Here is a 110,263-nt window from a genome sequence, read left to right as displayed (position 1 = left end):
GCCCGGGGACGAGCTGCGGCAGCAGCTGGCCGAGGTGGCCGTAGACGCTCGACAAGCCGCCGGCGTGCCTGAGCTCGACGGTGCGGCCGTAGCCGCCGTCGACGCCGGAGCGGACCACCACGCCGTCGGCGACGGCCAGCACCGGCACGCCGGACGGGGCGGCGATGTCGACCCCGGCGTGCAGCCGGCCGCCTTCCTCCCACGGCAGCTGCCGCAGGCCGAACGGCGAGATCACCGGGAAGCCGGGGGTCGGCGAGGTGAAGGCGATGAAGGCGGGCGGTTCGGCCGGCGCGGCCGGCCGCGGCGCGATCGGGCGCTGCGGGGCCAGCCGCTCGACGCGGGGCAGGGCCGCGTGGGCCGCGGTGATCAGGGCCAGCGCCACGCCGCCGCCCATCAGCGCGTCGATCAGCCAGTGTCGCGAGCGCCCACAGGACGCCGGGGGTGTGTCGGTCAAGCTGACAACTCCCAGTACTGCTGGACCCGGACCCTGGAACGGCGCACGAAGCGCAAAGCCAAGCTGCGCACGCGCCAGGGCGAGTGTGGTTAACGCGTCAGTCCTCTAGGCGAAAATCCGCCGGCGCGCGACCCACTATTCTCAGGAATGTTCCACCAAGGTGCGGCCTGCTTCACGCAGGTTAAGTTCTCGACTTAACAGTCCGGCGCTTTCCTAGCTGCGCCGTGTCAGCGCTCGCCGTTGTGCACCAGCTCGAGGAACTCCTGCCGGGTGCGCGGGTCGTCGCGGACCACGCCCAGAAGCCGGCTGGTGGTCAGGCGCGAGCCCGGGGTGTTGACCCCGCGCATGGTCATGCAGCTGTGCTCGGAGACGATCACCACGCCGACGCCCTTGGGCTGCAGGATGTCCTGGATGGCCTGGGCGATCTCCGAGGTCAGCTTCTCCTGGATCTGCAGCCGGCGGGCGAAGCCGTTGACCACCCGCGCCAGCTTGGAGATGCCGACCACCCGGTCCGACGGCAGGTAGCCGACGTGCGCCCGGCCGAGGAACGGCAGCATGTGGTGCTCGCAGAAGCTGACCACCCGGATGTCGCGCAGCACGACCAGTTCGTCGTAGCCGCCGACCTCCTCGAAGGTGCGCTGCAGGTACTCGCGGGGATCGGCCTCATAGCCGGCGAACAGCTCGCGATAGGCCTTGGCGACCCGCTTGGGGGTCTCCAGCAGGCCTTCGCGGGCCGGGTCGTCGCCGGCCCATTCGATCAGGGTGCGGACCGCCGCCTCGGCGTCTTGCTGAGTGGGCCGCTTTTTCGCTTCGTCAGACATCACAAAAATCTCCCGCGGCGATCCGCCTCAACGTTCGAGCCTAAGTCAAGGTTCAAGGTGCGGATGACACGGCCGAGCCGCATCGCTAGGGTCCCGCCGCTTCCCGCAATCTAGAACTTAGCTTAGAGGTTTCGACCTATGGCCGACGACGCCGCCGCCCATTCCGACGTGCTGAACGGCACCGCGCAGACGCAGCTCAAGAGCATCGTCGAACGCGTCGAGCGTCTCGAGCAGGAGAAGTCCGAGATCGCCGAGCAGATCAAGGAAGTCTTCGCCGAGGCCAAGGGCAACGGCTTCGACGTGAAGGTGCTGCGCAAGATCGTCCGCATCCGCAAGCAGGACCGCGCCAAGCGGATGGAGGAGGAGGCGATCCTCGACCTCTATCTCTCGGCGCTCGGAGAGGTTTGAGGCGTAAGGCCCCAGACCCTAAAGCGCAGGCCAAACGGGCTGCGCTCAGCGCGCTGAAGCGCGCCCGCCGCCAGGCGGAGCGCGCCGGCGTGAAGCTCTCCGACTGGGAGGGCGAATTCCTCGGGTCCGTCGAAGACCGGCTGAAGACCTTCGGCCGCGCCTTCGGCGACCCGGACAAGGGCGCGCCCGGCGAGGCGCTCTCGATGATGCAGCGCGTCAAGCTCAAGGAGATCGCCGGCAAGGCGAAGGGCGACAAGCCGCCCTGGGCGAAACGCCGGCCGAAACCCGACGCCGAGCCCCCGGATGAGCAGGACTAGCGCCCAGATCCTCCACCGCGAAGCGGGGGAGGTGGATCGGCGCGGAATGCGCCGAGACGGAGGGGGCGTTCCGCCGGCCCGCCGGGCTTGTCGCTGCATGGACCGGGCGATAACACTTCCAGCGGCGCAGCTTTCGGCGCCCACGTAAAAAATCAGAAGGTGCGGAGCCGCGGCGTTCGCGCTCCAGCGCCGGGGCAGGAACCGAATGGCGCTCCACACCACCTTGCATCTGCACAACCTGCCCGAGGGCCGCGAGGCCGAGTACGCGGCCTGGTTCGACGGGCCGCACCGCGCGGCGCTGGCCGGCCTGCGCGGCTTCCGCAGCGCCGACCGCTTCGAGGTCACCGCCGAGCAGATCATGCCGGACATCCCGCAGCCCTGGCGGTTCCTCAGCGTCTACGACTTCGATCTGCCGGCGCCGGAGATCGACCTGCCGGCGCTGGGCCCGCTGATCGCCGCGGCGCGCGACGCCGGCCTGATCGACGACGCGGGCGCCAACGAGCGGCTCTACAGCTATCGCCTGTATTCCGACTGGAAGGGCAGCCCGAACTGGCGGCCGGACGAGCCGTTCTCGGGCGTCAGCATCATCCTGGCCAACTACACCATTGGCCGCGAGGCCGAGTACCAGAAGTGGTACGACGAGGTGCATTCCGGCGAGGTCACCAACGTCCCCGGCCATGTGGCGATGAAGCGCGGGGTGCTGGCCGAGACGCAGATCGAGCCGGTGCGCTACTGCCCGGGCGACCAGCTGGTGCTCACCGGCTGCCAGACCGACGACCTGATGTTCACCCTGCGCGACTTCAGCGCGCGGGCCGGCGGCCGCAGCCCGAGCGGCGTGGCCATGGAGCCGCGCTCGAAGGCCGCCTCGTCGGCGCGCACGGTGCACTATTTCCGTAAGGTCAGCGGCGACCGCTTCTGGCCCGGCGGGATCGCTTACGGCGGCGACCTGTCGGTCTATCGGCAATAGCCGCGAACGACCGCCACGGGGCCTCGACGCGGGCCGCGGTAAGTGAGACACCGCGGCTCGCAAGTATCGCCGGCACGATGCGGAAGGGTCTTGTCCTTCGTCGGTCGCGCAGCGCAACTCTCGACCAGCCTGCCGCTCCTGCGCAGGCCAACCAATTGGAGTGGGGATTGTCCAAGATCATCGTCATCACCGGCGCGGGCGCCGGCCTTGGCAAGAACCTGGCGCAGCGCTTCGCCGCCGACGGCGACACCGTGGTGCTGCTCGGTCGCACCCGCTCGAAGGTTGAAGCCGTCGCCGCCGAGATCGGCGAGCGCGCCATGGCCGTCGAGTGCGACGTGGCGTCGGCGGACTCGGTGCGGGCCGCCTTCGCCCAGATCGCCGAACGCTTCCCCAAGATCGACGTGCTGATCAACAACGCCGCCGTGTTCGCGCCGTCGACGGTGGCCGACGCCAGCGACGCCCACATCGTCGACACGATCAGCATCAACCTGAACGGCTCGATCTTCTGCGCCCGCGCCGCGATCCCGATGATGGGTCCCGGCGGCCACATCATCAATGTCGGCAGCGAGTCGGTGGATGTGCCGTTCTGGCACCTCACCCTCTACCAGTGCTCGAAAGCCGGCCTGGAGCAGTTCACCGTCTCCCTGCGCCGCGAACTCGAGCCGAACGGCATCCGGGTGACCATGATCCGCGCCGGCCAGATGATGGAAGAGGGCAAGGCCACCGGCTGGGATCCCGAGGCGGCGATGCGCTTCGCCAAGGCCAACATGGAGGCCGGGATCAACCTGATGAGCCGGCCGATCTCGCAGTTCAAATCGGTGACGGGGATCTTCCGGGCCGTGGTCGACATGCCGGCCGATGTGCACATGGGTACGGTCCACGTCTCGGCCCGGACCGCCGGCTGACACTGTCGACAAGAAACGACTTGGGAGTGAGGACCAGGATGGACGAAACCTTCGATTTCGTGATCGTCGGCAGCGGGGCGGGCTCGATGACCGCCGCGCTGGTGATGCGCAGCCAAGGCAAGCGCGTCCTGGTCCTGGAGAAGACTGAGCTCGCCGGCGGCACCACCTGCACCTCCGGCGGGGTGATGTGGATCCCCAACACCTCCTTCATGAAGGGCGAGGACAGCTCCGAGAAGGCGCTGACCTACCTCGACGCCCTGGCCGACGGGCAGGACGACGCGCCGGGCGTCACCCGCGAGCGTCGCCTGGCCTTCGTCGAGGAAGGGCCGAAGATGGTCGACTTCCTGACCCGCCAGGGCCTGAAGTTCCACCGCATCCCGGTCTATCCCGACTACTACGACTCGCCCGGCTCGGTGCAGACCAGCCGCACCCTGGGCGCGGACATCTTCGACCAGAAGCAGCTCGGCGACTGGGCGTCGAAGATGCGGCCGGGCTTCCTGCCGGTGCCGGCGACCATCGAAGAAGCCTTCAACCTGCCGTGGATGAAGAAGTCCAAGAAGGCCAAGAAGGTGATGGGCAAGATCGCCCTGCGCATGCTGGTCAGCAAGCTCACCGGCAAGAAGCTGGTCAGCGGCGGCGCGGCCCTGCAGGGGCAGCTGATCCACGCCGCGCTGAAGGCCGGCGTCGAGATCCGGCTGAACGCGCCGGTGAAGCAGATCCTGGTCGAGGGCGGCCGGGTCGCGGGCGTCGTCGCGGAGGTCGACGGCAAGGCGCGGCGCATCGGCGCGACGGCCGGCGTGCTGGTCAACGCCGGCGGCTTCTCGCGCAACCAGGCGATGCGCGACCAGTACCTTCCCGGCACCTCCACCGAGTGGACCGCCACCGCCCCAGGCGATACGGGCGAGGTGCTTCAGGAGGCGATCCGCATCGGCGCCGCGGTCGGCCAGATGGGCGAGACGGTCGGCCAGCCGATGGCCCTGCCGCCCGGCAGGCCGCCGGCCATCGCGCACGGCGAGGTCACCAAGCCGCACTCGATCATCGTCGACCAGAGCGGCGTGCGGTTCATGAGCGAGGCGCAGTCCTACGTCGAGCTGGGCCGCGGCCTGACCCAGCGCCGCAAGCAGTCGCCGTCGGCCTGGCTGGTGATGGATAGCCAGTTCCTCGCCAACTACATGTTCGCTGGCACCATGGCCGGCTCGGCCAAGCCGCAGGCCTGGTTCGACCAGGGCTTCCTGAAGCAGGCCGACAGCATCGAGGGGCTGGCGCAGGCCTGCGGCGTCGATCCGGCGACGCTGAAGGCGACGGTCGAGCGCTTCAACGGCTTCGCCCGGCAGGGCAAGGACGAGGACTTCAAGCGTGGCGAGCGGGTCTACGACCTTTGGCTCGGCGACCCGACGGTGACCGGCGCGGCCCAGACGCTGGGGACCATCGAGCAGGGGCCGTTCTACGCCATCCAGCTCTATCCGGGCGACGTCTCGACCTTCGGCGGACTGGTCACCGACGCCCAGGCGCGGGTGCTCAAGGCCGACGGCTCAGTGATCCCGGGGCTCTACGCGACCGGCACCTCGACCGCCTCGGTGATGGGCGGCCGCAGCCCCGGCGCGGGCGCCAGCATAGGTCCGGCCATGACCTTCGCCTATATAGCCGCCAAGCACGCCGCCCACGCCGAGAACCTCGTCGAGGCGGCGGCCTGAGGCCGGTTCGAAATTCCAATAGATCGGCGCGCAGTACGGGCGCCGGGAGAGGACGCTAAAGTGATGATACTTCCTGAAGCCAAGCTCTACGTCGACGGCAAGGTCCGTCAGGCCGAAGGCGGCAAGACCTATGACGTGCTGGGTCCGTGGACCGGCGAAGTCGTCACCAAGGCGGCCGACGCCTCGGCGGCCGACGTCGAGGAATCGATCGCCGCGGCCCGCCGCGCGTTCGACGAGACCGACTGGTCGACCAACCACGCCAAGCGCTTCGAGCTGGTCAAGAAGTTCCGCGACCTGATCAAGGCGAACAACGACCGCATGGTCCAGATCGCCCGCGTCGAGGCCGGCGCCGCGATCGGCGCGACCTACGCCGCCCACGTGAACAACGCCGTCGACGGCATGGACGCGCTGATCGACCTCTTCCCGGAAGTGAAGTGGGAAGAAGACCGCGGCCGGGCCAGCGCCATGGGCGGCAAGTACCTCTCCGACCGCAAGATCGTCTACGAAGCCATCGGCGTCGCCGCGGCGATCACGCCGTGGAACGTGCCGCTCTACGTCAACCTGGGCAAGGTGATCGCCGGCCTGCTGGCGGGCTGCACCATGATCCTGAAGCCGGCGCCGAACACCCCGTCGGCGGCCACCATCCTCGGCGAGCTGGCGCTCGAAGCCGGCTTCCCGGCCGGCGTCTTCAACGTCATCACCTCGGAAGATCCGGCGATGGCCGGCGAGCTGCTGACCAAGGACGCGCGCGTCGACCTGGTGACCTTCACGGGCTCCACCCTGGTCGGCAAGAAGATCATGGAGAACGGCGCGCCGACCCTGAAGCGCGTGTTCCTCGAGCTCGGCGGCAAGTCGGCCAACATCATCCTCGACGACGCGCCGAACTTCGCCATGGCGGTCGCCTCCTCGATGGTGGTGTTCCACGCCGGCCAGGGCTGCGCGATCTGCACCCGCGTGCTGGTCCCGGAGAGCCGCTACCAGGAAGCCCTGGCGATCCTCGAGCAGGCCTACGCCGGCTTCGCCGACAAGTGGGGCAAGTTCGACGAGCCGACCAGCATCATGGGCCCGGTCATCTCCAAGAAGCAGATGGACCGGGTGCTGAGCTACGTCGAGCTCGGCCAGAAGGAAGGCGCGCGCGTGCTCGCCGGCGGCAAGGCCCGTCCGGACAAGGGCGGCGGCTACTTCATCGAGCCGACCTGCTTCGTCGACGTGAAGAACGACATGCGCATCGCCCAGGAAGAGATCTTCGGCCCGGTGCTGGTGGTCATTCCGTACAAGGACGATGAGGACGCGATCCGCATCGCCAACGACACCACCTACGGCCTGTCGGGCATGGTGCAGGGCAGCGCGGAACGCGCCCAGAAGGTCGCCAAGCGGCTGCGCACCGGTTCGGTCAGCGTCAACGGCGGCATGTGCATCGCCGGCGACCTGCCGTTCGGCGGCTACAAGGGCAGCGGCATCGGCCGCGAATGGGGCCGCGAAGGCATCGAGGAGTTCCTCGAGAGCAAGGTCATCGCGACCGGGGTTCCGGCCTAAGACCGCAGGTCGGGGCGGCGCCGCCAGGCGCCGCTCCGGCATCGGTCCTCGCTCGGTGGATGTGAGGTCAAGGTGAGAGCGCAGCCAACCGCCGCCGAGAACGAGACGCTAAGCCACAACCTGCTGGGCCAAAGGCTCGGGCGGAAGGGCCGCGACACGCGCGAGCGGATCATCGCCGCCACCGAGAAACTGCTGGCCGAACCGACCGGCGCGCCGATCTCGCTCAGCGCCGTGGCGCGCGAAGCGTCGCTCGGCATGACGACGCTCTACCTCTATTTCAGCGACCTGCCCGAGTTGCTGCTCGCCGTGCTGGCGCCGATCATGGCGACGGCCGAAGAGACCTATATCGGCCACCTGCGCGCGACCTGGCCGGACGCCGAGCTCGGCGCGCACTGCCTGCGCTTCATCGAGGCCTATCACGACTTCTGGGCGCAGCATTCGCGCATCCTGCACCTGCGCAACATCTACGCCGACAACGGCGACGAACGCATGCGGCTGAACCGCATCGGCATGTCGAAGGGGATCCTGGATCTCTTCGTCGAGCAGATGGAGGGCGACCCCGCCGCCTACCGCTCGGAGCCCTACTACATGGCCACCGTGTTGCTGACCGGCATCGAGCGGATGATCACCATCGCCACCGACGAGAAGTTCCGCGGCATGTTCCAGCAGGACCCGGGACCGCACATCCGCAACCTGCTGCGCGCCGAGGCCCATCTGTTCGAACTGGCGCTTGGCGACGGGCGCACCCAGAGCCGCCGGGCGCGGCTGTCCACGGCGCAGTAACGGGCGCAATCGCGGAGGCGTTATTCGCGGTCCGCCGGCCGCCGCCTTATTGCCTTCAGCCCTGTCGACCATGACAGTCCCGGTCCGCGAGGAGCCGGCCAGACGCTCCCGCCAGGGTGGAGGAAAGCGTGCGAATGGATGTGACGCCGAGCGCGCCTTCGGCTAGTGAGAACGGCAGTCTCAGGGTCGTTCGCCGACCTTGAGCCACCTCTATTTTGTCGGAGAATACAGTGGCTGACGACGCCTCCCACGCCCAGCTCACCCCGGCCGCGCCGAAGCCGGCGCACGTGCCGGACGCCCTGGTCTACGATTTCGACTACTTCAAGGATCCGGGCTTCCAGACCGATCCGCACGCCCGCATCGCGCAGATGCACAAGGAGGCCCCAGAGGTCTTCTGGACGCCGCGCCAGGGCGGCCACTGGGTCGCGCTGAGCTACGAGGCCAACTACGACCTCGGCCGCGACTGGGAGACCTTCACCAGCGAGTTCGTGCCGCAGGCGCAGATGCAGGCGATGCGCGCCGCCCTGCCGCCGGGCGCGCCGCACATTCCCCAGCCGCTGCCGATCAACGTCGACCCGCCGCTGCACACCAAGTACCGGATCCCGCTGAACGGGGCCTTCTCGCCGAAGGCGATGAACCTGCTCCGCGACGACATCCGCGCGCTGGCCAAGGAGCTGGTGGCGAACATCGCCCCGAAGGGCTGCAGCGAATTCATGGCCGACGTGGCCGAGCCGCTGCCGGTCAACGTCTTCCTGAAGATGTTCGGCCTGCCGCTGGAGCGCGCGGAAGCCTACCGCGCGCTGGTGAAGGAGCACTTCGAGTCGATCGACTTCGATCCGAAGGCCACCATCATCAAGCTGCAGAAGGTCGCCGCGATCATGCGCGACACCTTCCTGGAGCGGAAGGAGAACCCCGGCGACGACCTGATCAGCCGGCTGTGGCAGGCCAACGTCGACGGCCAGCCGACCACGCTCGAGGACATGGAGAACTGGGGCGTCCTGCTCTTCCTCGCCGGCCTCGACACGGTGATGAACGGCATCGGCCTGGGCGTGCGCCACCTGGCGACCGACCCGGCGCTGCAGGAGCGCCTGCGTCAGAGCCCTGAGCTCAGCCAGGAGCTCACCGAGGAGCTGCTGCGCCGCTACACCTTCACCGTGCCGGTGCGGATGGCGGCGAAGGACACCGAATGGCACGGCGCGCCGATCAAGGCGCGCGAGCGGGTGCTGATGCTGCTCGGCGGCGCCGACCTCGACTCGAGCCGGTTCGCCGAGCCCGAGCGCACCGACATCGACCGCGAAGACAAGGTGCACATCGCCTTCGGCACCGGCCCGCACCGCTGCGTCGGCTCGCACCTGGCGCGCATCGAGCTGCAGATCATGTACGAAGAGCTGCTGGCCGGCCTGCCGACCTTCCGCCTCGATCCCGCAAACCCGCCGAAGTTCCATGGCGGCAACGTGATCGGCCTCGACACCCTCCACATCGTCTGGGACGTCTAACCATATGGCTGCGCAACGAGCCCTGCCGCGCCTCGATTCCGACAACCGGGCCTTCTGGACCGGTGGTGCGGAAGGCGAGTTGCGCATCCACCACTGCCGCGACTGCGACAGCTGGAACCACCCGCCGATGCCGGTGTGCCGGCAGTGCCTGTCGGAGAACGTCGCGGCCGAGGCCGTGCCGGGAACCGGGGTGGTCGACACCTTCACCGTCAACCACCAGGCCTGGGGCCCCGGCATGGAGGTCCCGTTCGTCATCGCCCGGGTCGCGCTGGACGGCGCGCCCGGGGTCATCCTGACCACCAACATCGTGAACTGTCCGGTCGATGCGGTGGAGTTCGGCGACCGCGTGCGCGTGACCTTCGAGCAGCACGACGACGTGTGGATCCCGCTGTTCGAGAAGGTGGCGTAAGACGATGGCGACCGAAGCCTACATCACCGGAGTCGGCCAATCGCAGATTGGCCAGAAGCTCGCCCGCCACCCGCTGCTGCTGACCCTCGACGCCTTCAAGGAGGCGCTCGACGAGGCCGGCCTGACGGTCGACCAGATCGACGGCGTCGCCACCTATCCCGGCCGCATGGGCGGCTATCTCGGCTTCTCGCCGGTCGGCGTCGACGAGGTCATCGAGGGCTTCGGCATCAAGGCCAAGTGGCGCCTCGGCGGCATGGAGCTGTCGGCCCAGCTGGGCGCGATCGCCGCGGCGGCCGACGCGGTGAAGGCCGGCCACGCCCGCCACGTCATGTGCTTCCGCACGGTCTACGAGGCCGCCGCCATGGCCCGGCCGGACGAGTACCCGATGCCGAAGCGCGGCCGGGTCGACGGCATGTCGCAGTGGACCGCGCCGTTCAACGCCACCTCGGCGGTGACCTGGACCGCGCAGTACGCGATGCGGCACGTCAAGAAGTACGGCCTGACCCGCGAGCAGCTGGCGCAGATCGCGCTCAACGACCGCAAGAACGCCCTGCTCAACCCGCGCGCCCTGGTGCGCGAGCCGCTGAGCATGGACCAGTACATGTCGGCGCGGATGATCGCCTCGCCGCTCTGCCTGTTCGACTGCGACCGCTTCTCCGACGCCTCGACGGTGGTCATCGTCTCGGCCGGCGACGCGGTCGACGAGGTCAAGTGCACGCCGATCCGCATCGCCGCGTCGGCCGGCGCCGTCGACCGCGACAGCTGGGACCAGGCCGAGTGGATGGCCAGCTACGCCACCGGCCGCGAGCTGTGGAAGCACACCGACTACAAGCCGAAGGACGTCGACACCGTCCAGTTCTACGACGGCTTCAGCTTCCTGGCGCTGACCTGGCTGGAGGCGCTGGGCTTCTGCGAGGTCGGCGAGGGCGGCCGCTTCATCGAAGGCGGCCAGCGGATCGCCATCGACGGCGAACTGCCGCTGAACACCTTCGGCGGCCAGATCGGCGCCGGCCGGCTGCACGGCTTCGGCTTCGCCCACGAGGCGGTGACCCAGCTGCGCGGCAACGGCGGCGAGCGGCAGATCCCCGGCGATCCCAAGGTCGCGGTGGCCACCTCCGGCGGCGGGCCGCTGGCGACGGCGCTGCTGCTGGCCAGGGACTAGGGACCTGGCGATGCGCGACCCCGCCCTCGACGATCGTCCCGGCTATCGGCGGCGCTTTCGCGTCGCCCCGGGCGAGGGCTGGGTCCGCAGCGAGCTGGAGGACGACTACCACCACATGCGGGTCACCCTGCGCCATGCGGGCGGGGTGATCACCGCGGTGGAGCCGGAGATGGTGCGCGCGCCCTGGACCACCTGTCCGGGCGCGATCGCCCGGCTCGAACAGACCTTCACCGGCGCAGCGCTCAGCGAGGCTCCGCTCGGCCGCAACGCCGAGAAGGCGACCAACTGCACCCACCTGCACGACCTGGCGACGCTGGCGGCGACGCACGCCCTCGATCGCGCCCCGCTGACCTATGATATCCTCACCGAGGACCCGATCGACGGGCGGCGGCGGATCGAGTTGCGGCGCAATGGCGAGCCGGTGATGCACTGGGTGGAGCAGGACGGGCGTTTGGTCGAGCCGGCGGCGGCCGCCGGCCTGACCCTGCTGCAGCTCAAGCCCTACATCGAAAGCCTCGACGCCGAGGGCCAGGAGCAGGCCCGGATCCTGCGCTGGGGCGCGGTGGTCGCCCACGGCCGCGCGATCCCGCTCGAGAACCAGTCCGACGCCACGCGCATGCCGCCGACCTGCTTCACCTTCCAGCCCGAGACCAAGCTGAAGGCCAGGCGGGTCGGCGAAATCCGCGATTTCAGCGGCGGGGGCGAGCAGCCCCTGGAGCCGCGACGGTCTGCGCCGAAGGAGGCCAGCCCGGCGTCTTGAGCCACGTCTAAGCCACAGCCAGAACAAGGCGGAAAATCCGCCGTAGGAGGAAATCTCGATGAATATGAATGACCTAGTTATCGTCAGCGTCGATGACCACATCAGTGAACCGCCGGACCTGTTCGACAAGCACCTGACGGGCGACGCGCTGGCGACCGCGCCGAAGCTGAAGCAGACCGAGACCGGCACCGACTACTGGGAATACCAGGGTCAGAAGTGGCCCTCGGTGGGCCTGAACGCCGTCGTGGGCCGCCCGTTCGAGGAATACGGCATGGAGCCGACCAGCCTCGAGCAGATGCGCAAGGGCGTCTGGGATGTCCATGAGCGGATCAAGGACATGGACGTCAACGGCATCGCCGCGTCGCTGAACTTCGGCAGCGTCGTGGACTTCGCCGGCGGCCGCTTCCACCAGGTGGCGGACAAGGACCTCTCGCTGATCCACCTGCGGGCCTACAACGACTGGCACGTCGACGAATGGTGCGCCGCCTACCCGGGCCGCTTCATTCCCTGCGGCATCCTGCCGACCTGGAACATGGACGCCACGGTCGCCGAGATCAAACGCCTGGCGGCGAAGGGCGTGACGGCGGTCTCGATCAACGAGAACCCGACGACGAAGGGCCTGCCCAGCATCCACAACGCCTACTGGGAGCCGATGTGGAAGGCGATCACCGACCACGACATGGTCATCTGCCTGCACATCGGCGGCGGCAACCCGGCGCCCCACGCCTCCATGGAGACCCCGATCGAGGCCTGGATCACCACCATGCCGATGTCGATCGCGATGGGCGCGGCCGACTGGCTGCACCTGGAGGCGCTGCACCGCTACCCGACCATGAAGATCGCCCTTTCCGAGGGCGGCATCGGCTGGGTGCCCTACTTCATGGAGCGCGCCGACTTCAGCCACTGGCGGCACAAGACCTGGACGCACTCGGACATGGCGTTCGGCGACCTGAAGCCGTCGGACGTCTTTAAGCGCCACTTCATGCTCTGCTTCATCGACGACAAGTTCGGGCTGCAGAACCTGCGGTTCCTCAACGAGGACCTGGTCTCCTACGAGTGCGACTATCCGCACTCCGACACCCTGTGGCCGGAGGTGCCTGAGCACCTGTGGGAGTCGGTGAAGCACCTGACCCCCGAGCTGATCGACAAGGTCACCCACAAGAACGCGATGAAGTTCTGGAACTTCGATCCGTTCAAAAACTACAAGCGCGAAGACCTCACGGTGGGCGCGCTGCGGGCCAAGGCGGTCGCTGCCGGCGTGGACACCACGCCGAAGTCGTCGGGCGGCCGCGCGCCGCTGGCGCCTGGCGAGAAGCCGCGTCCGATCACGTCCGGTGACATCATGGGCATGTTCGCCAAGCACGATCGCGCTGCCTAGACCCTGTCCCGCCTGACCTGAGGCAAGTCAGGCGGGATAAACAGGGCCGTTGTCCTCGAGTGAGAGCCTCCACTCGCGTTGATCAACGCGAGTGGGAAGGGCTCTGAGGTTGGGTCGCGCGGGAGCCTTCGGCTTCCGCGCGAACGCCTTGGCGGCACTGCTGTTCTCAGCGCTTGAGCCGCCCGCGTGGCGGCGATATGCACCTGCCGCAAGCCTTGGGCCGCAGGCTCAATCGTGGGGACGATTTGCGAGGTGTGGGCGGTTGATCGGCGTAGGCCGGCGCCATCTATTCGAACACCAAGCCGAACCGCGGGCCAAGGCGGGTCTAATCGCGGTATGGCTGGCATCCGCCAGCCCAAGTTTGGAGCATCAGGATGAAAATCCGCATCAACAAGGCCGGCTGCGTGGGCCATGCCCGCTGCGCCGCGGTGGCTCCGGAGATCTACGAACTCGACGACGACGGCTACATCGCCGTGGAGGAGATCGACGTTCCTCCGGGCCAGGAAGCTCTCGCTCGTCGCGGGGCGCGCGCCTGCCCCGAACGCATCATCACCGTCGTCGAAGACTAGCTGAAAGGCCGCCCGGACGGGCCGCCAGGGAGACCTCATGTCTGATCTCGTCAACTACAAGAACAAGCGCGTCATCGTCAGCGGCTGCTTCTCGGGCATGGGCGAAGCAACCGCCCGGCAGCTGCTCGGCCTCGGCGCCGAAGTGCACGGCCTGGACTTCAAGGAATCCACCCTGCCGCTCGCCTCGTTCAACCAGGTCGACCTGCGCGACCCGGCCTCGATCGAAGCCGCGGTGGCCAAGATCGGCGGCAAGGTCGATGCGCTGTTCAACTGCGCCGGCCTGCCGCAGACCGCCGGTCCGCTGGACGTCATGAAGGTGAACTTCCTCGGCACCCGCCACATGACCCAGACGGTCCTGCCGCTGATGTCGGAAGGCGGCGCCATCGCCTCCATCGCCTCGACCGCGGCGATGGGCTGGTCGCGCCGGCTGCCGACCGTCATGGAGCTGGTCACCACCAAGACCTACGCCGATGGCGTGAAGTGGTGTGAAGACCACATGGACACGGTGGCCGAGGGCTATTCCTTCTCGAAGGAAGCCATCACCGTCTGGACGATGTTCACCGCGGCGCACCTGATCAAGCAGGGCATCCGCCTGAACTGCACCCTGCCGGGCCCGACCCAGACGCCGATGATGAACAGCTTCGAATCCGCCACCCCGGTGGCGGTGATCGACGCCGCGGCGCAGCCGATCAACCGCCGGGCGACCCCGGACGAGCAGGCCAGCCCGCTGATCTTCCTGAACAGCGACGCGGCCAGCTACATCAACGGTCACGCCTTCGCCGTCGACGGCGGCTTCATGGGCGGCCTGGCCACCGGCCAGATCGACATGGCCGCGCTGATGGGCGGCAAGGGCTAAGCCTGATCCCGCGGGGTCCGGAGGACGCGGTCCTCCGGACCCCGCGGATTATGCGGCGAAGCCGCTTGGCGCAGTTGGGCTCTGCGCCGCGGCCGTGCCGCCTCAGTTCTGTGTTTCAAATAAAATAAGAAACGCCTTTGGGAGCGAGCCCGCCGTGAACCTTGAACTCTCCGCCGACCAGAAGGCGCTGCGCGACGCCTTCGCGCGCTTCCTGAACGAAGAGAGCAGCATGGCCCGCGTCCGCGCGGCCCTGCCGTCCGGGTTCGACGCCGCGCTATGGCGCGGGCTGGCGGAGCTCGGCGCCTTCTCGGTGCGGGTCCCGGAGGCCGCCGGCGGCCTGGGCCTGGGCGTGCTCGACGCCACCGCGCTGATGGAAGAGGTCGGCCGCACCCTGGCCTCGGGACCGATCGCCGAGACCCTGGTCGCCGCGCGCCTGCTGGCCGTGGTCGCCCCGGACGCCGCGGCCGACCGGCTGGCCAAGGTGCTGGGCGGCGAGAGCGTGCTCGGCCTCGCCTTCCATGATCTCGCCTGCCAGCCCGTGCAGTGGGTGGCCGGCGGCGCCGTCGCCGAGGCGGTGATCGCCCGTGACGGCGACCAGGTGTTGCTGGTCGAGGTTCCGGCGAGCGCCCGCCAGGGCGAGGCCAACCTCGCCTCGACGCCGATCGCCGAGCTGCGCCTCAAGGACTTCGCCCGGACGGTGCTGTCGACCGGGCCGGAGGCGACCGCCGCCTTCGCCCAGGCGGTCGAGGAATGGAAGCTCTTGATGGCCGCGGCGCTGTCGGGGCTGTCGCGCGAGGCCATCCGGCTGGCCGCGGCCTACGCGGTCGAGCGCGTGCAGTTCGGCCAGCCGATCGGCGCCTACCAGGCGCTGTCGCATCCGCTCGCCGACCTGATCACCGAGACCGAGGCCGGCAAGCTCTTGCTCTGGCAGGCGATCCGCAACATCGCCGATGGCGCGCCCAACGCCGGCGGCGAAGTCTCGTTGGCCTTCTGGTGGAACGCCGACCTCGCCAGCCGCGTCGGCGGCCAGGCGGTGCAGACCTTCGGCGGCTACGGCCTGACCACCGAGTACGACGTCCACCTCTACAACCTGCGGGCCAAGGCCTGGCCGCTGGTGTTCGGCGACCCGGCGCGGGCGCTCGACGAGGCGGGCCGCCGGCTCTACGCCGGCGAGGCCACGCGCCTGCCGGACGTCGGCGAGGTGAGCATCGACTTCGACCTCGGCGACGAGGCGCGGGCATTCGCCCAGGAAGTCGACGCCTTCTTCACCGCGACTCTGACGCCGGAGCTGAAGGCCAAGGCGCACTACTCCTGGGACGGCCACGACCCGGGCGTGCACAAGAAGCTGGCCGAGGCCGGCCTACTGTTCCCGGCCTGGCCGAAGGAATTCGGCGGCCGCGACGCCCCGCCCTATGCCGTCCACGCCGCCCGCGAGGTCTGGGAAGACCATGGCTGGAGCGGCCATGCGGTCGGCGTCACCCAGATGGTGGCCCACATCATCCGCAAGTTCGGCAGCGACGAGCTGAAGCGCGACGTGCTGTCGAAGATCGTCGCCGGCGAGGCGGTCTGCAGCCTCGGCTACTCCGAGCCGGGCTCCGGCTCCGACGTGTTCGCCGCCCAGACCAAGGCGACGCGCGACGGCGAGGGCTGGCGGATCGACGGCCAGAAGATGTTCACCAGCGGGGCGAACCTCTCCGACTACGTGCTGATGCTGACGCGGACCAATCCGGACGTCGCCAAGCACAAGGGCCTGACGATGTTCATCGTCCCGCTGAAGGGGACGCCGGGCATCGAGGTGCAGCCGGTCTTCACCTTCCAGGACGAGCGGACGAACATCACCTACTACGACGGGGTGCGGATCCCCGACAGCTGGCGGCTCGGCGAGGTCGACGCAGGGGTGAAGGTGATGTCGGCGGCGCTCGAGCTCGAGCACGGCGGCGGCTTCGGCAAGACCCAGGCCCACATGCTGCGCTCCGCCGAGGAGCTGTGCCGCGAGATCGTGCGCGACGGCCGCCCGCTGATCGACGACCCTTCGGCCCAGCGCCGCCTGGCGCGCACCTACGCCGACGTGCAGGTCTCGCTGCTGCTCGGCCACCGCTCGCTGTGGGTCGGCGTCGAAGGCAAGCCGAACCACGCCTATGGCCCGATGGCCAAGATGTACTCGTCCGAAAAGTTCTATTCGGACGCCGCCGACCTGCTAGACCTGACCGCGCCGCACTCGCTGGCGAAGCGGGACGGTCCGGCAGGCTTCCTCAACCTGTGCTACCGCCACGCTCACGGCACGCGGATCTACGGCGGCACCAGTCAAGTCCACCGCAGCATGATCGCCGAGCGCAACCTCGGCCTGCCGCGCAGCCGCGCCTAGAGTCCTTCCCACTCCCGTTGGACCAACGCGGGTGGATAAGAAGGGCTCTCCCTTTTGAACGACGACCCTGGTTATCGCCGGGCTGACTTGTTTCAGGCCAGCCCGGGACAGGGTCTAGAGGAACCAAACATGTCGGAAGAAGCGCCCCACCTCATCACCGAAGACGTCGACGGCATCCTGGTCGCGACCCTCAACCGCCCGGACAAGCTGAACGCCATCACCGGCGAGATGATGGGGCTGTTCGAGCAGGCCCTGCACCGGTTCCGCGACACGCCGGAACTGAAGGTCATGCTGATCCGCGCCACCGGCCGTTACTTCAGCGCCGGCGCGGACATGAAGTCCGGCAACGCCACCGACCAGAAGCGCTCGGGCTCGGGGATCCGTGAGACCCACCGCCTCGGCCTCCATGGCATGCACCGCATCTATGACGAGATGGAACACATCGAGAAGCCGATCGTCGTCGCCCACCACGCCACCTGCGTCGGCGGCGGGCTGGAGATGTCGCTGTCCTGCGACTTCCGCCTGGCGGCCAAGAGCGCCAGCTACTCCTTCCCGGAAGGCCTGTTCGGCGTGCTGCCGGCGTCGAACGGCGTCAGCCGCCTGACGCGGATCTGCGGCGCCCACTGGGCCCGCTACCTGATCATGGGCAACATGAAGGCCAGCGCCGACAAGGCGCTCTACATGGGCCTGGTGCACGAGGTTTATCCGGACGAGTCCTTCGAGGACGACGTGATGGGCTTCTGCCGCCACCTGGCCAAGCAGAACGCCGAGCAGATGGGCACGGCCAAGCTGGCCATCGAGCTGGCCAGCGAGGTCGGCCGCGACCAGGGCCGCCAGGTCGAACGCCTGGCCAACAGCGCGCTGATGCTCAACCCGGCCTACCTCGAAGGCATCGCCAAGTACGTGCAGGGGATCGGCGGCAAGAAGGACTGAGCCCTTCGCCCCGGCGTTAAATCCACGGTCGGCGGCGGCGCCCGGGGCGCCGTCGCCCGACCTCACTTGACCAGTTTTTCGATTGCGACCAGTTGGGAGCCGCAGCCGGCGGCCCTGATAGCCGGCCAGGGTTCAGGAGAAGAAGAATGAAGCTCGGAATGCCCGAAGACAGCCTGCCCGTGCAGGAGATGTTCGAGCGGTTCTTCGCGACCGAGTCGACGAGCGTGCGGGTGCGCGCCGCCGAGCCGGTCGGCTTCGACGCCGCGCTGTGGACCGAGCTGCTCGGCCTGGAAGCGCAGTTCCTGCGCACCTCGGCGGAAGCCGGCGGCGGCGAGATGAGCCTGTTCGACGCCTGCCTGATGATGGAAGAGGCCGGTCGCCGGCTGGCGCCGGCGCCGCTGGCCGAAGCGGTCGTGGCGCTGAAGGCGCTGGGCGAGCTCGGCGGCGACGTGGCGCGGGCCTGGATCGAGAAGGTCCGCGGCGGCGACACCGTGCTGACGATCGCCCTGCGGCAGACCCAGCCGGGCCAGGCCCAGCTGGTCCCCGGCGGCGCGGTGGCGCAGGGCGTCCTGACCTTCGACGGCAAGGAAGTGGCGATCGAGATCCCGGCTGCGCCGCTGAGCGCGCCTGAGACCCTCGGCGGCCAGGCGATCGGCGTGTTCACGCCGGGCCAGGGCGAGCGCCAGGTGGTCTCCAGCAACGCCGACGCCGCGCGCATCTGGGCCGCCGCGGTCGAGGAGTGGAAGATCCTCACCGCCGCCGGCCTGATCGGCCTGTCGCAGGAAGCCCTGACCATCGCGGCGACCTACGCCTGCGAGCGGATCGCCTTCGACCAGCCGATCGGCGCCAACCAGGGCATCGCCCACCCGCTGGCCATCGACGTGATCGACGCCGACGGCGGCAAGATGCTGCTGTGGTCGACGCTGCGCGGCCTGGCCGACGGCCGCGCCGACGCCGGCGCGATGATCTCGCAGCTGTTCTGGTGGGCCTCGCGCACGGCGACCAACTCGGTGGCCCACGCGCTGCACACCCTCGGCGGCTACGGCCTCAGCAACGAGTACGACATCCAGCTCTATCATCGCCGCGCCAAGGCCTGGCCGCTGGTGCTCGGCGATCCGCAGGCCGAACTGGTCCGCGCCGGCCGCCGGCAGCTGCTCGGCGAGGCCGCGGCTCTGCCGGATCCGGGCCTGGTCGAAGTCGACTTCGAAGCGCCCCCCGGCGGCGAGGAGCTGGCGGACGAGACCCGCGCCCTGTTCGCCGGGATCCTCGACCCGAAGAAGCACAAGCTGCACGACCACTCCTTCGAGTCGCACGACTGGGAGGTGCACCGCGCGCTCGGCAAGGCGCGGCTGCTGTTCCCCGAATGGCCTGAAGAGTGGGGCGGCCGTGGCGCGGACGTCGCCTCGACCCGCGCCAGCCTCGCGGTCTGGCAGGAGGTCGGCTACACCCCGCCGCCGCGCAGCACGACCGGCCTGGTCGGCAACGCCATCCTCAAGTTCGGCACGCCGGAACTGAAGGCCGAGGTGCTGCACCGTTTCTCGTCCGGCGACGCCACCGCGGCGCTCGGCTACACCGAACCGTCGGGCGGCTCCGACGTGTTCGCCGCCAAGACCCGCGCCGTGCGCGACGGCGACGACTGGGTGATCAACGGCCAGAAGATGTTCACCTCGGGCGCCGAGTGGGCGAGCTACGTCTTCCTGCTGACCCGCACCGACCCGGACGTGCCGAAGCACAAGGGCCTGACCATGTTCCTGGTGCCGCTCGACGCGCCGGGCGTGGAGATCCACCCGGTCTACACCTTCATGGACGAGCGGACGAACGGCACCTTCTACACCGACGTCCGCATCCCCGACCGCTACCGGATCGGCGAGATCAACGGCGGGGTGAAGGTGATGGCCTCGGCGCTCAGCCAGGAGCAGAGCGGCGGCTACTACCACAAGAACCTGCGGCAGATGGCCAAGGCGGTCGAGGACTGGGCCCGCAAGACCCAGCGCGACGGCCGCCCGGTGATCGAGGATTCGCAGGCGCTCGCCCGCCTGGCCAAGGTCTACGCCGACGCCAACATCGCCGAGGCGCTCTCCGCCAAGGTGCTGGGCATGCGGCTGGCCGGTCAGCCGGACATGGCCTACGGCCCGGCGGCGAAGGTGTTCTCGACCGAGGCCTTCATCGTCGACTCCGCCGACCTGCTGGACCTGGCGGCGCCGGATTCGCTGGTCCGCGGCCAGGACGGCCTGGGCCGGGTGGAGATGGGCTATCGCCACTCGACGGCGACCAGCATCTACGGCGGCACCAGCGAAGTGCTGCGCAGCATGGTGGCCGAGCGCCGCCTGGGCCTGCCGCGCAGCCGGGCTTAAACACCCAGGCTTCTTCCTCCCCCGCGTTAGCGGGGGAGGGGGACCACGCGCCGCAGAGCGCATGGTGGAGGGGGCGAGCCGCAGGCGCGGGTTCGCCGTCTCAGATTTCAGATTTTTCTAGTTTGCGATTCAGGCAGTGCGGCCGGCTAGCTGCGGACGCGGCTTGCCCCCTCACCAGTCGCTCTCCGGCGACTGGTCCCCCTCCCCCGCTTTGCAGGGGAGGAGCGAGTCTCAGAGCGGCAAGCGGATCCGCTCGCCGGCCTCGACGCACTCCTGCACGGACTTCTGCAGCATCGCCACCAGCGCTTGGGGCTCGATGACGGTGTTGGGGGCGTGCACCAGGCTCACCACCATCGGTCGTTCGCCGGCCTCGCTGGGGACCAGCACGGCGCACATCTGCGCGGTGGTGCCGAAGCCGGCCGGGCCGATGGCGTAGCCCTGGCGGCCGCAGGTCTCGATCCGCTCGCGCACCTCGGCCGGATTGAAGACCTTGTCCACCGGAGCCTCGGCGCGCAGCCGGCGCAGCACGCCCTCGCGCCGTTCGGCCGGCACGGTGGACAGCAGCAGCCAGCCGGCGGCGCTGTCGCACAGCGGCGACAGCGCGCCGCCGGAGAGTCCGGTCGGCAGGGTGGTGGCGAGCTGGCAGGCGCCGGCGATCCAGCGAAACATCTGCACCTGCAGGCCGACCATGCCGGTCACCGCCGCGCCGTGGCCGGTCTGGGCGGCGAGCCGCTCCATCAGCATCGACAGGCGGCCGTCGCGGACCACGCCGGGCTGGCACATCGAGCCCAGCATCGCCGCCCGCGGGGTCGGCGTGAACGAGCGCGAGGTCGGATCTTTGTAGAGCAGCCCCATCTCCACCAGGATGGCGAGCAGCTCGGACGTGCTCGACTGGGGCCGTTTGTAGCGCCGGGCGATGTCCATCACCGTGGCGTGACGGTTCTGTTCGTCGAAGAACTCGAGCACTTCGATGACGCGGCGAGCCGTCTTCGCCTTGTTCGGATCAAGACCCGTCGTCATCGCGCTCCTCCCGTTATGGCAGGCACGCTTGCGCCGAAGGGTAGGGGCTGTCAATGAAAAATGAGAGGGTCTCGTTTGCGGCTTTGAAACATTTGGCTCGCGCGACCCTCCCCCTTCAACCCCTGGAATTTTCGTTATTTGAAGCGCAACGCCACGTGACTCACGTCGCCCTCCAGCCGGCCGACCGGGGTGCGGTAGTCGGTGACCGGCACGCCGGTGTCGCGGCCGACGTCGAGCATTTCGCCGACCCCGGCGCTGGTGATGATCGTCCGCGGAACGCGTCCTGAGGCGATCACGCGGTCGCCCGACAGCAGCTGCACCTCGCCGCCCTTGCCGGGGCCTTCGGCGGCGAAGGTCATGCGCAGCTGCTGGGCCCCGGCGGGCAGGGCCTGGCTGGCGGCGATGCGGGTGATGTCCTCGGGCTTGGTGGAGTAGGCGTAGGTCAGCGCGGGACGACCGCGGTCGAGGTACAGGCTCCAGCCGCCGAACCGGCTGCCGACGGCGAAGATCGCGCCCGAGGCGTTGGCCTTGTCGAGCCGGATGTCGGCGTCGAGGGTGAACGAGCGGCCGACGAACATCGGACCCTTCATCGCCGGCAGGCTGACGTCGGCGCCCCAGTAGTCGAACGACTTGCCGGTCTGGAACGGCATCTTGCCGCGGCCGACGCTGAACCGGTGGTCGAGCGGGAAGACGTTGTTGCGGGTCGCCTCCTCGCGCCAGGTGGCGACCATCGCCTTTACCTGGTCGGGATGTTGCGGGGCGACGTCCACCGCCTGGGCGAAGTCGGTGCGCAGGTCGTACAGCGCCCAAGGCGGATTGGCCGGATCGAAGCCGGCCTGTGGCCCCTGCTGCCAGGGCTTGCGGCCGTCGTCGCTGGAGAGGAACCAGCCGTCCTTGTAGAGGCCGACCTTGCCGGTGATCTCGAAGTACTGGGTGCGCGGCTTGTCCGGCTGGCAGGCGGCCAGGCTCGGCAGCAGGCTCTTGCCGTCCATCGGCTTCTGCTTGACGCCATAGACCGTGTCGGGGGCGGGCAGGCCGGCGGCGTCCAGGGCGGTGGGGGCGATGTCGATCACGTGGCCGAACTCGGCGCAGACCGAGCCCGGACGCGCCACATGGCCCTTCCAGGACATGATCATGCCGTTGCGGATGCCGCCCAGCATCGAGGCGTACTGCTTGGTCCAGGGGAAGGGCGCGTTCATCGCCCAGGTCCAGCCGCCCGGATAGCTGGCGTAGGTGTACTCCGTGCCCAGCTTGTCGATGTTGGCCGCCAGCCAGGCGTCGTCTTCCTTCAGGCCGTTGGAGAGGTGGCCGATCTCGTTGATGGTACCCGGCGGGCCGGCCTCGGCGCTGGCGCCGTTGTCGCCCTGCACCACCATCACCAGCGTCCGGTCGAGCTCGCCCATGCGCTCGAGCTCGTTCAGCACGCGGCCAAACTGCTCGTCCTGATAGACCAGCATGGCCGCGGCGACCTCCATCGAGCGGATCGCGAAGGCCCGCTGGTCCGGCGACAGCGAATCCCAGGCCGGCACCTCGGCCGGGCGCGGCGACATCTTCGTGCCGGGCGGGACGATGCCGAGCGCGATCTGCCGCTGCAGCGTCTCCTCGCGGACCTTGTCCCAGCCCTGGTCGAACTTGCCCTTGAAGCGGGCGATGTATGCCGGCGGGGCGTGGTGCGGCGCGTGCGTCGCGCCCGAGGCGTAGTAGATGAAGAACGGCTTGTCCTGCGCGGCGGCCTTCTGGTTGTGGACCCAGGTGATGGCGTCGTCCGCCAGCCGCTTCTCGACCAGCGCCGGCGGCCCTTCCAGGTCCGGCACCCGGGTGGTGCCGCGATAGAGGTTCGGCCGCCACTGGTGCACGTCGCCGGTCGGAAAGCCGAAGTAGTATTCGAAGCCCAGCCCGGTCGGCCACAGGTCGAACGGCCCGGCCGCGGTCTCCTCGCCCGAGGGGATGTCGTGGTGCTTGCCGAACATCGCGGTGTTGTAGCCGTTCAGCCGCAGCGTCTGGGCAATGGTCGCTGTCGAGGGCGGGATGTGGGCGGTGTAGCCCGGAAAGTCGCTCGGCAGGTCTGTGAGGTGGCCGACGCCGGCGTTGTGGTGGTTGCGGCCGGTCAGCAGCGCGGCCCGGGTCGGCGAGCAGATCGCCGTGGTGTGAAAACGGTTGTACCGTTCTCCGGCGGCCGCCAGGCGGTCCATGTTCGGGGTCGGGACCGGGCCGCCGAAGGCGCTCGACATGCCGAACCCGACGTCGTCGCCGAGGAAGACGACGATGTTCGGCGCGTTCGCCGGGGCCTGGATCGGCGCGGTCGTCGAAGCCGGGCGTGATTGGGCGACGGTGTCGCCGATCACGCCGGTGAACACCGGCTCCGGAACCGGCAGCACGGTGCGCGGCGTCTCGGCCGCCGCCGGCGGGGCCAGGCCCAGGCCGAAGCTCAAGGCGGTCGCCGCCGCGGTCAGCATCAGGCGCGTCTTCATTCGCTCGTCCTCCCGGCGCGCGATCGACGCCGCCCGGCCGCAACCTAATCGGCCGGGGTGTGCGAAATCAAGACAGTTGTACGGGAGTCAGTCGGGCCCGGCGCGCAACCGCGCGAGCAGGCCGGCGACGTCGCCGGCGCGCGGCGCCTCGCCGAGCGTCTGACGCGCGAAGCCGGCCCCGGAGATCGTCATCGCCGCGGCCTGGGCGGCGGCGGCGTCGAGCGGCCGGCCGCCGCCGATCGGGGCGACCAGTGCGCCCATGTGCTCCCCGCGGCGCCGCCGCAGGTCGAGCGCGAACGGCCGCAGGCTGTCGTCGCGGGCGGCGGCCAGCACCAGCGCCCGGGTGGCCCGCATCAGCGAGCGCCCGCCGCGCTGCGCCTCGGCGTCCGGTTCGGTCGTCGTCGAGCCGGTGGAGCCGAGGTAGAGCGCCTCGACCCCGGCGCGCAGCAGGTCGTCGCGGGTGCGGAAGTAGTGCGCCACGGTCGAGTTGGGCGCGCCCGCCGCCGCGGCGACCGCCCGGTGGGTGACCGCGGCCACGCCCTCGGCCTCGATCAGGACGGCGACGGTCGCGGCGATGCGCGCGCGCCGGGAGTCGGCGTCGACCGCCAGCGGCCTGCGGATGTCGACGGCGCGCGCGTCCATGGCCGCGACCTGGGCCTCGAAGCCGGCGGCGAAGCCGCCTGTCCCCGCGTCGCGCAGGCGGTCCGCCAGGCGGGCGCTGACGGCGGCGCGCAGCAGCCGGTAGTCGGGGTCGGCGCCGATCGCCAGAGTGAAGGGCAGCTCGTCCTGGCAGTAGTGGGCGATCGCCTCGCCGTGCGCGGCCCCGCCGGGGACGCCGTCGAGCGCGCCGCGCCAGAAGGCGACCTCGTCGCGGATCAGGTCGCCGACCTCTGGACAGGCGGTCGGATCGCGCCCGGCCTCCAGCGCCAGCTCGCTGAGCGTCAGCGCGTGCTCGCGGTCCGGCAGCGCCGCCTCGTCGAGATAGCCGCCGATCAGCGCGGCCAGCACCGCCGGGTCGGCGAGGTCCATGCGCTGGGCGCGCGCGCTCCAGGCCGCGTGACGCTGGCGGCGCAACTCGGCGGCGTCGACGACCAGTTGCCGGACGAGATCGGCCTTGCCGCCGACCTGATAGCTGAACGCGCCGAGGCTCACGCCGGCGCGCGCGGCGACCTTGCGCAGGCTCAGGCCGCGCAGCCCTGCCTCGGCCACCAGGGCGCGTGCGGCGGCGGCGATGTCAGGCGCGGCGGCGGACCGGGTCGCAGGCGGCATGCCCCTGGTCTGCCAGAGCGACCGGGGCGCGGCAATGCGCGGCGCTCAGCCGACCGATTCTGGCAGCAGGGCGCGGGAGGCGGCGACCGCGCGGGTCATGAAGGCGTTGAGGCCGTCGGCTTCGACCGCGGCGAGGTTCGGGACCTCGACGCCGATCAGCACGTCGCGCGGCAGGGCGGCGACGAACGCCGCCAGCGGCAGCTCCCCGTCGCCGGGGACCAGGCGCTCGAAGGTGACCTCGCGGGCGTAGTCGGGGTGCGGCGCGGCGCGCGGCGCGTCGCACACCTGGGCGTAGCCGATCAGCGCCGGGTCGAGCGCCGCCACATCGGCGAGCGTCCCGCCGGCGCGGAACACGTGCATCGCATCCAGCGACAGCAGCGCATTTGGCGAGCCGGTGTGGCGCAGCGCGGCGAGCGCGCCGGTCAGGTCGTTGATCGCCTGGTGCGGGGCGTAGTCGAACACCACCTGCAGGCCCCGCGCGGCGGCCATTTCGGTCAGCGTCGCGAGCTGGTCGTGGGCCCGCGGAATGTCCGGGTCCATGCCGACGGAGCCCACTTGGCGCGCGCCAAGTTCGGCGGCCAGGTCGATGTCCGCCGCGAAGTCGCGCACGTCGGCCTGCGGCCGGAGGCTGAAGCCGCTGACGACGGAGATGGCGACGCCGCGATCGCGCAGCGCCGCCGTCGTCTCCCGCCGCAGCGCCAGGTCGTCGCGCAGCGACCAGGCGGGGAAGTGGCTGAGCCGCCAGGGCAGGCCGGTGAGGCCGGTGGTGACGTGTCCGCAGCCGAGGTCGGCGGCCAGGCCGACATACTCGACCGGCGGCAGGCCGAAGGCGCTCATCAGGTCCAGGCCCAAACGATCCACGACACCCTCCGTCAGAAAGAGTGGCCTTTATAGCGTCGTGGCCCGAGCTTGTCCCGCGCGAGGTGGTGATAGAGTGAGATCATTCCGACCGCCGCCGGCCGCGCACGGCCGGGGCGGTCGGCGCCCGTCACTCGCGTCCGAGCCGTTCGGCCATCATCCGTTCGACCTGTCGGCGGGAGACCTTGTTGCTGTGGAGCATCGGCACCTCGTCGCGGGTGATCGCCACATAGGCGCGCGGCACCTTGTAGCTCGACAGCCGCTGGCGAAGCTTGGCCTCGAGGTCGGCGAAGTCGAGCTCGGCCCCGTCGCGCGGCACCACCGCGGCGACCAGCAGCTGGCCGCGCTGGGTGTCCGGCAGGCCGACGACGTAGGCCGAGTGCACGCCGTCGAGCAGCTGCAGCTCCATCTCGACTTCGGCCGGCGAGACGTTCGAGCCGGCGGTCTTGATCATGTCGCCGTTGCGGCCGACGAACAGGATGCGGCCGCCGGCGACCAGTCCCATGTCGCCGGTGCGGTAGAAGCCGTCCGGCTCGAAATAAGGGGCTCCGCGCTCGATCTTGTGCAGGCCAGGCGTCAGCGCATAGCCGCGCACCTGGATCTCGCCGATCCCGCCTTCGCCGGCTTCCTGTTGCGCGTCCTCGTCCCAGACCCGCACCTCGTAGCGGTCGGCGACGTGATCCAGCGGCGCGCACAGCGGGTAGCCGGGCACCCGCACTTCGTCGCCCCAGGAATACGGCCCGATGGTCTCGGTCATGCCCAGCGCCCAGTTGATCGGCGCCTGCTTCATCAGCTCAAGGTCCTCGGCGGCCAGCACGCTGCCCATCGCGACCCGGCTGTTGCTCATGGTCCGCTCGGTGCAGATGGTCGTCGCCCCGACCTCCCAGTTGGGCAGCAGGTACATGACCAGGCCGCCGACCCAGAACATCGGCAGCGCGGCGGTCACCTGCATGCCGCGCTCGACCTTCAGCCTCGGCCGGATCCAGTGGGTGCGGAACATCACCGGCCCGTGGTTGTGCCGCACGCCTTTCGGCAGCGCCATCGAGCCGGAGGTGTAGATCTCGACCATCTGGTCGGCCGGGTGGACCTCGGCTTCGATCTCCGTGAGCAGCGCCTCGCTCACCGTGTCGGCGCGCTCGGTGAGCTGGCTGATGTCCTGGAAGCTGGCCGGCAGGTTCTCGCCGCTCGAGGCGATCCAGCGCAGGAACGGCGTCTGCAGCAGCCGCAGATCCGGGCCCGCCGCCTCGCGCAGGTCCGGCAGCGCGTCGCAGATGCGCTCCACATAGTCGTTGCCCAGCAGCGTCCGCTGGACGATCAGCCCGCTGACGTCGGACTGGCGCAGCACCCGCACCAGCTCGTTGGCGCGGATCATGGTGCTGATCGGGATGGCGACCGCGCCGATCCGGGCGATCGCGGCGAGCTGCACGGCGAAGGCCGGGCCGTTGCCGCAGATGAAGCCGATCCGCGCGCCCTTGCCGACGCCGCGGGCGATCAGGCCGCGTGCGAGCTCGGCGGACCGCCGCTCCAACTCGATAAAGGTGAGGGATTCGTCCGGGAGGCCGTCGTTCTTCAGCACAACGGCGGGGGCGTCGCCATAGGCGGCAGCCGCGGCGCGGATCAACTGCGGAAAGGTCGTGGCCGACGTCGGATCGTGCGCAGTGGTCTCTGGGGTCACGGGAAGCACGCTCCCGTCTTGGCTTCCGCCGTCCGGCGCTGAGTGCTGCGCATGTCGTCCTCCCAAGCGTTGTGCGGCCATAGTTCAACGGCCGCTTGGCGCCGCGCGGTCGGGCGCGCGGGCGCGACTACGCTATCTCCACCGGGGCGGAGGTGAAAAGGAGAAACAGCAAGAAATTCGATAAATCGATGAAGCGTTCGGCATTTCGAATACCGAGCCGTCAAGGTGCGGCCGCGCGGCGTGCCTGACGGCGGGCCGCGCGGCGCCTTAAGTCGTCTTAGTCCGAAGACGGAAGCGGCTTGGCTTCCTTGAGGTCCAGCGCGACGCCGCCCATCGACAGCGAGCCCTGGCCGGCCTTGACGGCGAGCAGCTCGACGGTGCCGGCGGCGTCGACGTAACGCTTGCCGGTCATGGTGCCGCCCGAGAAGGCGGGGTCGATCGCTTCACGCTCAGCAGGACGTTCGGCGACCATCGGCTTGCCGCCGCAGTCAACGGCGGCGTCCGCGGGCGCGCGAACCACGATCACTTCGGTGTCGCACACCGCGCTCTTCAGCCTGGCTCCAGGTTTCATCGTATCTCCAACAATCGATAGTTACGCGATCACACCGGCGGCCTTGAGGCTTTCGATGCGATCCCATTCGATGCCCATGTCTTCGAGCAGGAAGGTCTCGGTGTGCTCCGAGGCCTGGGGCATGCGTTCGGTTTTGACCGGCGTGTGGTTGAACTGCACCGGCGGGCGGACCAGCTTGATCGGCGGGCCGCCGGCGATGGATTCCACTTCGACGATCATGTCGTTGGCCAGCGCCTGTTCGTCGGTCGCCAGGTCCAGCAGGCTTTGGAACGGCGCCCACTGGCCGGTGTAGGTCTTCAGGTGCTGGCGCCAGTATTCGAACGGCTTCTTGGCGAAGGCGGCGACCATCAGGCCGCTCGCGTCGGCCCAGTTCTGCATCAGCGCCTCGGCGGTCGAGAAGCGCGGATCTTCCGCGGCTTCCGGCAGGCCCAGGTGCTGGAACATGCTGCGGATGTGCGGGCCCGGCGTCAGGGTGCAGAGATTGATGGTGCCGCCGTCGGAGGTCCGGAAGTTGCCCATGAACGGGTTGCCCGGGTTTGCGCCGGACGTCGGCATGCGGTTGCGGCCGGCGACCTGGGTCTCGATGGCCGCCGCGACGCCCGCGCCGGCCGCCCACCAGGCGGTCGACATCAGCGACACGTCGAGTTCGACCGCCTCGCCGGTGCGCTCGCGGTGGAACAGCGCCGCACAGATGCCGCCGGCGATGTTCATGCCGCCGATGGAGTCGCCGAAGGCCGGGATGCCCTGCGTCAGCGGGCCTTCCAGCTCGGCCGGAGACATCGAGAGGCCGATGCCGCTGCGGGTCCAGAAGGCGGTGCCGTCGAAGCCGCCGACTTCGCGTTCGGCGCCCTTGTCGCCGTAGGCGCTGCCGCGGGCGTAGATGATGTTCGGGTTGGCCGCGCGGATGTGCTCGATGTCGAACTTATGCTTCTGGCGGACCTGCGGCAGGAAGTTGGTCAGGAAGACGTCGGCCGTCTTGGCGATCTCGTAGAGCAGTTCCTGGCCCTCGGGCGTGCCGACGTCGAGGCCGACGCTGCGCTTGCCGCGGTTGGGATGCTCCATCAGGGTGAACCGGTTCGGGTCGACCTTCTGGCCGCCGACGTTCACGAAGCCCCGCTGGGTGTCGCCGCGCACCGGATGTTCGATCTTGATGACGTCCGCGCCCCAATCGGCGAGCACGGCCCCGGCGGCCGGCACGAAGGTGAACTGCGCCACCTCGAGGATCCGGACCCCCTTCATCACCTGCGTCATAAATCGAACTCCCAATTCCCTGACGACTGCGACCCGCGGACGGGCGCGCTGGTCCCATACAAGACGTTGTTTCTAAATGCACGTGCCGGCGCTTCAAGCGGCCCGACTTGGCCATCAAAATGCATCGCAGGCGCGATGACGGTTTTGACGGAGGCGGCAAAAGCCGGCGAAACGACGGCGCGCCGGCGGGGCGCCAGCTTTTGTCGCGCCGCGCCGCTCAGTCCTGGGCGCGGCCGAGGTTGCGCGCCAGCGCCGCCAGTAGAGAGTCGAGCTGGACGAGCTCGTCCTCGGTGAAGCCGGCGAAGGCTTCGCGCGCGTGATCGGCGGCGAGCTCGTGCAGCTTGGCCAGGATCGGCTGGGCCGGTTCGGTCGGGTAGACGCGATAGGCCCGCCGGTCGTCCGGGTTTTCATGCCGTTCGAGCAGGCCCTCGGCGCACAGCCGGTCGATCAGCCGGCCTGCGGTCACGTCCGTCACCTGCAGCCGCGTGGCGATCATCCGCTGGGTGGCGCCGGGATCGCGATTGGCCTCGGCCACCACGCTCCACTTGGCGCGGGTCAGGCCGATCTTCTCGGCGTCCTGGTCGAAGTCCAGCCACAGCTGACGGGCGATCACCGTCAGCTTCATGGCCAGCGCCTTCTTGCGTTCGTCGATCGCCGGCGTGGAGCTGGTCTTGTCCATGACCGCGCCGCTCATCTGTTCGCGTGTTTCCGGAGGCGTGCCCGAGGTCACACGCGCTCGATGATCATGGCCGGCGCCATGCCGCCGGCGGCGCACATGGTGATCAGGCCGCGCTTGGCGCCGCGACGTTCGAGCTCGTCCAGCACGGTGCCGATGAGCACTGCGCCGGTCGCGCCGATCGGGTGGCCCAGCGCGATCGCGCCGCCGTTCACGTTGATCTTCTCGCGGTCGATCTTCAGGTCGCGGATGAACTTCTCGATCACCACGGCGAAGGCCTCGTTGACCTCGAACAGGTCGATGTCGTCGACCGTCAGGCCGGCGCGGGCCAGCACCTTCTTCGCCGCCGGCACCGGGCCGTTCAGCATCAGGGTCGGGTCGTCGCCCATGTTGGCGGTGGCGACCACGCGCGCCCGCGGCTTCAGGCCGTGCTTTTCGGCGTAGGCCTTGGAGGCGAACAGCAGGCCGGCGGCGCCGTCGACCACGCCCGAGGAGTTGCCGGCGTGGTGGATGCCTTCGAACTGCAGGCCCGGGTAGCGCTGCTGGATCAACTCGCGGAAGGTCGGGCCGCCCGGCTGCGACGGGAAGTCGGCGATCTGCGCGAACGCCGGCTTCAGGTTGGCGAGGTCGGCCAGGGTGGTGCCTGGACGCGGATATTCCTCGCGGTCGAGGATCACCTTGCCCTCGTCGTCGACCACCGGAACGGTCGAGCGGGCGAAGCGGCCTTCGGCGAGCGCCTTGGCGGCGCGCTCCTGGCTCAGCGCGCCGATCGCGTCGGCGTCGGCGCGGGTGATGCCTTCCAGTGCGGCGATGGCGTCGGCGGCGACGCCCTGGTTCGACTGCGGGTGCTTGGCCTGCAGGCGCGCGTTGCCGGTGCCCAGCCCGCCCGGGGACTTCATGCCGGATTCGCGCAGCCGCATGCCGTAGTCGTTGACGTGCGACATCATCTCGGTGCCGCCGGCGATCACCAGGTCTTCCATGCCCGAGGCGACCTGCGCCGCGGCCAGGCTGGCGGCGGTCAGGCCGCTGCCGCAGAAGCGGTCGAGGGTCACGCCGCTGGCCCGGATGTCGAAGCCGGCGTCGAGCGCGGCCATCCGGCCCATGTCGCCGCCCTGCAGGCCCATCTGGGCGCTGGTGCCCCAGATCACGTCGTCGACTTCGGCGGTGTTCAGGTTGTTCCGCTCAGCCAGCGCCTTCAGCACCGTCGCAGCCACGTGTTGCGGGTGCAGGTGGGCGAGCGCGCCCTTGCCGACCTTGCCGATGGAGCGCGGCGTGCGGACGGCGTCGATGATGAAGGCTTCGGACAATTCAGATCTCCTGCGCGCACGGGCCGAGGCGGACCAGGACCGGCGTTTCCCAGGCTGTTTGGCATAGGCCTTCAGCCAAGGAAAGCTCACCGGACGGGCCGCCGCGGCGCGTCTCCTATAGGATCAAATGGGGCCGGCGGAGGGGGCGGACCAGTCCCGCCAGGCCGTGGTGTTCAGCGGTCACTATCGCGCGGCCCCGCCGAGGTTGGGAAGCCGGGGGCGGATCGCCGGCGCGATAAGACGCGTCGCCGGTCGCGCTGGACCGTGAGGGACCGGCCGATATGTTTACAACAGAGCTGTCGCGAGATCTGGGAGGATAGGATGACGCAGCGTTTCGAGGGGCGGGTGGTGGTGGTCACCGGCGCCGGCGGCGGTCTCGGCCGGGCCTTCGCGCGCGGCTTCGCCAAGGAAGGCGCGAGCCTGGTGCTGACCGACGTCGACGCAGGCCTGCTGGAGGAGGCGGCCGACGAGGTCCGCAGCCTCGGCGCGACGGCCTCCACCCATCTGGTCGACCTGTTCGACGAGGCGGCGATCAAGGCCTTCGGGGCCCAGGTGTGCGCCGCCCACCCGGCGGTCCACGTGCTGATCAACAACGCCGGCCTGGCCTATGGCGAGATCAGCTACGCCTTCGCCGAGCTCAGCATGGACAAGTGGCTGCGCTACTTCGCGATCAATTCGGTGGCCCCGCTGATCCTCGGTCAGGCGCTGCGGCCGGCGCTGGCCAAGGCCAAGGGGGTGATCATCAACCAGTCGTCGATGGCCGCGGCGGTGCCGGGCACCGCCTATGGGGTCACCAAGGCGACCCTGAACTCGATGACCTACGGCATGGCCGGGGCCTTCGCGGCCGACGGCGTTCGGGTCAACGCCATCGCCCCGGGAATCATGGAGACCCCGGCGTCGAAGGCCGCGCTGACCGACGAACAGAAGGCCCGAGTCTCCGGGATGCAGATGCTGAACCTGCACGGTACGGCCGAGGACATCGCCAACCTCGGCCTGTTCCTGGCGTCCGACGACGCACGCTTCATCGACTGCGAAATCGTCCACTGCGACGCCGGCAATCGGTTGAGGGGTTGGCGCGGATAAGGTTCCGGCTGCTATAGGGCGATTTATCAAACCTGCCGCCGCGTGGCCTCAACTGGCAAAGGGGCTGTGGCCGCCGCTGAGTTCGTCAAAGGAAAACGCTGACTATGGCTACTGAGGTTTTTCTCCCGAAGATCGGTTTCGCCATGACCGAAGGTCAAATCACCGAGTGGCTCGTCCAGGACGGCCAGCCGGTGACCGAAGGCCAGCCGCTGTTCACCCTCGAAGCCGATAAGTCGGCCAACGAGGTCGAGGCGCCGGCCACCGGCACCCTCCGCATCATCCAGCCTGCCGGCTCGATCTACGAAGTCGGCACCGTGATCGGGATGATCGAGTAGAAGTATCCAAGGCCCGCCGCGAAGCTCGCGGCGGGCCTTTTCTTTCGGTGCGCCGCCCACCGACAAGCGAGCGGTCAAAGAGAACAAGGACGCCGTTCAGGGCGTCAGGGGAGGTTGCGGATGGCGGATCAGGCCTTCGATCTGGTCGTCGTCGGGAGCGGCATCGGCGGCTTGACCGCGGCGATCACCGCCAAGCTCGAGGGCTTGCGGCCGCTGCTGCTGGAGAAGACTCCGCTGATCGGCGGCTCGTCGGCGCTGTCCGGCGGGGTGCTGTGGCTGCCGAACAATCCGCTGATGGCCCGCGCCGGGATCGCCGATTCGCGTGAGGCCGGGCTCCGCTACTTCGAAAACTTCGTCGGCCCTGACGACCGCTATTCGACGCCGGCGCGGCGCGAGGCCTTCGTCGACAACATCGCCCCGATGATCGCGGCGCTGGAAGCGCAGGGCATGAAGTACCGGCGCTGCCACGGCTATTCCGACTACTACGACAGCCTGCCCGGCGGGCACGCGGCCGGCCGGGCGCTCGAGGCCGAGCTGTTCGACGCGGGCCGGCTGGGGGATTGGAAGGCGAAGTTCCGCGGCCCGTCCGTCGACCTGCCGATCCGCACCTCGGAAGGCGCGCGGATGATGCGCCTCGGAATCACCCTCGACGGCAAGACCATGGCCGCGAAGCTCGCCGGCCGGATCGCGGCCAACAAGCTGACCGGACGGACCGTCTACGGCAGCGGCGGGGCGCTGCAGGGGCGGATGCTGGAGATCGCGCTGAAGCTCGGCGTCGAGATCTGGACCGAGGCGGCGCTCGTCGACCTCGACGTGCGCGACCGGCGGGTCGAGGGCGTCCACCTGACGCACCAAGGGCGGTCGACGACCGTGCGCGCGACCCGCGGCGTGCTGATCGCCGCGGCCGGCTTCGCGCGCAATCTGCGCATGCGGCAGACCCATCAACGCGCGCCGATCTCGGACGACTGGACCTACGCCAGCCCGGGCGAGACCGGCGAGGCGCTGGAGGCGATGATGCGCGCCGGGGCCGGCACCGCCCTGATGGACGAGGCCTGGTGGACCACCAGCTGGATCCGCGAGGGGGCCGAGGCGCGGCAGATCATCCCCGAACTCGCCAAGCCGCACGCCATCCTGGTCGACCACGCCGGCCAGCGGATCGTCAACGAGGCCAACTCCTACATGGAGGTCGGCCGCGCCTGTTACGCGCGCAATCCCAAGGCCAAGGCGATTCCGGCCTGGGCCATCCTCGACGCCCGCCACCGCCGCCGCTACTTCTTCGGCTTCCAGCCGCCGGGCGGCCTGCCGAAGGCCTGGATCGCCAACGGCTGGGCCAAGCAGGACGCCACGCTGGAGGGCCTGGCCGCGCAGTGCGGCATCGATCCGGCCGGCCTGGCCGCGACGGTCGAGCGGTTCAACGGCTTCTGCGACACCGGCGTCGACGAGGACTACGGCCGCGGCAAGAGCGCCTACAACCGCTACTACGCCGACCCGACCAACAAGCCCAACGCCTCGCTGGGGCCGATCGCCGAGCCGCCGTTCTGGGCGGTCCAGCTGTGGCCGGGCGACGTCGGCACCTGCGGCGGGGCGGTCGCCGACGAGCACGCCCGGGTGCTGCGCGCCGACGGCAGCGTGATCGACGGGCTCTACGCCACCGGCAACTGCACGGCCTCGCTGGCCGGGCCCAACTACGTCGGCGCCGGCCAGAGCATCGGCGCCTCCGGCGTGTTCGGCTACGTCGCCGCCAAGCACGCCGCGGCCTGAACGCCGCCGCCGACTCGCCTGCTCGCGACGCACCGCAGCCTTGCGCCGGCCCTCCCGCGTGGTCATACTAACGGACGTAAGCATTTTTCGGCGGCGCGGCTCCCATCCTGCGACCGCCGGGAGGGAGAGGCGATGAATACGGTTGTGGATCAGGCCCTGCTCGAGACCGTCGAGCTGACCCCGCGCATCGGCACGGAGTTCAAGGCGACGAAAGAGGAACTGCTGAGCGGCCAGTACGCCGCCCAGATCCGCGAGACCCTCGAGCAGCGCGGCGTAGTGATCTTCCGCGAGCTGCACATGACCAAGCCGGAGCAGATCGTCTTCGCCGAGACGCTGGGCAGCGTCCAGGGCAAGGCCCAGGGCGGCATCATGCCGATCACCCTCGACAAGAAGATCAACTCCTGGGTCGCCGAGTACCTGAAGGGCTCGTTCTACTGGCACATCGACGGCGCCAGCGACGACATCCCGAACTTCGCGGCGCTGCTGAACGCCCACGTGCTGTCGGCGGAGGGCGGCTCGACCCATTTCGCCAACACCTACGCGGCGTGGGACGACCTGCCGGACGACGAGAAGGCGAAGCTGCTCGGCGTGAAGGTCCAGCACTCGTTCGAGATCTCGCAGCGCTACGTCAACCCGACGCCGACGGTTGAGGAGCTGACGATGTGGCAGGAGCGCAAGCCCAAGGTGCACCCGCTGGTCTGGACCCACCGCTCGGGCCGCAAGTCACTGGTGCTGGGCTCCACCGCCTGGGAAGTCCAGGGCATGGATCCGGCCGAGGGCCGCATGCTGCTCTGCAAGCTGCAGGCGTGGGCGACCCAGCCGCAGTTCGTCTACCGCCACGAGTGGAAGGTCGGCGACCTGCTGATCTGGGACAACACCGGCACCATGCACAAGGTCGACGCCTACGACCCCGACAGCGGCCGGATGATGTCGCGCACCACGCTGGAAGGCGAAGAGTCGATCGCCTGATTTGGATGCTCCCCCTCAGGGGAGCGCAAACGCCCCCTCCGTCTCCCGCCTTCGGCGGGATCCACCTCCCCCGCTTCGCAGGGGAGGAGCGAGCGCCGTCGCTGCTCCCCCGCCTGCGGGGGAAAGCTGACTGAGGGGGCGTTCGGAAGTCGCCTAGTTGGCGCAGCCCGAGAGGGTCTCGGCGCCCAGCGTGACCTGGGCGGTCATCGGATACTGGTTCTGGCCGAGGGTGCAGGCGCGGTTCTCGACGCTGACCTTCATCGGCTGGCCGTCGGCGGTCTTCGCCTGCCAGCTGGCGCCCCCGGACGAGATCGCCGCCCCGGGCGCGGTGGCCTTCACCGCCGGCTTGCCGGCGCGGGCCAGGGTGAACTGAGTGCCCTTGGTGACCTTGAGGCTCCAGTCCGGCTTGGCGCCCTTGGCCTGGATGTCCCGGCTGACGTCCATCGAGGCCGCGCCGGCGGTGGTCGCCGCCAGGGCCGCGGCGACCGCGCCGATCGCCAGAAGTCTCGCCTTCATCTCCGCTCTCCATTGCGGCGCCGGCGCTTGCACGCCGGCCGGCCGTCTGTGGTGCGCGTCGGCCTTGGCCGAAGTAGGGCGCAGGCGCGGCCGCGGCCTTTCGCCGAGGTCGCCCCCCGCACCGGTCGGCGCGGAGGGCGGTCTCGCAGTTAGCGCGAGCCGAAGGCGTAGCGGACGTTGATCCCGACCTCACGGCGCGGCGTCACCGAGGTCAGGCGATAGCCCGACGGCCGGATCAGCTGCGGGAAGGTCGTGCCGAGCACCGCGTTGATGTTCGACTCCACCGGCGCGATGTCGAGCGTGGTCTTTTCGTTGAACACGTTGCGGGCGAAGAGCGAGGCCTCCCAGGCGCCGTCCTTGCTGCGCACGCCGGTGTAGAGGTTCACCAGGGCGTAGTTGTCGACGACGAAGTTGGGCTCGGCGCGCTTGTTCTCCGGATAGTAGTTCAAGAGACCGCGGATGAAGCCGTCGACGCCGTCCGAGACCGGGTGAGTGTACTCGGTCTGCATCGTCAGGTTCCACAGCGGCAGCCGCGAGGACGAGCCACCGGGGCAGAGCGAGACCAGCCCGCCGGTGTTGAACACTGGATTGCCAGCGGCGTCGGTGATGTTGCAGGGCACCAGGCTGTTCTTCACCTGGCCGTCGCCGTAGCTGACCTGGGCGGACAGGGTCCACTCCGGCATGATCTGGAACGCGGTGTCGATGTCGAAGCCGGTGACCCGCGCATCGACGCTCTGGGTCATGTTGAACACGGTGTCCGACGGCGGCGTGGTCACCGTGTTGGCGTAGATGATGTTCGGGATGAAGATCGTCAGGTTCTTGAAGTCCTGCCGGAACACCGAGGCGTTGGCGCGGATGCGGCCGTCCATCCACGTCGTCTTGACGCCGATTTCATAGGACTTGGACTTTTCCGACGGGTGGAAGCTCAAGGTGTCCAGGCCGGGGATGGTGCTGCTGGCTAGCTCGCCCTGCAGGCCGACGCTGGCGACCGGCGGGCGCCAGGCGGAGCCGGTGTTGGCGTAGACCAGGATCTCCGGCGTGAAGCGATGCGACAGCGAGACGTTGTAGATCGTCGGCGTCTCGGAGCCGCGGGTGTTGAGGTCGGCGATCGTCGAGGCCGAGGGGACGAAGCAGTCGCCGGGGTTGCCGGCGATGTCGACGCCTTGGAGGATCGAGCAGGGCACGAAGGCCGGCGCGCCGACCGCCGCCTTGTTGATCAGGCCGTTGCCGGTGGTGATCGTGGTGTTGTTCTTGTTGATCGACCAGATCTGCCGCAGGCCGCCGGAGAGTTCGGTGTTCTGGCCGAGGTGCAGCGTGATGCTGCCGAAGATCGAGGTCTCCTGCCGCTGGCTCGGAATGTCGATGAAGATCGGGATCTGATAGGCCGGGTTGAAGGCGGCCAGGTTGACCACGCCCGGGGTCGTGCCGAACGCGCCGGGCAGCAGCGGACCCGGGTTGGTGATGTGCCCGTCGGGATTGAACCAGCTGTAGAAGGCGCCGACCGTATAGTCGAAGAACCGGTCCGGGTTCGGGTCCGAGGCGACGCGGATTTCGTGCGTGGTCTCCTCCGACCAGGTCAGGATGTCCTGGCCGATGCGGATGCCCGGCAGGATGTTGCCGACGTCGCCGGCCGGCGGGTTGCCGCCCTCCTGCAGCGAGTGGACGTGGAAGCTCTTGTAGGAGCCGACATAGCTCAGGTGCTGGCCGTACAGCCGCGAGTCCAGCTGCAGGGTGACGATGTCGAACCGGCTGCGGGCCTCGTCTGCCGAGTCCTGCACGGCGGCGCGATCGTTCGGGGTGATCGGCGGATTGACGAAGGTGCCCTGGCCGGGGCCGGAGACCTGGGTGAACGACGTCAGGTCGTTCTCGAGGTGCTGCCAGGTGACGTTGGCGTTCAGCAGGTCGCTCGGCTCGTAGCTCAGGCTGGTCCGCACCGCCTGGGTCTGCGAGCTCGGGCGGATCCCGTTGTGGATGCTGCGCACCCCGCTGAAGTCGTTGGTGTCGAGCAGGGCGGCGACCCGCAGCCCCAGCTGGTCCTTGATCAGCGGGACGTTGACCGCGCCCTGGACGTTGCGGCCCTGCAGATCGGTGACGGTCACGTCAGCATAGCCGCCGTATTCCGACAGGTTCGGCTTGCGGGTGGTGACGGTGATCGCCCCGGACGGGGCCGACACGCCGCGGGTGGTGCCCTGCGGCCCCTTCAGCACTTCGATCTGGCCGACGTCGAACAGGCCCTGGAACAGGGCGTTCAGCTGGATCGGCGCGTCGTTCATGTAGAACGCCACGGTCGGCGGGGCGCCGGTGGTGACGTCGAACGAGACGCCGCGCAGCGAGGCGGTCTGCTGGAAGCCGGTGGAGTCGGCCCGCAGGCTGAGGCCCGGGACCACCGACTGAACGTCGCCGAACTGGCGGATGTTGAGCTTCTGCAAGGTGTCGGCGGTGACCGCGTTCACCGTCTGCGGGACCTGCTGCAGACTTTCCGTCTGGCGCCGGGCGGTGACGACGATTTCGCCGAGGGTCGCGCTGCTGGGCGCGGCGGCGGGAGGCGGCGGGCTTTCCGTAGGCTGGGCGGCCTGGGCGCCGGTGGCGAGCGCGACAAGGCTTGCGCTCGCGAGCGCGAGCGAGGTGAACCGGATCATTGTATCCCTCCCGTGCCTGTCGGGGCTGCGCTACGTGGCGGCCGGCCCTCGTTCAGGTCTGCTGTAGTGAGACGCTCCAAGCTCTACTGTACTGGTCGGGATGATAGCGGCGGCGAGTGGGGCGCCTACTACCAATGCTAAGTTGTGTGCCGTCTCAGTTTTTCCATTTTGCCGAGTTCTTCCGCCCTGTGGCTAAGACGCCACAGGTCTAGGTCGGCGAAATCTGGCGGCGACGGGCAGCGCGGCGTCAGGCCAGCCGCAGCAGCATCTCGGCGAGCTTCTCCGGCTCGGTGACCATCAGGTCGTGGCCGGTGTCGATCTCCCAGGCGCGGTCGGCCTCGCGCCGCTCCGCTTTTCGCCGGTCGTCGAACTCGCCGAGGCGCGGCGCGCAGTCGATGTCGGTGCGCGGCAGCCGCCGCACCGCCGCCTCGTCGGTCAGTTGCAGCTTCTGGGTGTAACAGCGCCAGGGGTGAAGGTGCAGCCGCGCGCGCATCCAGGCCGAATCGGCCGGATCGGTGACGCCGAAAAAGGCCGGGTCGAGGGTCTGCGGCCAGGTCACCAGCTCCACGCCGTCGATCTCCCGCACCCAGTCGCGGCAGACCTCCATGATCTGCACCGCCACGTCGGCCAGGGACTCGCCGTTCCGCGGATGGGCGGCGTCGAGATAGACCAGCTCCCGGATCCGCTCGCGCGCCTGGTCTGCAGCGCCGGTGATCACCATGCCGCCATAGCTGTGGCCGGCGAGGATCACGTCGTGCAGGTCTTCGTAGACCAGCAGATTGACGACGTCGGCGACGTGCATCTCCAGGTCGACCTCGGGGCTGAGCAGGTGTCGGCGGTCGCCCAGCCCGGTCAGCGTCGGCGCGTAAACCTCATGGCCCGCGGCGCGCAGCAGCCGCGCCACCTTCTGATAGCACCAGCCGCCGTGGTGGCCGCCGTGCACGAGGACATAGGTCGCCATGGCGCTGCTTCGCTCCCCTGGGTTCGCCGCCGCTGCATCGGCGGTCATTGCTGGCGAGCAGGTTGAGCCAGCAACGGCGAAGGCGCAACGGGCGGCGCAATGGTTGCGCCGTCGGCGATCACGACTTTAAGCTGCGCCTTAACGACGGGGAGGGGATGCAGTGGAGTTCACGGCGGAGCTGGCGGCGACGAGCCTGCGCTATCAGGGGTTGGCCTGGCGCGGCGACGTGATCACCTACAGCATTCCACGCGCCGGCAGCACCTGGCCAAGTTACGCGCCCGGCTCAGAGCCCGAGACGGACTATGCGACCCTAAGCCCGGTCCAGGCCGACGCCTTCCGTCGCGTGATGTCGCTCTACGACGAGATCATCGCCCCGCGGATCCAGGATGTGGACGACCTTGCCGGCCCCGGCCAGATCCGGGTCGCGATCAGCTCGCTCCCGTCGGGTGCCTGGGCCAATCTCCCGCCGGGGAACCAGCAGGAAATGCCATGGCATGGCGACGTCTGGTTCGATACGGCGGATACCGATCCCAACGCGTTCAAGGACCTCCTGCACGAAGTCGGCCACGCGTTGGGGCTGAAGCATCCGCGCGACGAGCCGAACCCGATGCCGGTGGAGTTTCAGCTGCTGAGGCTCTCGAACATGGGCGGCAGCGCCGGCGACTTCGGCATCCTCGCCATCACGGTTGACCGCAACGGTTCCGAGGGAACCCGGGTGGGGGCGCGAACCCCAATGGTCGGGGACATCGCCGCCTTGCAGGCAACCTATGGCGCGGATTCCGCCACGCGCGCCGGCGACACGACCTACACCTGGGATCCCAGCGATCCGTTCCTGGAAGCCGTCTATGACGCCGGCGGCGTCGACACCTACGACCTGAGCACGCACGTCCGCCGCTCGCTCGTGGACCTCACGCCGGGCGGCTACTCCAGCATCGGCATCTGGACGCGCGCCGAGCAGGAGGCGTTCTTCAAGAGCGCCTATCCGGACTTCAACTGGGTTGGCTGGTTCCATCCAGATGACATGCTCTACACCTACGAGCGCAACCTCGGGACCGCCTTCAGCACCACGATCGAGAACGTCCTGGCCGGCGCGGGCGACGACACGGTGATCGGCAACGCCGCGGGCAATCTCGTCTCCGGCGCGGCGGGCGGCGACGTCATCTTCGGCCATGGCGGCGGCGACAGCCTGAGCGGCGGCGAGGGAAGCGACTATCTGCGCGGCGGCGAGGGCGACGACAGCCTGGCCGGCGGCGGGGGCTTCGATGACATGCAGGGCAACACCGGTCAGGACACGCTGGTGGGCGGCGATGGCGGCGACTGGGTGCTGGGCGGTCAGGGCGACGACCGCGTGTCGGGCCAGGCCGGCGACGACATCATCAACGGCAACCTGGGCTACGACGTCTGCGACGGCGGCGATGGCGACGACGTCGTTCGCGGAGGCCAGGGCGACGACATCCTGCACGGCGACGCCGGCGTGGACTGGCTGTCCGGGGATCGCGGCAACGACACCCTCAGCGGCGGAGCCGGCGCGGACATCTTCCACTCGTCGGCCACGGCGGGGCTCGATCTGGTGACGGACTTCAGCCGCGCCGACGGCGACCGGATCCAGCTCGATGCGGGGACCGCCTACAGCCTGCGCCAGCAGGGCGGCGACACCGTCATCGACATGGGCGGCGACAACCGGCTGGTATTGGTCGGGGTGACAGCATCGAACCTGCCGCCGGGGACCATCTTCCTCGCCTAGACCTGGCGTTGGCTTGAAGCTGGCCAGTCACCGCCCTGACATGGCGCACGACGCCGCCGACCGCGCCGCCCGTCTGGAGGCCAAGCTGTCCTGCGGCCCTCGCCTCCGTCGCGGCGCGTGCCGCGCCGCCAGCTCCCCCGCTTCGCAGGGAGGAGCTGCCAGCGAAGCTGACTGAGGGGCGTTTAGGGCGCCGCGGCTACTTCCGCTGCGCGGCGGTCTTGTCGCGTTCGGCCTTGAACTCCGCGCCGGCTTTCCAGGCCGGCCATTCGCCGCTGTCGGCGAGGCTGCGGCCGAGGTCGTAGAAGAGGCTGACCTGCTGGGACATGCCGCTCAAATCCCAGGTGGGATCGAACTCGTCGTCCGGCTGGTGGTAGCGGTCGCGGGTGTAGGCGTCGCGGGCCGCCTGGCCGGCGGCGACGCCGCCCTTCTCCAGGTCGACGCCGTTCTCCAGCGACAGCGCCGGGACCCCGCGCTTGACGAACGGGAAGTGGTCCGAGCGGAAGAAGTGGCCGGCCTCGGGCTTGGAGTCCGGATTGACGCGCAGCTCATGCTGGCCGGCGACGCGCACCAGGTCGTCCTGCAAGGTGGCCGGCGCGTCGCCGGAGACCGAGACGTCGCGGGTGCGGCCGTAGACGTTCAGCGCGTCCATGTTCAGGTCGGCGACCGTGGTCGCCAGCGGGTAGAGCGGGTGGTCGGCGTAGTACTCCGTGCCCAGCAAGCCCTCTTCCTCGGCGGTCACCGCCAGGAAGACGACGCTGCGCTGCGGCCGCGGCGCCTGGCCGTAGGCGTGGGCCAGCTCGATCAGGGCGGCGATGCCCGAGGCGTTGTCGACCGCGCCGTTGTAGATCCGGTCGCCCTTGGCGTCCGGCGCGCTGACCCCGAGGTGGTCCCAGTGGGCCGAGTAGATCAGGTGTTCGTCCGCCCGCGTCGTCCCGGGCAGCACGCCGACGACGTTCTTCGACACCACCTTGCTCACGGCGATCGGATAGTCGGCCGAGATGCGCACGCCCTTCAATTCGACCGGGCGGAAGTCGCGGCTCTGCGCCTGCTTCTTCAGCGCCTCGAAATCGAGCCCGGCCTTCTTGAACAGCTCGACCGTCGCGTCGCGCTGGATCCAGCCTTCGAGCGGCGCGTGCGCGGCCTTCGGATCCTTGCGGATGATGTCGAGCACCGCGTCGGTGTTGGAGTTCTTCACCGTCGCCCAGCCGTAGGAGGCCGGCGCGGTCTCGTGGATCACCAGGAAGCCGATCGCGCCCTGGCGCGCGGCCTCCTCGAACTTGTAGGTCCAGCGGCCGTAGTAGGTCATCGCCTTGCCGCCGAAGTCGCCCGCTTGCGTCTCGAAGTCGGGGTCGTTGACCAGCACCAGGGCGATCTTGCCCTTCAGGTCCTGGCCCTTGAAGTCGTTCCAGTTGCGCTCCGGCGCGGTGACGCCGTAGCCGACGAAGACCACCGGAGCATTGGTGATGGTCACCCGGTCGGCGCCGGTCTGGGCGGCGCGGATGGCGATCTGCTGGCCTTGCGTCCAGGCCTGGGTGGCGCCGCCGGCGGCGACGTTGAACTTCAACGGGCCGCTGATCTCGAAGCGAGCCAGCGGCACGGCCTGGGTCCAGGCGCGGCTGCCGTCGGTCTTGAGGTCGCCGCCGGGCTTGAGGCCGGCCGCCTGGAACTGCTTGGCGATGTAGTCGACGGTCTTGGCCTCGCCGGGCGTCGCCGGCGCGCGGCCTTCGAACTCGTCGGCCGACAGCACGCGGATGTTCTCGGAAAGGCGCGCGGTCGAGGCCTGCGGGGCCTGGGCGAGGGCGGGCGCACTGAGGGCCAGGACGGCCGCGGCGCCGAGCAGTAGATGTTTCATTGATACGTCTTGAAGTAACGAAATCCGAAGCGCGACCATATGCGCTCGCCGCGCCGCGGCCTAGTCCCCGGCGTTGCGCCGCTCAGGCCGCGGGGAACGCCGGGTCGAGGATCAGCTTGTCGAGGGTGATCGGATAGCTGCGCACCCGCACCCCGCAGGCGTTGTAGATGGCGTTGGCGATCGCGCCGCCGGAGCCGCAGATCGCCAGTTCGCCGACCCCCTTCGACTTCAGCGGGTTCGACTTGTCGTCCAACTCGGGCAGGAAGATCGCGTCGACGTTGACCGCATCGGCGTGGGCCGGGAAGTGGTAGCCGGCCAGGTCGTTGTTGATGAAGCGGCCGAGCGCCTCGTCGACGGCGGTCTCCTCGTGCAGCGCGGAGCCCAGGCCCCAGATCAGCCCGCCGATCGCCTGGGAGCGCGCGGTCTGGGCGTTGAGGATCCGGCCGGCGGTGAAGACCCCGAGCATACGGCGCAGGCGCGGCTCGCCGGTGTCGATATCGACCGCCATCTCGGCGAAGGTGGCGCCGTAGGAGGCCTGCGAATAGTCCTGCATCTCCTTGCCCGGGGTGATCTGTCCCTCGGCCTCCAGACCTTGCGGCGCATGGGTCGCGAGGAACTGCTTGAGCGGCAGGGTGCGGCCGCCGGCCGTCACCTGGGCGTCATGGATCTGCAGCTCGGCCGTGTCGTTGAGGCCGGCGGCCTTGGCCATGCGGTCGCGCAGCGCCATGCAGGCGTAGAAGACGCCGCTGCCGGAGCTGCCCGCGCCCCACGAGCCGCCCGACCCAGGGGCGGGCGGCAGGTCGCTGTCGCCGATCTCCACCGTCACGGAATCGAGCGGCAGACCCATGGCCTCGGCGGCGATCTGGCCGAGGATGGTGTAGGTGCCGGTGCCGATGTCGGTCATCGCGGTCTGCACGGTGAGCCGCCCGTCGGGGGCGAGCTTCACCCGCGCCTCCGAGGGCGCCATGAAGGTGCTGCGGATCGAGGCCGACATGCCGTAGCCGATCAGCCAGCGGCCTTCGCGCCGGCTGGCGGGCTGGGTCGGCCGCTGGTCCCAGCCGAAGCGCTTGGCGCCCTCGCGGTAGCAGGCCACCAGCTGACGGGTGGAGAAAGGCTGGCCGGTCTCGGGATGCACCGTCGGCTCGTTGCGCACGCGCAGCTCGATCGGGTCGAGCCCGGTCGCATAGGCGAGCTCGTCCATCGCCTGTTCCATGGCCAGCATGCCGATCGCCTCGCCGGGCGCGCGCATGTCGCCGGGCATCGGCAGGTCGAGCTTGACCAGCCGGTGGGTGGTGAGCCGGTTGGGCGCGGCGTAGAGGTGGCGGGCGAAGTCGGTGGTCTGTTCGGTGAACTCGTCGAAGGTGGCGGTGTGCATCAGAGCTTCGTGCGCCATGGCGACGAGGCGGCCGTCGCGATCGGCGCCCAGCCGGACGCGCTGGATGGAGTCGGTGCGGTGGCCGGCGTTGACGAAGGTCTGCTGGCGCAGCAGCGCGGTTTTCACCGGCTGTCCCAGCTGACGGGCGGCGAGCGCCGAGAGGATGGCGTCCGCCTCGGTGGACAGCTTGCCGCCGAAGCCGCCGCCGACGAACTTGCAGATCACCCGCACCTTGTCCTGGGGGAGCTTCAGGGTGCTGGCCAGCACCTCGCGGCTGTCCATCGCCAGTTGGCTGGCCGAGTAGACGGTCATGACGTCGCCGTCCCAGACCGCCATGCTGCTGTTCGGCTCGATGGCGTTGTGGTGCTGGATCGGCGTCTCGTAGGTGGCATCGAGCTGGACCGCCGCCCCGGCGAAGGCGGCGGCGAAGTCGCCCTTGCTGGTGTCGGTTTCGAACAGGTCGCGGACCGTCTTCGGCGCATAGGCCTCCTGCGCCTTGGCCTTGATCCGGGTCGCGAACGGCGCGGCTTCGTAGGTCACCTTGACCCGGGCTGCGGCGTCGCGCGCCACCTCGAAGGTCTCGGCCACGACGAACGCCACCGGCTCGCCGTGATAGCGGACCTGGCCGTCCGCCAGGAAGGGGCGCGCCACCGCGTAGAAGGCGAACGGCGAGGGCAGCTTGGGGAAGTCGACGTAGTCGGCCTGCTGCGGAGCGTTCAGGTGGGTCATCACCAGCAGCACGCCGGGGATCCGCGCGGCTTCCGTCGTGTCGATCGCGACGACGCGGCCGGCGGGCACGCCGGCGCCGACGATCATCCCATAGGCGGCCTCGCCCTGGCCGGCGTACTCGTAGGCGTAGGTCGCCTGGCCGGTGACCTTCAGCGGACCGTCGATCCGCGGCAGCGGACGGCCGAGGACGCCCTGCCGGTCTTCGTCGAGGATGTTGCGCGCATAGCCGGGGGCGAGGTCAGGCACGGGCGATCTCCTGCGCCTGGGCCAGCGTGCGGACGATGGCGCGGCGGGCGAGCGGGATCTTGAAGTCGTTGGCGCCGTAGCTGTGGGCCGGGGCCAGTTCGGCGTCGGCGGCGTCGGCGGGCGTCCCGCCGGCGGCCAGCGCCGCCTCGGCGCGGGTCGCGCGCCAGGGCTTGTGCGCCACGCTGCCGAGCGCGATGCGGTCGCCGGCGACCGCCACTGACACCAGGGCGAAGGCGTAAGACGCGCGGTCGCGGATCTTGCGATAGACCTGCCCGCCGGGCGGTGGCGGCAGCAGGGTCACGGCGGTGATCAGCTCGTCGGGCTTGAGCACTGTCTCGACCTCCGGATGGGCGCCCGGCAAGGTGTGGAAGTCGCTGAGCGGCACGGTGCGCGACGCGCCGGTCGCCGAGGCGCACTCCACCTGCGCGTCGAGCGCGGTCATGGCGACGGCCATGTCTGACGGGTGGGTGGCGATGCAGGCGCTGCTCTCGCCGAGGATCGCATGGATGCGGTTCAACCCCTGCAGCGCGGCGCAGCCGGAGCCGGGCTCGCGTTTGTTGCAGGGGGTGTCGGGGTTGTAGAAGTAGAAGCAGCGGGTCCGCTGCAGCAGGTTGCCGGCGGTGGTGGCGCGGTTGCGCAACTGCCCGGAGGCGCCGGCCAGCAGCGCCTCGCTCAGCGCCGGATAGCGGGTCCGCACCCGCCGGTCGCCGGCTAGCACGTGGTTGCGCACCAGGGCGCCGATGCGCAGGCCGCCGTCGCGGGTCTCCTGGATCTCGGCGAGCGGCAGGTGGTTGATGTCGACCAGGTGCGCCGGGGTCTCGATGCGGAGCTTCATCAGGTCGATCAGGTTGGTGCCGCCGGCGAGGAACTTGGCGCCCGGTTGGGCGGTCACCGCGCGCAGGGCGCCGGCGACGTCGTCGGCGCGCTCGTAGCTGAACGGCTTCATGCCCCACCTCCGGACGAAAGCCCGCCGGCGTCCTTGATGGCGGCCAGGATGTTCGGATAGGCGGCGCAGCGGCACAGGTTGCCGCTCATCCGTTCGCGGATCTCGGCGTCGGAGAGCGGGATCTTCTCGGCTGCGACGTCGGCCGTCGCGTGGCTCGGCCAGCCCTGCTCGTGCTCGGCCAGCATGCCCGCCGCCGAGCAGATCTGGCCCGGCGTGCAGTAGCCGCACTGGAAGCCGTCGTGGGCCACGAACGCCGCCTGCAGCGGGTGCAGCGCGCCGGGCTGTCCGAGCCCCTCGATGGTGGTGATGCGATCGCCCTCGTGCATCACCGCGAAGGTCAGGCAGCTGACGATGCGCACGCCGTTGAGCAGCACCGTGCAGGCGCCGCACTGGCCGTGGTCGCAGCCCTTCTTCGGCCCGGTCAGCCTGAGGTGCTCGCGCAGCGCGTCGAGCAGGGTGGTGCGGGTGTCGACGGAGAGCGTGCGCTGCTGGCCGTTGACCTCGAACGAGACCTGGGCGAGCGCGGGCGCGCTCAGCTCAGGCGCAAGGGTTTGCTGCGACATGCCGGCCCTTCCTGCGACGGGCGCGCCGCGGGAGGGCGCCCAGGGAACAGGCTGCGCCGCGCTGTCAGGGTCGGGCGGGGTGCGAGCCTGCCCCTACAACTTGGCGGAGGGGCCGCGGGTCGCGGGGTCGGTGCAGAAAAATCTGCGGCTCATCCCGGCGAAGGCCGGGATGAGCGGGAAAGGAGGCGTCAGGCCGCGGCTTCTTGGGCGCCGCCCTTCACCAGGTCCTCGAGACCGTTTTCTCGGACCTTGCGATAGAGGGTCGAGCGGCCGATGCCGAGCCGGCGAGCGACCTCGCTCATGTGGCCGGCGTAGATCTCGATGGCCAGCTGGATCAGGTCGCGCTCGATCTCCTCCAGCGTGCGCAGGTGGCCGCGGTGGTCGAGGATGCGCACCGGCGCTTCCGGAGCGGCTTCGCCCTGCTCGGCGGCGACCGGCGGCGGCGCGCTGACGGCGGCCGACGGCACCGCTTCCGGCGGCGGGGCGGCGACGCCGGAGATCGACGGGAAGTCGTGCGGCTGCAGATAGGGCGCGTCGGCCAGCACGATCGCCCGGTAGACGGCGTTCTCCAGCTGGCGGACGTTGCCCGGCCAGTCGTAGGCGGTCAGGAAGGCCAGGGTCTCGGGCGCGCACCCGACCACGGACTTGCCTTCCTCGATGTTGAAGCGGCGGACGAAGGCGTCGACCAGGGCCGGCACGTCGTCGCGGCGTTCGCGCAGGGCGGGCGCCTCGATCGGGAAGACGTTCAGGCGATAGAACAGGTCCTCGCGGAAGCGGCCCTCGGCCACCGCCTGCGACAGGTCGCGGTTGGTCGCCGAGAGAATGCGCACGTCGACCTTGATCGAGCGCTTGGCGCCGATCGGGTCGATCTCGCTCTCTTGAAGGGAGCGAAGAAGTTTGACCTGCACATCCAACGGCAGCTCGCCGACCTCGTCGAGGAACAGGGTGCCGCCGTTGGCCTCCTGGAACTTGCCCAGGTGCTTGTCGGTCGCCCCGGTGAAGCTGCCCTTCTCGTGGCCGAACAGGATCGACTCCACGAGGTTCTCGGGAATGGCGCCGCAGTTGACGGCGACGAACGGCTTGCCGGCGCGGTCGGAGGAGCCGTGCACCGCACGCGCGATGACTTCCTTGCCGACGCCGCTTTCGCCGGTGATCAGGATCGGGATGCCGGACTTGGCGCCGCGCTCGCCGAGCCGCTTGACCATGGTCATGGCCGGCGACGAGCCGATCAGGTCGTCGAAGGTGGTGCGGCCGGTGACGCGCTTCTTCAGCCGGTCGACCTCGCCCTTCAGAGCGCCGAGGCTGAGCGCGTTGCGGATCGAGACGAGAATCCGTTCGGCCGAGGCCGGCTTGACGAAGAAGTCGACGGCGCCGCCCTGCATCGCCTGCACCACGGTCTCGATGCCGCCGGTCGCGGTGACGACGATGACCGGCTGGTTGAATCCGCGCGCGCGCATCTCCGACAGGGTGTCCTGACCGGACAGACCGGGCATCACCAAGTCGAGCAGGATGACGTCGACCCCGATTCCCGAGATCAGACGTTGAATCGCCTCGTCGCCGTTTTCAGAATGAACGACCGCAAAACCTTCGCGCTCAAGAACAGCCTGAATGAGACGTCGCTGAGTTGGGTCATCGTCGACAACAAGGACAGTTTTAGCCATTCGAAAACACCCACCACGAACCGGCACACGTCTCAGTGGACGAGGCTCTTGTGTCGCGAATTGATACACGCGACTTCGTAAAGGGCGGGTTTCGGAGACCTGAGTCAGGGGTTAACGACTCAGCGTCGTCTAAACGTCGCGGTAAGGTTGTGAGCGAGGGGCCTCCCCCAAAGGTGGGAGGTGCTCGCGGGCCCTCAAACTCACCGTCATCCCGGCCGAAGCGAAGAGCCGGGACCCGGGGGCGGTGCGCACGGCCCCTGGGTCCCGGATCGGCCTTGCAGGCCGTCCGGGATGATGGAGTGTGGGTTCGTATTCGGCCACCGCCCCCTGGGGAGGATCTGGGACCTACGGCAACGCCTTGGCGAACTGTTCGGCGATCCAATCGGCCTGGTCGGGGGTGAGGATCAGCGGGGGGGCGATGCGGATGGTGTGCTCGTGGGTCTCCTTGGCCAGCAGCCCCAGGGTCTGCAGCCGCTCGCACACGCGTCGGGCGCCGCCGGCCTCGGGGTGCAGCTCCACCGCCAGCATCAGCCCGCGGCCGCGGACCTCCTTCACCGCCGGGGTCGCCGCCGCCGCAAGGTTGGCCTGCAGCCGGGCGCCGACCTGGGCGGCGTTGTCGATCATGCCCTCCTCCACCAGCACCCTCAGCGCCGCGCGGGCGACGGCGCAGGCCAGCGGATTGCCGCCGAAGGTCGAGCCGTGCTCGCCGGGGTGCAGCACGCTCATCGCCTCGGCGTTCGAGAGCACCGCCGAGACCGGATAGAAGCCGCCGGACAGCGCCTTGCCGATCAAGGTCAGGTCGGCCTCGATCCCCTCGTGCTCCTCGGCCAGCAGCTTGCCGGTGCGGCCGAGCCCGGTCTGGATCTCGTCGAGGATCAAGAGGACGTTGTGCTGGGTGCAAAGCTCGCGCGCCCGCTTGAGGTAGCCGGCGGGCGGGACGATCACCCCGGCCTCGCCCTGGATCGGCTCGACCAGGAAGGCCGCGGTGTTCGGCGTGATCGCCTGGGCCAGCGCCTCGGCGTCGCCGAACGGCACGATCCGGAAACCCGGCGGGAAGGGGCCGAAGTGGTCGTGCGAGGTCGGGTCGGTGGAGAAGCCGACGATGGCGATGGTGCGGCCGTGGAAGTTGTCGGCGCAGACGATGACCTCGGCCTGGCCGTCGGGGACGCCCTTCACCTCATAGGCCCACTTGCGGGCGACCTTCAACGCGCTCTCCACCGCCTCCGCGCCGGAGTTCATCGGCAGCGCCTTGTGCGAGCCGGTCAGCGCGCAGAGCTCCTCGTAGAACGGCGCCAGCTGGTCGTTGCGGAAGGCCCGCGAGGTCAGCGTCAGCCGGCCGGCCTGCTCGACCATGGCCGCCAGGATCGCCGGGTGGCAGTGGCCCTGGTTGACCGCCGAATAGGCCGACAGGCAGTCGAGGTAACGCCGGCCGTCGACGTCCCAGACCCAGACGCCCTGGCCGCGGGTCAGCACCACGTCGAGCGGCTTGTAGTTCTTGGCTCCGTAGCGCGCCTCCAGCGCGATCATGTCTTCGGCGAGGTGCGGGGAGAGCGAGAGGTCGTTCATGGGGTCGCTCCTTCCTATTCGGCGGCCAGCGCGGCGGCGGCGGGGTCGCTGCTGCGGTCGAGCCTGAGCGTCATGCAGTAGGCGCCGCCGCCGGAGAGAATGAAGGGGTCGAGATCGACCTCGACCAGGCGGTAGCCGCGCTCGGACAGGGTGCGCCGCAGGCTGTCGGGCGCGCGGGCCATGACCACCGTGCGGTCGAGGTTCACCGCGTTGACGCAGAAGGCCGCCGCTTCGGCCGCGGACGCCTCGATGCGCTGGTTCCGCGCGACACGGTCGCGGATCGCCGCCAGCGCGGCCGGGGTGAAGGCCGGCGGGTGATAGAGCACCTCGCCGCCGGCCAGCGGGCAGAAGCAGGTGTCGAGGTGGTAGAAGCGCGGGGTGGCGAGCTCGAGCGGCACGACCGGCTGGCGGAAGGTGTCGCGGACCGCTTCCAGCGAGTCTTCGCTGGAGCGCTGGCCGAAGCCGCCCCAGAACCAGCCGCGCCCGGCGTCCCAGATGCAGTCGCCAGCGCCTTCCTGGATGACGCCGGCCGGCAGCTCGACGACCTCACGCACCAGGCCGTGTTTCTGCAGCCGCTCGAAGGCGGCGCGGAACACCGGCTCCTCGCCCTGCCGCTCGGGGTGGCGGAAGCGGGCCAGCAGCGCCTTGCCGTCGAGCACCACGGCGGCGTTGGCGGGAAACACCAGGTCGGGCAGGCCGCGCAGTCCCGGCAGCAGCTCGACCCGGGCGCCGGCGGCGCGCAACGCCCCCTTCAGCGCGGCGAAGGCGACCCAGGCGCGCTCGCGCAGCGCGGCCTTGTCGGCGCTCCACGCGGCCGGCCGCATCCACGGATTGATTTCGTAGCAGACCTCGTAGCCCGACGGGTCGGTCATCAGGAACAGGGAGCGGGGGTCCATCGTCACCTCGCAACTGATGCGTCCGAGGATGATCGCGCCGGGCGGCGCTAGCGGTAAGCCGGCGAGGTGCTACTCTTCGCTTGGTTCTCTGGCGTTTCGCTAAGTCAGGCTGACGATCCGTGGATGAGCTCGATCGCAAACTGCTGGCCCTGCTGCGCGCCGATTCACGCACGCCGGCCGCCGCCCTGGCTGCACAGCTGAAGGTCTCGCGCGGCACGGTGCAGAACCGCATCGCCCGGTTGCTGGCCCAGGGGGTGATCCAGGCCTTCACCGTGCGAACCCGGCCGGAGCTGGAGGCGCAGCGGGTGCGCGCGGTGATGTCGATCGCCATCGAGGGCGAGCGCTCGGCGGCGGTGATCCGCAAGCTGAAAGGCTTCCCGGCGGTCGAGCGGATCTACACCACCAACGGCCGCTGGGACCTGATCGCCGAACTCGACGTCGCCGACCTGGCGGCGTTCAGCGGGGCGCTCGATGACATCCGCACGGTCGAGGGCATCGCCAGCACCGAGACCTCGCTGCTGCTGGCCAGCGTCTGACCCGGCGTCAGGCTGGGTCGGGCGCGAACACCGGGATGGGCGCGATCGGTTTCAGCATCACCACCGGGATGCGCCGGTCGCCGGCCGTCTGCTGGTAGTCGTGGTAGGGCGGATAGATCCCGCCCATGTAGTCCCAGACCCGCGCCCGCTCCTCGCCCTCGGCCTCGCGCCAGGTCGCGCGGAAGCATTGGGTGGCGACCTGGAAGGCGACCTCGGCCTGCTCGCGCATGTTCAGGAACCAGGCCGGGTGGTCGGGGCTGCCGCCCTTCGAGGCGATCACCACCCACTCCTTGCCGAAGCAGCCGTAGATCAGCGGCGCGACCAGTTGCGCGCCGGTCCGCCGCCCGACGGTGCCGAGCAGCAGGGTGGGGGTCATGCCCGGCACCCCGACATGGCTCATGTCGATCAGGTGGCCCTCGGCCCCGCCGCTCGCCAGGTAGCGGGTGCGGTGGTCGGCGATGAAGTCGAGCGTGCGCTGCAGCAGCTCCTCAGGAGTTTCGGAACCCGCCATCAGCTGTCCTCCGCGTTGCGAACGCTGTTTCTCGGGGCAGTTGGCGGGGAAGCTGACGCCGACGCAACCGGCGATGCGGCTGCAGGCAAGCGCCCGTGCCGCCGGGAACGCGCGGCGGACTTATCCGGGGCGTCTCCCCAGGCGCGGTGGGATCGCCTATCTCTTCGCCCATGAACGCGCCCTTCAAGACCGACAGCCTGCCCGAGTGGCGTCTCGACGACCTGTATGCGAACCGCGACGATCCCCGCATCGCCGCCGACCTGGCGCTCGCCGAGTGCAAGACCGGCGAACTGCTGCAGCTGAAAGGCCAGCTGGTCGCGGCGCGCGGCGAGGCCGCGGCGCTCGGCGATCATCTGGACCGCGGGATCGCGCTCTACGAGGCGATCACCAACGCCTTGTGGGGCGTCGGGGCCTACGCCTCGCTGGCCTCGTCCTGCGCGCGCAACGATGCGGCCTGGTCGAAGTTCGAGGCCGACTTCCGCGCCCGCGCCGCGCAGATCGGCGCCGAGAGCCTGTTCTTCACCCTGGAGATCAACGAGCTGGAGGACGCAGAGCTCGAAGCGGCGCTGGCCGCCCATCCCGGCGCGGCGCGCTGGCGGCCGTGGCTGCGGCGCGTGCGGCTGACCCGCCCGCACGAGCTCACGCCCGACCTCGAGCGCATTCTGGTCGACCGCAGCCCCGCCGTCGCCAACTGGGGCCGGCTGTGGGACGAGACCCTGGCCAAGCTCGTCGCCCAGGTCGGCGACGAGAGCCTGACCCTGCCCGAGGCGCTGAACCGGCTGTCCGACCCGGATGCGGCGCGGCGCAAGGAAGCCGGCGAGGGGCTGTCGAAGGCGCTGGAGGAGCGCAGCTCGGTGCTGGCGCTGTGCCTCAACACCCTGGCGTTGGAGAAGCAGGTCGAGGACCGCTGGCGGAAATATCCGTCCCCGGCGGCCTCGCGGCATATCGCCAACGAGGTCGACGCCGACGCCGTCGAGGCGCTGGAGGCCGCGGTGGTCGAGGCCTATCCGGCGGTCAGCCACCGCTACTACCGGCTCAAGGCCAAGGCGATGGGCCTGGAGGCGCTGAACTTCTGGGACCGCAATGCGCCGCTGGAGACCGAGAGCCCGAAGGTCTACGGCTGGGACGAGGCCCGCGGCATGGTGCTGGAGAGCTTCGCGGCCCTGGCCCCGCAGTTCGCGAACTCGGCGCAGACCTTCTTCGCCCAGCCCTGGATCGACGCGCGGCCGCGCGCCGGCAAGCAGTCGGGGGCCTATTCGCACCCGGTCACCGCCGAGCGCCACCCCTACGTCTTCATGAACTACATGGGCGAGCGCCGCGACGTGCTGACCCTGGCCCACGAGCTCGGCCACGCGGTGCACCAGACCCTGTGCGCACCGCTCGGCACGCTGCTGGCCGACACCCCGCTGACCTTGGCCGAGACTGCCTCGATCTTCGGCGAGGGGCTGGTGTTCGAGAAGCTGCTGGCCGAGGCGACGCCGGAGGAGCGGCGCGGGCTGCTGGCCGGCAAGATCGAGGACGGACTGAACACGGTGGTCCGGCAGATCGCCTTCCACCGCTTCGAGGTGCAGTTCCACGCCGCGCGGCTTGAGGGCGAGCTGGCCCCCGAGGAGATCGCCAGCCTGTTCCTCAAGGTGATGGAGGAGAGCCTCGGCTCGGCGGTGAAGCTGAACGACGGCTACAAGCACTACTGGGCCTACGTCAGCCACTTCGTGCATTCGCCGTTCTACGTCTACGCCTACGCCTTCGGCGACCTCTTGGTGCGCGGGCTGATGGAGAAGCGTCGTGAAGACCCGGCCGCCTTCGCCCCGCTCTACGAGCAGCTGCTCGCCGCCGGCGGCACCAAGACCTACGTCGAGGCGCTGGCCCCGTTCGGCCTCAACCCGCGCGAAAAGGCCTTCTGGGCCGCCGGCATGAAGCAGATCGAGCGGCTGGTCGACGAGTTCGAAGCGCTGGTGTGAGGCGCTGAAAGCCCCCTCCGTCTCGCGCCTGCGTCGCGATCCACCTCCCCCGCTTCGCAGGGGAGGAGCGATCCTCAGCTCCCCGCTTGCGGGGGAGCTGTCCGGCGAAGCCGACTGAGGGGGCGCGTCGCCCCGTTACGCCGCCGCCGTCTCCAGGCTCGCGCCCAACCTGTCGAGCAGCTCCGCGGTGCCGTGCTCGCGGCCGCCGGCGTCGTCGTAGCCGTCGAGGAAAGCGCCCTGCTCGGTGACCTTCAGCTGCGTGCCGCCGGCGGTCGCCTTGAACTCCAGGCTGGCCAGCGAGGCGGAGATCTTCACCCCGTCGATGCGCATCTCGTAGACGTAGACGATCCGCTCGCCGGGCAGGATGTCGAGGTAGCGGGCCTGGAAGTCGCTGACCCTGCCGCTGTGCCAGCGGCCGGCCAGCCGCTCCTCGCCGCCCTCGCGGAAGTCGAACGCCTGTTCCAGTATCGTCAATTCGCCGTCGCTGCCGCCGAACCAGCGGGCCTTGCCCTCCGGCGTCGCGAAGGCGTCGAACACCCGCTGCACCGGATGCGGATAGCTGCGCTCGAGGGTGAAGGTGGCGTGGGTCACGGACCGTTGCGTCATGACTTGTTCCCTTTGTCGTTCTGGGGATCGGTTTCGGCGAGGTAGGCGCCCAGCCGGTCGAGCCGGCGCTCCCACTCGGTGCGGCGCGCCTCCACCCAACGCTCGACCTGCTGCAGGGCCCCCGCCTCCAGCTGGCAGGTGCGCACCCGGCCGACCTTGCGGGTCGAGACCAGGCCGCTCTGCTCCAGCACCTGGAGGTGCTGGACGACCGCCGGCAGCGACATGGCGAAGGGCTGGGCCAGCTCGCTGACCGTCGCCGGCCCGCGGCCGAGCCGCTCCAGCATGCCGCGCCGCGTGGCGTCGGCCAGGGCGTGGAACATGTGGTCGAGGTTGGGTTGTTCGTTAAGCACATACTTAAGTATCATCGTCGTTTTCTGCTGTCATCCCGGAAGCCGCGCAGCGGCTGTCCGGGATCCAAGAACACGGCGCGGGACGGTGTCGTCGGCGCGGCCGCGGCCGCGGCTAGCTGCAAGACGCCGTGTTCTTGGATCCCGGTCTTCGCTTCGCGAAACCGGGATGACAGGGAGGGCTCTCAAACCTCCTGGCCGGCGCTCCAGCCGCTGGCCCAGGCCCATTGGAAATTGTAGCCGCCGAGCCAGCCGGTGACGTCGACCGCCTCGCCGATGAAGTAGAGGCCGGGCATGGTCTTGGCCTCGAGCGTGCGCGACTCCAGGGCGGCGGTGTCGATCCCGCCGAGGGTCACCTCGGCCGTGCGGTAGCCTTCGGAGCCCACCGGCTTGACCCGCCAGCCGTTCACCGCCTGGGCGACGGCGCGCAGCTTGGCGTCCGGGCAGTCGGCGACGTTGCCGCGGATCTCCTGCTGGTCGGCGATCAGCTGGGCGAGCCGCTTGGGCAGGTGGTCGGCCAGCACCGTCGCCAGCGCCTGGCGGCCGCGCTCGGTCTTGGCCTGCTTCAGCACGGCGAACAGGTCGACGCCGGGCGCCATGTCGACGCCGATCTCCTGGCCTTCGCGCCAGTAGGACGAGATCTGCAGGATCGCCGGGCCGCTGAGGCCGCGGTGGGTGAACAGCATGGCCTCGTCGAACCTGGTCTTGCCGCTGCTGGCGCGGACGTCGACGGCGACGCCGGACAGCGACGACAGCCGCGACAGCAGCCCGGCCTCGAAGGTTAGCGGCACCAGCGCCGGGCGGGTCTCGGTGACCCGGATGCCGAACTGGCGGGCGACCTCGTAGGCGAAGCCGGTCGCGCCCATCTTCGGGATCGACTTGCCGCCGGTCGCGACCACCAGGCTGGCGGCGGTGACCGCGCGGCCGCCACAGCGCAGGGAGAAGCCGTCGGCGGTCTTGGCGATGGCGTCGGCGGCGGTCTGCAGCCGCAGCTCGACGCCGGCCTGGCGCATCAGTCCGGTCAGCATCTCGATGATCTGCTTGGCCGAGCCGTCGCAGAACAGCTGGCCGAGCGCCTTCTCGTGCCAGGCGATGCCGTGCCGCTCGACCAGGGCGATGAAGTCGGCGGGGCGGTAGCGCCGCAGGGCGGAGATGCAGAACCGCGGGTTCTCCGACAGGAAGGCTTCGTGCTTGGTGCGGGTGTTGGTGAAGTTGCAGCGGCCGCCGCCGGAGATGCGGATCTTCTCGCCGGGCGCTGCGGCATGGTCGAGCACCAGCACGCGCCGTCCGCGCTTGCCGGCCTCCAGCGCGCACATCATGCCCGCCGCGCCCGCGCCGATCACCACCACGTCGAACTGGTCCAAGCCGTGCTCCTTCAGGCGGCGGAGCTAGCACAGGAGGGGCTCGCGCCCCACCAAACTGTCATCCGGTTTCGCGCAGCGAAGACCGGGACCCAAGAACACAGAAGCCGGTGGCTGGCCGCGGCGCGGCCGACGTGAACCCTCGTGCGCCTTGTTCTTGGATCCCGGACAGCCGCTCACGCGGCTTCCGGGATGACAGGAGGGGGCGAGTTCGATGTAGAGAACCCTCCAGGAGAACTGCACGCATGGCCTGGACGCGCCGCTATGACGAAGCCGAGCCGCAGCGGGTGAACCGCTGGCTGGCGCAGAACGGGGTCTGCTCGCGCCGCGACGCCGAGGACCTGATCGCCCGGGGCCTGGTCTCGATCGACGGCGAGCGGGTCGAGGACGTCGGCCGCAAGATCAGCCCGGGCCAGACCCTGACGTTGGCCGACGCCGCCGAGAGCGAGCTGCAATCCACCTTCTGCATCATGCTGCACAAGCCGGTGGGGATCGTCTCGGCCCAGCCGGAGGCCGAGCAGGTGCCGGCGGTGCGGCTGCTGACCCGCGAGGCGCTGGTCGGCGAGAGCCCGGCCATCCCTGACGCCAACACCAGCCTGGCGCCGCTGGGCCGCCTGGACATGGATTCCCGCGGCCTGCTGATCCTCTCCGACGACGGGGTGCTGGCCAAGGCGATCATCGGGCCGGACTCGGACCTGGAGAAGGAATACCTGGTCGACGTCAACGGCGAGATCACCGAGAAGAAGCTCACCACGCTGCGCTACGGCCTGCAGCTCGACCGCCGCCAGCTGCGCCGCGCCGAGGTCACCCAACTTGGCGAACAGAAGCTGCGGTTCGTGCTGAAGGAGGGCCGCAACCGGCAGATCCGCCGGATGTGCCAGCTGGTCGGCCTGCACGTCGTCGACCTGTTGCGGGTGCGGATCGGCCCCTTGCGGCTGGGCTTCCTGCCCGAGGGCCGCTGGCGCGTCTTGACGCCCGAGGAACGCGCCGCGCTGATCCGCGGCGCAACCGGCAAGGCGCCCTAGCGTCAACCTTGCCAAAATCCGCCTGACGGCTAGTCACGACAGCCATGTCCGACGAAACGAGCAAAGACGCGACGAGCCGGGAAGCGGTCTCCGAGGATCGGCCGGGCAAGGCCGTCGACCAGCCGGCGGAGACCCGCGCGCCGCTCGCCGCCTTCCAGGGCGCGAGGCCGCACGCGCCGGCCTGGTTCGCCCAGGCGCTGGAAGCCGCGCCGGAGCGCGAGATGGTCGCCACCCCGCGCGGGGCCATCGAGACCCTGAGCTGGGGCGCGCGCGGCAAGCCCGGCCTGCTGTTGGTCCACGGCAACACCGCCCACGCCGATTGGTGGAGCTTCATCGGCCCGTTCTTCGCCCAGGACTACCGGGTCTGCGCCATGTCGCTCGCTGGCATGGGCGACTCCGACTGGCGTGACCACTACAGCTCCGAGGACTTCTGCGCCGACGCTGAGGCGGTCGCGCGTGCGACCGGGCTCTACGAGGGCGGCCGCAAGCCGGTCTACATCGGCCACTCGTTCGGCGGCGGCCAGGTGTTCTACGCCGCCAGCCGCCGGGCCGGGCAGATGCACGCGGCCATCCTGATCGACGTCGGCTTCAGCGGCCCGCCGGAGGAGGCGCAGGACAAGGCCCGGCTCAGCCGGCTGGATCCGCCGACCCCACAGCGCGGGCCGAACCGCGTCTATCCGACCCTGGCCGAGGCGCTCGCGCGCTTTCGCCTGTCGCCGCAGCAGCCGGCCGAGCACCTCTACATTCTCGACTACATCGCCCGGCGCGGGCTGAAGGAGGTCCCTGGCGGCTGGACCTGGAAGTTCGATCCGAACATGTGGGACAAGCTCGACCGGGCGCTGATCAGCGAGTTCTACGCCGGGCCGCACAAGGTCGAGGTCCCGCTCGCCCACATCTTCGGCGACCTCAGCATCCTGCAGACGATCCCGGGGCTGCAGGACGCTTATCCGGCCGACGGCCTGCTGTTCGGCGTCCCGGAGGCGCATCACCACGTAATGCTGGACCAGCCGATCGCGCTGGTCTCGGCGATCCGAGGGCTGTTGGCGGCCTGGCGAGCTTGAGCGACGCCTCGGTCTCGTGTAGCACGCGCTCGAAGTTTTCCGTTCCAGAGAGCATTTGTCGGCGATGGCCAACCAAGCTTCCGAATATCACCGCGGCGAAATGGACATCCACGAGCAGGAGAAGACCTACGCCTTCGTGATGAGCCTGACCAAATGGGGCTCGCTGGTCATCGCCGCGTCGGTGCTGTTCCTGGTCCTGTGGTTCTGCACCAACTTCGGCTTCATGGGCGCGCTGTTCAGCGCCGTGGCCATGGGGGTGATCGGCTTCATCTTCCTGCGCGGCGGCACGGCCGAGTCGCACTGAGGCCGAGGGGCCGCGCGGCCCCTCCACTAGCCGAGCCTATTGCGAGCCCGCCCGGCTGAGCCGCGGCGGGCGTTCGCTTGTCTGGGGCCCCGTGTTTCTGCAGCCAGGGTTGGCGAGGCGGGCGGCGCGCACGAGCGGACATGCGAATGCAGCCGCGGGCAAAGCCGAGCGGCTGGGAGGATTCTGAATCTGGAAGGGGGATCTCGGGCGTCGCGCGGAGTGTCGCGGTCAGCGGGCTGCAGTCCGGCGTCAGGCGCTCAGGAACTGCAGCGGGCGCGTCCGGGCGAACCGGACGCGCCGACGCAGTTTAGCCTTGCTTGGCTTTAAAGCGCGGGTCGGTCTTGTTGATGATGTAGACCCGGCCCTTGCGGCGCACGAGCTTGCAGTCGCGGTGACGCGTCTTGAGCGACTTGAGCGAGCTTCTGACCTTCATGACCGTAATCTTCTAGGCTAGGCCGGGCGGGCCCGTCCGGGTTGCTACAGAGCGGGCGCATATACGAGGCGGCCATCTGGGAGTCAACGGCCGCGCCTCTCAGCCTTGTGATTGATGCCGCCCGGCGACGCTCGTTAGATTCCCCGGAATGCGTCGTAGTCATTTGTTGCTCTGTCTCGCCCTGGCCGGTTGCGCCAGCCCGGCCACCCACGTCCCGGTCCGGCAAGCCCCGCCTCCGCCGCCGGCTGCGCCCTCCGGCCTGCAGTTTTCCGGCCCGGTGCGGCCGCTCACCGCGTCGGGCGACATCGAGTTCGACGCCTGGGCCGCCAGCTTCTACGGCCGCGCGGTGGCGGCCGGGATCTCGCCGGCCCTGCTGCAGCGCGAGTTCGCGGGCCTGACGCCGGAGCCGCGCGTCGGCTCGCTCGACAACCGCCAGCCGGAGTTCTCCAAGCCGCTGTCGGCCTACATCAGCGGCGCGGTGACCGACGGACGGGTCGCCAGCGGCCTGCAGAAGGCCGCCCAGGTGCCGCAGCTGCCGGCGATCGAGCAGCGCTACGGCGTGCCGCGCGAGATCCTGCTGGGCATCTGGGGCATGGAGAGCGGCTTCGGCGCGATCCAGGGCAATTTCGACGTGATCCGCGCGATGGCGACGCTCGCCGCCGACGGCCGCCGCCGGCAGTTCGCCGAGGACCAGCTGATCGCCGCGCTGGAGTTGATCGGCTCGGGCGAGGTCAGCCGCGGCCAGCTGCGCGGCTCCTGGGCCGGTGCGATGGGGCAGACCCAGTTCATCCCGGCGACCTTCGTGCGCACCGCCGTGGACGGCGACGGCGACCGCCACCGCGACATCTGGGGTTCGTCGGCCGACGCCCTGGCCTCGGCGGCGAACCTGCTGCGCCAAGACGGCAAGTGGGCGCGGGGCCAGGACTGGGCGCGCGAAGTGACGGTCCCCGCCGGCTTCGACTTCAGCGTCACCGAGGGGCCGAAGAAGACGCCTTCGGAATGGGAGGCGCTGGGGGTGCGCCGCGCCGACGGCCAGGCCTGGCCGGCGGCGGACCTTGCCGCGTCGGCGCAGCTGGTCGCCCCGACCGGGGCGGGCGGGCCGCTGTTCCTGCTGTTCCCCAACCACTTTGCGATCCGCAAGTACAACAACTCCCTGGCCTATGCGCTGAGCGTCGGCCTGCTCGCCGACCGCTTCGCCGGCCGGCCCGGTCTGAGCCGGCCCTGGCCGCAGGAGCCGCCGCTGTCGCTGGTCGACCGGATGACCGCGCAGCGGGCGCTGGCGAGCCTCGGCTACGATCCCGGCGCGCCGGACGGGGTGGTCGGCATGAAGACCCGCGACGCGCTGCGCGCCTGGCAGAAGGCCCGCGGCCTGACCGCCGACGGCTATCTGTCGCCGGACATGATCCGCCGGCTGAAGGCCGAGAGCGGCGCGGCCTGAGCCCTGGCAGCAGGGATGGTGTTCATGGGTCCCGGACAGCCGCTGCGCGGCTTCCGGGATGACAGCTGAGGTTGGGGAGCCATGCCCCAGGATTTCGAGGTCGGCCGCCTAGGGCCTGGCGATGTGACGCGCCTGCGCGCGCTCAACGCGGTGTTCGGCGAGGCGTTCGCCGATCCGGCGACCTTTGGGGGCGAGCCGCCGAGCGAGGCCTGGCTCGAAGGGCTGCTGGCGAAGGAGCATGTGATCGCGCTGGTCGCCCTGGCGGAAGGCGCGGTGGTCGGCGGCCTGGTGGCCTATGAGTTCGACAAGTTCGAGCGGGCCCGGCGCGAGGTCTACATCTACGACCTGGCGGTCGCCGCGCCCTTCCGCCGCCGGGGGATCGCCACGGGGCTCATTCGGGCGCTGCAGGCGATCGCGCAAACCCGTGCGGCCTGGGTCGTCTTCGTCCAGGCCGACTACGGCGACGATCCGGCGATCGCCCTCTATCAGAAGCTCGGCGTCCGCGAGGCGGTGCTGCACTTCGACCTGCCGGTCGGGCGCAGCTGAACCGGTTCGGGCGTCAGCGACGCCGATATTGCGGCCGCGGGGAGCCGCCGACGCGGGCGCCTTCCGGCTTGTGCCGGTAGATGATGCGGCCCCGGTCCATGTCGTAGGGGGTCATTTCGACCGTCACGCGATCACCGACCATCGAGCGGATCCGGTTCTTCTTCATCCGGCCAGCCGTGTAGGCGAGGATCTCGTGGTCGTTCTCCAGGCGGACGCGAAAGCGGCCCTCCGGCAGCAGCTCGGTGATCTGGCCGTCGAACTCGACGATGTCTTCCTTCGCCAATGGCGTTCCTTTCGAGAGTTGAAGTGCGGCGCGCACGCCCGGTAACCCCGACTTCAGTCGAGGTCGCGGGCCGGCGTGTCGGTCACTGGATCTTCCGGCGCAGCGTCTTCCGGGGTCTTCGGCGCGGCGGCCAACCGGACGCGCTGGCTTTCCGCGCGGCTTTCCGCCGCCTCGGCGAGCTCGATCCAGCGTAGGGCCGCCTGCTCATGCTGTTCGCGCGTGCGGTCCAGGCCCGACGCCCGGGCCAGGGCCGAGGAGTCTTCAGCCCGCGCCCGATATTCCAGCGCCATGGTCTCGAATTTAGATGCCGACATTGCAGCCTCCGCTCGCACGACAAAGAGCCGGCGCGGCGAGGCGCGCCGGCTCTTGAGCCGGTTTAGGCGGGCTGCAGTTGGCCGGCGGAGGTCTTGCCGCTACGCGGGTCCTTCTCCAGCTCGAAGCTGACCTTCTGCCCGTCGTGGAGCGAGCCCAGGCCCGCGCGTTCGACGGCCGAGATGTGGACGAAAACGTCCGGGCCGCCGTCATCCGGCTGGATGAAGCCATAACCCTTTTGGCCGTTGAACCACTTCACGGTGCCGCTTTTCATAGATGTCCCTTTCCGGGCATAAGTTCTCACGCCCGGAATGGGCGGTGAGGTCAAATTTTCGGAGAGGTTCGGAAGTCGATTCCGGAGGGGATTCTTGATCCCGACCGGGATGGCAGGCGAGCCAAAACGAATTTTGATCTGCGGTAAAGTGGCAGGTGACGGCCGAAATTTCAAGGGCGAGCCGCCGATAATGGCGGGCTTCACATCGCTGTGTTCTGGCGAAGCCTATGAAAACGCTGACGATCGGAGCGTGACCGGCGGCCCGCCACCCCGGCGCGGGGTGGAAGGCCGCCGCGGCCGGCTCTACCCGACCATCACGTCGCCGGCGTCGACGTTCATCGACTGGCCGGTGATGGTGCGGGCGTCGTCGGAGGCGAGGAACAGCGCGAACCGGGCGACGTCTTCCGGGCTGCTGGCGCGCTTCAGCGGCAGATGCGCCATCAGCTTGTCCATCATCTCCTGCTCGCTGATGGCCTGCTCGGCGGCGACCCGGCGGACGTAGTTCTGCATGAGCTCGGTGTCGATGATGCCGGGCACCACGCAGTTGCAGCGGATCCCGTACTGGCCGGCCTCCATGGCGATGACCTTGGTGAGCACCCGCAGGCCGGACTTGGCGACCGAGTAGTGGCTCTTGCGCGGCATGCCCTTCCAGCCGGCGCCGGACGAGAAGTTGATGATCACCCCGGTCTGCCGCTCGATCATCGAGCGCCGCAGCACCTCGCGGCTGCAGAGCATGGCCGCGGTGACGTCGATCGCGATGGTGGAGTTCCAGTTCTCCAGCGTCTGCTCCCAGACGTACTTGTCGATTCCCGGCGCGGCGGCGTTGTTCATCATGATGTCGACCTGGCCCCAGCGGCCCATCGCCGCCTCGACCATCTCGGCCACATCCTCTTCCTGGGTGACGTCGGCCCGCACGGCCACGGCGTTCACGCCGATCTCGGCGGCCACGGCGGCGACCAGTTCGATCCGGCGGGCGGCCAGCACCACCTTGGCGCCCTCCGCGGCCAGCATCCTGGCCATCACCGGGCCGAGGCCCGTGCTGGCGCCGGTGATGATCGCCACCTTGTCGGTAAAGCGCGCCATCTCGTTTTCCTCCCAAATGCCGCTCCCGGTTCGGCCGGGAGGCGATGTGTCGTGCCGGTCAGCCGCGGGTGCGTTCCACGGCGGTGGTGTAGAGGCTCTGCTCCGAGCGCCAGTCCAGCCGGATCCGCCGGTGGGCCAGCAGCCAGCGGTCGCCCTCCTTGCGGAAGGCGTCGAGATAGTAGCCGCAGTGGTCCGGGCCGATGTCGGTGTAGGCGGTCCAGTAGGTGCGCGCCTTGGCCGTGTCGGGCCCGGTCAGCTCGATCTGGCTGGTCGCCAGGTGATGGCGGATGAAGCTCGCCTTGTGCACCGGGCCGTCCGCCGGGGGTTCGAGCCAGCGGGTGATCCAGCCGCGGATCGCCGTGCGGCCCTCGTAGCGGAAGGCGTCGGCCGCCGGCACGCCGTCGGTCTCCATCACCGCGTCCTCGGTGAAGACGGCGACGAAGTCGTCGGCCTTCAGCCGGTCGCCGGCCATGGTGTAGTCGGCCATGGTCTGGCGGATGCCCTCGCGGGCGAGGAGTTCGTCCAGGGTCATTTGCCGAGCACCCTGCGCATGGTGTCGTGGGACTCCTGCGAGCCGTCGAGCACGCGGTTGTAGCGCTCGAGGATGCGCCAGCCGTCCGGCGTGCGGGTCAGGGCCCAGTGGTTGATCGCCGCGCGCCAGAAGTACCAGCGATCGCCCTCCTTCAGCACCACGAAGGAGTAGGCCACGGCTTCGGCGGCGTCGCCGTCGACGGTGATCCGCGGCGTCGCCGTCAGGTGCGAGACGCCGGTGTTGACCAGGTTCTTGTGGCCTTCGCTCTCATAGACCGCGGCGATCTCGTCGAAGGCCTTGGCGCGGTAGACGCCGCCCATGTCGTAGGCGCCGCCCTCGACCCAGAGGTGGGCGGCCGGATAGCTCTCGCCGCTGTCGACCAGCGGGCCGTAGCTGTTCAGGAGGCGCAGGATCTCCAGCTGGTCTTCGGCCGCGCGCAACCGGGTCTCCAGAGCCGCCAGCCGCTCTTCCACGCTCATGCTTCACTCCCTTGTCTGTGCGCCCGGACTGCGCCGGCGCATCGTTCTCTCCGCACTGCAGCAGCTTCCCCGACGTCAGCCTAGTCCCGATCTGGCCGGCCAGGGTCGCCGGGCGCGCTCATCGAGCCTTAAGCATTAACGGCCAAGCTCCCGGGCATCTGCGGGGGCCCCTTCGTCAATGTTCCAGATCATCGGCATTGTGCTGCTGTTCGTGCTCGTGTTCGGCAGCTACCTGATTTCGGGGGGCAACCTCGGCGTCATCATGCACGCCCTGCCGCACGAAATGATGTGTATTGGCGGGGCGGCGGTCGCCACCTTCCTGATCGGCAACCCGATGTCGGTCATCAAGGGCACCGGCGGAGCCTTCGGCAAGGCGTTCGCCGGCCCGAAGTGGAAGGCCTCGGACTACCGCGACCTGCTCAGCCTGCTGTTCCTGCTGACCAAGACGATGAAGTCGAAGGGCGTCATCGCGCTCGAGAGCCACATCGAAAAGCCCAACGACAGCACCATCTTCTCGCGCTTCCCGCGCATCCTGAAGGACCACTTCGCGGTCGACTTCATCTGCGACACGCTGCGCATGATGACCATGAACCTGGAGGATCCTCATCAGGTCGAGGACGCCATGGAGAAGCAGCTCGACAAGCACCACCATGAGGCGCTCGGGCCGAGTCACGCGCTGCAGACCATCGCCGATGCGCTGCCGGCGCTAGGGATCGTCGCGGCGGTGCTCGGGGTCATCAAGACCATGGGCGCGATCACCGAGCCGCCGGAAGTGCTGGGCGAGATGATCGGCTCGGCGTTGGTCGGCACCTTCATGGGCGTGTTCCTGGCCTACGGCCTGGTCGCGCCGCTGGCGACGCGCATGAAAGGGATTGTCGACGAGGAAGGCTCCTTCTATCGGATAATCCAGTCGGTGCTGGTCGCCCATCTGCATGGCAATGCGGCGCAGATCTCGGTAGAGATCGGCCGGGGCAACGTGCCGAGCGAAGCGCAGCCGAGTTTCCTGGAACTCGAAGAAACGCTTTCGGCGATGCCCAATGAGGGCTGAGGGCTCGAAAAGTGATCACAGTCTCGTGAAACTTTTCTTGTCATCTCCGCCGCACCGCCTTACTGCTGAGCCGCGCCATTGGGCGGACTGTGTTCGCGCAGCCGGTCCGGGGGCGTGCTGACACACCGTATTGAGGACTTAGGGACATGAAGACTCAAGCTTTCCGCACCCTGATCGTCGCGACCGCCGCCGTGGCCGCGCTCTCGGTCGCCGCCTGCTCGAAGAAGGCTGAAGAAGCCAACACCGCCGCGGCCGAAGCCAACGCCGCTGCCGTCGCCGCCGACTCGGCTCAAGACGCCGCCGCCGCCGCCGGCAACGCCGCTGCCGACGCCGCTGGCAACGCCGCTGCTCCGGCCGCCCACTAAGGGTAGCCGACGCTTCACTGCGTACGAGGGGGCCGCCCGTTTGGGCGGCCCTCTTTCGTTTTGGGGCATACGTACTAGGTCATGAGCGACGAACGCCCTGACCCGCCGCAGAGCCCGCTCCAATGGGGCGACGACGGCCTGCCGCGCTCCCGCCTGTACGGCGACGTCTATTTCTCCATCGAAGACGGCCTCGCCGAGACCCGCGCGGTCTTCCTGCAGGGCTGCGGCCTGCCCGAAGCCTGGGCCGGACGGCGCCGGTTCGTCGTGGCCGAGCTGGGCTTCGGCACCGGCCTCAACATCCTGGCCCTGCTGGACCTCTGGCGTCGCCACCGCCCGGCCGGCGGCCACTTGCACATCTTCTCCATCGAGGCGCACCCGATCGACGCGGCCGAAGCGGCCCGCGCGCTGGCGCGCTGGCCGGAGCTGGCCGACCTCGCGGCCATGCTGGTCGCCCGCTGGCCGGGCCGCGCCCGCGGCGTGCATCGCCTGGAGCTGCCGGAACTCGGCGCGGTGCTCGACCTCGCCGTCACCGACGTCGCCGAGGCGCTGCAGGGCTGGGACGGCCGGGCCGACGCCTGGTTCCTCGACGGTTTCTCGCCGGCGCTCAATCCGGCCATGTGGCGCGACGAGGTGCTGGCGCTGGTCGGCGCGCGCTCGGCCCCGGGCGCCCGGGCCGCCACCTTCACCGTCGCGGGCCAGGTGCGCCGCGGCCTGGCCGCCGGCGGCTTCGAGGTCGCCAAGCGGCCCGGCTTCGGCCGCAAGCGCGAGCGGCTCGAGGCCCGCTTCCCGGGCGAAGCCGCCGACCGGCCCGCGGTCGGCCGGGTCGCCGTGATCGGCGGCGGCGTCGCCGGGGCGGCCGCGGCCCGCGCGGTGCGGGCGCTGGGCGGCGAGGCGATCGTCTTCGAAGCCGAGGGCCTCGGGGCGGGCGGCTCCGGCAACCCCGCGGCGCTGGTGACGCCCCGGCTCGACGCCGGCCTGGGGCCGCCGGCCCAGCTGTTCGCCAGCGCCTTCCGCCGAGCGGTCCAGCTCTTCGAATCGACCCCCCAGGCGGTGATCGCCCGCGGCGTGCTGCAGTTCGCCGTCGGCGAGCGCGACCTCGACCGCTTCGCGCGGATCGCCGCGTCCGACCTCTTCGAGCCCGGCGCGCTGGGCCTGCTCGATCCTGACGCCGCGAGCGCCTGGTTGGGCGAGCCCGCGCCCGCCGCACTCGACCAGCGCTCGGCCCTGGTGATCGAGCCCGCCCCGGTGCTGGCGGCCTGGAGCGGCGATGTGCGTCGCGCGCGGGTGGCGGGCCTGGAACGCGGGCCGGCGGGCTGGATCCTGACCGACACGGCCGGCGCGGTGCTGGCGGAGGCCGGGGCGGTGATCCTGGCGGCCGGCCTGGACGCCGCGCGACTCGCGCCCGGGCTCTCGCTGCGGCCGGTGCGCGGCCAGGCGAGCTGGGCCGAGCCGACCGAGCCGCCGCCGGCCTGCGCCTGGGGCGGCTATGCGGTCCCGACCCGCCACGGCGTGCTGTTCGGCGCGACCCACGACCGCGACGACACGGGCGTCGAACTGCGGGCCGAGGATCATGAGCGCAACCTGACGACCCTGGCCGGGCGGTTGCCGCAGCTGGCGGCCCGGCTGGCGGCTATGCCGCTCGAAGGCCGCGCGGCGCTGCGGGCGACGACCGCCGACCGGCTGCCAGCAGCCGGCGGGGCCGACGGGCTGTTCCTGCTGAGCGGCTTCGGCTCGCGCGGCTTCTCGCTGGCCCCGCTGCTGGCCGAGCACGTCGCGGCCCAGGCGCTGGGCGCGCCCAGTCCGCTGCCGACCCAGCTGGCCGGGCTGGTGGACCCCGACCGCTTCGCCCGGCGCGCCGCGGCGCGGAGCTGAAGCGGACCCGCGACGCATCCTTGACCGTTGTAATCGGCGCCGGGGGTCATCCACGGGGCTAACCTGATGAAGACCAAGGTCGCCGCTGTTCTGATGTTCGCGCTCGCCGGCCTCAGCGCGTCCTGCGCGAGCAGCTCGCAAACGGGCGGTTCGGCATCGGGCGGTTCGGGCCGGCAGTGCTTCCAGGCCAGCCAGGTGAACGGCTTCGCCGCCCAGACCGACCGCATCGTCAACGTTCGGGTCGGCGTGCGCGACGTCTACCAGTTCGAGCTGATGGGATCGTGTCCCGACGTGCGCTGGAACCAGCGGCTCGGCATCCGTTCCCGCGGCTCGAGCCTGATCTGCTCCGGCCTCGATGCGGAGATCATCTCGCCCACCCAGATCGGCCCGCAACGCTGTCCGGTGCGCAACATCCACCGACTGACGCCGGAAGAGACCGAAGCCCTGCCGCGTGGCGCGCGTCCCTGAAGCTTCCGCGAGGCGCGCTTCGGGTTGACCTTACGTCAAGCCAATCAATGACTTGCGGCCTGCGCCATTGTGCGAAAGGCTGAGGGGACAATCGTCGGCGAAACGACGAGACCTGCGGGAGAGGAGCCCTGGTGAGCGACTGGTCGAAGCTGTTCGCGCCGTTTCAGCTGCGCGGCGTCACCCTGCCCAACCGGATCGTCATGCCGGCGATGGGCCTGTCGATCTGCCAGGACGGGATCCCTTCGGCGGAGGCCGCGGCCTATTACGCCCGCCGCGCGACCGGCGGCGCCGGCCTGGTGATGACCGAGGGCGTCTACATCGACCACCCCTCGTCCGGCGACAATCCGATGCTCGGCCGGTTCCATGGCGAGGCGGCTTTCGACGGCTGGCGCGACGTCGCCGCCGCGGTGCACGCCGCCGGCGGGATCACCATGCCGGAGCTGTGGCACGTCGGCCTGATCTACTCGACCTACGACGTCGTCGCCGGCGAGCCGCGCTATAGGCCCGAGCTCGGCCAGGTGAGCCCGTCCGGCTACATCGCCCCGGGCAAGCAGGTCGCTGAAGGCATGACCCAGGCCGAGATCGACCAGGTCATCGAGGCCTACGGCCGCGGCGCGGACAAGGCGATGGAGCTCGGCTACGACGGCGTCGAGATCCACGGCGGCCACGGTTACCTGATCGACCAGTTTTTCTGGCCGGAGCTCAACAAGCGCACCGATCGCTATGGCGGCAGCCCGCGCGCCCGGGGCCAGTTCGCTGCCGAGGTGGTGGCCGAGTGCCGCCGCCGGGTCGGTCCCGACGTGCCGGTGATCCTGCGCATCTCCCAATGGAAGGTCGTCGACTACAAGGCGAGGATCGCCCAGACGCCGCAGGAGCTGGAACAGCTGCTGGCGCCGGTGGTCGAGGCTGGGGTCGACCTGATCGACTGTTCGGAGCGGCGGTTCTGGGAGCCGGTGTTCGACGGCAGCGACATGAACCTCGCAGGCTGGACCAAGAAGGTCACCGGCGTGCCGACCATGACCATTGGCTCGATCGGCCTCGACTGCGAGATGATGACCAGCCTGATGGAAGGCCGTGAGGCGCAGCTCGACCTCTCCAGCCTGCACCGGCTGATGGAGATGTTCGAGCGCGGCGACTTCGACCTGGTGGGCGTCGGCCGGGCCATGCTCGCCGAGCCGGATTTCGCCAACATCATCCGCAGCGGCGAGCTGCATCGCCTGAAGCCGTTCAAGCCCTCGGTGCTCTCCGACGAGATCCTGCCGTCGGCGCGCGGCGCCAAGCGCGCGACGGCCTAGACCGGAAAGAGGACGAACCATGTCGAGGGTGCGCAAGCTGCCGCTGGAGCAGTGGGATCCAGCGCTGCGTCAGATGACCGACGTCGACCACGGCACGCCGCTGGAGCAGCTGGTCGGCGGGGTGATGGCGAACCAGCCGGCGCTGGCCAAGGCGATGATGGGGTTCGCCGGCCAGATGTGGGCCGGCAGCACCCTGCCGCGCCGCCTGCTGGAGCTGGTGCGGCTGCGGATCGCCTTCCACAACCAGTGCCGCAGCTGCATGGCCATGCGCTACCAGTCGGCGGTCGAGGACGGCCTCGACGAGGGCGCGGTCTGTTCGCTGGAGAAGCCGCTCGAGGCGGCCGACCTGTCGCCGCGCGAGAAGGCGGCGATCGCCTACGCCGACATCTCGTCGACCAACCATTTCGCGATCAGCGACGAGACGTTCGCCGAGCTGCGGCGGCACTTCAGCGAGCTGGAGATCATCGAGCTCGGCATGTTCGTCGCCTACTTCATCGGCTTTGGCCGGCTGGCGGCGGCCTGGGACATGGTCGAGGAACTGCCCGCCAGCTTCCAGGACAAGTCGGCCAAGGCTGCGCCCTGGACCCACGAGTCGTTGGTGATGCGCGGCTAGCTCAGGCCAGCAGCTTGAAGCCGACCAGCGCCAGGGTCGAGGCCAGCACCGGGCGCAACACCCGGTCCGGGGCCTTGGTGGCGAGCAGGCTGCCGATGATGATGCCGGGGATCGAGCCGCTCAGCAGCGAGGTCAGCAGCGTCCAGTCGACCGAGCCGATCATCCAGTGGCCGAGCCCGGCGATCAGCGTCAGCGGCACGGCGTGGGCGATGTCCGAGCCGACCAGCTTGGCGACGTTGGTCTTCGGATAGAGCACCAAGAGCACGGTCATGCCGAGCGCGCCGGCGCCGACCGAGGTCAGCGAGACCAGGAAGCCGAGGATCGCGCCCAGCAGCACGGTCAGGGCCGCGACCCGCCTCGAGTCCAGGCCCTCGGAGCGCGAGGCGAGCGCCTTGACGATCTTGTTGCGGAACAGCACCGCGGCCGCGGTGGCGATCAGCGCGCCGCCGAGCGTCACGGTGATCAGCCCGGCGGCGCCGTCGCCGGCGCCCTGCCGCTGGTGCATGAACCACAGGGTGAGCAGGGTGGCCGGGATGCTGCCGGCCGCCAGCAGGCCGACGATGCGCCACTGCACCGTCCCCTTCGAGCCGTGCACCGCGGTGCCGACGCCTTTGGTGGCCGCCGCGTAGAGCAGGTCGGTGCCCACGGCGGTCGCCGGGTGGATGCCGAACGCCAGCACCAGCAGCGGCGTCATCAGCGAGCCGCCGCCGACGCCGGTCAGGCCGACGAGGATTCCGACCGCTAGCCCCGAAAGGGAGTAGAGCGGGTTGATCTGCTGAAGGAGGTCCAAGCCCGCCCCGCGCCGTTTACAAAAAGCTGGGTGTCCTAAGGGGGCAGCGGCTCTCGCGGGTCAACCTGAGAATCTCTGCAAGGCCTGTTGGAATTGGTGGGTAGACGGAGGGCCGGCGCTGGCGCGCGACCGCGACGGCCGTGCGTTTTCGTCACACGCGGGCTGTCTCCGCGGGAGGTTTCGATCGTGACCGAGCTGACGATTCGCCCGATGCGGGCCGAGGAGATCGCGATCGCCGTCGACTGGGCCGCGGCCGAGGGCTGGAACCCCGGTCTCGCCGACGCCGGCTGTTTCGCCGCCGAGGACGCGCAGGGCTTCTGGGTGGGCGAGCTCGACGGCCAGCCGGCGGCGACGGTCTCCTGCGTCAACTACGGCGACGGCTTCGCCTTCCTCGGCTTCTACATCGTCCGCCCGGACCTGCGCGGCCGCGGCTACGGCTTGCGGATCTGGAACGCGGCGATCGCCCATGCCGGGGGACGGGTGATCGGCCTCGACGGCGTGACGGCGCAGCAGGCCAACTATCGGAAGTCCGGCTTCGCGCTGGCCTATCCGAACATCCGCTACGGCGGACGCCCGGCGCCGCTTGAGGCGGACGCGGGCGTGGTCGCGCTGGCCGACGTGCCGTTCGCGATCCTGGCGGCCGACGACGCCACGGTGTTTCCGGCGCCGCGCGACGCCTTCCTGCGCGCCTGGACCGCGGCTCCGGGCCATGTCGGCCGGGCGCTGGTGCGCGACGGCCGGCTGGCGGCCTGGGGCGTGATCCGGCCGTGCCGCAGCGGCCGCAAGATCGGCCCGCTGGTCGCCGACGACCGCGCAGCTGCGGAAAGCGTGCTCGCGGCCCTGCTGGCGCAGGCGGGCGAGGGGGAGGTCTTCCTCGATGTGCCCAGCGTCAACGCCGAGGGCGTGGCGCTGGCGCAGGCGCTGGGCCTGGCGCCGGTGTTTGAGACTGCGCGGATGTACACCGGGCCGATCGCGCCGCTGCGCACAGACCGGGTGTTCGGCGTGACGACGTTCGAGCTGGGCTGAGTCGCGCCGACGGCGGGACGCTCTGCGGCGCCCCGTCGTCGCGAGTTGGGCTTAGTAGCTGGTCGACGGGGCGGTCTTGTCCTTGCCCATCATCGCCGCGCACTTGTCGTGCATCTTCTTCATGTCGGCGTCCGAGTAGGTCTTGCCGCCGGACATGCTGGCGCTCGGGGCTTGGCCGCTCTTTTCCTGGTTCATCATGCTCTTGCAGTGCGCGCGCATCTGCTCGGGGGTCATCTTCTTGGCGTCCTTCGACGCCGACCCGCTCATCGCCGAGCCGGACGCGCCGTAGTCCTGCGCCATGGCGGGCGCAGCCGTGAGGGCGGCGCCGGCGACGAGGGCGGCGAGAAACATGCCGTTCATGGGAAGGCTCCCAGTTCCATTTGCGCCTCGCCCGCTGACGGCGGCGTGGCCGCCGCCGGTCGATCGCCGTCGAGCGCTTCGCGCGCTTGAAGAACTGATCGGCTGGCGAGTTGTTCACGCCGCCGCCAGCGCGGCGGCGCAGATTCGCCTGGCGCCAGGCGATCGCGAGGGCGGCGCAGCCGATCGCGCCGGCGTGGCCGGGGCTAATCGACTGAAATGTCTAGGAAGGATGGTGGACGCGACAGGGATTGAACCTGTGACCCCCTCGATGTCAACGAGGTGCTCTCCCGCTGAGCTACGCGTCCGAACCGTGACCTCCCGGCGAACCGGGAGCGGGGAGGCCGGGGATATAACGAGCAGTCCCGACCGATGCAAGCGCCACTGTGCTAGGCGGCGATCATCCGGTCAACTTCATGGACGATCTCGCGCAGGTGGATCGGTTTGGAGAGCACCTTGGCCCCCGCCGGAGCGCTCTCGCCGGCGGCCAGCGCCACCGCGGCGAAGCCGGTGATGAACATGATGCGCAGGCCCGGATGCTTGGCGGCCGCCTGACGGGCCACCTCGATGCCGTCGAGACCGGGCATGACGATGTCGGTCAGCAGCAGGTCCCAGTTCTGGTCGAGCACCGCGGCGGCCTCGTCGCCGTCGGCGCAGGCGGTCACCTCATAGCCGGCGCGCTCGAGCGCGCGCGCCAGGAAGCCGCGCAGGGAATCGTCATCTTCAGCGAGCAGAATGCGGGGCATGGGCGCCTGGTCTTTGGGTCGGAATGGTCGAGCTGAACGGCCGAGCATAACGGTTTAAGCGTAAAAGCGCGATGAACCCTTTGACGGCGTGAACGCTCGGCGTTGTATGGAGGCGATGAACGCCTGGGAGCCCCTCCGCGCCGACGCGCCCGAACCGACCGGCGCGCCGGCCTTCGAGCTGCGACGCGCAGTCGCAGCGGGCGAACCGCCGCCGACGCCCCTGGTGTTCGCCTCGCCGCACTCGGGCCGGCACTATCCGGACGACATGATGGCCGCCGCGGTGCTCGACGCGCACGCGATTCGCCGCTCCGAGGATGTGCTGGTCGACGACCTGATCGGCCGCGCCGACGCGCTGGGCGCAGCGGTGATCGTCGCCCGCTACGCGCGGGCCTATATCGACCTCAACCGCGAGGCCTTCGAGCTCGACCCGGCGATGTTCGTCGACGAGCTGCCGGCCTTCGCCCGGGCGCGCACCGCGCGGGTCGCCGCCGGCCTGGGCGCGATCGCCCGGGTGGTCTCCGAAGGCCAGGAGATCTACGCCCGCAAGCTGACCTTCGCCGAGGCCCGCGGGCGGATCGACCAGGCGCACCGGCCGTATCACGTCGCGCTCGAGCAGCTGATCGCCGAGGCCCGCGCCGCGCACGGCTTCGCCATCCTGGTCGACTGGCATTCGATGCCGTCGGCCGCGGCCCGCGCCGGGCGCGACCGGCCGAGCGACTTCGTGCTGGGCGACCGCTTCGGCGCGGCCTGCGCCGGCGTGCTGACCGCCGCGGTGGAGCACGAACTGGAGACGATGGGCTACCGGGTGGCGCGCAACTCGCCCTACGCCGGCGGCTACACGACCGAGCACTACGGCCGGCCGACGCGGCGGGTCCACGCCCTGCAGATCGAGATCAACCGCGGGCTCTATCTGAATGAAGGCACGCTCGAGCCGACCAAGGGGTTCGCCCGGCTGAAGGCCGACATGGAGCGGCTGACCACGGCGCTGGCCACGGCCGACTGGAGCGCGCTGCAGGCGGACTGAGGTCGCCTCTCTTATCGCTGTCATCCCGGAATGACGCGAAGCGGCATGTCCGGGACCCAAGCACACGGCGCATTCGAATGAAGTGCGACGGCGGGGCCGCGTCCCGCCGTGCCGCGCGGTGTGCTTGGGGCCCGGTCTTTCGCTGCGCGAAAACCGGGATGACAGCGGGGGGCGGAGCTTGGCTGCGACGCGCGTAGCAAAAAAAAAGCCGCGCCCGGGGGCGCGGCAAGTCATTAGGGAGGAAACGCCCAGGAAGGGCAAAGGCGTCAGCGACGCCTCACAGGCCGATTTATACGGTGCGATGCACAACGCGACAACCTGAACAGCATTAAATTTTGCTCATAGGGCTGGCAGCTGCGCTGATTGCCCTGCAAGAACAGGGGTTTGCGGGCGAGGGCATCTCGCCTATATTGCTGCGCTGCACAATGGAAGCGCCGCCGGGCGCATTCGTCGCTGCGTCGCAATTCAACTCCAAGCTGGCGGCGAGAGCCTCTCTCGCCTAAAAGCCCGCCTTTCCGCTCGTCCGAGACCTAAAATACCATGTCGCTCCGCAACATCGCCATTATCGCCCACGTCGACCACGGCAAGACTACCCTGGTCGACCAGCTCCTCGCCCAGTCCGGCGTGTTCCGAGCCAACGAGGCGACGGTCGAACGCGCCATGGACTCCAACGACCAGGAGCGCGAGCGCGGCATCACCATCCTGGCCAAGTGCACCAGCGTGCTCTGGCACGGTGAGGCGGGCGAGACCCGCATCAACATCATCGACACCCCCGGCCACGCCGACTTCGGCGGCGAGGTGGAGCGGATCCTGGGCATGGTGGATGGCTGCGTCATCCTGGTCGACGCCGAGGAAGGCGTCATGCCGCAGACCAAGTTCGTGCTCGGCAAGGCGCTGAAGATGGGCCTGCGGCCCATCCTCTGCCTGAACAAGGTCGACCGGCCGCACGCCGATCCCGACCGGGTGCTGAACGAGGCCTTCGACCTGTTCGCCGCCATGGGCGCGACCGACGAACAGCTCGACTTCCCGCACATCTACGCCTCGGGCAAGAACGGCTGGGCCACGCTGGACATGGCCAAGCCGAACGACAACCTGGCCCCGCTGTTCGACCTGATCGTGCGCCACGTGCCCGAGCCCAAGGTCGTCGCCAACAAGGACAAGCCGTTCCAGATCCTGTCGGTGCTGATCGAGAACGACCCGTTCCTGGGCCGTCTGCTGACCGGCCGCATCGAGTCCGGCAAGGCCGTGCCCGGCATGGCCATCCACGCCCTGTCGCTGGACGGCAAGGAAATCGAGCGCGGCCGGATCACCAAGGTGCTGGCCTTCCGCGGCCTGAAGCGTCAGCCGATCGACGACGCCGAAGCCGGCGACATCGTCGCCATCGCCGGCCTGTCGAAGGCCACCGTCGCCGACACCCTGTGCGCCATGGAAGTCACCGAGGCGCTGCCGGCCCAGCCGATCGACCCGCCGACCATCTCGATGACCGTGTCGGTCAACGACAGCCCGCTGGCCGGCCGCGAAGGCGACAAGGTGCAGAGCCGGGTCATCGCCGCGCGCCTGTTCAAGGAAGCGGAGTCCAACGTCGCCATTCGGGTCACCGAGACCAGCGAGAAGGACGCCTACGAGGTCGCCGGCCGTGGCGAACTGCAGCTGGGCGTGCTGATCGAAGGCATGCGTCGCGAGGGCTTCGAAGTCTCCATCAGCCGTCCGCGGGTGGTGTTCCAGACCGATCCTGAGACCGGACAGAAGCTGGAGCCGGTCGAAGAGGTGATGATCGACGTCGACGACGAGTTCACCGGCATCGTCATCGAGAAGCTGTCGGCGCGTAAGGCCGAGCTGAAGGACATGGGCCCGTCGGGCGCCGGCAAGACCCGGATCAGCCTGATGTCGCCGTCGCGGTCGCTGATCGGCTATCAGGGCGAGTTCCTGACCGACACCCGCGGCTCGGGCGTGCTGAACCGCGTGTTCAGCCACTACGAGCCCTACAAGGGCGCGATCGACGCCGGCCGTAAGGGCGTGCTGATCTCCAACTCCGACGGCGAGACCGCGGCCTATGCGCTGTGGAACCTGGAAGAGCGCGGGACCATGTTCGTCGGCGCCGGCGAGAAGACCTACGAGGGCATGATCATCGGCGAGAACAGCCGCGCCGACGACCTCGACGTCAACCCGATGAAGGCCAAGCAGCTCACCAACGTCCGCGCCTCCGGCAAGGACGAGGCGATCCGCCTGACCCCGCCGCGCCGCATGACGCTCGAGCAGGCCATCGCCTACATCGAGGACGACGAGCTGGTCGAGGTGACCCCGAAGTCGATCCGCCTGCGCAAGCAGGTGCTGAACCCGAGCTTCCGCAAGAAGCGCGTGAAGGCCGACGCCTAAGGCAATTCTCCCTCCCCCTCATGGGGAGGGACCGCTCGCCCCAGGCGAGCTGACCGCTCGCGGTCCACCCCTCCCTCGCAAAGGGAGGGGTTTTTTGTGCGCTCTTAGACCCGCCGCGCGGTGGTGATCGGCACGGGCGTCTGCAGGATCTCGCCCTTCATCGAGCCCGTCCCCTGGTTCGGGTCGACCGGCATCAGCAGGATCTGCTTCACGATCTCCAGCCCCTCGGTCACGCGGCCGAAGGCGGCGAAGCCCGGCTGCTGGTCGTCGGCGTCGAGATAGCTCTGCGCGCCGAGGCAGATGAACCAGTCGGCCTGGGCGGTGCCCGGCGCGTGGCGGCCCATCGAGATGGTCCCGTCGAGGTGGGCGAGGCCGGTCTGCCGGGTGCTCTCATGGGCGATCGGCGGCAGCAGCCGGTCCGGCAGGTTGCGCAAGCCGCCCTGCACCAGCCCACGGTCGGCGGAGGTTGGGTTCGGCGGCCGCGAGGCGCGATAGAAGCTCGCCCCGTCGTAGAGCTTGCGGTCGACGTAGCGCAGGAAGTTGGCGCTGGTGATCGGCGCGCGCTGCGTCTCCAGGGCGATGACGATCCGGCCGAGCGGGGTGGTCAGGGCCACCGGCGTGGTCGCGAAGCCCTCGGTCTGGGCGAAGGCTGGGGTAAAGGCGGACTGGGCGACGAGGGCGGCGGCGAGCGCCAGGAGGTCGCGGCGGCTGGGTTCGGTCATGGCCGAAGCTTAGCGCGCGCCGCCATCAGCGCCAGAACCGGTCAGCGCCAGAAGTGGAACGCACGCCAGCCTTCGCTGATCGCGGCGGGGTCGAGGCCCACCGCCAGGCTCAGGGTCGCGGCGGCGCCGAACAGCAGCGCGCCGGCCCCCGGCACCAGGAAGACCGCGGCCAGCAGCAGGACGATCGCCAGCCCCTCGGCCTTGCGGATGTACGGCGTCCAGGCCTGGGGCAGGAACGGACGCAGGGCGTTGAAGCCGTCGAGCCCGGGAATCGGCAACAGGTTGAGGATCAGGGCCATCGCCTGCAGGAAGGCGAGCAGGGTCAGCGCCGGGACCAGCGGGCTGTCCCAGCCGGCCGCGGCCAGCAGCCGCAGGAGGCTGGCCAGCACGATCAGCACCGCCAGGGTCGCGGCCGGGCCGGCCAGGGACGCAGCCGAACGCCACAGCCGCGAGCGCATCAGGTCGGTGCGCAGATAGACCGCGCCGCCCGGCAGGGCGACGCCGCCCAGCGCCAGCGCCAGCAGCGGGATCACCAGGCTGACGCCGACGTCGCCGTAACGGCGCGGATCGAACGAAAGGTAGCCCTTCTCGGCGACCGTCACGTCGCCGCCGAGATAGGCCACCGCCGCATGGCTGAACTCGTGGGCCATCACGCTGAGCACCCAGCCCAGCATGATGAAGCCGAAGGTCAGGATCCCCGGTGGCGCGCTGAGCTGCACCAGCGCAAAGCCGAGCGCCGCCCAGATCAGCAGCAGGGCGCCGCCGACGGCGTTGACCGGACGGGGCGGGGCGGAGGCGGGGGAGGGCTGGACGGTTTCGGTCACCTGTCGCAAAGGTGGGGGCGCGGACCGAAAGGGTCAATGCGGCGCCACACTCCCGGCAAAGTCCGGCCCCATGGGTCCGCGCGGAAAGTACAGAGCGTGCCGTTGACCCAAGACGACGACAACAATCCCTTCGCCCGTCCCTCGGCCTGGCCGACGATGCGCCAGGCGCCGTTCCGTATCGGGCCGCTGCCGAAGGGCGACGCGCCGAAGCCGCCGCCCGCGCCGCGCCCGACGCCCGCGGGGCTGGTGACCCAACCGCGCAACGTGCTGAGCGGCGGCGCGGGGCCCGGATTCTTCGGCGGGCCGATGAGCGGCGTCGCCGGCATGCCGCCGCGCGCGGCCGAGCCGCCGGCGGCCGAACCGCCTGTCGTGACCCCGTCTCCTGTCGTGACCCCGTCTATCGTCAGCCCGGTCTTCGCCGCGCCTGAGCCGGCGCAGCCCGCGCCGGCCGAGCCGCCGCAACCGGCGGGAATTCCCCCGATGCAGGTCGCCGAGGTGGAGGTGGTCGCCCGTCGCCGCCGCCGCCCCGCCGCCGGCCGCCGAGGCCCCCGCCGCCGCTCGAGATCGCCGGCGCCGGCGTCGGCCGAGCCGCTGTTCATCCCGCGCGCGGATCCGTCGACAGCGGGGCGTCGCGGCGGCCGCAAGCCGCTGATCGTGGCCGGCGCCGTCGCCGTCGCCGTGGCGGCCGCCTTGGCCGCCGTACTGGCGCTGCGCGGCCGCGCGCCGGAACCCGCGCCGGCAGGGCCCGACATCGCCATCCAGCCGGCCGCGCCGACACCGGCCCCGTCGCTCGCCGACGCCGCGCCCGGACCCGCGCCGGCGGGGACGATCAGATCCGCAGCCGCTGCCGCCGGCCGCCGCCCCGGCGCCGCCGACCCGGTCGCGTCGACCGCCCGGCGCACCGCGCGTCCGGCCGCCGCCCCGGTCGAGCCGCAGGCCGCTGCGCCCGCGTCCGTGCCGTCGACGGTCGCGCCGGCGACGTCTGCGCCGCCCGAGGCGCCGGCGCTGAGCGTGCCGACCCTGGAGCTGCCGCCGGCCGTGGCGTCCCCGCCGGCCGAGCCGGTTCCGCCGCCGCGTCCCGCGGTCCGTCCGCCGGTCGATCCCGGCGCGCCGATCTCGACCCACGGCGAGTAGGGCCCAAAGGCTCCCGGCGGGCCCGGTCTGGGTCCTCAATAAACATCTTGGCGCGATGTATCTGGGAACGATATATCGCCTGGGGGGTTTGGATCGCGCCGCTCGCGCCGGCACGGCGCGGACCGTCGCGCGCGAGTCGGCCAATCCTGGAGTCCGTTGATGATCACCCTCCCCGAACTGCCGTACGCTTATGACGCCCTGTCGCCGACCATCTCGGCCGACACCATGCACGTCCACCACGACAAGCATCACGCCAAGTACGTCGAGAACGCCAACAAGCTGGTGGCCGAGGCCGGACTGGAAGGCCGCAGCCTCGAAGACGTCGTCGCCGAGGCCGAGCGCCGCGGCCTGCCGAAGCTGTTCAACAACGCCGCCCAGGCCTGGAACCACGCCTTCTTCTGGGATTGCATGACGCCGAAGCGGCGCGATCCGCAGGGCGAGCTGGCCGCCGCGATCTCCCAGGCGTTCGGTGGCCTGCCGGCGCTGCGCGAGAAGTTCGTGGCCGAGGGCGCCGACCACTTCGCGTCCGGCTGGGCCTGGCTGGCCGCCGACGGCGCCAACCTCGTGGTGCTGTCGACGCACGACGCCGGCACCCTGGCGCACGACCGCCGCACGCCGCTGCTGGTCTGCGACGTGTGGGAGCACGCCTACTACCTGGACTATAAGCAGGACCGGAAGAGCTTCATCGAGCGCTGGTTCGACAGCGTCGCCAACTGGGAGTTCGCCGAGGCGCAGTTCGCCGCCGCCCAGGGCCGCAGCCAGCCGTGGACCTTCCGGATGGCCGCCTGAGGGCCCCAGTCACAGGCTCGTGACACGATCAAAAGTGTCCAAGGCTCAGCTTGCTCCGGCGGGCTGAGCCGTTAGTTTTGCCGACGCGCGCCGGTGCGGCCCCAGGGCACACCGGCTTACGGCGCGGACCGCGCTCCCATTCAGTTCCGGGCCGAGGACCGCGTTTGGCGATCGACTCCGATATCATCGGCTTTGTGCGTAAGCATGTCCGCTCGGTCTGGGCGTTGGAGCTGTTGTTGCTCCTGCGTCGCGACCCGGCGCGGCGCTGGTCGACGGCCGAGCTGGTGCGCGAGCTGCGCGCCAGCACCAGCCTAGTCGAAGACAACCTGCGGCGCTTCGAGGCGAGCGGCCTGGTGGCCCGCGAGGACAAGCACGCCCGCTACGCCCCGGCCAGCCCGGTGCTGGAGGCGTTCTGCGTCCGGCTCGAAGCCGCCTATCGCAAGCGCCCGGTGCGGGTGATCAACCTGATTTCGCAACCGGCCGAGCCGCCCGCCGAGTCGCCCGAGGCGGCCGAGCGGGGTTAGAGCGGCGCGGTCAGGGTCGCGCGCACGCCGCGGTGCTGCGGGTCGTAGGCGATCTGCGCCCCGAGGCTTTCGGCCATCGCGCGGATCACGCGCGCGCCGAGCCCGGTGCCCTGCGCCGGCTCGCCGGGCGTCCAGCCGCGGCCGTCGTCCTCGACCACCAGCCGCAGCCCCTGTTCGGCGTCATGCGTCAGGATGATCCGCACCTCGCCCGCCTCGCCGGGGCCGTAGGCGTACTTGCAGGCGTTGGTGATCAGCTCGTTGACGATGACGCCCAGCGAGACCGCACGGTCGGTGTCGAGACGCACCGGCTCGGCCGTCAGCCGCAGGCCGACGGCGCCGGACCAGCTGTCGGCTAGCTCGCGAACCAGGGAATTGAGGTAGGCGGCCATGTCCACCGCCTCCACGTCGTCGGAGGTGTAGAGCCGGCGGTGCACCTGGCCGATCGCCTCGATGCGCCGCTGGGTGTCCTGCAGCGCCGCGCGCGCCGCCTCGTCGGTCACCGCGCCGGCCTGCAGATGCACGAAGGCCGAGACCAGTTGCAGGCTGTTGGCGACCCGGTGGTTGACCTCGCGCAGCAAAGCCTGCAGGCGCTGGTTGCTGGCGCGCAGCGCCTCTTCGGCCTCGGCCGTCTGGCGGCGCAGCCGCACCTGCTCGAGCGCCTGGGAAAAGGCGTTGTCGAGCAGGTCGAAGAACTCGTCGCTGACCACCTTGACCACATAGTCCGCCGCCCCGGCCTTCAGCGCGGCGACGGCGACGCGAGTCTCGTCGGAACCGGTCACATAGACGATCGGCGGCGCATCGGGACGGCCGGCGAGCAGCGCCGTCAGCGTTTCGACCCCACTGAGGCCGGGCATGTAGTGGTCGAGCGCGATGACGTCGAAGCGGTCGGTGCGGGCCAGCGCGAGGCCCTCGTCGCCGTTGGCGGCGAGCGTCACCTCGTAGCCGCGGCGCGTCAGCGCGCGCGCGACGAGACGCCTGAGCCCCTCGTCGTCGTCGATGTAGAGAACGCGGCGGACCGCCTCGCTCAAGCGCCGGCCTCGATGTCGGGCACCTGGATCACCGAGAGGAACAGGCCGAGCTGGCGGATCGCGTCGGCGAAGCTTTCGTAGTTCACCGGCTTGGTGATGTAGACGTTGCAGCCCAGGTCGTAGCAGCGCTGGATCTCGACCTTGTCGTCGGTGGTCGTCAGCACCACCACCGGCGTACGGCGCAGCCGCTCGTTCGACTTGATGTCGGCGAGGATCTCGGTACCGCTCATGTCCGGCAGGTTCAGGTCGAGCAGCACCAGGGCGGGGCCATTGAACGCCGGCCCGCTGAGGTCCTCGTGCAGGTATTTCAGCGCCGAACCGCCGTCGGCGAAGTGGCGGATCTCGTTCATGATTCCGGCCCGGCGGATGTTCCGCTCGATCAGCCGCGCGTGCCCTTCGTCGTCCTCGACCATGACGATGGTGACGTGTCGCGTGTCGTTCATGCGGTAACGGCTTCCGGACTGAGTGTTACAGGCAGTGAAACGCGGAACGTCGCGCCGGCGTCAAGGGTGGACTCGACCGTGATTGTCGCACCAAGCCGGTAGCCGAGGGCCCGGACGTGCGCCAGGCCGATGCCTTCGCCCGGCTGATCCTGCACGCCGGAGCGGCGGAACAGGTCGAAGATCCGGCCGTGATCCTTGGTGTCGATGCCGCGGCCGTTGTCGACGACCTCGACCACGACCCGCTCGCCGCGCCGCTGGGCGCGCACCTCGATGCGGCCCGGCCGGCCGGGCTTCAGGTATTTGAGCGCGTTCTCGACCAGGTTGGAGAAGACCTGCTCCATCGCCAGCCGGTCGCTGACCACCACCGGCAGGTTCGGCGCGACCTCGATCACCGCGCCCAGCTCGTCGGCGCGGTGCTTCAGCGACCCGGCCACGCCGGTGAATAGCGCGCCGAGGTCGACCGGCTCGGGGGTCAGCACCCGGCGGCCTTCGCGCGAGAGCCGCAGGATTGCGTTGATCAGCCGGTCCATCTTCTGGGTCGAGGCGCGGATGAAGCCCAGCGATTCCGGCAGGTCGCTGGTCACCGCCAGCTTGGCGTCGGCCGAGAGCAGCTCCGGGGCTTCGGCCTCGACGCGCTCGATCAGGGCGTTGAGCGGTTTGGCCGCCGCCTCCAGCTCGCTGGTGAAGCCCATCACATTGACCAGCGGCGAGCGCAGGTCGTGCGAGACGATGTAGGCGAAGCGCTGGATCTCCTCGTTGGCGCGGCGCAGCTCGGCGGTCCGTCCGGCGACCTCGTCCTCCAGACTGGCGTTGAGCCGGCTGAGCGCGTCGCGCGAGGCGGTCAGGTCGCGGGTGTAGCGCCGGATCACCCACAGCGAGCCGATGGCAATGGCGAGCGTCAGCACGCCGGCGACGGCGATCACCGCGATCAGCTGCTCGACCGAGCTCAGCCGCTCGGTGTTGCGCTGCGCCAGCTTGCCGGCCTCGTCCTGGGACATCTCCAGCGTGAGCGCGCGCAAGGCGCGGGTCTCGCGGACGGCGATGTCCTGCTCGAAGTCGGCGGAGCTCGCCCGGCCCAGCGCCACTGAGGCGCGCGCCGCCGCAAGCTGCCGCTGCATCAGTTCCCGGGCGCGGGCGACCCGCGCCTGCTGCGCCGGGTTGTCACGAGTGAGGTCTTCGATGCGCTGCAGCGACTGCGGCAACTGGGCGATGCTGGCCTGGAAGGTTTGGGCGAAGCTGGCGTCCCGCGACAGCAGGTAGCCGCGCCTGGCGGTCTCCACCTGCTCGTTGAGGATGCGGTACTCGGAGATCGCGTCCTGCACCTCGTAGGTGTGGGCGACCTGATCGGTGAAGTTGAGGTTCTGCTGGGTCACGCGGACGCCGAGCAGGCCGATCGCCATCAGCGCCAAGAAGCCGGCGATCACCGCGCCCAGCACCAGCGCGTTCGCCGTCCGGTCGGAGAGCCTCGCCATGCGTGCGGGCGTACTCAGCGCAGCATCGGCAGGATCATCAGCGCCGCCAGGGCGAGCACCGCCAGCGCCAGGATCAGGCCGGCGCGCGGCCGGCCGCCCAGCAGCCGCTCGTTGGGCGGCCTGGGCGGCGGGCGACGGCGCGCCTGTTCGCGCGCCTGGCGGTAGCGGCGGAGGTCGGTGACCCGCGGGTCATCCTGGCGTCGGGGCATGCGGCGCTCGGGCCCTACTTACGAAGCCAGCTTTTCGAGCTCGGCCTCGGAGATGTCCTCGTTGGAATAGACGTTCTGCACGTCGTCGTCGTCTTCCAGCGCGTCGATCAGCTTCAGCAGGGTGCTGACGGCGTCGCCCGAAACCGGGGTCGGCGTCTTCGGCCGCCAGACGATGCCGGTCGACTTCGGCGCGCCGAGCGCGCCTTCCAGCGCCTGGGCCACTTCCGAGAGCTGCTCGAAGGCGGTGAAGATGGTGTGGGTTTCCTCGTCGGACTCGACGTCGTCGGCGCCGGCCTCGATCGCGGCTTCCATCACCTTGTCCTCGGAGCCGACGGCGGCCGGATAGACGATCTGGCCGGCGCGGTCGAACATGAAGGAGACGGAGCCGGTCTCGCCCAGGTTGCCGCCGTTCTTGCTGAAGATCGAGCGGACGTTGGCGGCCGCGCGATTGCGGTTGTCGGTCAGCACCTCGACGATCACGCCGACGCCGCCGGGGCCGAAGCCCTCGTAGCGGATCTCTTCATAGGTCTCGGCGTCGCCGCCCTGAGCCTTCTTGATCGCCCGGTCGATCAGGTCCTTGGACACCGACTCGGCCTTGGCGTTGGCGATCGCCAGCCGCAGCCGCGGGTTCATCGCCGGGTCGGGCATGCCGGCCTTCGCCGCCACGGTGATCTCCCGCGACAGCTTGGAGAACAGCTTCGAGCGGACCGCGTCCTGGCGGCCCTTGCGGTGCATGATGTTCTTGAACTTTGAGTGTCCGGCCATGTCCGTTCGGCGGCTTCAAATGGAGGGTCCGTTCGCTTCTACCCTCCGTGCGGCGCGCGCGGAACCCCTGCCGGAGGCGCGGGTTAGCGGGAAAGGGCGATAGCGAAGGTCAGGTCATGAGCGATATCCGCTACGAAGACTACGACGAGGTCATGCCGGATGAGCCGACCGGCGAGCTGGTCCACTGGATGGAGCCCAGGCCGATGACCTTCGGGCCGGCGGGCTTGTCGCTGGCGGTCGCCGGCGCCTTCGCGCTCGGCCTGGCGACGGCGTTGCTCGCCGTCGGCATGACGCGGATGAGCGGGCCGGAGCGGGGGCATCGGCTGCAGCTGGCGCCGAAGCTGCGGGCCCGGCTGCTGAACTAGGCCCTCAGGCGGCGAGCGCGCAGGCGATCTTCCGGATCTCGCCGTCGGCCAGCTGGAACACCGCATCCTGCGGCGCGTCGTGGGTCATCACCGTCTCGATCGGCAGGCCGGCGTAGACGCCGCGCAGCACCCGCCCGGTGACGCCGTGGCTGACGGCGATGATCCGCCGCTCGGCTTCCGGCGGCAGTTCGGCGAGCCAGCCGGCCAGCCGGGCGCACATCGCCGGATAGGTCTCGCCGGTCGGCGCGTGGAAAGCCCAGTTGCTGCGGCCGAAGGTCGGGCAGGCGGCGGCGAGGTCGGCGCGCAGGCGCCCGTCCCAGTCGCCCCAGCTCAGCTCGATCAGCCGCGGCTCGACCTCGATCTGCGTCAGGCCGATGCGTTCGGCGAGGATCTCGGCGGTGCGCCGGGTGCGGCCGAGCGGGCTGGCCAGGATGCGCCAGCCGCGCTCTGCGCCGATCAGCGCCTTGAGCTGCGCGCCCACGGCCTCGACCTGGCGACGGCCGAGGTCGGTCAGCGGGGAATCCACGTGCCCTTGCAGCCGGCGCTCGCGGTTGAACTCCGTCTCGCCGTGTCGAACCAGGTAGATCATCGGCTCAACCATTCGGGCGCCGCGACGGCCGAGGCAAGAGCGGGGCAATGGACAGCCTGCGCGGCGCAGCCGATGTTCGCCGGCGGATCAGAGGAGGGGCGGCATGACACGGGCCTTGGTGTTGGGCGGCGGCGGGCCGCTGGGCGTCGCGTGGGAAAGCGGGCTGATCGCCGGCTTCGCCCAGGGCGGCGTGGACCTCGGCCAGGCCGACTACATCCTCGGCACTTCGGCCGGCGCGATCGTCGGCGCGCGGCTGGCCAGCGGGGTCGCCGCGGCCAGTCTCGCCGATGCGCAGCTGGATCCCGCCCAGGTGGTCCATCCGCCCGCCGGCGGCTCGCCCGAGACGATGATGCGGATGGGACAGCTGATGCGCGAGGGGCTGGGCGGAACGCGCAACCCGGCCGAGGTGCGCCGCGAGCTGGGCGCGCTGGCGCTCGCCGCCGGGAGCGCGAGCGAGGCGTCGTTCCTGGAGATCATGGGCCGCGAACTGGGCCCCGTGCCGCAGCAGGGCTGGCCGGCCCGCGGCTTCGCCTGCACGGCGGTGGACGTCGAGGACGGCGGCTTCCAGCTCTGGCAGGCGGACTCCGGCGTCGACCTGTTGCCGGCGGTGGCCTCCAGCGCCTGCGTGCCGGGCCTGGTGACGCCGATCACCCTGAAGGGCCGGCGCTACATGGATGGCGGGATGCGCTCGCCGACCAACGCCGACCTGGCCGTCGGCCACGACCTGGTGGTGCTGATCGCCGTCCAGCCCCCGGCGGCGGCCGAGGGGCCGTTCGCCAAGCTGGTCGCCGAGGAGGTCGAGAGCCTGCAGTCGGGCGGCGCGACCGTCGTCGTCGTGACGCTGGACGACGGCTCGGCCGCAGTGTTCGGCGCGAACCCGATGGACGCCGCCAAGAAGCCCGAGGTCGCCCGCGCCGCGCTCGCCCAGGGGCTGAGCCAGGCGGCGGTGCTGAAGGATCTGTGGGGGTAGGGCGGCGCCAAACGCCCCCTCCGTCTCGCGCCTCGCGGCGCGATCCACCTCCCCCGCTGCGCGGTGGAGGATCTGGCCGAAGATGCTCCCCCGCCTGCGGGGGAGCTGTCAGCGAAGCTGACTGTGGGGGCGTTTCTTACGCCGCTCCGCCCACCGCCCCGCGGATCGCGGCGATCACCACGTCCTGGTCGGCTTCGGTCAGGTAGGGGTGCATCGGCAGGCTGATCACCGCGTCGGCCTTGGCCTCGGTGACCGGCAGTCCGCCGGGCGCGGTCGGGTAGCCGGCGTAGACGCCCTGCTTGTGGATCGGGATCGGGTAGTAGACCGCGGTCGGCACGCCCTGCTCGCGCAGCGCCGCGGCCAGGCCGTCGCGGTTCGCCGTTTCGATGGTGTACTGCGCCCAGACCGAGACGCCGCCGTCGATCACCGCAGGCGTCGTCACCAGGTCGCCGAGGCCCGCGGCGTAGCGATCGGCCACCCGGTTCCGGGCCGCGATCTCGTCCTCGAAGATGGTCAGCTTCTGCAGCAGCACGGCGGCCTGCAGGGTGTCCATCCGGCCGTTGATGCCGATCCGCATGTTCAGGTACTTCGGGTCGTGCTCGAAGGTGCGGCCTTCGAGGTCCGACTTCACCGCCTGGCCGTGGACCCGCAGGCTGACCAGCAGGTCGTGCAGCCGCGCGTCCTTGCAGAGCACCGCGCCGGCGTCACCATAGGCGCCCAGCGGCTTGGCCGGGAAGAAGGAGGTGGTGGCGACGTCGGCCCAGCGGATCGGGTGCTGGCCGCCGAGCGTGCAGCCGAAGCCCTGGGCGGAATCGGCGATCAGCTTCAGGCCGTGGCGGCGGGCGACCTCGGCGATCTTGGGATAGTCGGCCGGCTGGCCGAACAGGTCGACGGCGATCACCACCTTCGGGGTCAGTTCGCCCTTGGCCTGAACCGCCAGGATCGCCGCCTCGAGGCTGGCGGCGTCCATGTTGTAGGTGACCGGGTCGATGTCGACGAACACCGGCGCGGCGCCGACCAGCGGCGCGGCCTCGGCCGTCGCGGCGAAGGTGAACGACGGGCAGAACACCGCATCGCCCGGGCCGACGCCCCAGGCCATCAGCGGCAGCACCAGCGCCTCGGTGCCGGAGCCGCAAGTCAGCACGTGCGGGGCCTGGCCAAAGACGCCCAGGGCCGCCTCAAGCTCGGCGATCTCCGGGCCCATCACATAGGCGCCGGAGCGGACGACCTTGAGGATGGCGTCTTCCAGGGGCTGGCCCAGACGCTTCCGCTGCGCCTGCAGGTCGATGAAGGGAATGGGCATCGGCGTCTCTGAACTCTCGCGGTCCGCGGCGACTCACAGAGCCCGCCTATGGCATGCGCCGACGCGCCCAGGCCAGACACGGATGATGAGCTTCTGTTGCGGCTCGGGCGGCTTTCTCGGCCCTCGGCGCCAGTTTTTTGGGCGCGCTTAAACCTTCATTCGCCGAAGTGGCGCAGGAAGCCTGCATGTTCGCCATCGTCACATGCCTCGAGCAGCATGATCCGGTGCAGCTCGTCTGGGCGGTCCTGATCTGCCTCACGTCGGTCGGCGCCGGCCTCAGCGCCTACCGCCGGGCGTGCGCGGCGCAGGGCGCCTTCCGGCTGGCCTGGCTCACGGTCATGGCGTTCCTGCTGGGGGCGGGGGTCTGGGCGACCCACTTCATCGCCATGCTCGCGTTCGGCAAGCCGATGGCGGCGGAGTTCGGGGTCAATCTGACGCTGGTCTCGCTGGTCGCCGCCGGCCTGGGCTTCTTTGTCGGCGCAGGGCAGGCGGCCTGCTCCAATGGCCCCCTCGGGCGCGCCGTCGGCGGCGGACTCTGCGGCCTGACGATCGCCGCCATGCACTTCATCGGCGTCGCCGGGATGCGGCTGCCCGCGCACCTCGTCTGGGACCCGGCGATGGTCGCGCTGTCGATCGCGATCGGCGTGGCGGCGGCGGCGGCCTCGCTGGTGGTCGCCGGCGAGTTCAGGCGGTTGGGACGGGCGATCGCCTCGGCCGGGCTGCTGGTCGCGGCGATCTGCGGCCTGCACTTCACCGCCATGGCCGCGGTGACCCTGGTCCCTGCGCCGCTGGCCTATGAGCCGGGCTACTACGGCCGCGACGGCCTCGGCCTGGGTGTGGGGCTGCTCGCGGCGGTGATCCTGGTCTGCGGCGCCGCGGTGCTGCTGATGGACGGGATGAGCAGGGCCACGACCCTGGCCGCGCTGCGCACCTCGCTGAACCAGGTGCCCTGCGCGATCGGCTTTTTCGACCGCGGCTATCGGCTGATCTTCTGGAACGAGAACTTCGCCGAGGTTCTGCGCCTCTACGGCATCGAGGGGCGGCGGGGCCTGGCCTATGACGAGATGCTCGCGCTCGCGGAGGCCAACGGCCTGCCGCGCCATGTGGTGGAGGCGCGGCCGAAGGCGGGCGCCGAGGTCAGCGCGAGCAGCTTCAGCCTGTTCCGCGCGCCGGACGGCCGCTGGTTCGAGGCGCGCAGCGGCGTGACCCGCGACGGCGGCTTCGTCGGCCTGCTCAACGACGTCACCGCCCAGCGCGAGGTGATCGAGCAGCAGGCCGAGGCCCAGGCGCTGGCCGAGCGGGTCAGCCGCGCCAAGAGCGAATTCCTGGCCAACACCAGCCACGAGATCCGCACGCCGCTGAACGCCGTGCTGGGCATGGTCCAGGTGATGGAGCGCAATCCGCTCGACGTCGAGCAGCGCCGCCGGCTGCAGCTGGTCGCCGAGAGCGGCAAGTCCCTGCTGGCGGTGCTCAACAGCGTGCTGGACCTGGCCAAGATCGAGGCCGGCAAGCTCGAGCTCGACGAGCATCCCTTCGACCTCGCCCCGACGGTGAAGGTGGCGGTGAGCAGCTTCGAGACGCTGGCGGTCCAGAAGGAGCTGGCGCTGACGGTCGAGATCGACCCGCAGGTCGCGGGCATCTGGTGCGGCGACAGCGACCGGCTGCGCCAGGTGCTGTCCAACTTGGTCTCCAACGCGGTCAAGTTCACGCCGCAGGGCTTTGTGGCGGTTCGCGTCGGCCCGGCGGACGGCGGCGTGTGTTTCCGCGTGGTCGACAGCGGGATCGGCGTCGACCCGGACAAGCAGGCGGTGATCTTCGAAGCCTTCGCCCAGGCCGACGCCTCGACCACGCGCCAGTTCGGCGGTACCGGCCTCGGCCTAGCGATCTGCGCGAGCATCGTCCACACCATGGGCGGCCACCTCGACCTGAACAGCCGTCCGGGCGCGGGCTCGGAATTCGCCTTCGTGCTGCCGCTCGCGCGGGTCGAGGAGGCGTCCGTCGGCGCGCCGGCCGGCGTCGATGAGGCGGCGCCCCCGGCGTTGCGGATCCTGGTCGCCGAGGACAATCCGAACAACCAGCTGGTGCTGTGCGCGCTGCTCGAGCCGTTTGGCGTCGAGCTCACGGTCGTCGGCGATGGCCAGGCGGCGGTGGACGTCTGCGCGGTGGGCGGCTTCGACGTCGTGCTGATGGACGCCCAGATGCCGCGGTTGAACGGCGTCGAGGCCACGGCGGCGATCCGCCGGATGGAGCGCGAGCGCGGCCTGCCGCGGCTGCCGATCATCGCGCTGACGGCGAACGTCATGACCCATCAGGTCGCGGAGTACCTGCAGGCGGGCATGGACTCCTATGTCGCCAAGCCGATCCAGCTGTCCGAACTGATCGCCGCGCTGTCCGCGGTGCCGGCGCGCGCCGTCGGCGTCGCCGCCTGACCGGCTCAGGATTCCCGGCTCAGGCCTTCCGGAAGACCCAGATCTCGCCGACGTCGCCGAGGCGGACCGGCGTCTGCGCGGCCTCGAGCCCTGCGGCGGCGGCGAACGGCGTCGGATCGGCGACATAGTAGGTCAGCCGCTCGGGGCTGCGCCGGACGACGCCGCCGGCGGCGTCGCGCTCGACATATTCGATCACCTGGTCCAGCCGGCCGATGGCCTCGCGGAACCGCCGCTCGCGGACATGCAGCTGCAGCCGGCCGCCGCCGGGCAGCGGCCGGTCGAACGCCAGCGCTTCCGGCGGCGGGCCCGGCAGCCGCATCGCCTCGACCAGCGGCAGGTGCACGGCCGTGATCCCGCCGGCGTCGAGGTGTCGGGCCATGACGGCGAAGGTGTTCCGCCAGGCCGCGCCGGCCGGCACATGGGCCAGGGTGAAGTAGGTGCAGATCGCCAGGTCGAAGGTCCGCTTCAGATCGAGCGAAGTCATGTCGCCCTGCCGGAACTCCAGGCGCTCGGCGATCTCGGCGGACGCCGCGGCCTGTCGCGCCCGGGCCCGGACGAGCATGGCCGCAGAAAGATCGACCCCGGTCACCCGGAAGCCGCGCTCGGCCAGCGCGATGGCCACGCGGCCGGCTCCCGCGCCGAGTTCCAGCACCGAGCCGCCGGCCGGGCCGAGCCCGGCGTAGAGCGCGATGTCGCCGGTCAACTGGGCGTCGGCGGCGGTGACTACGTCGTAGAAGGCCGCGCTCAGGCTCTGGTCGGCGTAATAGGGGCGCACGCGGGTCATCGAATTTCGGGAACCTTCCAGGGCTTCGCCTTGTCCTACCTTAGGTCATGGCGTCGCCGTTGCGTCTGGCTAAGGTCGGGGCCAAATTCAGGCCGGCGTTCTCAACTCAAGTTTGGCAATTCGGGAGGCTGCTCGTGAACATCCTTCGCAACCCTGTGGCGCGGCTGGCGCTGCTGCTGGTCGTTCCCGTGCTGCTTGCGGGCTGTGGGATCAACACCATCCCCACGAAGGAAGAGCGCGCCAAGGCCGCCTGGGCCGACGTGCAGAACAACTACCAGCGCCGCTCCGATTTGATCCCCAACCTGGTCGAGACGGTCAAGGGCTACGCCGCGCAGGAGCGCTCGGTGCTGACCGAGGTGACCGAGGCGCGCGCCTCGGCCACCCAGGTGCAGGTCGACGCCTCGACCATCACCGATCCGGTCAAGTTCCAGCAGTTCCAGCAGGCGCAGGACAAGCTGTCGGGCGTGCTCGGCCGGCTGATGATGATCCAGGAGGCCTACCCGGACCTGAAGTCCAACCAGAACTTCCTCGCCCTGCAGAGCCAGCTCGAGGGCACCGAGAACCGGATCGCCATTTCACGGCGCGACTACAACGAGGCGGTGCGAGACTTCAACACCAGCCTGCGCACCTTCCCGACGGTCCTCTGGGCCAAGACGATGTATTCCGGCACCCAGCCGATGCAGCTGTTCCAGGCGAGCGCGGCGGCGCAGAGCGCGCCGAGCGTCAACTTCGGCGCCCCTGCCGTCGGCCAGCCGGTCACGCCCGGCTCCGCCCCGCCAGCCCCGGCTCCGGCGCCCGTGCCGGCGCAATAGAGCGGATCCAGCAGTTGGCTGAGCGCGCCCTCGCGGCAGGCCCCCTCCACCGCTTCGCGGTCCCCCTCCCCCTGTGGGGGAGGAGGGGTGGGGCTGCGGCGTCGAATCTCCTCCCCTCTTGGGGGAGGGGGACCCCGAAGGGATGGAGGGGGCTCGCCGCCGGCATCGCGCTGCTCGTCCTGCTCGCCTTCGCCACGGCCGCGCTGGCGGCGCCGAAGTTTCCGCCGCTCACTGGCCGGGTGGTCGACGAGGCGCACGTGCTGTCGCCGCAGGCGGCGCAGAAGCTGGACGCCGACCTCGCCGGACTGGAGGCTCGCACCGGCCGCCAGGTGGTGGTGGCGACCATCCCCGACCTGCAGGGCTACGACATCGCCGACTACGGCTATCAGCTCGGTCGGACCTGGGGCGTCGGGCGCAAGGGCGAGGACGACGGCGTCGTCTTCCTCGTCGCGCCGAACGAGCGGAAGGTGCGCATCGAGGTGGGCTACGGGCTGGAGCCGGTGCTCACCGACGCGCTCTCCAGCGTGATCCTGCAGCAGCGGGTGCTGCCGAAGTTCCGCGACGGCCAGATGGAGCAGGGGATCGTCGACGGCGTCGCGGCGGTGGTCCAGCAGCTCGAACTGCCCGACGACGAAGCCAAGGCCAAGGTCGCGCAGGCGGCCCAGGCGCAGTCGCAGGCCGACCAGGGCGGCGGGATCTCGTTCGGCGCGATCTTCGCCATCATCCTGATCTTCTGGGTGTTGGGCTCGGTGCTGCGCGGCTTCGGCGGACGACGCGGCGGCGGCGGGCTCTGGTGGCTGCCGTTGCTGTTGTCGAGCGGCGGCGGGCGCGGCCGCGGCGGCGGCTGGGGCGGTGGTGGCGGCGGCTTCGGCGGCGGCGGCTTTTCCGGCGGCGGCGGCTCGTTCGGCGGCGGCGGATCCTCGGGGAGCTGGTGATGCAACTGACTCCTGCCGACACGGCCGCGGTCGAAGCGGCGATCCACGAGGCCGAGCTGCGCACCCGCGGCGAGATCTACTGCGTCGTCAGCGACGAGAGCGGCGACTACGGCGAGACCCCGCTCGCCTGGGCGGCCGGGGTCGCCCTGCTCGGGCCGGCGGTGCTGCTGCTCGGCGGCGTGCACGTCGCCGCGCCGGACCTGTTCGGCGGCTGGAGTGCGGCGCAGGTCAGCGAGGTCGCCGAGGCCGCCGCGCGCAAGGCGCTGTTGGGCGCGATCCTGATGCAGGCCATCCTGTTCGTGGCGACCCTGCTGGTGGTGACCATCCCGTCGGTGCGCCGGGCGCTGACGCCGCGGCCCTTCAAGCGCGAGCGGGTGCGCCGGCGCGCGCTGGAGCAGTTCGCGGCGAAGAACCTGCACCTGACCCGCGAGCGGACCGGGGTGCTGATCTATGTCTCGTTCGCCGAGCACATGGCCGAACTGATCGCCGACGAGGGCATCGCCGCCCACGTCGAGCCGCGGGTCTGGGACGAGGCGATGGCGGCGCTGACCGCCGGCCTGCGCCGCGGCGCGGCGGGCGAGGGCCTCGCCGCGGCTGTCCGGCAATGCGGGGCGGTGCTGGCCGAGCGCTTTCCGGCCGACCCCGACGCCAATCCCAACGAGCTGCCGAACACTGTCGTAGTTTTGCCGCGAGCCTAGCCCAGCGTTTCCGGGAACGGTGGGAGGGACCTGCGTGTCGCACCATTCGCCCGTCCGGACGGGGACGGTTGGGGTTCAGACTTGTGCGCGGCCGTTAGGGCCGACAGAGTGGTCGCCTAACGGGAAGGGAGAGCCCGTGCGGGACTGCGGCCAAGAGGCGCTCGCTGCGGACGAACCGTCTTTCGACGACGTGGCTGACGCCTTGGGCTTGGGCGTCCCTTTCCGCATGCACCTCAGCCCCGACGGCCAGACCCGCTTCCTGCGCGTGGGCGCCAGCTGCCAGGCCATCCTCGGGGTGACGTCGGAGGCGCTGATGACCGACGAGCGCGTCCTCGCCGGCCTCATCCTGCCGGAAGACCGCCTGCGGCTGTTGGCGGACAAGGCCGCCTATGCGACCGGCCGCGGGCCCAACTCGGTGGAGATCCGCGCGCGTCCGCCCGGCGGCGACCTGCGCTGGTTCCGCCTGACCTCCGCCAGCCGGCCGTCGCCGGACGGCGGGCGTCTGCTCGACGGGCTGATCATCGACATCACCGAATCCAAGCGGCTGGCCGAACAGCTCAGGGAGGAGCGCCAACGGCTGGAGCAGGCGATCGAGCTGACCGGCATCGGCGTCTTCCAGTGGGACCGCGACGATCCCGAGACCGTGCTGTGGTCGGAACACCTGTACGCCATGTACGGCATCCCCCCGCAGACGCCGATCACGGTGGGGTCTTTCCGAGAGCTGGTCCATCCGGACGACCTGGGCCCGACGCTGGCCGCGCTGGACGACGCCGGGGATAAGCCGGGCGCGGCCGACCTGTCGTTCGAGCACCGCATCATCCGCGGCGACGGCCAGATCCGCTGGGTGCTGCAGCAGTTGCGGGTCCACAGCGACGCCGAGGGGCGCAAGGCGATCCAGGGCACCACGCTCGACGTGACCGAGCGGCGCGACGCCGAGGAATGGCGGCGGCTGCAGATGCGCGAGATCGCCCATCGCAGCAAGAACGCCCTGACCGTGATGATGGCGATGGTGCAGCAGGCCGCGCGCTCGTCGACGACGGTCGAAGACCTGTCGGAGCGCATCGTCGCCCGCCTCGGCGCCATGGCGAAGTCGCAGGACCTGGCGTCCGCGGCGAACGGCGCGGCGCTGACCCTGCCGCAGCTGGCTGGGCAGGTGCTGGACGTCTTCGACCTGTCGCGCTTCGACATCGATCCCCGGCTCGAGGCGGTGGTGCTGCCCGGCGAGGTGGTGATCGCCTGCGCCCTGTTGCTGCACGAACTCGCCACCAATGCGGTGAAGTACGGGGCGCTGTCGGCGCCCGACGGCCGCGTCGCCCTGACGCTGGAGCCGCTGCCGGACGGCCGGGCCGGCGTCGAGTGGCGCGAGCACGGCGGGCCGCGGGTGACCGCGCCGGGCCGGCAGGGCTTCGGCACCCGGCTGCTGTCCACCGCCCTGCAGACTCGCGGCGGCGCGGTGCATCCGGACTTCGCGCCGGAAGGCTTCACCGCTCATATCGAGATGCCGGCCTCCTGAGCCGGACGCCGCGCGGGAGGCGAGGCGATGTCCGACCCGTTCGACCTTCAGCGGTTCGTCGCGGCCCAGCAGCGTAACTACGCCGAGGCGCTCGCCGAGTTGAAGGCGGGGCGCAAGACCAGCCACTGGATGTGGTACGTCTTCCCGCAGATCGCCGGCCTCGGCGCCAGCGCGATGGCGCAAACCTATGCGATCGGCTCGCTGGCGGAGGCGAAGGCCTATTTGGCGCATCCGGTCCTGGGGCCGCGGCTGCGGGATTGCGTGGCGGCGGTGAACGCCGTCACCGGGCGCTCGGCGCACCAGATCTTCGGCAGTCCGGACGATGTGAAGTTCCGCTCCAGCCTGACGCTGTTCGCCCAGGCCGCGCCCGGCGAGCCGCTCTTCCAGCAGGCGCTGGCGGCCTATTTCGCCGGCGCGCCCGACCCGCGGACGCTCGAAGAGCTGCGCCGGCGTGGCGATTGAGCGTCGCCTGGCGCGCGACGCCGTTTGCTTCGAAGCAGCAGGTAGGGAACAGTCCGACAGCCATCCGGGGGGAGGGACGTTGGATATGAGACACTATGGGGCCTAAGTCCGCCTCCGGCGCGGGAACAGCGTCGACCGATGCGCGAATGGTGCGGACTCGTTCGGCCTTGTCGGCCGCCCTGCTGCAACTGCTTGAAGAGAAGGCCTTCGACCAGGTCACGGTGCGCGAGATCACCGCCAAGGCCGACGTCGGCTATGCGACCTTCTTCCGCCACTACACGGACAAGGAGGCGCTGCTCAACGATCTGGCGGCGGAACAAATCCGCGACCTGCTGGCCATGACCGTGCCGATTCTGTTCGACACCGACAGCCGGAGCGCCTGCGCCACGCTCTGCGCCTACGTCGGCGAACGGCGTAAGCTCTGGTCCGCGCTGTTGACCGGCGGCGCCGCGTCGACGGTGCGCGAGGAGTTCATCCGTCAGGCCAAGCAGATCCCGGCCGCCCAGGACGCGCCCGACAGCTGGCTGCCGGCGGAGCTGCGGATCGTCTTCCCGACCGGCGGGGCTATCGACGTGCTCGCCTGGTGGCTGCAGCAGAAGCGGCCGCTGTCGGTCGAGCGGATCGCCGAGATCCTCGACCGGCTGGTGGTGACGCCGACGCTGGAGGCTTCGTAGCCCCCGGGTCTCAGCCTTTGCTGAAGACCTCCACCAGCCGCACCGCCGCGGGCAGCATCAGCGCGCCCAGCAGGCAGGGGAAGATGAACAGGATCAGCGGCACCGTCAGCTTGGCGGACAGCGCCAGGGCCTTCTCCTCGGCGCGCAGCATGCGCTTGGCGCGCATGTCCTGCGAGAAGACCGACAGGGTCTCGCCGAGGCTGGTGCCCATCTCTTCGGCTTGCCGCAGCATGGTGGCGAGCGAGCGCGCGTCGTCGATGCCGAGCCGGTCGGCGAACGAGGTCCAGGAGTCCTTCCGCGCCCGCCCGGCGCGCAGCTCCAGCACCAGCATCCGCAGGTGGATGGTCAGGTTCGGATAGCGGCGGTCGAGCTCGTCGGTGACGCGGGTCACCGCCGCGTCGAGGCTGAGGCCCGCCTCGACCGAGGCGACCAGCAGGTCGAGCAGGTCGGGGAAGCCTTCCGCGTACTCGCGCTCGCGGGTCTGGCGGCGCGCCTTCAGCACCTGCTCGGGGCCGAGCATGGCGACGGCCGAGAAGGCGACGGCGAGCAGCACGCCGGCCGGGCCGCCGTCGCCCCGCATGATCATCGGCAGCACGAACAGCAGCACGACCGCGGTCGCGGCGGCCATGGCGGCGGCCTTGACGCCGAGGAAGATGACCGGCGCTTCGCGATTGAAATAGCCGGCCTGCATCAGCTGGGTGCGCAGCACCGACAGCTTGGCGGGATCGCGCACCGCGCTTTGCTGGCCGAGGCGGCGGATGGCGCCGACCACCTGTTCGCCGACCACGCCCTTGGGGGCCGCCGCCGGCGCCGGGCCGCCGCCGGCCATGGCCAGCCGGCTCCGGCGCGCGGCGCGCACGCGCAGCTCGCCGACGCCGAACCAGGCGACGCCGCCCAGGCCGCCGGTCGCCAGGAGCGCGCCGATGATGGTGATCAGGTTCTCGATCTGCAGGGCGGTCATCGGTCAGATCCGCATGTCGATCATGCGGCGCATGACCAGGTTGCCGAGGACCAGCCAGACCGCGATCACCGTCAGGCCGATCTTGATCAGCGGGTCGTCGGCGACGTCGCCGTAGAAGTTCGGCGAGGTGAGGTTGATGAACACCAGGGTGACGATCGGCGCGGCGGTCAGGATCATCGCCGAGGCGCGGCCCTCCGAAGAGGCGGCCTTGATCTTCATCCGCATCTTGTGCCGCTCGCGCACGGTGTTGGAGTTCAGCTTCAGCAGCCCGGTCAGGTTGCCGCCGGTGCCCGCCTGCAGGCGGATCGTCGCGGCGAACAGGTCGATGTCCGGATGCTGGCAGCGCTCGGACATGCGCTCCACCGCCTGCTCCAGCGTCGCCCCGTAGGCGATCTCGTCGGCGGCCATGCCGAACTCGGTGCCCGCCGGGTCGGCCATCTCGCGCCCGACGAGGGCCACGGCGGTGGGCACCGGGTGGCCGGCCTCCAGGCTGCGGACGATGATGTCGAGCGCCTGCGGCAGCTGGACGCCGAGCGCCTTGGCCCGCTGGGCGGCCTTGAACTTCAGCACCACGAGCGGTCCGGCCAGCGCCACCACCAAGCCGGCCGGCACGGCCAGCATCGGCTGCTTGAGGGCGAACGCCACGCCGAGGGCCGCGACCACCGCCGCGCCGCCGGCCATCGTCAGCCACTTGCGCGGCTCGTAGGTCAGGCCGGAGGCGACGATCAGGTTGGAGAGCCAGCGCAGCCGCTCGCCCTTCTTGCCCTCGGCGCTGAGGCCGCGCTGCTTGCGCAACTCCATCACCAGGGCCGAGACCCCGTCGACCTTCTCGGCGACCTTGAGCCGGCGGTTCACCATGCGCTTCTGCTGCGCCACCGTGACCAGGCCGAACACCGCCTGGCCGAGGGTGAACACCGCGCCGAAGATCAGGATCAGGAAGACGATGCGGGCGTCCATCACGCCACTCCCAGGACTTTCGACGGGTCGAAGTGGGCCGCGTCGTAGGAGATGCCGCGGCGGAGCATTTCGTCCAGGCTGCGGGGCCGAAGGCCGCTGGCGCGGAACTCGCCGTGCACCGCGCCGTCGGCGTCGGTGTGGGTGCGATTGAAGGTGAAGATGTCCTGCATCTGCACGACGTTCCCCTCCATGCCGACGATCTCGGTCACGTAGGTGATCTTGCGCTTGCCGTCGGCCAGGCGCGTGGCCTGGATCACCAGGCCCACGGCCGAGGCGATCTGCGCCCGCACCGCCTCGGGGCTGAGGCTCAGGCCGCCCATGGCGACCATCTGCTCCAGGCGGCTGATCGCTTCGCGCGGGTTGTTCGAGTGGATGGTGGCCATCGAGCCTTCGTGGCCGGTGTTCATGGCCTGCAGCATGTCGAAGGCTTCTTCCGAGCGGACCTCGCCCAGGATCACCCGGTCGGGACGCATCCGCAGGGCGTTCTTCACCAGCTCGCGCTGGCGGATTTCGCCCTTGCCCTCGATGTTCGGCGGCCGGGTCTCCATGCGCACCACGTGTGGCTGCTGCAGCTGCAGCTCGGCGGCGTCCTCGATGGTGATCAGCCGCTCGCCTTCGCTGATCGCGGCGGACAGCGCGTTGAGCAGGGTGGTCTTGCCCGAACCGGTACCCCCGGAGATCACCGTCGAGACCCGGGCGCGCACCGCGCCGAACAGGAACTGCGCCACCGGCTCGGGCATCGCGCCGACCTCGACCAGCTTCTCCAGCGTCAGCGGCTTCTTGGAGAACTTCCGGATCGACACCGCCGCGCCGTCGATCGCCACCGGGGCGATGGCGGCGTTCACCCGGCTGCCGTCGGGCAGGCGGGCGTCGACCATCGGCTGGCTCTCGTCGATCCGCCGGCCGACCCCGGCGACGATGCGGTTGACGATCCGCAGCAGGTGGTCGTTGTCGCGGAAGGTGACCGGCGTCAGCTCCAGTTCGCCGCGCCGCTCGATATAGACCTGATGCGGACCGTTGATCAGGATGTCGTTGATCGTGTCGTCCTTGAGCAGGGGCTCGATCGGCCCGAGGCCGACCATCTCGTCGTAGATCGACGCGCCCAGCTCCTCGAGTTCCCCAGTGTTGAGCGCCATGCGCTCGCCGCGGGCGAAGTCGGCGGTCAGCCGCATCACCTCGCGGCGCAACTCGTGCTCGCCCAGCTTGTCGAGTTTCGAGAGGTCGAGCTCCTCGATCAGCCGCGCATGCAGCTTGAGCCGGATGTCGAGCTGCTTGTTCCGGGGCGGCGCGGCCTTTGGCTCGGCCTTCGGCGACGGCGGTGGCGCCACGGCCGGCTTGGCGGCTTCCGGAGCCTTGGGCGCGGCCGGCGCCGGCTCCGGCTTGAGCGCGGTGGCGCGGGCGAGGCTGAAGCGTCCCATCAGGCGGCTCGCTGGCTGGCTGCGCCGGGCTGGCGGGCGGCCGCGGCGAAGCGGTCGACCAGCTGGGCTATGTCTTTGACGATCTTCGACTTTGGGCGGTGCTGGGCGATCGCGCCGCCGAGATTGGCGGCGGCGGCCGCCGCCTCCCAGTCCGAGCTGATCCCGCCGTCGGACTTGCGCTGCAAGGCGCGTTCGGCCTCGGCCATCGAGGGGGCGGGACCGAACATGCGGCTGGCCAGGCGGTTCAGCACGATCCGCGGCTTCGCCGGTCCGTTGACCGCCGTTTCGATCTCCTCGGCCAGCGAGCGCGCGGCGATCAGCGCCGGCACCGTCAGTTCGGAGATGACCAGCACCTCATCGCAGCCGCTGAGCGCTTCCAGCGTCCAGGTGCGCCGATGTCGCGGCATGTCGATGATCACCCACTCGTAGCACTCGCAGGCGACTTCCAGCATCCGCAGCACCGCCTCGCGGCTGACGGTGTCGAAGGCCTCCGGGTCGCGCGGGCTGGCGAGCAGGTCGAGCTGCTTGGAGATCGGGCTGACGAAGGCCTGCAGCAGCGCCGCGTCGATCCGCTCGGCCGCGCCGGTGAAGTCGCCGAGCCGCATGTTCGGCTGGGCGCCGAGGTAGGCGGCGGCGGCCCCGTCGACCAGGTTCAGGTCGACCAGGCACACGCTGCGGTCCTTGCCGGAGCGGGCCGCCAGCGCAGTGGCGATCTCGACGGCGATGGTGGTCGCGCCGGCGCCGCCGACCGCGCCGCTCACCGCCCAGCAGCGGGAGCCGCCCTCGGGCGCGCTCGGCGTCGGCGCGGGCTGGGCGGAGGCCAGCAGGGCTGTCGCCGCGCCCGCCAGCTGGTCGGCCGAGAACGGCGCCTCTAGCACGTCGGAGCTGGTCAGCCGCATCAGGGGGCGGACCACGGTGGTCGGCAGGCGCTCGCCGATCAGCAGCACCGGGGCGGCGCGGTCGGTCGCGGCGAGCGCTTCGACGGCCCCGGCCAGCGCCTGCGCCTCCCAGGCGTCGGCGTCGACCAGCACCAGGTCGTAGGCCCCGGCGAACGCCTGCGGCAGGCGCTCGAGCGCGGCGCTCTCGGTGGCCGCGCCCTTCAGCAGCTCGCCGACGGCGAGCGCCAGATTCGGGCCGACCAGCAGGATGCGGCGGCCCGCGAGGGGCGAGGCGGCGGGGGTGGCCATGGTCTTGCTCATGCGCGGCTGGCTCACTGCTTGGCCGCTTCGGCTTCGGAGAGGATCTTCCGGTCGAGCGACTTGCCGCGCAGCAGCAGGTCGGCGTCCTTCGGCTCCTCGCCCGGCGCCGTGTGGGTCGCCGCGGCCTTTTCGAAGTCGGCCGGCGTGGCCAGGCGCGGCGTGACGATGATCACCAGCTCGGTCTCGGCGCGGCGCCAGCGGGCGGAGCGGAACAGGGTGCTCAGCACCGGGATCTCGCCGAGCCCCGGCACCTGCCGCATCTCGTTCTGGTAGTCGCGCTGGTAGAGGCCGCCGATCGCCAGCGACGCGCCGTTGCGCAGTTCGACCGTGGTGTGGGTGGTGCGGGTGATCAGGCCCGGGATCAGGAAGCCGTTCACCTTGACGCTGTTCGACTGGTCGAGCTTGCTGACCTCCGGCTCCACCTCGAGCCGGATCAGGCCATTGTCGAGCACCTCCGGCTTGAAGTCGAGGCGCACCCCGTACTTGCGGAATTCGATGGTGATCGTCGGCGTGCTGCCGTTGGCGACCTGCGGGACCGGGTAGGGGAACTCGCCGCCGGCCAGGAAGCTGGCCTCCTCGCCGGAAATCGCCGTCAGGTTCGGCCGCGCCAGGGTGCGAACCACGCCCTTGGCTTCGAGCAGCTGCAATTGCACGTCGATGCTGGTCGTGCCGGAGCCGCCGGTCAGGTTGAGCAGGCCGGTCGGCGGATCGGCGCCGAGCAGGCCGCCGCCGGTGACGAACTGGAAGGAGTCGTTCTGCACGGCGGCGCTGACGCCAATGTCGTGCAGCACCGCGCGGGTGGCTTCCAGCACCCGCACTTCCAGGACCACGCTCTGCGAGGCGCCGACGCTGAGCTGCGAGGTGACCGACTGCGGCGCGAACCGTTCGGCCAGCGCCTTGGCGCGGGCGGCGACGCCGGTGTTCGACACGTGGCCGACCAGCAGCAGGCCTGCGCCGATCGACCGAACCTGGATCTGCTCGTCCGGGAAGGCGATCGCCAGGTCCTGCTGGATCGCCTGCGGGTCGTAGCCGACGCGCACGTCCAGCACCTCGGACAGCTGCCCGCCGGGGCCGTAGATCAGCAGGTTGGTTTCCCCGATCTCCCGGCCTTGAATGTAGAAGCTCGAGCCTCCGGTCGAACGCACCGCCGCGGTCTCCGGCTGGGAGACGACGATGCGGCTGGCCGGCCGGTCGAGGTGGAACGGCACCGACTTGTCGCGGGGCACATAGACCACGCGATGACTCGCCGAGCTGGTCCGGTAGACCTCCGCAGGAGCGGGCGCGGCCGTCGCCAGGGCGGTGGCGGCGAGCAGGGCGCCGACGAGCCGGCGGGGCAGGCGGGAGGCTTGGGACATGGGGCGCACCGGGGCGATCATTGGGAGGGTCATCCGACGGCGACGGCGGCCGCGGCGGGCGCAGCGGGCGCGGGCGCCGTCGGCGGGGCCGGCGGCGCACTGCGCGAACCGCTGCGGCGCTCGCCTTCGATGATGATGATGACGTTGCCGCCGCCGCCGCCGAGGCGCGGCGCACCCGGCGGACCGGCGCCGACGCGGCGGCGCCGCCAGACAGGACGCCGGCGCGCATCGGGGTGGTCGGCGCGACCTCGGCCGAGCCGGTGCGGCGCAGCGCGAGCGAGAGCTTGCCGAGGTCGGCGGCCAGCGCCAGCTTCTGACTGTCGGCCACGTTGACCTCCAGGGTCGCAGTGTTCGGCGAGGCCGGCTTGTCCGACGCCAGGTCGGCGTTCAGGTCGACCGCCAGAACACGGACGTCCTGCAGCACCACCTCGGAGACGTAGCTGCGGACCGCGCCCTGCGGCGTCAGATCGCGCAGCAGCACGACGTCGACCCGGTCGCCCGGCAGGGCGTGCCCGCCGACGCCGGAGACGTCGGAGACCTTGATGGTGTAGGCGCGCATGCCGTCGGTGATCTCGGCGGCGACCGAGTGTCGGGCGCCTGGCCCGGACAGCTTCGCCGGCAGCAGCGGCTCGCGCGCGGCGATCGGGGTGAGCACCACCGGCGCCCCGCCGCGGTCGGCCGCCAGCACCGCGGCGACCGTGGTGAAGGCGCCTTCCGGCACCGCGTCGCGCGGCAGCTGGGTCAGGCGAAGGTGCTCTGGTGTGACCTTGTCGCCGTATTTCATGTCCTTGGTGGCGACCACGACCGCCACGCCCTGGACCTGAGCCGTGGCGCCGGCGGCGGCCTTGGCGCTGGCCTGGTTGGGCAGCACCGTTTTGGCGACGACGAGGGCCCCGAGGCCCAATACCGCCGAAGCGCCTAAGCTGACGATCGTGACGACCCGCATGTGCCCGTTACCCGACGTTTTTCCTTGTAGTTCACAAGGGTTATCGGTGCGGCATTTGCGATATCGCCAACAAACGAAGTGAACGGATCGCAAACAAATTGAGCGGCGCGGGCGCGGCGTCCGCCGGCCTGTCGGTCGTCTGCGACGGCGCGGCGAGTTTGACGCGGCGTCGGATTTCAGACAGCTGACCGTTTGGTCGGAAAGCCTGTCATCAGCACGGCGAATCGACCAGCGTCGCGCGGTCAGAACGGCGCGCGCGACCAACAAGGCTGGAGAGCACATCGATGATCGGCGCCGGGACGCGCAAACGGGTGCGGGCGAAGCCGGAGCACCGTCGCGAGCAGATCCTCGATGAGGCCGTCCGCCTGATCGGCGAACTCGGCTACTACGGCTTCACCATCCAGGCGCTGGCGCAGCGCTGCCAGCTCAGCAATCCGGGGCTGCTGCACTACTTCGGCTCCAAGGAGCAGCTGCTGGTCGCCCTGCTCCAGGACCGCGATCGTCGCGACGCCGAGGCGGTGACCACGATCGCCGGCGTGATCCGCCAGGGCGACCAGGAGCCCACGCCGACTCTCCGGCAGGTGCTGGACCTGTTTCGGGCGACCGTCGTGCGCAACGCCTCCCAGCCGGAGCTGGTCCGGCTCTACGCCGTGCTGCAGGCCGAAGCCCTGAACAGCAGCCATCCGGCGCACGGCTACTTCACGGCGCGCAAGGCGAGGACCATCGCCGCTTTCAGCCAGATGGTGGCGCCCTACGTCGGCGAGCCGCGATCGACGGCGCTGCAGCTGACGGCGATGATGGGCGGCCTGGAGCAGGAGTGGCTCCGCGCTGACCAGGGCTTCGACATCGTCGCCGAGTGGGACCGCGTCGCGGCGAAGCTGCTGCCGATTCCCTGACTGCCGGCCTCCAGTGTGAGGCCGATCACGCCCGCTTGGCCGCGCCAATGATGTGATCGTATATGATCGATCTCGATCAAAAGCAATAAGATTTGCTTGTCGAACTATTTTCTCTCTGCTAGAGCTACCGGCCAGTCGGTCGGTAACGGACCGCGGGCGTCGTGCGCCCGGATTTCTAGGGGGAGGAATTCGTGAGGAAATTCATCTCGCTCGCGCTTGCGAGCGCGAGCTTCGTCGCCATGGCGACCGCAGCAGCGGCCCAGCCCGCGGCGTCAACGTCGTCCGACGACACCATGCTCAGCGAAATCGTCGTCACCGCGCGGCGCAAGGCCGAGAGCCTGCAGACCGTGCCGCAGACGGTGAATGCGGTGACCGGCGCGACGCTCGAGAAGCTGAACGTGCGGCAGTTCGAGGACGTGCAAAGCCTGGTTCCGGGCCTCAACCTGAGCGGCGGCACGAACGGCTTCACCACGGCGGCGACAATCCGCGGCGCGCCGTTCCAGGCGGAGTCCGGCGCCCAGCCGACGGTCGCCTTCTACCTGAACGACGCGACCATCCAGTCGGTCTACGCCTTCCAGTCGATGTTCGACGTGGGCCAGATCGAGGTCCTGCGCGGGCCGCAGGGCACGCTGCGCGGCCAGTCCGCGCCGTCCGGCTCGATCACCATCACGACGCGTCGGCCGACGCTCAGCGAGTTCGGCGGCTTCGGCAATCTGACGGTCAACGACCAGCACGGCCGCAATCTGAACGGCGCGGTTAACGTGCCGGTCATCAGCGATGTCCTGGGCTTCCGGGTCGCCGGCCTGATCGACGACAGCCGCGGCAACGGGATCGGCAGCATCAACAGTTCGACGCATCCGTCGAGCAAGACTTGGGCCGTCCGCCCGAGCCTGCGGTTCGAGCCGAACGACGACCTCACGGTCAACCTGATGTACCAGCACCTGGAGAAAAAGGTGATCTCCTTCGCCCAGGTCGCCTCGGTCTCGTTGCTCGACCACAGTCAGCCGGCGGTCCAACCGATCATCCGGCCGAAGGATCGGGTCGGGATCACCGACGATTTCAGCAGCTTCACGCAGAAGCAGGACCTGTTCACCGCCAACGCCGACTACCGCTTCGCCGGGCAGCGGCTCAGCTACGTCGGTTCGTTCAGCAAGATGGGGCTGCGCCAGTTCGGCGTGCAGGACGCGGCCAACGCCTTCACCGGCGTTGTTTTCGGCCAGCCGCTGCACAGCCGCGCCAAGCAATCCACCAACGAACTGCGGCTGTCGTCCGATGACCGGCTGTTCGGGATGCTCGACTACACGGTCGGCGGCTACGCCCAGGACTTCAACCCGCCCAGCGACCTGACGAACGTCTCGGCGGTCACCCTGTTCGGCCGTCTGGCGTCGGTCGTCGAGACGCCGATCCAACGCCGCGGCAAGTCGCACGAGCGGTCGATCTTCGGCAACGCCACCCTGCACTTCGGCGAGTCGACGGAACTGTCCGGCGGCCTGCGCAAGCTGTGGTACCGCGACAGCAACAGCCTGATCATCAGCGGCGCGCCGGTGCTGAACGACAAGAAGGATAAGGCCGAAGCGACCCTCTACAACGTCTCGCTGTCGCACAAATTCAGCAGCGACTTCATGGTCTATGCGAACAGCGGCAGCGCCTTCCGTCCGGGCCCGTTCGTGGTTGGCGTGTTCCGGCCGCTGACGCCGACGCTCGAGCGGCACGTCGACTTGGCGAACGAGAAGTCCAAGTCATACGAAGCCGGCTTCAAGTCGACCTTCTTCGACAAGCGGGTGCTGTTCAACGCCGCCGTCTTCCATCAGGACTTCAACGACTACATTCAGCGTGGGCCGCTGGTCTACTACGTGAACCTGAACCAGCTCGGCCCGACGGTCGGCAACTTCAACTTCGGCAACAGCGTCGATGCGAAGATCGCCGGCGTGGACATCGACGCCTCGTGGCAGGTGATGCAGGGGCTCAACCTCTCGGGCGCCTTCAGCTACGCCAAGAGCAAGATCAAGAACCAGGCGGTCGCCTGTAACGACCTCAACGGCGACGGCCTGCCGGACGCGCTCACCCAGGCGCCGACCATCGGCCAGCTCCTGGCGGCGACCGGGACCCAAGCCCTCTCGGAATGTCTGACGAGCGACCCGCTGCAGTTCACGCCGAAATGGAACCTGACGCTGCAGGGCGAATACGCCCGTCCGGTGAACGAGGAGCTCGACGGCTACGTGCGCGGCCTCTTCACCTATCGGCCGAAGACCAGCGGCGACCCCAGCAACGCGAACGACGCCGTCGATGGTTTCGGGCTGCTCAATCTCTACACCGGCGTCCGCAGTCGCGATGGCGGGTGGGAGGTCGCGCTCTACGCGAAGAACGTCTTCAACACCGTGAAGGTGCTCACCGCCGAGTCGAGCCTGGTCGGCACCAGCGTGCAGGCGCTGCAGCCGCCGACCTTCCGGACCGTGCAGGCGACGACGATCACCGCGCCTTACGTCGCGGTGACGACCACCGCCCCGCGCGAGGTCGGCATCAACCTGCGCTACGCGTTCGGCTCGCGCTGACAGCCGGGTTCCTGGTCCTCCCCTCGAGCCGGGCGGTTGGGAGCCGCCCGGCTCTTTTTTCGTGGGGAGCAGGGCGCGGCGCGCGGGCGCACGAATGCCGCCGCGCCAGCGTGAGGCGCGGGCGCGGTTCGCCGCGGGGACGGCGTCAGACCGGGATGTCGGGAGGAAGTGGCGGCGTGGCCTCTCCAGCGCCGCAAGCGCGTCGAACCCTCGACGCGCCGGGGAAAGAGCGGGCCCCGCTCGTCAGCGCCCGCTCGTAACCGTCTTACTTGTGGGCCGCGGCGTTGCAGCGCGCGAGCTTGTCGGCGTCGAGGGCCTGGCCTTCCACGCCGTAGCTGCTCACCGGACCGACGACGCGCACCAGTTGGCGGCAGCCGGGAACGGTGTTGGTGCCGGACGCCGGGGTCGCGGCGGTGCAGGTGTCGGCTTCGCAGACGAACGCCGCTTCGCCGGCGATCGGCTTCTGGCGCTTGGCGACCGGCGCTTGCAGCTTCGCCACGACGGGGGCGGCGGCGGCGCTGGTGGCGAAGGCCGCAAGCACGGCGGCGGCCGCTAGGGTGGAAAGACGGGTCTTCATGAGTAACTCCGCGTGTTCAGGACGCGGTTCCTATGCACGTCGGGACGGATATTGCAAAGGGCGTTGTCTTGTCGCGCCTGAGTGACGCAGGGGAAGGGTCGACTATTCGACCCTCTCCAGCCGAGTTTTGATCGCCCGGGCGATTGACTTGAGATGAGTGCGTCGACGTGTCCGCCGGGACCTTGCGCGGATAGACGCCCGAGGGCGCGGGCCAAGCCTATCGAATGATAAGCGGGAGCTTTGCGGTCCGGCTCTACTGCAGATCGGCGCGGAGCGGCGCCGCGACGCAAAGAACAGCGCTGCGGCGGGGCCGCCGTTGAACTTCGAGTCTTCCCGCAGACCGGCCGCACGACGCGGAGGCCGCGCGGCGCTGCGCATTCGCCCGCCGGGCCGAAGGGTCAGGCGTGCAGCGCCGCTTCGGTGGCCTCGATCTCGTCCTTGATCCAGTCGTGGCCGTGCTTCACCAGCACGCCTTCGATGGCTGTGATGTGGGCGCTGAGCCGGTCGCGGACGTCGGCGGGGACGTCGTCGCGCAGCGCCATCCAGCGGGCGATCTGGTGCACGGCGAAGGCGCTGTGCAGGGCGAGGCGTTCGAGCTGTTCCTGGGGCAGAGACGACATGGCGGGACCTCCTAAGGACGCGACAGGCTAGGCGCTCTGAATAAATGGCCGTCGGCGCGGAAGGCTCCGCCATGGCGGCGGCTCGGCGCGCGGACGCGGGCGCTGGCGGGCGCGTCAGGTCGGGGCGAAGAGGTCCGGCAGGGGGACATCCTTCGGCATCGGAGCTTCCGCGCCGCCGGCGCCGCCGCGCGGGCGACGGGAGGTGACGAAATGCTCGGAGTCCGGAGGATAGCCGCGTCCGTTCGGATGGGGGCGCCGCTTGCTGAAGGACCGGAGGCGCTCGAGCAGGGCTTCAAGGGTCTCGTCCGATCCCGTCAGGTCGGGTGTGAACGTACGATCCGTCATGGGCCGCTCTTATACCCCCGGCTGCGGCATAACGCCACTCTGCGAACAGTGCTTATTGTAAAGTTTTATTAACAAGCTCCGCCGTTTGAGGGCGTTGCGATTCGCATTCCGGGCGCAATCTGAAGCTGTGCCGCCAACCCGGGGGCGCCTGCCGCCCGCTCTCGACGCGGCCCCGTCGCAGCGGCGAGACCGCCTCGCATTCTCGCCGAACGCGATATGCGACACATCCCAGGGATGCTGGCGAAGCGGCGCTTTGTTCGCGCAATATTAGCCCTCGGAACGCAAGGTTTCGCGACCTGATCTGGGGGACGTTTCCGGGGCCGCATGGATCTCAAGGCGCTGCGCATACTCGTGGTCGACGACAATCGACACGCGGCCGAGATCGTGAAGTCGATCCTGGGCAGCGTCGGCGCGCAGGACATCGCCTACGCCACGACCGCCCACGGCGGCTTCGAGCTGATGCAGCGCGAGGTGTTCGACCTGGTCATCGTCGACCAGAACCTCGGCAAGGGCGACGAGGGCATCCAGCTGGTGCGGCGCATCCGCAAGGACCCGACCAGCCCCAGCCCGTTCGTCGCGATCCTGATGCTGACCGGCTACACCGAGGAGCGGCGGGTGAAGGCCGCGCGCGACGTCGGGGTCACCGACTTCCTGTCGAAGCCGTTCACCGTCGCGGGCCTGCTGCGCCGGATCGAGGCGCTGATCTTCCAGCCGCGGCCGTTCGTCCGCTCGCCGGACTATTTCGGCCCCGACCGCCGCCGCCGGGCGGACCCGGGCTACCGCGGCGTCGAACGGCGGCGCAAAATCTAGCCGACACCTTCAGGGGGCCCCGACGATGGACGAGATCACGCGGCGGAGGCTGTTTGCGGCCGGGGCGCTCGGCGCGGCGGCGGCCGGGGGGCCGGCCTCGGCGGCCGCGCTGACGGCGCTCGAGGCGGCCAACCTCAAGCAGGTGCAGGATTTCTGCGCGACCTGGAGCGCCGCGGACTTTGATCCGGACACGGCGCTGGCGGCCTATCTCGCGCCCGACGCCCGCGTGCGGGTGATCGACAGCCAGCCGTTCGTCACCGGCCCGGCGGCGGCCGCGGCGGCGTTCAAGGCCTTCATGCCGAACGGCGAGCGGGTGAAGGTGAAGTACCTCTCGACGCTGGCCCGCGGGCCGCTGGTGGTCACCCAGCGGATCGACACCATGCTCACCCCCGGCAAGCCGGACCAGGATTTCGAGGTGGTCGGCGTCTTCCTGCTGAAGGACGGCAAGATCCGCGAGTGGACCGACTACGTGGTCTGACCGGCGCCTGAGCGGCGCTACGGAACATCGCCCAGCGGCGCAGGTTTCTACGGCGAAGCCGGAACCGGCGAGGAGATGGGTCATGGCGAGCGAGACGGTCCGCTGCGGGCGCGGGCTCGGCGGTTGGCTGGCCGCGGGCCTCGGGGTGGTCCTGGCGCTGATCGGCCTGGTGCTGGTGGTTGGCGGAGCCTGGCTGCTGGTGCTCGGCGGCACGCCCTACTACCTGGCCGCCGGAGCCGGCCTGCTGGCGGCCGGCTGGCTGCTGTTCCGCGGCCGGCTGCTCGGGGCCTGGGTCTACGCCGCAGTGTTCGTCGGCACCCTGGTCTGGGCGGTGGGCGAGGTCGGCCTGAAGGGCTGGCCGCTCGTGCCGCGGGTGATCGGGCCGGCGGTGCTGTTCGCGCTGACGATGGCGGTGGTCCCGGCGCTCAGCACCTCGACCATGGCGCGCCGGCTGGCGCTGGGCGGGCTCGCCGGGCTGGCGGCGTTGCTGGTGATCGGCGGCGTCGCGATCGGCTGGGCGAACCGCTCGCCGGGCGCCAAGCCGCTGCCGGCCCAGACGCTGGCGATGCACGATCCCTCGCCGCTGCAGGCCGGCGGCGACTGGCCGGCCTACGGCGGCTCCTACGCCGCCCAGCGCTATTCGCCGCTCGCCCAGATCACCCCGAACAACGTCGGCCGGCTCGAGCGGGTGTGGCTGGCGCACACCCGCGACCTGCCGAGCGAGCGGGCCAAGGACAAGTACGGCGCCGAGACCACGCCGCTGAAGGTCGGCGACAGCCTCTACCTGTGCTCGGCGAAGAACGTCCTGATCGCGCTGGATCCCGGCAACGGGCGCGAGCGCTGGCGCTACGACCCGAAGGTCTCCGACGACTGGATCCCCTACACCGCCGCCTGCCGCGGGGTGTCCTACTTCGCCCAGCCGGGCGCCGATCCGGCCACGGCCTGCGCCACCCGGATCGTCGAAGGCACGCTGGACGGCCGGCTGATCGCCGTCGACGCGCGCACCGGCCAGCCCTGCGCCGGCTTCGGCCGCGGCGGGCAGGTCGACATCAAGCAGGGCATGGGGACGGTGTCGCCGGGGATGGTCGCCATCACCTCGCCGCCGGTGATCGTCCGCGGGGTGATCGTCACCGGCCAGCAGGTGCTCGACGGGCAGGACAACGACGCTCCGTCCGGGGTGATCCAGGGCTTCGACGCGGTGACCGGCCAGCAGCGCTGGGCCTGGGACCTCGGCCGTCCGGGCCAGACCGCGCCGGCGGCGCCCGACGTCACCTACACCCGCGGCACCCCGAACATGTGGACCACGGCCACCGCCGACGAGGCGCTGGGGCTGGTCTACCTGCCGATGGGCAACTCCGCCGTCGACTACTGGAGCAGCGACCGCTCGCCGCAGGAGAACTTCTACGCGAACTCGCTGGTGGCGCTCGACGTGACCACTGGCCAGCCGCGCTGGCGCTTCCAGGCGACGCGCAAGGACGTCTGGGACTACGACCTGGGCAGCCAGGCGACGCTGGTCGACTTTCCGA

108 protein-coding genes, 1 tRNA gene and 1 pseudogene (2 of these 110 running past the window's edge) are annotated in these 110,263 nt (G+C 70.1%); 55 read left to right on the top strand and 55 right to left on the bottom strand.

Annotated features, from left to right (window positions below; all coding sequences use genetic code 11):
• Positions 1–454 carry the beginning of a M23 family metallopeptidase gene (locus tag ACSQ14_RS16340; RefSeq protein WP_436014635.1) on the bottom strand. It extends 596 nt beyond the left edge of the window, so 454 of the gene's 1,050 nt are visible here — the first part of the coding sequence; the start codon lies at positions 452–454; the stop codon falls past the left edge of the window.
• Between the two features lie 227 nt (positions 455–681).
• The gene (gene folE / locus ACSQ14_RS16335) at positions 682–1,275 is read right to left on the bottom strand and encodes a GTP cyclohydrolase I FolE (protein ID WP_436014633.1); all 594 of its coding nucleotides are present in this window, start codon (positions 1,273–1,275) and stop codon (positions 682–684) included.
• A gap of 138 nt (positions 1,276–1,413) precedes the next feature.
• Between folE and ACSQ14_RS16330 the strand changes: the two genes are divergently transcribed.
• The 17 genes from ACSQ14_RS16330 to ACSQ14_RS16250 all read left to right on the top strand — a co-directional run bounded on the left by ACSQ14_RS16330 (position 1,414) and on the right by ACSQ14_RS16250 (position 20,167).
• Positions 1,414–1,683 (top strand): DUF2312 domain-containing protein, encoded by a 270-nt coding sequence (locus ACSQ14_RS16330; RefSeq protein WP_436014631.1) that lies wholly within the window; start codon positions 1,414–1,416, stop codon positions 1,681–1,683.
• A gap of 89 nt (positions 1,684–1,772) precedes the next feature.
• Positions 1,773–2,000, top strand: a complete 228-nt coding sequence (locus ACSQ14_RS16325; RefSeq protein ID WP_436014629.1) for a hypothetical protein — start codon at positions 1,773–1,775, stop codon at positions 1,998–2,000.
• A gap of 205 nt (positions 2,001–2,205) precedes the next feature.
• Positions 2,206–2,967 (top strand): hypothetical protein, encoded by a 762-nt coding sequence (locus ACSQ14_RS16320; RefSeq protein WP_436014627.1) that lies wholly within the window; start codon positions 2,206–2,208, stop codon positions 2,965–2,967.
• A gap of 167 nt (positions 2,968–3,134) precedes the next feature.
• Entirely contained in the window at positions 3,135–3,872 is a 738-nt protein-coding gene (locus ACSQ14_RS16315; RefSeq protein ID WP_436014625.1) for an SDR family oxidoreductase, read from the top strand.
• 38 nt (positions 3,873–3,910) lie between these two features.
• The gene (locus ACSQ14_RS16310; protein WP_436014623.1) at positions 3,911–5,566 is read left to right on the top strand and encodes an FAD-dependent oxidoreductase; all 1,656 of its coding nucleotides are present in this window, start codon (positions 3,911–3,913) and stop codon (positions 5,564–5,566) included.
• 63 nt (positions 5,567–5,629) lie between these two features.
• A complete protein-coding gene (locus tag ACSQ14_RS16305; protein WP_436014621.1) occupies positions 5,630–7,102 on the top strand; it encodes an aldehyde dehydrogenase family protein in 1,473 nt (490 codons plus the stop codon).
• A 72-nt stretch (positions 7,103–7,174) separates the two neighbouring features.
• Positions 7,175–7,885, top strand: a complete 711-nt coding sequence (locus ACSQ14_RS16300) for a TetR/AcrR family transcriptional regulator (protein ID WP_436014619.1) — start codon at positions 7,175–7,177, stop codon at positions 7,883–7,885.
• A 230-nt stretch (positions 7,886–8,115) separates the two neighbouring features.
• Complete coding sequence (locus ACSQ14_RS16295; RefSeq protein WP_436014617.1) at positions 8,116–9,381, top strand: cytochrome P450; 1,266 nt, start codon at positions 8,116–8,118, stop codon at positions 9,379–9,381.
• A 4-nt stretch (positions 9,382–9,385) separates the two neighbouring features.
• Positions 9,386–9,790, top strand: a complete 405-nt coding sequence (locus ACSQ14_RS16290; protein WP_436014615.1) for a Zn-ribbon domain-containing OB-fold protein — start codon at positions 9,386–9,388, stop codon at positions 9,788–9,790.
• A gap of 4 nt (positions 9,791–9,794) precedes the next feature.
• Positions 9,795–10,952 (top strand): thiolase family protein, encoded by a 1,158-nt coding sequence (locus ACSQ14_RS16285; protein WP_436014613.1) that lies wholly within the window; start codon positions 9,795–9,797, stop codon positions 10,950–10,952.
• A 10-nt stretch (positions 10,953–10,962) separates the two neighbouring features.
• Positions 10,963–11,712, top strand: coding sequence for a DUF2889 domain-containing protein (locus ACSQ14_RS16280; RefSeq protein ID WP_436014611.1), 750 nt, complete (start codon positions 10,963–10,965; stop codon positions 11,710–11,712).
• A 64-nt stretch (positions 11,713–11,776) separates the two neighbouring features.
• Positions 11,777–13,090, top strand: coding sequence for an amidohydrolase family protein (locus ACSQ14_RS16275; protein ID WP_436014609.1), 1,314 nt, complete (start codon positions 11,777–11,779; stop codon positions 13,088–13,090).
• A gap of 374 nt (positions 13,091–13,464) precedes the next feature.
• Positions 13,465–13,659 carry a ferredoxin gene (locus tag ACSQ14_RS16270; protein WP_436014607.1) on the top strand — a complete coding sequence of 65 codons (195 nt, stop codon included), beginning with the start codon at positions 13,465–13,467 and terminating at the stop codon, positions 13,657–13,659.
• 37 nt (positions 13,660–13,696) lie between these two features.
• On the top strand, positions 13,697–14,515 hold the full coding sequence (locus tag ACSQ14_RS16265; RefSeq protein WP_436014605.1) for a coniferyl-alcohol dehydrogenase: 819 nt from the start codon (positions 13,697–13,699) through the stop codon (positions 14,513–14,515).
• Positions 14,516–14,669: 154 nt separating this feature from the next.
• On the top strand, positions 14,670–16,880 hold the full coding sequence (locus tag ACSQ14_RS16260) for an acyl-CoA dehydrogenase family protein (RefSeq protein ID WP_436014603.1): 2,211 nt from the start codon (positions 14,670–14,672) through the stop codon (positions 16,878–16,880).
• A gap of 129 nt (positions 16,881–17,009) precedes the next feature.
• Positions 17,010–17,813, top strand: coding sequence for an enoyl-CoA hydratase/isomerase family protein (locus ACSQ14_RS16255; RefSeq protein WP_436014601.1), 804 nt, complete (start codon positions 17,010–17,012; stop codon positions 17,811–17,813).
• A gap of 146 nt (positions 17,814–17,959) precedes the next feature.
• Positions 17,960–20,167 (top strand): acyl-CoA dehydrogenase family protein, encoded by a 2,208-nt coding sequence (locus ACSQ14_RS16250; protein ID WP_436014599.1) that lies wholly within the window; start codon positions 17,960–17,962, stop codon positions 20,165–20,167.
• Between the two features lie 231 nt (positions 20,168–20,398).
• Here ACSQ14_RS16250 and ACSQ14_RS16245 read toward each other — a convergent pair whose 3' ends face one another.
• The 9 genes from ACSQ14_RS16245 to ACSQ14_RS16205 form a co-directional block, all read right to left on the bottom strand.
• A complete protein-coding gene (locus ACSQ14_RS16245; protein ID WP_436014597.1) occupies positions 20,399–21,187 on the bottom strand; it encodes a helix-turn-helix domain-containing protein in 789 nt (262 codons plus the stop codon).
• Between the two features lie 134 nt (positions 21,188–21,321).
• Positions 21,322–23,658: an arylsulfatase gene (locus ACSQ14_RS16240; RefSeq protein WP_436014595.1), complete on the bottom strand. Its 2,337-nt coding sequence runs from the start codon at positions 23,656–23,658 to the stop codon at positions 21,322–21,324.
• Positions 23,659–23,745: 87 nt separating this feature from the next.
• Positions 23,746–24,927, bottom strand: coding sequence for a TetR family transcriptional regulator (locus ACSQ14_RS16235; RefSeq protein WP_436014593.1), 1,182 nt, complete (start codon positions 24,925–24,927; stop codon positions 23,746–23,748).
• Positions 24,928–24,972: 45 nt separating this feature from the next.
• Entirely contained in the window at positions 24,973–25,788 is an 816-nt protein-coding gene (locus ACSQ14_RS16230; protein WP_436014591.1) for a sugar phosphate isomerase/epimerase family protein, read from the bottom strand.
• 127 nt (positions 25,789–25,915) lie between these two features.
• The gene (locus tag ACSQ14_RS16225; RefSeq protein WP_436014589.1) at positions 25,916–27,460 is read right to left on the bottom strand and encodes a class I adenylate-forming enzyme family protein; all 1,545 of its coding nucleotides are present in this window, start codon (positions 27,458–27,460) and stop codon (positions 25,916–25,918) included.
• A gap of 277 nt (positions 27,461–27,737) precedes the next feature.
• Positions 27,738–28,031, bottom strand: a complete 294-nt coding sequence (locus tag ACSQ14_RS16220; RefSeq protein WP_436014587.1) for a hypothetical protein — start codon at positions 28,029–28,031, stop codon at positions 27,738–27,740.
• A gap of 21 nt (positions 28,032–28,052) precedes the next feature.
• Positions 28,053–29,282 carry a CaiB/BaiF CoA transferase family protein gene (locus ACSQ14_RS16215; protein ID WP_436014585.1) on the bottom strand — a complete coding sequence of 410 codons (1,230 nt, stop codon included), beginning with the start codon at positions 29,280–29,282 and terminating at the stop codon, positions 28,053–28,055.
• Positions 29,283–29,499: 217 nt separating this feature from the next.
• Positions 29,500–29,976 carry a MarR family winged helix-turn-helix transcriptional regulator gene (locus ACSQ14_RS16210; RefSeq protein ID WP_436014583.1) on the bottom strand — a complete coding sequence of 159 codons (477 nt, stop codon included), beginning with the start codon at positions 29,974–29,976 and terminating at the stop codon, positions 29,500–29,502.
• Positions 29,977–30,008: 32 nt separating this feature from the next.
• A complete protein-coding gene (locus ACSQ14_RS16205) occupies positions 30,009–31,265 on the bottom strand; it encodes an acetyl-CoA C-acetyltransferase (RefSeq protein WP_436014581.1) in 1,257 nt (418 codons plus the stop codon).
• Positions 31,266–31,586: 321 nt separating this feature from the next.
• Between ACSQ14_RS16205 and ACSQ14_RS16200 the strand changes: the two genes are divergently transcribed.
• The 4 genes from ACSQ14_RS16200 (at position 31,587) to ACSQ14_RS16185 (ending at position 35,413) form a co-directional block, all read left to right on the top strand.
• The gene (locus tag ACSQ14_RS16200; protein WP_436014579.1) at positions 31,587–32,348 is read left to right on the top strand and encodes an SDR family NAD(P)-dependent oxidoreductase; all 762 of its coding nucleotides are present in this window, start codon (positions 31,587–31,589) and stop codon (positions 32,346–32,348) included.
• 104 nt (positions 32,349–32,452) lie between these two features.
• Positions 32,453–32,683, top strand: coding sequence for a biotin/lipoyl-containing protein (locus ACSQ14_RS16195; protein WP_436014577.1), 231 nt, complete (start codon positions 32,453–32,455; stop codon positions 32,681–32,683).
• 120 nt (positions 32,684–32,803) lie between these two features.
• Positions 32,804–34,444 carry an FAD-dependent oxidoreductase gene (locus ACSQ14_RS16190; RefSeq protein WP_436014575.1) on the top strand — a complete coding sequence of 547 codons (1,641 nt, stop codon included), beginning with the start codon at positions 32,804–32,806 and terminating at the stop codon, positions 34,442–34,444.
• 132 nt (positions 34,445–34,576) lie between these two features.
• The gene (locus ACSQ14_RS16185; protein ID WP_436014573.1) at positions 34,577–35,413 is read left to right on the top strand and encodes a TauD/TfdA dioxygenase family protein; all 837 of its coding nucleotides are present in this window, start codon (positions 34,577–34,579) and stop codon (positions 35,411–35,413) included.
• Positions 35,414–35,566: 153 nt separating this feature from the next.
• Here ACSQ14_RS16185 and ACSQ14_RS16180 read toward each other — a convergent pair whose 3' ends face one another.
• The 3 genes from ACSQ14_RS16180 to ACSQ14_RS16170 form a co-directional block, all read right to left on the bottom strand.
• The gene (locus ACSQ14_RS16180; protein WP_436014571.1) at positions 35,567–35,929 is read right to left on the bottom strand and encodes a hypothetical protein; all 363 of its coding nucleotides are present in this window, start codon (positions 35,927–35,929) and stop codon (positions 35,567–35,569) included.
• A gap of 149 nt (positions 35,930–36,078) precedes the next feature.
• Positions 36,079–38,568: a TonB-dependent receptor gene (locus ACSQ14_RS16175; RefSeq protein WP_436014569.1), complete on the bottom strand. Its 2,490-nt coding sequence runs from the start codon at positions 38,566–38,568 to the stop codon at positions 36,079–36,081.
• A 247-nt stretch (positions 38,569–38,815) separates the two neighbouring features.
• On the bottom strand, positions 38,816–39,529 hold the full coding sequence (locus ACSQ14_RS16170; protein WP_436014567.1) for an alpha/beta fold hydrolase: 714 nt from the start codon (positions 39,527–39,529) through the stop codon (positions 38,816–38,818).
• Between the two features lie 160 nt (positions 39,530–39,689).
• Here ACSQ14_RS16170 and ACSQ14_RS16165 point away from each other — a divergent pair, with 160 nt between their 5' ends.
• Positions 39,690–41,273 (top strand): hypothetical protein, encoded by a 1,584-nt coding sequence (locus tag ACSQ14_RS16165; RefSeq protein WP_436014565.1) that lies wholly within the window; start codon positions 39,690–39,692, stop codon positions 41,271–41,273.
• Between the two features lie 196 nt (positions 41,274–41,469).
• On the opposite strand, the gene ACSQ14_RS16160 is transcribed toward ACSQ14_RS16165, so the two are convergent.
• From ACSQ14_RS16160 to ACSQ14_RS16130, 7 genes are all read right to left on the bottom strand, one after another.
• Positions 41,470–43,125 carry a M28 family metallopeptidase gene (locus ACSQ14_RS16160; protein WP_436014563.1) on the bottom strand — a complete coding sequence of 552 codons (1,656 nt, stop codon included), beginning with the start codon at positions 43,123–43,125 and terminating at the stop codon, positions 41,470–41,472.
• 82 nt (positions 43,126–43,207) lie between these two features.
• Positions 43,208–45,475, bottom strand: a complete 2,268-nt coding sequence (locus ACSQ14_RS16155) for a molybdopterin cofactor-binding domain-containing protein (RefSeq protein ID WP_436014561.1) — start codon at positions 45,473–45,475, stop codon at positions 43,208–43,210.
• Positions 45,468–46,421, bottom strand: coding sequence for an FAD binding domain-containing protein (locus ACSQ14_RS16150; RefSeq protein ID WP_436014559.1), 954 nt, complete (start codon positions 46,419–46,421; stop codon positions 45,468–45,470). The genes ACSQ14_RS16155 and ACSQ14_RS16150 overlap by 8 nt, the downstream gene beginning before the upstream one ends.
• On the bottom strand, positions 46,418–46,984 hold the full coding sequence (locus ACSQ14_RS16145) for a 2Fe-2S iron-sulfur cluster-binding protein (protein ID WP_436014557.1): 567 nt from the start codon (positions 46,982–46,984) through the stop codon (positions 46,418–46,420). Before ACSQ14_RS16145 ends, ACSQ14_RS16150 begins: the two co-directional genes overlap by 4 nt.
• 188 nt (positions 46,985–47,172) lie before the next feature.
• Positions 47,173–48,645 carry a sigma 54-interacting transcriptional regulator gene (locus tag ACSQ14_RS16140; protein ID WP_436014555.1) on the bottom strand — a complete coding sequence of 491 codons (1,473 nt, stop codon included), beginning with the start codon at positions 48,643–48,645 and terminating at the stop codon, positions 47,173–47,175.
• A gap of 345 nt (positions 48,646–48,990) precedes the next feature.
• Positions 48,991–50,211 (bottom strand): ornithine--oxo-acid transaminase, encoded by a 1,221-nt coding sequence (gene rocD, locus ACSQ14_RS16135; protein ID WP_436014553.1) that lies wholly within the window; start codon positions 50,209–50,211, stop codon positions 48,991–48,993.
• A gap of 14 nt (positions 50,212–50,225) precedes the next feature.
• Positions 50,226–51,107, bottom strand: coding sequence for a dimethylarginine dimethylaminohydrolase family protein (locus ACSQ14_RS16130; protein WP_436014551.1), 882 nt, complete (start codon positions 51,105–51,107; stop codon positions 50,226–50,228).
• 119 nt (positions 51,108–51,226) lie between these two features.
• Between ACSQ14_RS16130 and ACSQ14_RS16125 the strand changes: the two genes are divergently transcribed.
• Positions 51,227–51,643 (top strand): Lrp/AsnC family transcriptional regulator, encoded by a 417-nt coding sequence (locus tag ACSQ14_RS16125; protein ID WP_436014549.1) that lies wholly within the window; start codon positions 51,227–51,229, stop codon positions 51,641–51,643.
• A gap of 7 nt (positions 51,644–51,650) precedes the next feature.
• Here ACSQ14_RS16125 and ACSQ14_RS16120 read toward each other — a convergent pair whose 3' ends face one another.
• The gene (locus ACSQ14_RS16120; RefSeq protein ID WP_436014547.1) at positions 51,651–52,154 is read right to left on the bottom strand and encodes a nitroreductase/quinone reductase family protein; all 504 of its coding nucleotides are present in this window, start codon (positions 52,152–52,154) and stop codon (positions 51,651–51,653) included.
• Between the two features lie 170 nt (positions 52,155–52,324).
• Here ACSQ14_RS16120 and ACSQ14_RS16115 point away from each other — a divergent pair, with 170 nt between their 5' ends.
• The gene (locus ACSQ14_RS16115) at positions 52,325–54,115 is read left to right on the top strand and encodes a M3 family oligoendopeptidase (protein WP_436014545.1); all 1,791 of its coding nucleotides are present in this window, start codon (positions 52,325–52,327) and stop codon (positions 54,113–54,115) included.
• A 135-nt stretch (positions 54,116–54,250) separates the two neighbouring features.
• Here ACSQ14_RS16115 and ACSQ14_RS16110 read toward each other — a convergent pair whose 3' ends face one another.
• The 3 genes from ACSQ14_RS16110 to ACSQ14_RS16100 all read right to left on the bottom strand — a co-directional run bounded on the left by ACSQ14_RS16110 (position 54,251) and on the right by ACSQ14_RS16100 (position 56,432).
• Entirely contained in the window at positions 54,251–54,721 is a 471-nt protein-coding gene (locus tag ACSQ14_RS16110) for an SRPBCC family protein (RefSeq protein ID WP_436014543.1), read from the bottom strand.
• Positions 54,718–55,086, bottom strand: a complete 369-nt coding sequence (locus ACSQ14_RS16105; protein ID WP_436014541.1) for an ArsR/SmtB family transcription factor — start codon at positions 55,084–55,086, stop codon at positions 54,718–54,720. The genes ACSQ14_RS16110 and ACSQ14_RS16105 overlap by 4 nt, the downstream gene beginning before the upstream one ends.
• A gap of 167 nt (positions 55,087–55,253) precedes the next feature.
• Positions 55,254–56,432 carry an NAD(P)/FAD-dependent oxidoreductase gene (locus tag ACSQ14_RS16100; protein WP_436014539.1) on the bottom strand — a complete coding sequence of 393 codons (1,179 nt, stop codon included), beginning with the start codon at positions 56,430–56,432 and terminating at the stop codon, positions 55,254–55,256.
• A 242-nt stretch (positions 56,433–56,674) separates the two neighbouring features.
• On the opposite strand from ACSQ14_RS16100, the gene ACSQ14_RS16095 reads away from it, so the two are divergent.
• From ACSQ14_RS16095 to ACSQ14_RS16085, 3 genes are all read left to right on the top strand, one after another.
• The gene (locus ACSQ14_RS16095; RefSeq protein WP_436014537.1) at positions 56,675–57,454 is read left to right on the top strand and encodes a pseudouridine synthase; all 780 of its coding nucleotides are present in this window, start codon (positions 56,675–56,677) and stop codon (positions 57,452–57,454) included.
• Positions 57,455–57,498: 44 nt separating this feature from the next.
• On the top strand, positions 57,499–58,515 hold the full coding sequence (locus tag ACSQ14_RS16090; RefSeq protein WP_436014535.1) for an alpha/beta fold hydrolase: 1,017 nt from the start codon (positions 57,499–57,501) through the stop codon (positions 58,513–58,515).
• A gap of 64 nt (positions 58,516–58,579) precedes the next feature.
• On the top strand, positions 58,580–58,819 hold the full coding sequence (locus ACSQ14_RS16085; protein WP_436014533.1) for an aa3-type cytochrome c oxidase subunit IV: 240 nt from the start codon (positions 58,580–58,582) through the stop codon (positions 58,817–58,819).
• A gap of 307 nt (positions 58,820–59,126) precedes the next feature.
• Here the strand turns inward: ACSQ14_RS16085 and ykgO are convergent, their stop codons facing one another.
• Complete coding sequence (gene ykgO / locus ACSQ14_RS16080; RefSeq protein ID WP_111513452.1) at positions 59,127–59,252, bottom strand: type B 50S ribosomal protein L36; 126 nt, start codon at positions 59,250–59,252, stop codon at positions 59,127–59,129.
• A gap of 148 nt (positions 59,253–59,400) precedes the next feature.
• Between ykgO and ACSQ14_RS16075 the strand changes: the two genes are divergently transcribed.
• Both ACSQ14_RS16075 and ACSQ14_RS16070 read left to right on the top strand, forming a co-directional pair.
• A complete protein-coding gene (locus ACSQ14_RS16075) occupies positions 59,401–60,690 on the top strand; it encodes a lytic murein transglycosylase (protein WP_436014530.1) in 1,290 nt (429 codons plus the stop codon).
• Positions 60,691–60,771: 81 nt separating this feature from the next.
• Positions 60,772–61,236: an AAC(3)-I family aminoglycoside N-acetyltransferase gene (locus ACSQ14_RS16070; RefSeq protein ID WP_436014528.1), complete on the top strand. Its 465-nt coding sequence runs from the start codon at positions 60,772–60,774 to the stop codon at positions 61,234–61,236.
• A gap of 13 nt (positions 61,237–61,249) precedes the next feature.
• Here the strand turns inward: ACSQ14_RS16070 and infA are convergent, their stop codons facing one another.
• From infA to ACSQ14_RS16040, 6 genes are all read right to left on the bottom strand, one after another.
• Positions 61,250–61,519 (bottom strand): translation initiation factor IF-1, encoded by a 270-nt coding sequence (infA, locus tag ACSQ14_RS16065; protein ID WP_436014526.1) that lies wholly within the window; start codon positions 61,517–61,519, stop codon positions 61,250–61,252.
• 53 nt (positions 61,520–61,572) lie between these two features.
• A complete protein-coding gene (locus ACSQ14_RS16060) occupies positions 61,573–61,833 on the bottom strand; it encodes a hypothetical protein (RefSeq protein ID WP_436014524.1) in 261 nt (86 codons plus the stop codon).
• A 62-nt stretch (positions 61,834–61,895) separates the two neighbouring features.
• The gene (locus ACSQ14_RS16055) at positions 61,896–62,105 is read right to left on the bottom strand and encodes a cold-shock protein (RefSeq protein ID WP_436014522.1); all 210 of its coding nucleotides are present in this window, start codon (positions 62,103–62,105) and stop codon (positions 61,896–61,898) included.
• Between the two features lie 303 nt (positions 62,106–62,408).
• Complete coding sequence (locus ACSQ14_RS16050; protein ID WP_436014520.1) at positions 62,409–63,188, bottom strand: SDR family NAD(P)-dependent oxidoreductase; 780 nt, start codon at positions 63,186–63,188, stop codon at positions 62,409–62,411.
• Positions 63,189–63,246: 58 nt separating this feature from the next.
• A complete protein-coding gene (locus ACSQ14_RS16045; protein WP_436014518.1) occupies positions 63,247–63,720 on the bottom strand; it encodes a nuclear transport factor 2 family protein in 474 nt (157 codons plus the stop codon).
• Positions 63,717–64,199, bottom strand: a complete 483-nt coding sequence (locus ACSQ14_RS16040) for a nuclear transport factor 2 family protein (RefSeq protein ID WP_436014516.1) — start codon at positions 64,197–64,199, stop codon at positions 63,717–63,719. The genes ACSQ14_RS16045 and ACSQ14_RS16040 overlap by 4 nt, the downstream gene beginning before the upstream one ends.
• Before the next feature lie 178 nt (positions 64,200–64,377).
• On the opposite strand from ACSQ14_RS16040, the gene motA reads away from it, so the two are divergent.
• The 6 genes from motA (at position 64,378) to ACSQ14_RS16010 (ending at position 69,860) form a co-directional block, all read left to right on the top strand.
• The gene (gene motA / locus ACSQ14_RS16035) at positions 64,378–65,247 is read left to right on the top strand and encodes a flagellar motor stator protein MotA (protein WP_436014514.1); all 870 of its coding nucleotides are present in this window, start codon (positions 64,378–64,380) and stop codon (positions 65,245–65,247) included.
• A gap of 146 nt (positions 65,248–65,393) precedes the next feature.
• A complete protein-coding gene (locus tag ACSQ14_RS16030; protein ID WP_436014512.1) occupies positions 65,394–65,612 on the top strand; it encodes a hypothetical protein in 219 nt (72 codons plus the stop codon).
• An 81-nt stretch (positions 65,613–65,693) separates the two neighbouring features.
• Positions 65,694–67,484 (top strand): tRNA (5-methylaminomethyl-2-thiouridine)(34)-methyltransferase MnmD, encoded by a 1,791-nt coding sequence (gene mnmD, locus ACSQ14_RS16025; protein ID WP_436014510.1) that lies wholly within the window; start codon positions 65,694–65,696, stop codon positions 67,482–67,484.
• 66 nt (positions 67,485–67,550) lie between these two features.
• Positions 67,551–67,952: a DUF6491 family protein gene (locus tag ACSQ14_RS16020; protein WP_436014508.1), complete on the top strand. Its 402-nt coding sequence runs from the start codon at positions 67,551–67,553 to the stop codon at positions 67,950–67,952.
• A gap of 131 nt (positions 67,953–68,083) precedes the next feature.
• Entirely contained in the window at positions 68,084–69,247 is a 1,164-nt protein-coding gene (locus tag ACSQ14_RS16015; protein WP_436014506.1) for a 12-oxophytodienoate reductase, read from the top strand.
• 19 nt (positions 69,248–69,266) lie between these two features.
• Positions 69,267–69,860, top strand: a complete 594-nt coding sequence (locus tag ACSQ14_RS16010; protein ID WP_436014504.1) for a carboxymuconolactone decarboxylase family protein — start codon at positions 69,267–69,269, stop codon at positions 69,858–69,860.
• A gap of 1 nt (position 69,861) precedes the next feature.
• Here ACSQ14_RS16010 and ACSQ14_RS16005 read toward each other — a convergent pair whose 3' ends face one another.
• On the bottom strand, positions 69,862–70,650 hold the full coding sequence (locus ACSQ14_RS16005; RefSeq protein WP_436014502.1) for a sulfite exporter TauE/SafE family protein: 789 nt from the start codon (positions 70,648–70,650) through the stop codon (positions 69,862–69,864).
• A gap of 186 nt (positions 70,651–70,836) precedes the next feature.
• On the opposite strand from ACSQ14_RS16005, the gene ACSQ14_RS16000 reads away from it, so the two are divergent.
• On the top strand, positions 70,837–71,676 hold the full coding sequence (locus tag ACSQ14_RS16000; protein WP_436014500.1) for a GNAT family N-acetyltransferase: 840 nt from the start codon (positions 70,837–70,839) through the stop codon (positions 71,674–71,676).
• A gap of 51 nt (positions 71,677–71,727) precedes the next feature.
• Here ACSQ14_RS16000 and ACSQ14_RS15995 read toward each other — a convergent pair whose 3' ends face one another.
• From ACSQ14_RS15995 to cpdR, 3 genes are all read right to left on the bottom strand, one after another.
• A complete protein-coding gene (locus tag ACSQ14_RS15995; RefSeq protein WP_436014498.1) occupies positions 71,728–72,036 on the bottom strand; it encodes a hypothetical protein in 309 nt (102 codons plus the stop codon).
• 230 nt (positions 72,037–72,266) lie between these two features.
• Positions 72,267–72,341 (bottom strand) — tRNA-Val (locus ACSQ14_RS15990).
• Between the two features lie 81 nt (positions 72,342–72,422).
• Positions 72,423–72,779, bottom strand: coding sequence for a cell cycle two-component system response regulator CpdR (cpdR, locus tag ACSQ14_RS15985; RefSeq protein ID WP_436014496.1), 357 nt, complete (start codon positions 72,777–72,779; stop codon positions 72,423–72,425).
• A gap of 115 nt (positions 72,780–72,894) precedes the next feature.
• On the opposite strand from cpdR, the gene ACSQ14_RS15980 reads away from it, so the two are divergent.
• Complete coding sequence (locus ACSQ14_RS15980; RefSeq protein WP_436014494.1) at positions 72,895–73,803, top strand: N-formylglutamate amidohydrolase; 909 nt, start codon at positions 72,895–72,897, stop codon at positions 73,801–73,803.
• 540 nt (positions 73,804–74,343) lie between these two features.
• Positions 74,344–76,179 (top strand): translational GTPase TypA, encoded by a 1,836-nt coding sequence (typA, locus tag ACSQ14_RS15975; RefSeq protein ID WP_436014492.1) that lies wholly within the window; start codon positions 74,344–74,346, stop codon positions 76,177–76,179.
• 104 nt (positions 76,180–76,283) lie between these two features.
• Here the strand turns inward: typA and ACSQ14_RS15970 are convergent, their stop codons facing one another.
• Both ACSQ14_RS15970 and ACSQ14_RS15965 read right to left on the bottom strand, forming a co-directional pair.
• Positions 76,284–76,901, bottom strand: a complete 618-nt coding sequence (locus tag ACSQ14_RS15970; RefSeq protein ID WP_436014490.1) for a peptidylprolyl isomerase — start codon at positions 76,899–76,901, stop codon at positions 76,284–76,286.
• A 41-nt stretch (positions 76,902–76,942) separates the two neighbouring features.
• Complete coding sequence (locus tag ACSQ14_RS15965) at positions 76,943–77,725, bottom strand: site-2 protease family protein (RefSeq protein WP_436014488.1); 783 nt, start codon at positions 77,723–77,725, stop codon at positions 76,943–76,945.
• A gap of 102 nt (positions 77,726–77,827) precedes the next feature.
• On the opposite strand from ACSQ14_RS15965, the gene ACSQ14_RS15960 reads away from it, so the two are divergent.
• The 3 genes from ACSQ14_RS15960 (at position 77,828) to ACSQ14_RS15950 (ending at position 80,172) form a co-directional block, all read left to right on the top strand.
• A complete protein-coding gene (locus ACSQ14_RS15960) occupies positions 77,828–78,859 on the top strand; it encodes a hypothetical protein (protein WP_436014486.1) in 1,032 nt (343 codons plus the stop codon).
• A 159-nt stretch (positions 78,860–79,018) separates the two neighbouring features.
• Complete coding sequence (locus ACSQ14_RS15955; protein WP_436014484.1) at positions 79,019–79,648, top strand: superoxide dismutase; 630 nt, start codon at positions 79,019–79,021, stop codon at positions 79,646–79,648.
• Between the two features lie 164 nt (positions 79,649–79,812).
• Positions 79,813–80,172 (top strand): hypothetical protein, encoded by a 360-nt coding sequence (locus ACSQ14_RS15950; protein ID WP_436014482.1) that lies wholly within the window; start codon positions 79,813–79,815, stop codon positions 80,170–80,172.
• On the opposite strand, the gene ACSQ14_RS15945 is transcribed toward ACSQ14_RS15950, so the two are convergent.
• From ACSQ14_RS15945 to ACSQ14_RS15925, 5 genes are read right to left on the bottom strand one after another with little or no spacing between them, the layout of a single operon-like run.
• A complete protein-coding gene (locus tag ACSQ14_RS15945) occupies positions 80,169–81,200 on the bottom strand; it encodes a sensor histidine kinase (protein WP_436014480.1) in 1,032 nt (343 codons plus the stop codon). The two genes, ACSQ14_RS15950 and ACSQ14_RS15945, sit on opposite strands and share 4 nt — an antisense overlap.
• A complete protein-coding gene (locus ACSQ14_RS15940; protein WP_436014478.1) occupies positions 81,197–81,643 on the bottom strand; it encodes a response regulator in 447 nt (148 codons plus the stop codon). Before ACSQ14_RS15940 ends, ACSQ14_RS15945 begins: the two co-directional genes overlap by 4 nt.
• Positions 81,640–83,115: a sensor histidine kinase gene (locus tag ACSQ14_RS15935; protein WP_436014476.1), complete on the bottom strand. Its 1,476-nt coding sequence runs from the start codon at positions 83,113–83,115 to the stop codon at positions 81,640–81,642. Before ACSQ14_RS15935 ends, ACSQ14_RS15940 begins: the two co-directional genes overlap by 4 nt.
• A 14-nt stretch (positions 83,116–83,129) precedes the next feature.
• Entirely contained in the window at positions 83,130–83,324 is a 195-nt protein-coding gene (locus tag ACSQ14_RS15930; protein WP_436014474.1) for a hypothetical protein, read from the bottom strand.
• Between the two features lie 18 nt (positions 83,325–83,342).
• Positions 83,343–84,089: a YebC/PmpR family DNA-binding transcriptional regulator gene (locus ACSQ14_RS15925; RefSeq protein ID WP_436014472.1), complete on the bottom strand. Its 747-nt coding sequence runs from the start codon at positions 84,087–84,089 to the stop codon at positions 83,343–83,345.
• Between the two features lie 116 nt (positions 84,090–84,205).
• Here ACSQ14_RS15925 and ACSQ14_RS15920 point away from each other — a divergent pair, with 116 nt between their 5' ends.
• Positions 84,206–84,454, top strand: coding sequence for a hypothetical protein (locus ACSQ14_RS15920; RefSeq protein ID WP_436014470.1), 249 nt, complete (start codon positions 84,206–84,208; stop codon positions 84,452–84,454).
• 4 nt (positions 84,455–84,458) lie between these two features.
• Here ACSQ14_RS15920 and ACSQ14_RS15915 read toward each other — a convergent pair whose 3' ends face one another.
• The gene (locus tag ACSQ14_RS15915; RefSeq protein WP_436014468.1) at positions 84,459–85,055 is read right to left on the bottom strand and encodes a histidine phosphatase family protein; all 597 of its coding nucleotides are present in this window, start codon (positions 85,053–85,055) and stop codon (positions 84,459–84,461) included.
• 91 nt (positions 85,056–85,146) lie between these two features.
• Here ACSQ14_RS15915 and ACSQ14_RS15910 point away from each other — a divergent pair, with 91 nt between their 5' ends.
• Positions 85,147–86,013 (top strand): patatin-like phospholipase family protein, encoded by an 867-nt coding sequence (locus ACSQ14_RS15910; protein ID WP_436014466.1) that lies wholly within the window; start codon positions 85,147–85,149, stop codon positions 86,011–86,013.
• Positions 86,014–86,149: 136 nt separating this feature from the next.
• On the opposite strand, the gene ACSQ14_RS15905 is transcribed toward ACSQ14_RS15910, so the two are convergent.
• Positions 86,150–87,316 carry a DegT/DnrJ/EryC1/StrS family aminotransferase gene (locus tag ACSQ14_RS15905; RefSeq protein WP_436014464.1) on the bottom strand — a complete coding sequence of 389 codons (1,167 nt, stop codon included), beginning with the start codon at positions 87,314–87,316 and terminating at the stop codon, positions 86,150–86,152.
• Between the two features lie 185 nt (positions 87,317–87,501).
• On the opposite strand from ACSQ14_RS15905, the gene ACSQ14_RS15900 reads away from it, so the two are divergent.
• The gene (locus tag ACSQ14_RS15900) at positions 87,502–89,745 is read left to right on the top strand and encodes an ATP-binding protein (protein ID WP_436014462.1); all 2,244 of its coding nucleotides are present in this window, start codon (positions 87,502–87,504) and stop codon (positions 89,743–89,745) included.
• A 19-nt stretch (positions 89,746–89,764) separates the two neighbouring features.
• Here ACSQ14_RS15900 and ACSQ14_RS15895 read toward each other — a convergent pair whose 3' ends face one another.
• Positions 89,765–90,529 (bottom strand): class I SAM-dependent methyltransferase, encoded by a 765-nt coding sequence (locus tag ACSQ14_RS15895; RefSeq protein ID WP_436014460.1) that lies wholly within the window; start codon positions 90,527–90,529, stop codon positions 89,765–89,767.
• Positions 90,530–90,663: 134 nt separating this feature from the next.
• On the opposite strand from ACSQ14_RS15895, the gene ACSQ14_RS15890 reads away from it, so the two are divergent.
• The 6 genes from ACSQ14_RS15890 to ACSQ14_RS15865 all read left to right on the top strand — a co-directional run bounded on the left by ACSQ14_RS15890 (position 90,664) and on the right by ACSQ14_RS15865 (position 95,623).
• Complete coding sequence (locus tag ACSQ14_RS15890) at positions 90,664–91,341, top strand: LemA family protein (RefSeq protein ID WP_436014458.1); 678 nt, start codon at positions 90,664–90,666, stop codon at positions 91,339–91,341.
• 164 nt (positions 91,342–91,505) lie between these two features.
• Positions 91,506–92,276 (top strand): TPM domain-containing protein, encoded by a 771-nt coding sequence (locus ACSQ14_RS15885; RefSeq protein ID WP_436015448.1) that lies wholly within the window; start codon positions 91,506–91,508, stop codon positions 92,274–92,276.
• The gene (locus ACSQ14_RS15880; protein WP_436014456.1) at positions 92,276–92,974 is read left to right on the top strand and encodes a TPM domain-containing protein; all 699 of its coding nucleotides are present in this window, start codon (positions 92,276–92,278) and stop codon (positions 92,972–92,974) included. Before ACSQ14_RS15885 ends, ACSQ14_RS15880 begins: the two co-directional genes overlap by 1 nt.
• A gap of 226 nt (positions 92,975–93,200) precedes the next feature.
• On the top strand, positions 93,201–94,487 hold the full coding sequence (locus tag ACSQ14_RS15875; RefSeq protein ID WP_436014453.1) for a sensor histidine kinase: 1,287 nt from the start codon (positions 93,201–93,203) through the stop codon (positions 94,485–94,487).
• 27 nt (positions 94,488–94,514) lie between these two features.
• Positions 94,515–94,949 (top strand): DUF1810 domain-containing protein, encoded by a 435-nt coding sequence (locus ACSQ14_RS15870; protein WP_436014451.1) that lies wholly within the window; start codon positions 94,515–94,517, stop codon positions 94,947–94,949.
• A gap of 146 nt (positions 94,950–95,095) precedes the next feature.
• On the top strand, positions 95,096–95,623 hold the full coding sequence (locus tag ACSQ14_RS15865; RefSeq protein WP_436014449.1) for a TetR/AcrR family transcriptional regulator: 528 nt from the start codon (positions 95,096–95,098) through the stop codon (positions 95,621–95,623).
• A gap of 10 nt (positions 95,624–95,633) precedes the next feature.
• Here ACSQ14_RS15865 and ACSQ14_RS15860 read toward each other — a convergent pair whose 3' ends face one another.
• The 6 genes and pseudogenes from ACSQ14_RS15860 to cpaB form a co-directional block, all read right to left on the bottom strand.
• Complete coding sequence (locus ACSQ14_RS15860; RefSeq protein WP_436014447.1) at positions 95,634–96,584, bottom strand: type II secretion system F family protein; 951 nt, start codon at positions 96,582–96,584, stop codon at positions 95,634–95,636.
• Positions 96,585–96,587: 3 nt separating this feature from the next.
• Positions 96,588–97,541 (bottom strand): type II secretion system F family protein, encoded by a 954-nt coding sequence (locus ACSQ14_RS15855; RefSeq protein ID WP_436014445.1) that lies wholly within the window; start codon positions 97,539–97,541, stop codon positions 96,588–96,590.
• Complete coding sequence (locus ACSQ14_RS15850) at positions 97,541–98,959, bottom strand: CpaF family protein (protein ID WP_436014443.1); 1,419 nt, start codon at positions 98,957–98,959, stop codon at positions 97,541–97,543. The genes ACSQ14_RS15855 and ACSQ14_RS15850 overlap by 1 nt, the downstream gene beginning before the upstream one ends.
• Positions 98,959–100,158: an AAA family ATPase gene (locus tag ACSQ14_RS15845; RefSeq protein WP_436015446.1), complete on the bottom strand. Its 1,200-nt coding sequence runs from the start codon at positions 100,156–100,158 to the stop codon at positions 98,959–98,961. The genes ACSQ14_RS15850 and ACSQ14_RS15845 overlap by 1 nt, the downstream gene beginning before the upstream one ends.
• Before the next feature lie 11 nt (positions 100,159–100,169).
• A complete protein-coding gene (locus tag ACSQ14_RS15840; protein WP_436014441.1) occupies positions 100,170–101,513 on the bottom strand; it encodes a type II and III secretion system protein family protein in 1,344 nt (447 codons plus the stop codon).
• A 223-nt stretch (positions 101,514–101,736) separates the two neighbouring features.
• Positions 101,737–102,459: pseudogene (gene cpaB, locus ACSQ14_RS15835) on the bottom strand (Flp pilus assembly protein CpaB); the annotation flags it as partial.
• 284 nt (positions 102,460–102,743) lie between these two features.
• Here cpaB and ACSQ14_RS15830 point away from each other — a divergent pair.
• Both ACSQ14_RS15830 and ACSQ14_RS15825 read left to right on the top strand, forming a co-directional pair.
• Entirely contained in the window at positions 102,744–103,355 is a 612-nt protein-coding gene (locus ACSQ14_RS15830; RefSeq protein WP_436014439.1) for a TetR/AcrR family transcriptional regulator, read from the top strand.
• 191 nt (positions 103,356–103,546) lie between these two features.
• The gene (locus tag ACSQ14_RS15825) at positions 103,547–105,907 is read left to right on the top strand and encodes a TonB-dependent receptor (protein ID WP_436014437.1); all 2,361 of its coding nucleotides are present in this window, start codon (positions 103,547–103,549) and stop codon (positions 105,905–105,907) included.
• 265 nt (positions 105,908–106,172) lie between these two features.
• Here ACSQ14_RS15825 and ACSQ14_RS15820 read toward each other — a convergent pair whose 3' ends face one another.
• From ACSQ14_RS15820 to ACSQ14_RS15810, 3 genes are all read right to left on the bottom strand, one after another.
• Complete coding sequence (locus ACSQ14_RS15820; RefSeq protein WP_436014435.1) at positions 106,173–106,484, bottom strand: CC_3452 family protein; 312 nt, start codon at positions 106,482–106,484, stop codon at positions 106,173–106,175.
• 398 nt (positions 106,485–106,882) lie between these two features.
• Positions 106,883–107,104 (bottom strand): hypothetical protein, encoded by a 222-nt coding sequence (locus tag ACSQ14_RS15815; RefSeq protein ID WP_436014433.1) that lies wholly within the window; start codon positions 107,102–107,104, stop codon positions 106,883–106,885.
• Positions 107,105–107,218: 114 nt separating this feature from the next.
• Positions 107,219–107,449, bottom strand: coding sequence for a hypothetical protein (locus ACSQ14_RS15810; RefSeq protein ID WP_436014431.1), 231 nt, complete (start codon positions 107,447–107,449; stop codon positions 107,219–107,221).
• Between the two features lie 324 nt (positions 107,450–107,773).
• On the opposite strand from ACSQ14_RS15810, the gene ACSQ14_RS15805 reads away from it, so the two are divergent.
• From ACSQ14_RS15805 to ACSQ14_RS15795, 3 genes are all read left to right on the top strand, one after another.
• Positions 107,774–108,259 carry a response regulator gene (locus ACSQ14_RS15805; RefSeq protein ID WP_436014429.1) on the top strand — a complete coding sequence of 162 codons (486 nt, stop codon included), beginning with the start codon at positions 107,774–107,776 and terminating at the stop codon, positions 108,257–108,259.
• Between the two features lie 25 nt (positions 108,260–108,284).
• Complete coding sequence (locus ACSQ14_RS15800; protein WP_436014427.1) at positions 108,285–108,737, top strand: nuclear transport factor 2 family protein; 453 nt, start codon at positions 108,285–108,287, stop codon at positions 108,735–108,737.
• 82 nt (positions 108,738–108,819) lie between these two features.
• Positions 108,820–110,263 carry the 5' portion of a membrane-bound PQQ-dependent dehydrogenase, glucose/quinate/shikimate family gene (locus ACSQ14_RS15795; RefSeq protein WP_436014425.1) on the top strand. The gene runs 344 nt beyond the window's last position, so only the first 1,444 of its 1,788 coding nucleotides appear in the window; its start codon is at positions 108,820–108,822; its stop codon lies off the right edge, out of view.

This window comes from Phenylobacterium sp. LjRoot219 (genome assembly GCF_964252995.1).
In the GTDB taxonomy this organism is placed as follows: Bacteria; Pseudomonadota; Alphaproteobacteria; order Caulobacterales; family Caulobacteraceae; genus Phenylobacterium.
Note: the sequence above shows the minus strand (reverse complement) of the source record. Positions and strands in the feature narration are given on the sequence as shown.

Excerpts from the sequence above, each read along its gene's own strand:
- ACSQ14_RS16285 (WP_436014613.1), top strand. The coding sequence starts at position 9,795 with ATGGCGACCGAAGCCTACATCACCGGAGTCGGCCAATCGCAGATTGGC.
- ACSQ14_RS16220 (WP_436014587.1), bottom strand. The coding sequence starts at position 28,031 with ATGAAACCTGGAGCCAGGCTGAAGAGCGCGGTGTGCGACACCGAAGTG.
- cpdR (WP_436014496.1), bottom strand. The coding sequence starts at position 72,779 with ATGCCCCGCATTCTGCTCGCTGAAGATGACGATTCCCTGCGCGGCTTC.
- ACSQ14_RS16245 (WP_436014597.1), bottom strand. The coding sequence starts at position 21,187 with ATGACGACGGGTCTTGATCCGAACAAGGCGAAGACGGCTCGCCGCGTC.
- ACSQ14_RS15820 (WP_436014435.1), bottom strand. The coding sequence starts at position 106,484 with ATGAAGACCCGTCTTTCCACCCTAGCGGCCGCCGCCGTGCTTGCGGCC.
- ACSQ14_RS15955 (WP_436014484.1), top strand. The coding sequence starts at position 79,019 with ATGATCACCCTCCCCGAACTGCCGTACGCTTATGACGCCCTGTCGCCG.
- ACSQ14_RS16235 (WP_436014593.1), bottom strand. The coding sequence starts at position 24,927 with ATGCCGCCTGCGACCCGGTCCGCCGCCGCGCCTGACATCGCCGCCGCC.
- ACSQ14_RS16195 (WP_436014577.1), top strand. The coding sequence starts at position 32,453 with ATGGCTACTGAGGTTTTTCTCCCGAAGATCGGTTTCGCCATGACCGAA.
- ACSQ14_RS16250 (WP_436014599.1), top strand. The coding sequence starts at position 17,960 with ATGAAGCTCGGAATGCCCGAAGACAGCCTGCCCGTGCAGGAGATGTTC.
- ACSQ14_RS16130 (WP_436014551.1), bottom strand. The coding sequence starts at position 51,107 with ATGGACCCCCGCTCCCTGTTCCTGATGACCGACCCGTCGGGCTACGAG.
- ACSQ14_RS16200 (WP_436014579.1), top strand. The coding sequence starts at position 31,587 with ATGACGCAGCGTTTCGAGGGGCGGGTGGTGGTGGTCACCGGCGCCGGC.
- ACSQ14_RS16060 (WP_436014524.1), bottom strand. The coding sequence starts at position 61,833 with ATGTCGGCATCTAAATTCGAGACCATGGCGCTGGAATATCGGGCGCGG.
- ACSQ14_RS15845 (WP_436015446.1), bottom strand. The coding sequence starts at position 100,158 with ATGAGCAAGACCATGGCCACCCCCGCCGCCTCGCCCCTCGCGGGCCGC.
- ACSQ14_RS16145 (WP_436014557.1), bottom strand. The coding sequence starts at position 46,984 with ATGTCGCAGCAAACCCTTGCGCCTGAGCTGAGCGCGCCCGCGCTCGCC.
- ACSQ14_RS16185 (WP_436014573.1), top strand. The coding sequence starts at position 34,577 with ATGAATACGGTTGTGGATCAGGCCCTGCTCGAGACCGTCGAGCTGACC.
- ACSQ14_RS16215 (WP_436014585.1), bottom strand. The coding sequence starts at position 29,282 with ATGACGCAGGTGATGAAGGGGGTCCGGATCCTCGAGGTGGCGCAGTTC.
- ACSQ14_RS16045 (WP_436014518.1), bottom strand. The coding sequence starts at position 63,720 with ATGACCCTGGACGAACTCCTCGCCCGCGAGGGCATCCGCCAGACCATG.
- ACSQ14_RS15865 (WP_436014449.1), top strand. The coding sequence starts at position 95,096 with ATGGTGCGGACTCGTTCGGCCTTGTCGGCCGCCCTGCTGCAACTGCTT.
- ACSQ14_RS15940 (WP_436014478.1), bottom strand. The coding sequence starts at position 81,643 with ATGAACGACACGCGACACGTCACCATCGTCATGGTCGAGGACGACGAA.
- ACSQ14_RS16190 (WP_436014575.1), top strand. The coding sequence starts at position 32,804 with ATGGCGGATCAGGCCTTCGATCTGGTCGTCGTCGGGAGCGGCATCGGC.
- ACSQ14_RS15925 (WP_436014472.1), bottom strand. The coding sequence starts at position 84,089 with ATGGCCGGACACTCAAAGTTCAAGAACATCATGCACCGCAAGGGCCGC.
- mnmD (WP_436014510.1), top strand. The coding sequence starts at position 65,694 with ATGAGCGACGAACGCCCTGACCCGCCGCAGAGCCCGCTCCAATGGGGC.
- ACSQ14_RS16115 (WP_436014545.1), top strand. The coding sequence starts at position 52,325 with ATGAACGCGCCCTTCAAGACCGACAGCCTGCCCGAGTGGCGTCTCGAC.
- ACSQ14_RS16020 (WP_436014508.1), top strand. The coding sequence starts at position 67,551 with ATGAAGACCAAGGTCGCCGCTGTTCTGATGTTCGCGCTCGCCGGCCTC.
- ACSQ14_RS16090 (WP_436014535.1), top strand. The coding sequence starts at position 57,499 with ATGTCCGACGAAACGAGCAAAGACGCGACGAGCCGGGAAGCGGTCTCC.
- ACSQ14_RS15980 (WP_436014494.1), top strand. The coding sequence starts at position 72,895 with ATGAACGCCTGGGAGCCCCTCCGCGCCGACGCGCCCGAACCGACCGGC.
- ACSQ14_RS16320 (WP_436014627.1), top strand. The coding sequence starts at position 2,206 with ATGGCGCTCCACACCACCTTGCATCTGCACAACCTGCCCGAGGGCCGC.
- ACSQ14_RS15895 (WP_436014460.1), bottom strand. The coding sequence starts at position 90,529 with ATGACCCGCGTGCGCCCCTATTACGCCGACCAGAGCCTGAGCGCGGCC.
- ACSQ14_RS15905 (WP_436014464.1), bottom strand. The coding sequence starts at position 87,316 with ATGCCCATTCCCTTCATCGACCTGCAGGCGCAGCGGAAGCGTCTGGGC.
- ACSQ14_RS16010 (WP_436014504.1), top strand. The coding sequence starts at position 69,267 with ATGTCGAGGGTGCGCAAGCTGCCGCTGGAGCAGTGGGATCCAGCGCTG.
- ACSQ14_RS16095 (WP_436014537.1), top strand. The coding sequence starts at position 56,675 with ATGGCCTGGACGCGCCGCTATGACGAAGCCGAGCCGCAGCGGGTGAAC.
- ykgO (WP_111513452.1), bottom strand. The coding sequence starts at position 59,252 with ATGAAGGTCAGAAGCTCGCTCAAGTCGCTCAAGACGCGTCACCGCGAC.
- ACSQ14_RS16030 (WP_436014512.1), top strand. The coding sequence starts at position 65,394 with ATGAAGACTCAAGCTTTCCGCACCCTGATCGTCGCGACCGCCGCCGTG.
- ACSQ14_RS15800 (WP_436014427.1), top strand. The coding sequence starts at position 108,285 with ATGGACGAGATCACGCGGCGGAGGCTGTTTGCGGCCGGGGCGCTCGGC.
- ACSQ14_RS15805 (WP_436014429.1), top strand. The coding sequence starts at position 107,774 with ATGGATCTCAAGGCGCTGCGCATACTCGTGGTCGACGACAATCGACAC.
- ACSQ14_RS16170 (WP_436014567.1), bottom strand. The coding sequence starts at position 39,529 with ATGGCGACCTATGTCCTCGTGCACGGCGGCCACCACGGCGGCTGGTGC.
- motA (WP_436014514.1), top strand. The coding sequence starts at position 64,378 with ATGTTCCAGATCATCGGCATTGTGCTGCTGTTCGTGCTCGTGTTCGGC.
- ACSQ14_RS15995 (WP_436014498.1), bottom strand. The coding sequence starts at position 72,036 with ATGAACGGCATGTTTCTCGCCGCCCTCGTCGCCGGCGCCGCCCTCACG.
- ACSQ14_RS16255 (WP_436014601.1), top strand. The coding sequence starts at position 17,010 with ATGTCGGAAGAAGCGCCCCACCTCATCACCGAAGACGTCGACGGCATC.
- ACSQ14_RS16150 (WP_436014559.1), bottom strand. The coding sequence starts at position 46,421 with ATGAAGCCGTTCAGCTACGAGCGCGCCGACGACGTCGCCGGCGCCCTG.
- ACSQ14_RS15860 (WP_436014447.1), bottom strand. The coding sequence starts at position 96,584 with ATGACCGCCCTGCAGATCGAGAACCTGATCACCATCATCGGCGCGCTC.
- ACSQ14_RS16055 (WP_436014522.1), bottom strand. The coding sequence starts at position 62,105 with ATGAAAAGCGGCACCGTGAAGTGGTTCAACGGCCAAAAGGGTTATGGC.
- ACSQ14_RS16280 (WP_436014611.1), top strand. The coding sequence starts at position 10,963 with ATGCGCGACCCCGCCCTCGACGATCGTCCCGGCTATCGGCGGCGCTTT.
- ACSQ14_RS15830 (WP_436014439.1), top strand. The coding sequence starts at position 102,744 with ATGATCGGCGCCGGGACGCGCAAACGGGTGCGGGCGAAGCCGGAGCAC.
- ACSQ14_RS16275 (WP_436014609.1), top strand. The coding sequence starts at position 11,777 with ATGAATGACCTAGTTATCGTCAGCGTCGATGACCACATCAGTGAACCG.
- ACSQ14_RS16265 (WP_436014605.1), top strand. The coding sequence starts at position 13,697 with ATGTCTGATCTCGTCAACTACAAGAACAAGCGCGTCATCGTCAGCGGC.
- ACSQ14_RS15850 (WP_436014443.1), bottom strand. The coding sequence starts at position 98,959 with ATGGGACGCTTCAGCCTCGCCCGCGCCACCGCGCTCAAGCCGGAGCCG.
- ACSQ14_RS16270 (WP_436014607.1), top strand. The coding sequence starts at position 13,465 with ATGAAAATCCGCATCAACAAGGCCGGCTGCGTGGGCCATGCCCGCTGC.
- ACSQ14_RS16175 (WP_436014569.1), bottom strand. The coding sequence starts at position 38,568 with ATGATCCGGTTCACCTCGCTCGCGCTCGCGAGCGCAAGCCTTGTCGCG.
- ACSQ14_RS16210 (WP_436014583.1), bottom strand. The coding sequence starts at position 29,976 with ATGAGCGGCGCGGTCATGGACAAGACCAGCTCCACGCCGGCGATCGAC.
- ACSQ14_RS16070 (WP_436014528.1), top strand. The coding sequence starts at position 60,772 with ATGCCCCAGGATTTCGAGGTCGGCCGCCTAGGGCCTGGCGATGTGACG.
- ACSQ14_RS15910 (WP_436014466.1), top strand. The coding sequence starts at position 85,147 with ATGACACGGGCCTTGGTGTTGGGCGGCGGCGGGCCGCTGGGCGTCGCG.
- ACSQ14_RS16110 (WP_436014543.1), bottom strand. The coding sequence starts at position 54,721 with ATGACGCAACGGTCCGTGACCCACGCCACCTTCACCCTCGAGCGCAGC.
- ACSQ14_RS16240 (WP_436014595.1), bottom strand. The coding sequence starts at position 23,658 with ATGAAGACGCGCCTGATGCTGACCGCGGCGGCGACCGCCTTGAGCTTC.
- ACSQ14_RS15855 (WP_436014445.1), bottom strand. The coding sequence starts at position 97,541 with ATGGACGCCCGCATCGTCTTCCTGATCCTGATCTTCGGCGCGGTGTTC.
- ACSQ14_RS16050 (WP_436014520.1), bottom strand. The coding sequence starts at position 63,188 with ATGGCGCGCTTTACCGACAAGGTGGCGATCATCACCGGCGCCAGCACG.
- ACSQ14_RS15920 (WP_436014470.1), top strand. The coding sequence starts at position 84,206 with ATGAGCGATATCCGCTACGAAGACTACGACGAGGTCATGCCGGATGAG.
- ACSQ14_RS15900 (WP_436014462.1), top strand. The coding sequence starts at position 87,502 with ATGTTCGCCATCGTCACATGCCTCGAGCAGCATGATCCGGTGCAGCTC.
- ACSQ14_RS16105 (WP_436014541.1), bottom strand. The coding sequence starts at position 55,086 with ATGATACTTAAGTATGTGCTTAACGAACAACCCAACCTCGACCACATG.
- ACSQ14_RS15970 (WP_436014490.1), bottom strand. The coding sequence starts at position 76,901 with ATGACCGAACCCAGCCGCCGCGACCTCCTGGCGCTCGCCGCCGCCCTC.
- ACSQ14_RS16305 (WP_436014621.1), top strand. The coding sequence starts at position 5,630 with ATGATACTTCCTGAAGCCAAGCTCTACGTCGACGGCAAGGTCCGTCAG.
- ACSQ14_RS15810 (WP_436014431.1), bottom strand. The coding sequence starts at position 107,449 with ATGACGGATCGTACGTTCACACCCGACCTGACGGGATCGGACGAGACC.
- ACSQ14_RS15870 (WP_436014451.1), top strand. The coding sequence starts at position 94,515 with ATGTCCGACCCGTTCGACCTTCAGCGGTTCGTCGCGGCCCAGCAGCGT.
- ACSQ14_RS16180 (WP_436014571.1), bottom strand. The coding sequence starts at position 35,929 with ATGAAGGCGAGACTTCTGGCGATCGGCGCGGTCGCCGCGGCCCTGGCG.
- ACSQ14_RS16160 (WP_436014563.1), bottom strand. The coding sequence starts at position 43,125 with ATGAAACATCTACTGCTCGGCGCCGCGGCCGTCCTGGCCCTCAGTGCG.
- folE (WP_436014633.1), bottom strand. The coding sequence starts at position 1,275 with ATGTCTGACGAAGCGAAAAAGCGGCCCACTCAGCAAGACGCCGAGGCG.
- ACSQ14_RS16330 (WP_436014631.1), top strand. The coding sequence starts at position 1,414 with ATGGCCGACGACGCCGCCGCCCATTCCGACGTGCTGAACGGCACCGCG.
- ACSQ14_RS15875 (WP_436014453.1), top strand. The coding sequence starts at position 93,201 with ATGCACCTCAGCCCCGACGGCCAGACCCGCTTCCTGCGCGTGGGCGCC.
- typA (WP_436014492.1), top strand. The coding sequence starts at position 74,344 with ATGTCGCTCCGCAACATCGCCATTATCGCCCACGTCGACCACGGCAAG.
- ACSQ14_RS16075 (WP_436014530.1), top strand. The coding sequence starts at position 59,401 with ATGCGTCGTAGTCATTTGTTGCTCTGTCTCGCCCTGGCCGGTTGCGCC.
- ACSQ14_RS16140 (WP_436014555.1), bottom strand. The coding sequence starts at position 48,645 with ATGGCTAAAACTGTCCTTGTTGTCGACGATGACCCAACTCAGCGACGT.
- ACSQ14_RS15915 (WP_436014468.1), bottom strand. The coding sequence starts at position 85,055 with ATGGTTGAGCCGATGATCTACCTGGTTCGACACGGCGAGACGGAGTTC.
- ACSQ14_RS16290 (WP_436014615.1), top strand. The coding sequence starts at position 9,386 with ATGGCTGCGCAACGAGCCCTGCCGCGCCTCGATTCCGACAACCGGGCC.
- ACSQ14_RS15840 (WP_436014441.1), bottom strand. The coding sequence starts at position 101,513 with ATGTCCCAAGCCTCCCGCCTGCCCCGCCGGCTCGTCGGCGCCCTGCTC.
- ACSQ14_RS15815 (WP_436014433.1), bottom strand. The coding sequence starts at position 107,104 with ATGTCGTCTCTGCCCCAGGAACAGCTCGAACGCCTCGCCCTGCACAGC.
- rocD (WP_436014553.1), bottom strand. The coding sequence starts at position 50,211 with ATGAACGACCTCTCGCTCTCCCCGCACCTCGCCGAAGACATGATCGCG.
- ACSQ14_RS15935 (WP_436014476.1), bottom strand. The coding sequence starts at position 83,115 with ATGGCGAGGCTCTCCGACCGGACGGCGAACGCGCTGGTGCTGGGCGCG.
- ACSQ14_RS16310 (WP_436014623.1), top strand. The coding sequence starts at position 3,911 with ATGGACGAAACCTTCGATTTCGTGATCGTCGGCAGCGGGGCGGGCTCG.
- ACSQ14_RS16085 (WP_436014533.1), top strand. The coding sequence starts at position 58,580 with ATGGCCAACCAAGCTTCCGAATATCACCGCGGCGAAATGGACATCCAC.
- ACSQ14_RS16040 (WP_436014516.1), bottom strand. The coding sequence starts at position 64,199 with ATGAGCGTGGAAGAGCGGCTGGCGGCTCTGGAGACCCGGTTGCGCGCG.
- ACSQ14_RS16120 (WP_436014547.1), bottom strand. The coding sequence starts at position 52,154 with ATGGCGGGTTCCGAAACTCCTGAGGAGCTGCTGCAGCGCACGCTCGAC.
- ACSQ14_RS15880 (WP_436014456.1), top strand. The coding sequence starts at position 92,276 with ATGCAACTGACTCCTGCCGACACGGCCGCGGTCGAAGCGGCGATCCAC.
- ACSQ14_RS15930 (WP_436014474.1), bottom strand. The coding sequence starts at position 83,324 with ATGCCCCGACGCCAGGATGACCCGCGGGTCACCGACCTCCGCCGCTAC.